Annotated in this window: 113 protein-coding genes and 1 tRNA gene; 60 read left to right on the forward strand and 54 right to left on the reverse strand. The window is 71.5% G+C overall.

From position 1 onward, the window contains the following. Positions 1-184: 184 nt before the first annotated feature. Positions 185-916 (forward strand): phosphodiester glycosidase family protein, encoded by a 732-nt coding sequence (locus HNQ07_RS18810; protein ID WP_229832250.1) that lies wholly within the window; start codon positions 185-187, stop codon positions 914-916. A 104-nt stretch (positions 917-1,020) separates the two neighbouring features. Here HNQ07_RS18810 and HNQ07_RS18815 read toward each other — a convergent pair whose 3' ends face one another. The 10 genes from HNQ07_RS18815 to paaA all read right to left on the reverse strand — a co-directional run bounded on the left by HNQ07_RS18815 (position 1,021) and on the right by paaA (position 10,518). Continuing rightward, positions 1,021-3,078, reverse strand: coding sequence for a DUF937 domain-containing protein (locus HNQ07_RS18815; protein WP_184114702.1), 2,058 nt, complete (start codon positions 3,076-3,078; stop codon positions 1,021-1,023). Positions 3,079-3,229: 151 nt separating this feature from the next. Next, a complete protein-coding gene (locus HNQ07_RS18820) occupies positions 3,230-3,685 on the reverse strand; it encodes a VOC family protein (protein ID WP_229832248.1) in 456 nt (151 codons plus the stop codon). A 63-nt stretch (positions 3,686-3,748) separates the two neighbouring features. After that, positions 3,749-4,762, reverse strand: a complete 1,014-nt coding sequence (locus HNQ07_RS24460) for a GGDEF domain-containing protein (RefSeq protein ID WP_184114704.1) — start codon at positions 4,760-4,762, stop codon at positions 3,749-3,751. A gap of 88 nt (positions 4,763-4,850) precedes the next feature. Then, a complete protein-coding gene (locus HNQ07_RS18830) occupies positions 4,851-5,087 on the reverse strand; it encodes a hypothetical protein (protein WP_184114706.1) in 237 nt (78 codons plus the stop codon). Between the two features lie 3 nt (positions 5,088-5,090). Beyond that, on the reverse strand, positions 5,091-7,184 hold the full coding sequence (gene paaZ / locus HNQ07_RS18835) for a phenylacetic acid degradation bifunctional protein PaaZ (RefSeq protein ID WP_184114708.1): 2,094 nt from the start codon (positions 7,182-7,184) through the stop codon (positions 5,091-5,093). A gap of 42 nt (positions 7,185-7,226) precedes the next feature. Next, positions 7,227-7,580: an Imm8 family immunity protein gene (locus tag HNQ07_RS18840; RefSeq protein WP_184114710.1), complete on the reverse strand. Its 354-nt coding sequence runs from the start codon at positions 7,578-7,580 to the stop codon at positions 7,227-7,229. A gap of 19 nt (positions 7,581-7,599) precedes the next feature. Beyond that, positions 7,600-8,097, reverse strand: a complete 498-nt coding sequence (gene paaD / locus HNQ07_RS18845; protein ID WP_184114712.1) for a 1,2-phenylacetyl-CoA epoxidase subunit PaaD — start codon at positions 8,095-8,097, stop codon at positions 7,600-7,602. Beyond that, positions 8,097-8,876 carry a 1,2-phenylacetyl-CoA epoxidase subunit PaaC gene (gene paaC / locus HNQ07_RS18850; RefSeq protein ID WP_184114715.1) on the reverse strand — a complete coding sequence of 260 codons (780 nt, stop codon included), beginning with the start codon at positions 8,874-8,876 and terminating at the stop codon, positions 8,097-8,099. The genes paaD and paaC overlap by 1 nt, the downstream gene beginning before the upstream one ends. Next, on the reverse strand, positions 8,873-9,511 hold the full coding sequence (locus HNQ07_RS18855; protein ID WP_184114717.1) for a 1,2-phenylacetyl-CoA epoxidase subunit PaaB: 639 nt from the start codon (positions 9,509-9,511) through the stop codon (positions 8,873-8,875). Before HNQ07_RS18855 ends, paaC begins: the two co-directional genes overlap by 4 nt. 44 nt (positions 9,512-9,555) lie before the next feature. Next, positions 9,556-10,518 carry a 1,2-phenylacetyl-CoA epoxidase subunit PaaA gene (paaA, locus tag HNQ07_RS18860; RefSeq protein WP_184114718.1) on the reverse strand — a complete coding sequence of 321 codons (963 nt, stop codon included), beginning with the start codon at positions 10,516-10,518 and terminating at the stop codon, positions 9,556-9,558. A 149-nt stretch (positions 10,519-10,667) separates the two neighbouring features. On the opposite strand from paaA, the gene HNQ07_RS18865 reads away from it, so the two are divergent. Together HNQ07_RS18865 and HNQ07_RS18870 are read left to right on the forward strand one after the other, a co-directional pair. Then, complete coding sequence (locus tag HNQ07_RS18865) at positions 10,668-12,236, forward strand: hypothetical protein (protein ID WP_184114719.1); 1,569 nt, start codon at positions 10,668-10,670, stop codon at positions 12,234-12,236. 23 nt (positions 12,237-12,259) lie between these two features. Then, positions 12,260-12,643 carry a RidA family protein gene (locus HNQ07_RS18870; RefSeq protein ID WP_184114720.1) on the forward strand — a complete coding sequence of 128 codons (384 nt, stop codon included), beginning with the start codon at positions 12,260-12,262 and terminating at the stop codon, positions 12,641-12,643. A gap of 135 nt (positions 12,644-12,778) precedes the next feature. On the opposite strand, the gene HNQ07_RS24200 is transcribed toward HNQ07_RS18870, so the two are convergent. Then, positions 12,779-13,762, reverse strand: a complete 984-nt coding sequence (locus tag HNQ07_RS24200; protein ID WP_229832246.1) for a BON domain-containing protein — start codon at positions 13,760-13,762, stop codon at positions 12,779-12,781. A 208-nt stretch (positions 13,763-13,970) separates the two neighbouring features. Between HNQ07_RS24200 and HNQ07_RS18880 the strand changes: the two genes are divergently transcribed. The 6 genes from HNQ07_RS18880 (at position 13,971) to cax (ending at position 21,501) form a co-directional block, all read left to right on the forward strand. Next, positions 13,971-14,927, forward strand: coding sequence for an aldo/keto reductase (locus HNQ07_RS18880; RefSeq protein WP_184114721.1), 957 nt, complete (start codon positions 13,971-13,973; stop codon positions 14,925-14,927). A gap of 84 nt (positions 14,928-15,011) precedes the next feature. After that, a complete protein-coding gene (locus HNQ07_RS18885) occupies positions 15,012-15,698 on the forward strand; it encodes a LexA family protein (protein WP_184114722.1) in 687 nt (228 codons plus the stop codon). Between the two features lie 10 nt (positions 15,699-15,708). Beyond that, complete coding sequence (locus HNQ07_RS18890; RefSeq protein ID WP_184114723.1) at positions 15,709-16,914, forward strand: Y-family DNA polymerase; 1,206 nt, start codon at positions 15,709-15,711, stop codon at positions 16,912-16,914. An 8-nt stretch (positions 16,915-16,922) separates the two neighbouring features. Beyond that, complete coding sequence (locus tag HNQ07_RS18895; RefSeq protein WP_184114724.1) at positions 16,923-17,168, forward strand: DUF6504 family protein; 246 nt, start codon at positions 16,923-16,925, stop codon at positions 17,166-17,168. A 20-nt stretch (positions 17,169-17,188) separates the two neighbouring features. Then, positions 17,189-20,314 (forward strand): DNA polymerase III subunit alpha, encoded by a 3,126-nt coding sequence (gene dnaE / locus HNQ07_RS18900; protein WP_184114726.1) that lies wholly within the window; start codon positions 17,189-17,191, stop codon positions 20,312-20,314. Positions 20,315-20,355: 41 nt separating this feature from the next. Next, positions 20,356-21,501 (forward strand): calcium/proton exchanger, encoded by a 1,146-nt coding sequence (gene cax / locus HNQ07_RS18905; protein WP_184114728.1) that lies wholly within the window; start codon positions 20,356-20,358, stop codon positions 21,499-21,501. Here cax and HNQ07_RS18910 read toward each other — a convergent pair. Then, a complete protein-coding gene (locus tag HNQ07_RS18910; RefSeq protein ID WP_221275239.1) occupies positions 21,491-22,207 on the reverse strand; it encodes a HepT-like ribonuclease domain-containing protein in 717 nt (238 codons plus the stop codon). The two genes, cax and HNQ07_RS18910, sit on opposite strands and share 11 nt — an antisense overlap. Before the next feature lie 42 nt (positions 22,208-22,249). Here HNQ07_RS18910 and HNQ07_RS18915 point away from each other — a divergent pair, with 42 nt between their 5' ends. The 3 genes from HNQ07_RS18915 to HNQ07_RS18925 all read left to right on the forward strand — a co-directional run bounded on the left by HNQ07_RS18915 (position 22,250) and on the right by HNQ07_RS18925 (position 24,388). After that, positions 22,250-22,633, forward strand: coding sequence for a 4'-phosphopantetheinyl transferase superfamily protein (locus HNQ07_RS18915; RefSeq protein WP_184114733.1), 384 nt, complete (start codon positions 22,250-22,252; stop codon positions 22,631-22,633). A gap of 384 nt (positions 22,634-23,017) precedes the next feature. Beyond that, positions 23,018-23,827: an HAD family hydrolase gene (locus tag HNQ07_RS18920; protein WP_184114735.1), complete on the forward strand. Its 810-nt coding sequence runs from the start codon at positions 23,018-23,020 to the stop codon at positions 23,825-23,827. Positions 23,828-23,902: 75 nt separating this feature from the next. After that, positions 23,903-24,388, forward strand: coding sequence for a hypothetical protein (locus HNQ07_RS18925; RefSeq protein ID WP_184114737.1), 486 nt, complete (start codon positions 23,903-23,905; stop codon positions 24,386-24,388). Positions 24,389-24,391: 3 nt separating this feature from the next. Here HNQ07_RS18925 and HNQ07_RS18930 read toward each other — a convergent pair whose 3' ends face one another. Next, positions 24,392-24,787, reverse strand: a complete 396-nt coding sequence (locus tag HNQ07_RS18930; RefSeq protein WP_229832245.1) for a hypothetical protein — start codon at positions 24,785-24,787, stop codon at positions 24,392-24,394. A 77-nt stretch (positions 24,788-24,864) separates the two neighbouring features. Beyond that, positions 24,865-26,097 carry a class I SAM-dependent RNA methyltransferase gene (locus tag HNQ07_RS18935; RefSeq protein WP_184114739.1) on the reverse strand — a complete coding sequence of 411 codons (1,233 nt, stop codon included), beginning with the start codon at positions 26,095-26,097 and terminating at the stop codon, positions 24,865-24,867. Positions 26,098-26,194: 97 nt separating this feature from the next. Here HNQ07_RS18935 and HNQ07_RS18940 point away from each other — a divergent pair, with 97 nt between their 5' ends. From HNQ07_RS18940 to HNQ07_RS18950, 3 genes are all read left to right on the forward strand, one after another. Beyond that, positions 26,195-26,890 (forward strand): response regulator transcription factor, encoded by a 696-nt coding sequence (locus tag HNQ07_RS18940; protein WP_184114741.1) that lies wholly within the window; start codon positions 26,195-26,197, stop codon positions 26,888-26,890. Continuing rightward, the gene (locus tag HNQ07_RS18945; protein ID WP_184114743.1) at positions 26,887-28,329 is read left to right on the forward strand and encodes a sensor histidine kinase; all 1,443 of its coding nucleotides are present in this window, start codon (positions 26,887-26,889) and stop codon (positions 28,327-28,329) included. The genes HNQ07_RS18940 and HNQ07_RS18945 overlap by 4 nt, the downstream gene beginning before the upstream one ends. A 255-nt stretch (positions 28,330-28,584) precedes the next feature. After that, positions 28,585-29,319 (forward strand): hypothetical protein, encoded by a 735-nt coding sequence (locus tag HNQ07_RS18950; protein WP_184114745.1) that lies wholly within the window; start codon positions 28,585-28,587, stop codon positions 29,317-29,319. Positions 29,320-29,388: 69 nt separating this feature from the next. On the opposite strand, the gene HNQ07_RS18955 is transcribed toward HNQ07_RS18950, so the two are convergent. The 10 genes from HNQ07_RS18955 to HNQ07_RS19000 form a co-directional block, all read right to left on the reverse strand. Further along, positions 29,389-29,919: an N-acetyltransferase gene (locus HNQ07_RS18955; RefSeq protein ID WP_184114747.1), complete on the reverse strand. Its 531-nt coding sequence runs from the start codon at positions 29,917-29,919 to the stop codon at positions 29,389-29,391. 25 nt (positions 29,920-29,944) lie between these two features. Continuing rightward, complete coding sequence (locus tag HNQ07_RS18960) at positions 29,945-30,403, reverse strand: GNAT family N-acetyltransferase (protein WP_184114749.1); 459 nt, start codon at positions 30,401-30,403, stop codon at positions 29,945-29,947. Positions 30,404-30,517: 114 nt separating this feature from the next. After that, complete coding sequence (locus tag HNQ07_RS18965) at positions 30,518-31,009, reverse strand: GNAT family N-acetyltransferase (protein WP_184114751.1); 492 nt, start codon at positions 31,007-31,009, stop codon at positions 30,518-30,520. Between the two features lie 47 nt (positions 31,010-31,056). Then, entirely contained in the window at positions 31,057-32,457 is a 1,401-nt protein-coding gene (argH, locus tag HNQ07_RS18970) for an argininosuccinate lyase (protein WP_184114754.1), read from the reverse strand. Next, positions 32,454-32,957 carry a GNAT family N-acetyltransferase gene (locus tag HNQ07_RS18975; protein ID WP_229832243.1) on the reverse strand — a complete coding sequence of 168 codons (504 nt, stop codon included), beginning with the start codon at positions 32,955-32,957 and terminating at the stop codon, positions 32,454-32,456. The genes argH and HNQ07_RS18975 overlap by 4 nt, the downstream gene beginning before the upstream one ends. Beyond that, positions 32,954-33,436: a GNAT family N-acetyltransferase gene (locus HNQ07_RS24465; RefSeq protein ID WP_268245907.1), complete on the reverse strand. Its 483-nt coding sequence runs from the start codon at positions 33,434-33,436 to the stop codon at positions 32,954-32,956. The genes HNQ07_RS18975 and HNQ07_RS24465 overlap by 4 nt, the downstream gene beginning before the upstream one ends. Continuing rightward, entirely contained in the window at positions 33,433-33,873 is a 441-nt protein-coding gene (locus HNQ07_RS18985) for a DinB family protein (protein WP_184114758.1), read from the reverse strand. Before HNQ07_RS18985 ends, HNQ07_RS24465 begins: the two co-directional genes overlap by 4 nt. Before the next feature lies 1 nt (position 33,874). Then, positions 33,875-35,143: an argininosuccinate synthase gene (locus HNQ07_RS18990; protein ID WP_184114760.1), complete on the reverse strand. Its 1,269-nt coding sequence runs from the start codon at positions 35,141-35,143 to the stop codon at positions 33,875-33,877. A gap of 284 nt (positions 35,144-35,427) precedes the next feature. Beyond that, positions 35,428-35,901, reverse strand: a complete 474-nt coding sequence (locus tag HNQ07_RS18995; protein WP_184114762.1) for a hypothetical protein — start codon at positions 35,899-35,901, stop codon at positions 35,428-35,430. Between the two features lie 69 nt (positions 35,902-35,970). Beyond that, complete coding sequence (locus HNQ07_RS19000; protein ID WP_184114764.1) at positions 35,971-37,107, reverse strand: pyridoxal phosphate-dependent aminotransferase; 1,137 nt, start codon at positions 37,105-37,107, stop codon at positions 35,971-35,973. Positions 37,108-37,252: 145 nt separating this feature from the next. On the opposite strand from HNQ07_RS19000, the gene HNQ07_RS19005 reads away from it, so the two are divergent. Further along, positions 37,253-37,561 carry an EthD family reductase gene (locus HNQ07_RS19005; protein WP_184114766.1) on the forward strand — a complete coding sequence of 103 codons (309 nt, stop codon included), beginning with the start codon at positions 37,253-37,255 and terminating at the stop codon, positions 37,559-37,561. Between the two features lie 26 nt (positions 37,562-37,587). Here the strand turns inward: HNQ07_RS19005 and HNQ07_RS24470 are convergent, their stop codons facing one another. Both HNQ07_RS24470 and HNQ07_RS19015 read right to left on the reverse strand, forming a co-directional pair. Continuing rightward, positions 37,588-38,646 (reverse strand): FUSC family protein, encoded by a 1,059-nt coding sequence (locus HNQ07_RS24470; RefSeq protein WP_184114768.1) that lies wholly within the window; start codon positions 38,644-38,646, stop codon positions 37,588-37,590. A gap of 11 nt (positions 38,647-38,657) precedes the next feature. Further along, a complete protein-coding gene (locus HNQ07_RS19015; protein ID WP_184114769.1) occupies positions 38,658-39,899 on the reverse strand; it encodes an MFS transporter in 1,242 nt (413 codons plus the stop codon). A 324-nt stretch (positions 39,900-40,223) separates the two neighbouring features. Here HNQ07_RS19015 and carB point away from each other — a divergent pair, with 324 nt between their 5' ends. Continuing rightward, positions 40,224-43,295, forward strand: a complete 3,072-nt coding sequence (gene carB, locus HNQ07_RS19020) for a carbamoyl-phosphate synthase large subunit (RefSeq protein WP_184114773.1) — start codon at positions 40,224-40,226, stop codon at positions 43,293-43,295. 10 nt (positions 43,296-43,305) lie between these two features. Here the strand turns inward: carB and HNQ07_RS19025 are convergent, their stop codons facing one another. Next, complete coding sequence (locus tag HNQ07_RS19025) at positions 43,306-43,872, reverse strand: SLATT domain-containing protein (protein ID WP_184114775.1); 567 nt, start codon at positions 43,870-43,872, stop codon at positions 43,306-43,308. Beyond that, entirely contained in the window at positions 43,850-44,725 is an 876-nt protein-coding gene (locus HNQ07_RS19030; RefSeq protein ID WP_184114777.1) for an SMODS domain-containing nucleotidyltransferase, read from the reverse strand. Before HNQ07_RS19030 ends, HNQ07_RS19025 begins: the two co-directional genes overlap by 23 nt. Before the next feature lie 205 nt (positions 44,726-44,930). On the opposite strand from HNQ07_RS19030, the gene HNQ07_RS19035 reads away from it, so the two are divergent. The 3 genes from HNQ07_RS19035 (at position 44,931) to HNQ07_RS19045 (ending at position 46,739) form a co-directional block, all read left to right on the forward strand. Continuing rightward, positions 44,931-45,143, forward strand: coding sequence for a hypothetical protein (locus HNQ07_RS19035; RefSeq protein WP_184114779.1), 213 nt, complete (start codon positions 44,931-44,933; stop codon positions 45,141-45,143). 108 nt (positions 45,144-45,251) lie between these two features. After that, complete coding sequence (locus HNQ07_RS19040; protein WP_184114781.1) at positions 45,252-46,115, forward strand: SDR family NAD(P)-dependent oxidoreductase; 864 nt, start codon at positions 45,252-45,254, stop codon at positions 46,113-46,115. A gap of 93 nt (positions 46,116-46,208) precedes the next feature. Continuing rightward, positions 46,209-46,739: a hypothetical protein gene (locus HNQ07_RS19045; protein WP_184114783.1), complete on the forward strand. Its 531-nt coding sequence runs from the start codon at positions 46,209-46,211 to the stop codon at positions 46,737-46,739. A gap of 21 nt (positions 46,740-46,760) precedes the next feature. Here HNQ07_RS19045 and HNQ07_RS19050 read toward each other — a convergent pair whose 3' ends face one another. Beyond that, on the reverse strand, positions 46,761-47,987 hold the full coding sequence (locus HNQ07_RS19050; RefSeq protein WP_184114784.1) for an AAA family ATPase: 1,227 nt from the start codon (positions 47,985-47,987) through the stop codon (positions 46,761-46,763). A gap of 83 nt (positions 47,988-48,070) precedes the next feature. On the opposite strand from HNQ07_RS19050, the gene HNQ07_RS19055 reads away from it, so the two are divergent. Beyond that, positions 48,071-49,645 (forward strand): hypothetical protein, encoded by a 1,575-nt coding sequence (locus HNQ07_RS19055; protein WP_184114785.1) that lies wholly within the window; start codon positions 48,071-48,073, stop codon positions 49,643-49,645. A gap of 3 nt (positions 49,646-49,648) precedes the next feature. On the opposite strand, the gene HNQ07_RS19060 is transcribed toward HNQ07_RS19055, so the two are convergent. Both HNQ07_RS19060 and HNQ07_RS19065 read right to left on the reverse strand, forming a co-directional pair. Further along, positions 49,649-50,419: a nucleotidyltransferase domain-containing protein gene (locus HNQ07_RS19060; protein WP_184114786.1), complete on the reverse strand. Its 771-nt coding sequence runs from the start codon at positions 50,417-50,419 to the stop codon at positions 49,649-49,651. A 52-nt stretch (positions 50,420-50,471) separates the two neighbouring features. Then, entirely contained in the window at positions 50,472-51,353 is an 882-nt protein-coding gene (locus HNQ07_RS19065; protein ID WP_184114787.1) for a nucleotidyltransferase domain-containing protein, read from the reverse strand. A 163-nt stretch (positions 51,354-51,516) separates the two neighbouring features. On the opposite strand from HNQ07_RS19065, the gene HNQ07_RS19070 reads away from it, so the two are divergent. From HNQ07_RS19070 to nikC, 3 genes are all read left to right on the forward strand, one after another. Next, positions 51,517-53,097, forward strand: a complete 1,581-nt coding sequence (locus HNQ07_RS19070) for an ABC transporter substrate-binding protein (protein ID WP_184114788.1) — start codon at positions 51,517-51,519, stop codon at positions 53,095-53,097. Between the two features lie 93 nt (positions 53,098-53,190). Next, a complete protein-coding gene (locus tag HNQ07_RS19075; protein WP_184114790.1) occupies positions 53,191-54,198 on the forward strand; it encodes an ABC transporter permease in 1,008 nt (335 codons plus the stop codon). Then, on the forward strand, positions 54,195-55,061 hold the full coding sequence (gene nikC / locus HNQ07_RS19080; RefSeq protein ID WP_184114792.1) for a nickel transporter permease: 867 nt from the start codon (positions 54,195-54,197) through the stop codon (positions 55,059-55,061). The genes HNQ07_RS19075 and nikC overlap by 4 nt, the downstream gene beginning before the upstream one ends. A 116-nt stretch (positions 55,062-55,177) precedes the next feature. On the opposite strand, the gene HNQ07_RS19085 is transcribed toward nikC, so the two are convergent. Further along, positions 55,178-55,861 (reverse strand): hypothetical protein, encoded by a 684-nt coding sequence (locus HNQ07_RS19085; protein ID WP_184114794.1) that lies wholly within the window; start codon positions 55,859-55,861, stop codon positions 55,178-55,180. Positions 55,862-55,927: 66 nt separating this feature from the next. Here HNQ07_RS19085 and HNQ07_RS19090 point away from each other — a divergent pair, with 66 nt between their 5' ends. Together HNQ07_RS19090 and HNQ07_RS19095 are read left to right on the forward strand one after the other, a co-directional pair. Continuing rightward, positions 55,928-56,848, forward strand: a complete 921-nt coding sequence (locus tag HNQ07_RS19090; RefSeq protein ID WP_184114796.1) for a helix-turn-helix transcriptional regulator — start codon at positions 55,928-55,930, stop codon at positions 56,846-56,848. Between the two features lie 61 nt (positions 56,849-56,909). Continuing rightward, positions 56,910-57,269: a VOC family protein gene (locus HNQ07_RS19095; RefSeq protein WP_184114798.1), complete on the forward strand. Its 360-nt coding sequence runs from the start codon at positions 56,910-56,912 to the stop codon at positions 57,267-57,269. A gap of 33 nt (positions 57,270-57,302) precedes the next feature. On the opposite strand, the gene HNQ07_RS19100 is transcribed toward HNQ07_RS19095, so the two are convergent. After that, positions 57,303-59,231, reverse strand: a complete 1,929-nt coding sequence (locus HNQ07_RS19100; RefSeq protein ID WP_184114799.1) for a DUF4132 domain-containing protein — start codon at positions 59,229-59,231, stop codon at positions 57,303-57,305. Positions 59,232-60,162: 931 nt separating this feature from the next. Further along, positions 60,163-60,567, reverse strand: a complete 405-nt coding sequence (locus tag HNQ07_RS19105) for a hypothetical protein (RefSeq protein ID WP_221275217.1) — start codon at positions 60,565-60,567, stop codon at positions 60,163-60,165. A 115-nt stretch (positions 60,568-60,682) separates the two neighbouring features. Between HNQ07_RS19105 and HNQ07_RS19110 the strand changes: the two genes are divergently transcribed. The 4 genes from HNQ07_RS19110 (at position 60,683) to HNQ07_RS19125 (ending at position 63,486) form a co-directional block, all read left to right on the forward strand. After that, a complete protein-coding gene (locus HNQ07_RS19110; RefSeq protein WP_184114800.1) occupies positions 60,683-61,036 on the forward strand; it encodes a VOC family protein in 354 nt (117 codons plus the stop codon). Further along, positions 61,033-61,938, forward strand: a complete 906-nt coding sequence (locus HNQ07_RS19115) for a DNA-3-methyladenine glycosylase family protein (protein ID WP_184114801.1) — start codon at positions 61,033-61,035, stop codon at positions 61,936-61,938. Before HNQ07_RS19110 ends, HNQ07_RS19115 begins: the two co-directional genes overlap by 4 nt. Continuing rightward, complete coding sequence (locus HNQ07_RS19120; RefSeq protein ID WP_184114802.1) at positions 61,935-62,330, forward strand: VOC family protein; 396 nt, start codon at positions 61,935-61,937, stop codon at positions 62,328-62,330. Before HNQ07_RS19115 ends, HNQ07_RS19120 begins: the two co-directional genes overlap by 4 nt. 283 nt (positions 62,331-62,613) lie before the next feature. Continuing rightward, positions 62,614-63,486 carry a metalloenzyme domain protein gene (locus HNQ07_RS19125; RefSeq protein WP_184114803.1) on the forward strand — a complete coding sequence of 291 codons (873 nt, stop codon included), beginning with the start codon at positions 62,614-62,616 and terminating at the stop codon, positions 63,484-63,486. 181 nt (positions 63,487-63,667) lie between these two features. Here HNQ07_RS19125 and HNQ07_RS19130 read toward each other — a convergent pair whose 3' ends face one another. The 3 genes from HNQ07_RS19130 to HNQ07_RS19140 all read right to left on the reverse strand — a co-directional run bounded on the left by HNQ07_RS19130 (position 63,668) and on the right by HNQ07_RS19140 (position 65,004). Then, a complete protein-coding gene (locus HNQ07_RS19130) occupies positions 63,668-64,294 on the reverse strand; it encodes a phosphoribosylanthranilate isomerase (protein WP_184114804.1) in 627 nt (208 codons plus the stop codon). Beyond that, a complete protein-coding gene (locus tag HNQ07_RS19135; protein WP_184114805.1) occupies positions 64,291-64,530 on the reverse strand; it encodes a hypothetical protein in 240 nt (79 codons plus the stop codon). The genes HNQ07_RS19130 and HNQ07_RS19135 overlap by 4 nt, the downstream gene beginning before the upstream one ends. A gap of 69 nt (positions 64,531-64,599) precedes the next feature. After that, a complete protein-coding gene (locus tag HNQ07_RS19140; protein WP_184114807.1) occupies positions 64,600-65,004 on the reverse strand; it encodes a winged helix-turn-helix transcriptional regulator in 405 nt (134 codons plus the stop codon). A 104-nt stretch (positions 65,005-65,108) separates the two neighbouring features. Between HNQ07_RS19140 and HNQ07_RS19145 the strand changes: the two genes are divergently transcribed. After that, complete coding sequence (locus tag HNQ07_RS19145) at positions 65,109-66,383, forward strand: aminoglycoside phosphotransferase family protein (RefSeq protein ID WP_184114809.1); 1,275 nt, start codon at positions 65,109-65,111, stop codon at positions 66,381-66,383. A gap of 10 nt (positions 66,384-66,393) precedes the next feature. Here HNQ07_RS19145 and HNQ07_RS24210 read toward each other — a convergent pair whose 3' ends face one another. Further along, positions 66,394-67,128: a thermonuclease family protein gene (locus HNQ07_RS24210; protein WP_229832241.1), complete on the reverse strand. Its 735-nt coding sequence runs from the start codon at positions 67,126-67,128 to the stop codon at positions 66,394-66,396. Further along, positions 67,125-67,802, reverse strand: a complete 678-nt coding sequence (locus HNQ07_RS19155) for a metal-dependent transcriptional regulator (protein WP_184114810.1) — start codon at positions 67,800-67,802, stop codon at positions 67,125-67,127. Before HNQ07_RS19155 ends, HNQ07_RS24210 begins: the two co-directional genes overlap by 4 nt. Positions 67,803-67,837: 35 nt before the next feature. On the opposite strand from HNQ07_RS19155, the gene HNQ07_RS19160 reads away from it, so the two are divergent. The 7 genes from HNQ07_RS19160 (at position 67,838) to HNQ07_RS19190 (ending at position 73,576) form a co-directional block, all read left to right on the forward strand. Then, positions 67,838-68,917, forward strand: a complete 1,080-nt coding sequence (locus tag HNQ07_RS19160) for a hypothetical protein (protein WP_184114811.1) — start codon at positions 67,838-67,840, stop codon at positions 68,915-68,917. A gap of 46 nt (positions 68,918-68,963) precedes the next feature. Beyond that, positions 68,964-69,518 carry an RNA polymerase sigma factor gene (locus HNQ07_RS19165; protein ID WP_373298129.1) on the forward strand — a complete coding sequence of 185 codons (555 nt, stop codon included), beginning with the start codon at positions 68,964-68,966 and terminating at the stop codon, positions 69,516-69,518. 11 nt (positions 69,519-69,529) lie between these two features. After that, a complete protein-coding gene (locus tag HNQ07_RS19170; protein WP_184114813.1) occupies positions 69,530-69,784 on the forward strand; it encodes a hypothetical protein in 255 nt (84 codons plus the stop codon). Further along, positions 69,781-70,560, forward strand: coding sequence for a transcriptional regulator (locus tag HNQ07_RS19175; RefSeq protein ID WP_229832237.1), 780 nt, complete (start codon positions 69,781-69,783; stop codon positions 70,558-70,560). The genes HNQ07_RS19170 and HNQ07_RS19175 overlap by 4 nt, the downstream gene beginning before the upstream one ends. After that, the gene (locus tag HNQ07_RS19180) at positions 70,557-71,822 is read left to right on the forward strand and encodes a DUF1800 domain-containing protein (RefSeq protein WP_184114814.1); all 1,266 of its coding nucleotides are present in this window, start codon (positions 70,557-70,559) and stop codon (positions 71,820-71,822) included. The genes HNQ07_RS19175 and HNQ07_RS19180 overlap by 4 nt, the downstream gene beginning before the upstream one ends. Positions 71,823-71,936: 114 nt before the next feature. Next, positions 71,937-73,109: a DUF1501 domain-containing protein gene (locus tag HNQ07_RS19185; RefSeq protein WP_184114815.1), complete on the forward strand. Its 1,173-nt coding sequence runs from the start codon at positions 71,937-71,939 to the stop codon at positions 73,107-73,109. Then, positions 73,106-73,576: a hypothetical protein gene (locus HNQ07_RS19190; protein ID WP_229832235.1), complete on the forward strand. Its 471-nt coding sequence runs from the start codon at positions 73,106-73,108 to the stop codon at positions 73,574-73,576. The genes HNQ07_RS19185 and HNQ07_RS19190 overlap by 4 nt, the downstream gene beginning before the upstream one ends. A gap of 27 nt (positions 73,577-73,603) precedes the next feature. Here HNQ07_RS19190 and HNQ07_RS19195 read toward each other — a convergent pair whose 3' ends face one another. Both HNQ07_RS19195 and HNQ07_RS19200 read right to left on the reverse strand, forming a co-directional pair. After that, positions 73,604-74,647, reverse strand: a complete 1,044-nt coding sequence (locus tag HNQ07_RS19195) for a GGDEF domain-containing protein (RefSeq protein ID WP_184114823.1) — start codon at positions 74,645-74,647, stop codon at positions 73,604-73,606. 51 nt (positions 74,648-74,698) lie between these two features. Beyond that, the gene (locus tag HNQ07_RS19200) at positions 74,699-75,637 is read right to left on the reverse strand and encodes a GNAT family N-acetyltransferase (protein ID WP_184114825.1); all 939 of its coding nucleotides are present in this window, start codon (positions 75,635-75,637) and stop codon (positions 74,699-74,701) included. Positions 75,638-75,973: 336 nt separating this feature from the next. Between HNQ07_RS19200 and HNQ07_RS19205 the strand changes: the two genes are divergently transcribed. Together HNQ07_RS19205 and tkt are read left to right on the forward strand one after the other, a co-directional pair. After that, complete coding sequence (locus tag HNQ07_RS19205; protein WP_184114826.1) at positions 75,974-76,414, forward strand: GntR family transcriptional regulator; 441 nt, start codon at positions 75,974-75,976, stop codon at positions 76,412-76,414. Between the two features lie 42 nt (positions 76,415-76,456). Then, positions 76,457-78,430, forward strand: coding sequence for a transketolase (gene tkt, locus HNQ07_RS19210; protein ID WP_184114827.1), 1,974 nt, complete (start codon positions 76,457-76,459; stop codon positions 78,428-78,430). Between the two features lie 53 nt (positions 78,431-78,483). On the opposite strand, the gene HNQ07_RS19215 is transcribed toward tkt, so the two are convergent. Further along, positions 78,484-78,560 (reverse strand) — tRNA-Arg (locus HNQ07_RS19215). A 158-nt stretch (positions 78,561-78,718) separates the two neighbouring features. On the opposite strand from HNQ07_RS19215, the gene HNQ07_RS19220 reads away from it, so the two are divergent. The 6 genes from HNQ07_RS19220 to pta are packed head-to-tail and all read left to right on the forward strand — an operon-like array spanning position 78,719 to position 86,876. Then, positions 78,719-79,444 (forward strand): roadblock/LC7 domain-containing protein, encoded by a 726-nt coding sequence (locus tag HNQ07_RS19220; protein ID WP_184114828.1) that lies wholly within the window; start codon positions 78,719-78,721, stop codon positions 79,442-79,444. Further along, on the forward strand, positions 79,441-81,036 hold the full coding sequence (locus HNQ07_RS19225) for a hypothetical protein (RefSeq protein ID WP_184114829.1): 1,596 nt from the start codon (positions 79,441-79,443) through the stop codon (positions 81,034-81,036). The genes HNQ07_RS19220 and HNQ07_RS19225 overlap by 4 nt, the downstream gene beginning before the upstream one ends. After that, positions 81,033-83,006 (forward strand): coiled-coil domain-containing protein, encoded by a 1,974-nt coding sequence (locus HNQ07_RS19230; protein ID WP_308430887.1) that lies wholly within the window; start codon positions 81,033-81,035, stop codon positions 83,004-83,006. Before HNQ07_RS19225 ends, HNQ07_RS19230 begins: the two co-directional genes overlap by 4 nt. A gap of 56 nt (positions 83,007-83,062) precedes the next feature. Further along, positions 83,063-83,506 (forward strand): tRNA (adenosine(37)-N6)-threonylcarbamoyltransferase complex ATPase subunit type 1 TsaE, encoded by a 444-nt coding sequence (tsaE, locus tag HNQ07_RS19235; protein WP_184114836.1) that lies wholly within the window; start codon positions 83,063-83,065, stop codon positions 83,504-83,506. Between the two features lie 27 nt (positions 83,507-83,533). Next, positions 83,534-84,715 (forward strand): acetate kinase, encoded by a 1,182-nt coding sequence (locus HNQ07_RS19240; protein WP_184114838.1) that lies wholly within the window; start codon positions 83,534-83,536, stop codon positions 84,713-84,715. Positions 84,716-84,737: 22 nt separating this feature from the next. Next, complete coding sequence (pta, locus tag HNQ07_RS19245) at positions 84,738-86,876, forward strand: phosphate acetyltransferase (protein ID WP_184114840.1); 2,139 nt, start codon at positions 84,738-84,740, stop codon at positions 86,874-86,876. Here pta and HNQ07_RS19250 read toward each other — a convergent pair. The 4 genes from HNQ07_RS19250 to ddrC form a co-directional block, all read right to left on the reverse strand. Further along, on the reverse strand, positions 86,851-88,257 hold the full coding sequence (locus HNQ07_RS19250; protein ID WP_184114842.1) for a class I SAM-dependent methyltransferase: 1,407 nt from the start codon (positions 88,255-88,257) through the stop codon (positions 86,851-86,853). The two genes, pta and HNQ07_RS19250, sit on opposite strands and share 26 nt — an antisense overlap. A gap of 108 nt (positions 88,258-88,365) precedes the next feature. Beyond that, on the reverse strand, positions 88,366-89,478 hold the full coding sequence (locus tag HNQ07_RS19255) for an LptF/LptG family permease (protein ID WP_184114844.1): 1,113 nt from the start codon (positions 89,476-89,478) through the stop codon (positions 88,366-88,368). Positions 89,479-89,488: 10 nt separating this feature from the next. Next, positions 89,489-90,538, reverse strand: a complete 1,050-nt coding sequence (locus HNQ07_RS19260) for an LptF/LptG family permease (RefSeq protein ID WP_184114846.1) — start codon at positions 90,536-90,538, stop codon at positions 89,489-89,491. A 76-nt stretch (positions 90,539-90,614) separates the two neighbouring features. Continuing rightward, positions 90,615-91,310 (reverse strand): DNA damage response protein DdrC, encoded by a 696-nt coding sequence (gene ddrC, locus HNQ07_RS19265; RefSeq protein ID WP_184114848.1) that lies wholly within the window; start codon positions 91,308-91,310, stop codon positions 90,615-90,617. Positions 91,311-91,662: 352 nt separating this feature from the next. Between ddrC and HNQ07_RS19270 the strand changes: the two genes are divergently transcribed. Both HNQ07_RS19270 and HNQ07_RS19275 read left to right on the forward strand, forming a co-directional pair. Next, positions 91,663-91,971, forward strand: a complete 309-nt coding sequence (locus HNQ07_RS19270) for an IS1/IS1595 family N-terminal zinc-binding domain-containing protein (protein WP_184114850.1) — start codon at positions 91,663-91,665, stop codon at positions 91,969-91,971. Then, entirely contained in the window at positions 91,968-92,384 is a 417-nt protein-coding gene (locus HNQ07_RS19275; protein ID WP_184114852.1) for an IS1 family transposase, read from the forward strand. The genes HNQ07_RS19270 and HNQ07_RS19275 overlap by 4 nt, the downstream gene beginning before the upstream one ends. Here the strand turns inward: HNQ07_RS19275 and HNQ07_RS19280 are convergent. Then, a complete protein-coding gene (locus HNQ07_RS19280) occupies positions 92,376-92,843 on the reverse strand; it encodes an SRPBCC family protein (protein ID WP_184114854.1) in 468 nt (155 codons plus the stop codon). The genes HNQ07_RS19275 and HNQ07_RS19280 overlap by 9 nt on opposite strands. After that, a complete protein-coding gene (locus tag HNQ07_RS19285) occupies positions 92,840-93,184 on the reverse strand; it encodes a hypothetical protein (RefSeq protein ID WP_184114856.1) in 345 nt (114 codons plus the stop codon). Before HNQ07_RS19285 ends, HNQ07_RS19280 begins: the two co-directional genes overlap by 4 nt. A gap of 98 nt (positions 93,185-93,282) precedes the next feature. Between HNQ07_RS19285 and HNQ07_RS19290 the strand changes: the two genes are divergently transcribed. Continuing rightward, positions 93,283-93,981: a hypothetical protein gene (locus tag HNQ07_RS19290; RefSeq protein WP_184114858.1), complete on the forward strand. Its 699-nt coding sequence runs from the start codon at positions 93,283-93,285 to the stop codon at positions 93,979-93,981. A 56-nt stretch (positions 93,982-94,037) separates the two neighbouring features. Here HNQ07_RS19290 and fumC read toward each other — a convergent pair whose 3' ends face one another. Next, on the reverse strand, positions 94,038-95,432 hold the full coding sequence (gene fumC, locus HNQ07_RS19295; protein WP_184114860.1) for a class II fumarate hydratase: 1,395 nt from the start codon (positions 95,430-95,432) through the stop codon (positions 94,038-94,040). A gap of 140 nt (positions 95,433-95,572) precedes the next feature. Between fumC and HNQ07_RS24475 the strand changes: the two genes are divergently transcribed. The 5 genes from HNQ07_RS24475 to HNQ07_RS19320 all read left to right on the forward strand — a co-directional run bounded on the left by HNQ07_RS24475 (position 95,573) and on the right by HNQ07_RS19320 (position 101,223). Continuing rightward, on the forward strand, positions 95,573-96,424 hold the full coding sequence (locus tag HNQ07_RS24475) for an AraC family transcriptional regulator (RefSeq protein ID WP_268245906.1): 852 nt from the start codon (positions 95,573-95,575) through the stop codon (positions 96,422-96,424). 61 nt (positions 96,425-96,485) lie between these two features. Next, a complete protein-coding gene (locus tag HNQ07_RS19305) occupies positions 96,486-97,721 on the forward strand; it encodes an MFS transporter (protein WP_184114864.1) in 1,236 nt (411 codons plus the stop codon). A 106-nt stretch (positions 97,722-97,827) separates the two neighbouring features. Continuing rightward, positions 97,828-98,712 (forward strand): AraC family transcriptional regulator, encoded by an 885-nt coding sequence (locus HNQ07_RS19310; protein WP_184114866.1) that lies wholly within the window; start codon positions 97,828-97,830, stop codon positions 98,710-98,712. 63 nt (positions 98,713-98,775) lie between these two features. Then, a complete protein-coding gene (locus tag HNQ07_RS19315) occupies positions 98,776-99,774 on the forward strand; it encodes a YpdA family putative bacillithiol disulfide reductase (RefSeq protein WP_184114868.1) in 999 nt (332 codons plus the stop codon). A 51-nt stretch (positions 99,775-99,825) separates the two neighbouring features. Next, positions 99,826-101,223 (forward strand): VanW family protein, encoded by a 1,398-nt coding sequence (locus HNQ07_RS19320; RefSeq protein WP_184114870.1) that lies wholly within the window; start codon positions 99,826-99,828, stop codon positions 101,221-101,223. A gap of 66 nt (positions 101,224-101,289) precedes the next feature. On the opposite strand, the gene parB is transcribed toward HNQ07_RS19320, so the two are convergent. The 5 genes from parB to mnmG all read right to left on the reverse strand — a co-directional run bounded on the left by parB (position 101,290) and on the right by mnmG (position 105,803). Next, positions 101,290-102,126, reverse strand: coding sequence for a ParB/RepB/Spo0J family partition protein ParB (gene parB / locus HNQ07_RS19325; protein WP_184114872.1), 837 nt, complete (start codon positions 102,124-102,126; stop codon positions 101,290-101,292). Next, entirely contained in the window at positions 102,110-102,859 is a 750-nt protein-coding gene (locus HNQ07_RS19330; protein WP_184114874.1) for a ParA family protein, read from the reverse strand. Before HNQ07_RS19330 ends, parB begins: the two co-directional genes overlap by 17 nt. A gap of 10 nt (positions 102,860-102,869) precedes the next feature. Beyond that, positions 102,870-103,607: a 16S rRNA (guanine(527)-N(7))-methyltransferase RsmG gene (gene rsmG / locus HNQ07_RS19335; RefSeq protein ID WP_184114876.1), complete on the reverse strand. Its 738-nt coding sequence runs from the start codon at positions 103,605-103,607 to the stop codon at positions 102,870-102,872. Further along, positions 103,604-103,924, reverse strand: a complete 321-nt coding sequence (locus HNQ07_RS19340; protein ID WP_184114878.1) for a hypothetical protein — start codon at positions 103,922-103,924, stop codon at positions 103,604-103,606. Before HNQ07_RS19340 ends, rsmG begins: the two co-directional genes overlap by 4 nt. A gap of 73 nt (positions 103,925-103,997) precedes the next feature. Beyond that, positions 103,998-105,803 carry a tRNA uridine-5-carboxymethylaminomethyl(34) synthesis enzyme MnmG gene (gene mnmG, locus HNQ07_RS19345; RefSeq protein ID WP_184114880.1) on the reverse strand — a complete coding sequence of 602 codons (1,806 nt, stop codon included), beginning with the start codon at positions 105,801-105,803 and terminating at the stop codon, positions 103,998-104,000. 224 nt (positions 105,804-106,027) lie between these two features. Here mnmG and HNQ07_RS19350 point away from each other — a divergent pair, with 224 nt between their 5' ends. The 6 genes from HNQ07_RS19350 (at position 106,028) to HNQ07_RS19375 (ending at position 111,329) form a co-directional block, all read left to right on the forward strand. Then, positions 106,028-107,137, forward strand: coding sequence for a thiamine pyrophosphate-dependent dehydrogenase E1 component subunit alpha (locus HNQ07_RS19350; protein WP_184114882.1), 1,110 nt, complete (start codon positions 106,028-106,030; stop codon positions 107,135-107,137). Further along, the gene (locus tag HNQ07_RS19355) at positions 107,134-108,153 is read left to right on the forward strand and encodes an alpha-ketoacid dehydrogenase subunit beta (protein ID WP_184114883.1); all 1,020 of its coding nucleotides are present in this window, start codon (positions 107,134-107,136) and stop codon (positions 108,151-108,153) included. Before HNQ07_RS19350 ends, HNQ07_RS19355 begins: the two co-directional genes overlap by 4 nt. A 47-nt stretch (positions 108,154-108,200) precedes the next feature. Beyond that, entirely contained in the window at positions 108,201-108,434 is a 234-nt protein-coding gene (locus HNQ07_RS19360) for a hypothetical protein (RefSeq protein ID WP_184114885.1), read from the forward strand. A 26-nt stretch (positions 108,435-108,460) separates the two neighbouring features. After that, entirely contained in the window at positions 108,461-110,014 is a 1,554-nt protein-coding gene (locus HNQ07_RS19365) for a dihydrolipoamide acetyltransferase family protein (RefSeq protein ID WP_184114887.1), read from the forward strand. A gap of 168 nt (positions 110,015-110,182) precedes the next feature. Further along, positions 110,183-110,629 carry a hypothetical protein gene (locus HNQ07_RS19370; RefSeq protein WP_184114889.1) on the forward strand — a complete coding sequence of 149 codons (447 nt, stop codon included), beginning with the start codon at positions 110,183-110,185 and terminating at the stop codon, positions 110,627-110,629. 40 nt (positions 110,630-110,669) lie between these two features. Further along, on the forward strand, positions 110,670-111,329 hold the full coding sequence (locus HNQ07_RS19375; RefSeq protein ID WP_184114891.1) for a response regulator transcription factor: 660 nt from the start codon (positions 110,670-110,672) through the stop codon (positions 111,327-111,329). The last annotated feature ends 18 nt before the right edge of the window (positions 111,330-111,347 follow it).

Below are 111,347 nucleotides of genomic sequence, written 5' to 3' on the forward strand. Positions count from 1 at the left end.
TCTCGTGAAGCGCGCGTACACTTCGCAGTTCTCGCTCTTCTCGTCCGGGTTGTCATGCGCCTCGCCTCCGAAGAGGCTCAGAAACAATACAGGCCACACCCACATCTGTCAACTCCCCTCGCCTTGCGGATCTGGAGATGTCCGGAGCACGAACCTCACCGTGCCCCCGGACATGATGGGGAACATGTCCTGGCGCGCCTTCAGCCCTATTTGCCTGCTGCTCCTGACCGCCTGCGGACGGGCGAACGCCTTGGACATCGGGTCGGTGTCGGCCGGCGGGATGACCTACACCGTGGCGACCGTGGACCTCGGCCGGGACCGGCTGGCCCTGCACTGGCTCAATCCGACGACCAGGCAGCCATACCGCACCTTCGGGCAGCTGCGGGACCGGCTGCGCAAGGAAGGCCGCACGCTGCTGTTCGCCACGAACAGTGGGATCTACGCTCCTGGCCCGAAACCGCTGGGGCTGCATGTCGAGCAGGGGCGTACGCTCGTTCCCCTGAACAATGCGCGTTCCGGCGGAAATTTCGCACTGCTGCCCAATGGCGTGTTCTGGATCGCGGGTGGACGGGCGGGCGTGACGGAAACGCAGGCGTACCGCCGCTCGAACGTGAGCCCCACCTTCGCGACGCAGTCCGGCCCGCTGCTCGTGCAGGGCGGCACGTTGCATCCCGAGTTCCGCAAGACCGGCACGTCCTTCAAGGTCCGCAGCGGGGTGGGCGTGTGCCGGGACGGGCGGGTGCGCTTTGCGATCAGCCGGGGACCGGTGAACTTCTACTCGTTCGCCGTGTTCTTCCGCGACACCCTGCGCTGCCCGGACGCGCTGTACCTCGACGGCAGCATCAGCGCGTACGCCACGGCCGATACCGACACGCAGCTTGCCCCGTTCGCGGGCATATGGAGCGTGAGCCGGTAAGGGAGGGAACGGACTCTCAGAACCCGCAGCCCCCACACGCTGAAGCACCCCTGCCGGGAACCTGACGGCAGGGGAGCTCCGAGTAGGGCAGTGAACGGTCGAGATTACTGGTTGACGGTCAGGCCGACGGCACTCAGCGGCGCGGCGTCCGGCTCGCCCAGTGGCCGCACCTCGTAACGGATGGCGCCCGCACCGGGACGGCTCTGGTAACTCCAGCCGCAGGTGCTGTCCAGCGGGATGTCCTTCACGCCGATGGTGCGCTCGCCGCGCTTGACGGTCACGCGGTAGCCCTGGCCCTGGCCCTGACCGCCGAAGCGGAAGGGTTCGCTGACCGCCTGCCCGTCGGTGATGCTTAGGCTGTACTCGTCGGTGCAGGCCGCGGCGCTGGCGTTCGCGTCGGCCGCGCCGATGGTCACGGCGACCGAGCCGAGGCTGGCGCCGCCCGGACCCCGGACGCTGTACGTGTGCTTGCCGGCGGCCGGGCTGGGCACGTCGAAGCTCCAGTTGCCGTCCTGGCCGATGCTCAGCTTGCCCAGGCTGGTGTCGTCCTCGAAGAGTTCGACCTCGTCGCCGGCCTTGCCCATGCCGCGCAGCGTGAATCCGCCGGCGGGCAGGGTCGCGTCCGCGGCGGGCTCACTGATCATGAAGCTGCCGTCCATGGCCCCGCCCGAGCCAGCCGTTCCCGCGCTGTCCGTTCCCGGGCTGTCCGTGGCCGCGCTTCCGGTGGTTGCCGGGTCGGTCGCGGTGGACGTGGTGCCCGTCGTGTCTGACGTGGCCGTATCTGCCGTGGCGGTGCCGGCCGAGTCCGTCCCAGCGGCCGTGCTGGACGTATCCGTTCCCGTCCCGGTGGCTGTACCGGTCGCGGCGGTGCCAGTTCCGGTGCTGGCGTCCACGGTGGCCGGGCGGCGGTTCAGCAGCCAGCAGCCGCCCAGCAGCAGCACGACCAGCAGCGGAATCAGCCACCACGGGAATCCGCCGCGGCGCCGGGCAGCCGGAGGAGTGGAGGCTGGCGGCACCGGGGCCGGCGCGGCTGGCGCTGGAGTGGCGGTGGTCGTCGTGGCTGCCGGGCGGGCCGCCGCCGGGCGAGGCGCGGGAGCAGGAGCCGCCGATGCGCCCGGGGCGAGCATGGTGGTCAGGCCGTCCGCTCCGAGAAGGGCGCCCAGGCTGCCCAGCCCGGCCGGCAGCAGCCCGGCGAGGCGACCGCCCAGGCCGCCCAGCAGCGTGCCAAAGCCTGCCGCGTCCAGGTTCCCGGCCCGCGCGCGCCCACCCAGCACGGCCAGCACCAGCGGAGTCAGCAGGGCCAGCAGCCGGCCGGCGCTGCTGCCACTGCCGCCCAGCGCCGTACCCAGGCGGCCGGTGAGGGCGTCCGCATTCCCGAACAGCGTGCCCAGCAGGCGGCGCCCCTGGCCCTCAATCCGGGCCAGGTCGGCCGGGGTGTCCAGCACCTGCGGGTTCACGTGCCCATGGTCGTCACTGAGGCCGGCGAAGGGCCGTGCCAGGGCCAGCACGTCCCCGCCCGCCCTGGCCCGGCTGACCAGGGCGGCCAGCACGAGCGGCAGCGCGGCCAGCGTGGCGCGGCCGGCAGCGTTGGGAGCGAACCCGGCCGCCGCCCCGATCTTCTCGGCAGCGGGGCTGCTGAACTGCCCGCGCACGAACTCCAGCACGTCGCCGGACGGCTCGGCGGCGGGCGAGGCGGCCGCCAGCCCACCGGCTCCGGCCAGCAGGGCGGCTGCGTTCCCGGCAGTCAGGCCGCCACGGTGCCCCAGCACGCTCAGCAGGAGCGGCAATGCCATGTGCAGCAGGCGGGTCACGCCAGCCGGCGCGCCGCCCGTCTGGGCAGCCACAGCGGCCGCCATCGCGTCGGCGCGGCCGCCCAGCAGCGCCGGGGCCAGCAGCTCGCCGGCCCGCTCCAGCGTCTCGGCGCCGGCCGGGTCGTCCAGGGCGGCCGCCACGCTGCCGAAGTCCGGGAGGTTCTCCACGGCCTCTGCGATCTGGGCCTGTCCCTCGGGGCGGCCAGCGTACTCCGCCAGGGCGTCCAGTTGCAGCGGCAGGCCGACCTCCAGCGCCCGCTGCGCGGCTGGGGCGTCCAGCCCGGCCGACTGCCCGAGCCGGGCCGACGCCTCGGGGCTGAAGAAGGTCTGGATCGTGTCCATCACGTTCATGCGCAACCTCCTGTGTCTCGGTGGGCTCCGTGGGGGTGTGGCGACGAAAGCCCCTGCAGTTCAGATGAACAGCGCCCCGGACGGTCCACCGCCGCCGGCGCCGGTCACGCTCCGGGTCCCGCTGGAACGCGCGTCCAGCCTACCCCACGCTCTACCGTGCGGTTTTCTCCCCTTTCCATAGGGAGTCATCACAAACGGTCGCGTCGCGGTGCGGTCCGCCCGGCGGCGGCGCCTCCTGCACGATCTCCAGACGGTGGCCGAAGGGATCACTCAGGAATACGCGGGGCGCGCCGGTGTCGTGGTCGGCCTCGCAGGGCACGCCGCACGCCTCCAGGTGGGCGCGCACGGCCGCCAGATCGGCGCAGCGCAGGGCCGCGTGCCCCTTGACGCGGGGCCCGAAGTCCGGCGCGACGCTCACGTGCACCTGCCGTCCGTCCAGCAGCGCCAACCACACTCCGCCCCGGCCGCGCAGGGCGAGCGGCTTGGCGACTTCGGGCAGGCCCAGCAGGCCGCCGAACAACGCGCGAGCAGCGGCTTCACACCCGGCCGGCGCCTCGATCTGCACGTGGTCCAGTCCGGTGACGAGGGCCGGCGGGGTGAGCGGCATGCCCTGATGGTCCTCACGCCGGGCGCGGCACAGTCGTGGCAACGTTCCGGCGCGGCGACCGCGCTACGCGGCGTCCACGCGCGTGCGGTTGCGGCCCTCCTCCTTCGCGCGGTACAGGGCGGCGTCGGCCGCGCCGAGCAGCGCCGAGAGCTGGGCCGCCGTGACGTCCGCGGCGCAGTGCACCACACCGGCGCTGACCGTCACGGCGCGCGATTCCGGCCGGGCCGCGTATGCCGCGCGCAGCGCCTCGACCCGCCGCACCACGGCGTCCGTGTCCGGCTCGGCCATCACCCACACAAACTCCTCGCCGCCCATGCGCACGAGCAGGTCGCCGCCCTGCGCGTGGGTCTGGAGGGTCTGCGCGAAGCAGCGCAGCACCTCGTCGCCGGTCTGGTGGCCGTAGCGGTCGTTCACCTGCTTGAAGTGGTCGAGGTCGAGCATCACCAGCGCCACGCGCTGCCCGGGCAGCGTCGCCGCCACGACGCCGGCGAACTCGTCGAACAGCACGCGGCGGTTCGAGAGGCCCGTCAGGGGATCAGTGCGCCCCAGCCGCGCGAGTTCCTGCGCCTCCTGCACCGCCGCCGAGCGGAAGAACGCCACCGCCAGCCCGGTGAAGGCGACCGGAATGGCCGTGAGCAGCGCCTCCAGCGGCCACACTTCGCCACGCATGAGCACGCGGTCGTTGGTAAAGGCCAGCACGGCCACCGCCACGCTGCTGAATGCCACCTGCCACCCCAGCAGGCGCCGGCGCAGGAACCCGGCCGTGAGCACCATCGGCCACAGCAGCACCATCACGGAGTACTGCGTGCCGAACAGCAATGTCTCGCCCAGGGTGGACGTGAGCGAGCACGCGTTGCCCAGCACCATCAGCAGTTCGTCGAAGCGCTTGCCGAGCAGCACCTGTGGCCGAGCCCATGCCAGCAATGACAGGCCCAGGCCCACCGACGCCGTGACGCCGAACAGCAGGCGGCCGCCCACCGGGTCCGGCGCGCCGTGCGTGGGCAGCGCGAGGGCCAGCAGGGACATCAGCCCGCCGCCGAAGAAGAACAGCGCCAGTGCCCAGCCCTTCACCCGCACCAGCCGAGCCACCAGATGAGGCGCAGCTGAGGGCGACGTGAACATACCCACGTTTACCATGTGAATGTCAACGTGTGGAGCCGCGCAGTTACGTTCTGCCCCGCCGCCCCTCGTTGCCGCGCCGGAAGTTGCCGGTGACGCGTGCCATCACGAGCTGCGCCGCGTGGTCATCCAGGCCCTCGACGCGCGCCAGGAAGCGCTCGGCGTCACGGCCGGCCAGGGTGGTCACGGGCCGGCCGTACCACGACACGACCACCCGGCCGTCCTTCAGGGCGTGGTACCCGAAGCGGCCGTCCAGCAGTTCGCCGCGCGCGTCCTCGGGCACGGCTCAGGCTGGCGCGGCGTCCAGCGGCGGGTCGAAGGCGTCACGCGCCCGCTCGACCAGCGTGAGGATGTCGTAGGTGGCGACCAGCGCGCCGTCCTGGTTGGTGATCTCGCTGCGCCACTCGACCACGCCGGTCGGGCGCGTCTCGCCGGGCCGCAGGTCCTTGCGAATTTTGCGCTTGCACGTCAGGCGAGTGCGGATGGTGTCGCCGATGCCAACGGGCAGGGTGAAGCGCAGGTTCTCCAGCCCGTAGTTCGCCAGCACCGGGCCGGGCGCGGCCGACACGAACTGCCCCGCCGCCGCCGAGATCAGGAAGTAGCCGTGCGCCACGCGCCGCCCGAAGATGCCCTCCTTCGCGCCGATCTCGTCTACATGCGCGTAGAAGTGGTCGCCGGTGAGGCCCGCGAAGTTCACGATGTCCGCCTCCGTGACGGTGCGGCGGTGCGTGAGCAGGCTGTCTCCCACCTCGATCTCGTCGAAGGACTTGCGGAAGGGGTGGACGGCGTCCTCGGTCACGGCCGCGCCGGGCACGAACTCGCGGGTGATCGCGGTCAGGGTGGTCGGATCGGCCTGCACCGCCACGCGGTTCATGTGATGGCGCACCGCCGAGAGGCCGCCCAGTTCCGATCCCCCGCCGGCCCGGCCCGGTCCGCCGTGGTTCAGCTGTGGCAGGGGCGAGCCATGCCCGGTGTTCTCCTTCGCGTTGTCGCGGTTCAGGACCAGCAGGCGGCCGTGCGAACTCGCCATGCCCAGCACCAGCTCCGTCGCCTCGGCGCGGTCGTGCGTGACGATGCTCCCGGCCAGCGACCCCCGGCCCAGCTTCGTGAGGATCACGGCGTCTTCCAGCGAATCGTAGGGCAGGAGTGTCGCCACCGGCCCGAAGGCCTCCAGTTCGTGTGGCCCGGTCGCCGTCAGGGGCGACTCGCACAGCAGCACCGTCGGGTCGAGGAACGCGCCCTGTTCGCGGTCGCCGCCGCGCAGTTCGGCCTCACCGGAGATCACCACGCGGGCCTCGGCCTGGAGCCGGCGCAGCGTGTCGCGCACCCGCTCGCGCTGTTCGACGCTCACCAGCGCGCCCATCCGCACGTCGTCACGCGCCGGATCGCCCAGCGTCACCTTCGCCAGTTCGCGTCGCAGGCCGTCCGTCACGGCCTCCACGAGGTGCGAGGGCACCAGCGCGCGGCGGATCGCGGTGCACTTCTGGCCCGCCTTGCCCGTCATCTCGCGCGCCACCTCGCGCACGAACAGCGCGAACTCCGGGGCGTCCGGCGTCACGGTCAGGCCCAGCACCGACGCGTTCAGGCTGTCCGCCTCGGCGTTGAAGGGCACGCTGCGGGCCACCACGTTCGGATGCACGCGCAGCTTCGCCGCCGTGGCCGCCGAGCCCGTGAACGCCACCATGTCCTGCTCCAGCAGGTGGTCGAGCAGGTCACCCGGCTCGCCCGTCACGAGCTGGAGCGCGCCCTCCGGCAGCAGACCGGACGCGATGATGTCGCGCACCACGCGCTCGGTGACGTACGCCGTCTGCGGCGCGGGCTTGACCAGGCTGGGCATCCCGCCGACAAAGGCCGGGGCCAGCTTCTCCAGCATCCCCCACACCGGGAAGTTGAAGGCGTTGATCTGCACGGCCACGCCCTCACGCGGGACGAGCAGGTGCCGGCCCACGAAGGTGCCCTCGCGGCCCAGGCGCTCCACGCGGCCATCCGGCCAGAAGCGCTCGTCCGGGAGGTCGCGCCGAGCCATGCTCGCGTAGCTGAACAGCGTGCCGATGCCGCCCTCGATGTCCACCCACGAATCCCGGCGGGTCGCGCCGGTCAGCATGCTCAGCTCGTAATACGCCTCCTTGCGCTCCATCAGGTACGCGCCCAGCGCCTTCAGGGCCCGCGCCCGTTCGTGGAACGTCAGCCGGCGGATCGCCGCGCCCGCCCGGCGCCCGTACGCCAGCGCCTCCGCGAAGTCCACTCCCGTAGAGGAGATGACCGCCACCGGCCGGCCATACACGGCGTCGAGCAGCGTCTGACCGTCAGGATTGGCATGCCAGCGGCCGGAGATGTAGGAGGCGGGGCGCAGAAGGTCAGGGATGGTGGATAGGGTCATGGCAAGTCAACCTCATGGACGTCGAAGCTTTGTAGATCGCGTTCAGGTGTAAGTGTCGAACTCCCAGTTCGATCTGCGGGACATCTGTTCCGCAATCTGGAGCCACGTTGGCGCGGCACTGCGAGAGACGACCCTCTCGATGATTTTGCCTATTTCTACACGGCTGTACTCATTAACTATTAAGATATCCCAGCGCCACACAAAGCCATCGACAGCACATTCTCTTGCATGCCAAGCTGGCGAGCACACGGTAAATCTCAAGGAATCGGCCGCATCTTGATACTGAGGGCCAATCATCACACGCAGGGCCACGCCAAAATCAGAGGGGTCGTCGGGAACAAAACACTCAGAACTGCTGAAATCAATTAAAAATATCCCTTTTACTTCAGGAATCACGATGAGCTATGCCTCCTCATCACACGCTCTTGAAGCCCTCAAACGGTTCCCGGCAGCTCTCGCAGACATACATGCGCTTGCATAGCGTCGGGCCGAAGCTCGCTGTCATCCTCACGTTCAGGGAGCCGCAGCGGGGGCAGCGGGTGGGTTCGGCGTCCAGTTGGATCAGGCCGTGCTCGGCGGGCGCGGGGGGCGCGATGCCGTACTCGCGCAGACGCTCGCGGGCATCGTCGCCTATCCAGTCGGTCGTCCACGGGGGCGTCAGGGTGCTCCGCACCTCCACGTCCGCCACGCCCAGATCGCGCACGGCCTGCTCGATGCTGTCCCGGATCACGTGCAACGCCGGGCAGCCGCTGAAGGTCGGCGTGAACGTCACCGTCACCCGCCCGCCGTCCACGCTGACGTCCCGTACCATGCCCATGTCCGTGATGCTCACGACCGGAATCTCCGGATCGGGAACGTGAGACAGAGCGGCCCAGATCGCCGCCGGCGTGGCGTGTGTCACCGTCGGCGTCATCACCACACCTCCGCGTCCGGGTGTGCGCGCGCCACGGCCTGCATCTCGGCCAGCAACGGGGCCAGGTGCTCGGTATGCGTGTCGCGGCCGGCACCCGCGTCGGCGGTGGCGGGAAGGGGCAGGCCGCAGCGGCCCTGCAGGTGCCGCGTCACGAGGTCGTGCCAGCGGGCGTGAACGGCGGGCAGGTCGGGGAGGAGGCCCGCCGCAGTCAATTCGTCCTCGCCCTCGACGGGCTGGAAGAGCTGCGCAGTGTGGGGCCACAGTTCGGCCAGGGCCACATGGATACGGCGGGCGCTCTCCTCGGTGCCCAGAGCCAGGCGCTCGACCCACAGGGCCGTGTGCTGCACGTGGAATTTCTCCTCACGCACGGCCTTGGCGGCCACGGCGGCCAGCGGCGCATAGGTGCTGCGGGTCGCGGCGTCCAGCCACAGGGCCTCGAAGGTGTCGTACAGGAACTGGCGGAGCATGGTCACGGCCCAGTCGCCCTTCGGGAGTTCCACCAGCCGCGTGCAGGTGTACGCGCCGGCGTCCCGGAAAAATGCGAGGCGGTCGGGGTCGCTGCCGTCCAGGTCGGCGCGCAGGCCCAGGTACAGGCCCGCGTGCCCGAGTTCGTCCTGCGCGATGTTCGCCAGGGCGATGTCCTCTTCCAGGATCGGGGCGTGGCCGGTCCACTCGCCGCCCCGGTGGGCCAGCACGATCTCGTCGTCCGCGAGGGCCGTGAGACGGCGGATCAGGCCCTGCGTCTGTGCAGGGGTCAGGGTTCCTGCCGTGGCCGTCATGACTCCTCCTTGTACTTGCCGGCGGCGTGCGGGTGGTCGTAGACCTTGTGGTCGCCCACGTGGGGTTCTTCGTTCACCTGCCGCGGCATCAGGCCGGAGCGTTTGAGTTCGCCCACGTGGCGGCCGATCACGCCGTAGTGCTGCTGCTGCTTGTAGGTCTTGTCCTTCGCGGGCGCGAACCAGCTTTCTACCGTGCCAGCGTCCTCGGCGGTGCGGACGACCGCAGACTCCGGGAAGACCATCCACGCCAGGACGTCCGGGTGCAGTACCCGCGCCTGCCGCAGCGCGTCGCCGCTTCCCGTCGCCTGCACGGTGCCGCTGAGGTCCACGAAGGTCATGCTGCGCTTGTTCGTGCGCTTGACCCCCACGTGGTACGTGCCCGCGTCGCCTGGGGTGTCCAGCACGGCCGGATTCCGGGTCACCTCCTCGGGCGTGGCGGTCAGAAGGTCGGTCTCGCGCACGCACCACAGGCTCACGGCGGCCGGCCGGCGCACGAACACGTTCCGCGCGGTCAGCAGCGCGTGCTCGCCGTCGCCGGCATGGACGCTGCCCACCGCCTGATGCGGGCGGCCCGGCGCGTCCTGCTTGAACACCTCCCAGCGCGGCCACTGGGTATCGGGGTGGGGTTGGGTCATGGAACGTCCTTGGGATGGGCGGTGAGCAGACCGGGCTTCCGCCCTCAGTCTGCCGCCACCGCGCGCTGGCGATCCGTGTACGCCTGCAACGCCTCGCGCACCCACGCGCCGTCGTCGTGGGCGGCCTGGCGGGTGCCGAGGCGTTCGCGGTGCAGGCCCTGCTCGCCGCGGATGACGGCCCAGAACTCGTCCCAGTTGACGGGGCCGTGGATCCAGTTGCCGCGTTCGTCGCGGTGCAGGTCCGGGTCGGGGATGGTCAGGCCCGCTTCCAGCAGTTCCGGGACGTGCTCGTTGATGAACTCCTGGCGCACCTCATCGTTGCTCTTGAGCTTGATGCCCCACCTGGACAGCGCGCCGGTGTTGGGGCTGTCGGCGTCGTGCGGGCCGAGCATCATCACGGCGGGCCACCACCAGCGGTTCAGGGCGTCCTGGGCCATGGCGCGCTGCTCCGGGGTGCCCTGGGCGTACGCGACGATCATCTCCTTGCCCTGCTTGTGATGGAAGGTCTCCTCCGAGCAGATACGGACCATGGCGCGGCTGTACGGGCCGTAGCTGCACCCGGCGAGCATGGTCTGGTTCTTGATGGCCGCGCCGTCCACCAGCCAGCCGATCATGCCGACGTCCGCCCACGTGCGGGTGGGGTAGTTGAAGATGCTGGAGTACTTGGCCTTGCCGGCCAGCAGCGCCGCGAGCATGTCCTCGCGGGTGGCGCCCAGCGTCTCGGCGGCGTGGTAGAGGTACTGGCCGTGCCCGGCCTCGTCCTGCACCTTGGCCATCAGGATGGTCTTGCGCTTCAGGGTGGGCGCGCGGGCGATCCACTCGCCCTCGGGCAGCATCCCGACGACCTCGCTGTGGGCGTGCTGGGAGATCATGCGGATGAGCTGGCGGCGGTACTCGGCGGGCATCCAGTCGCCGGGCTCGATCTTCTCGCCGCGCGCGATGCGGGCCTCGAAGTGCGCGTGCTGCTCGGGGGTCTCGCCGGGATGGATCGGAGTGGGCTGGGTCATCGGGGCACCTCCAGGGTAAGTGATCCCAGTATACCTAACGCTCGTTAGGTTGGCATGGGAGTGGTCCCAGAGTGCTTCACGCGCGGCCGTCGCGCAGCGCATGCTGGGAGCGTCGCCGCCGCCCCCATTCCGTTCCCGCCGGAGGTTTCATGCCCACTGTCCGCACCGCCCTGAGCGTCCTGACCCTGCTGCTCCTGCCCGTGCCGGCCGGCGCCCAGGACGACACGCCCATGCCCGTCAAGACCACCACGCAGACCTGTGGGGCCTACACCCTGAAGCTCGAGGAGAACGGCTTCGGCGATCCCGACGACCGCGTGAGCATCGTGCGCGGCGGCGCCACCCTCGCCACGGTGCAGGACACCATGGTGCACGTGGACTTCTGCCGCGACGTGACCGGCGACGGCGTGCCCGAGGTGCTGCTCGCGGGCTTCTCGGGCGGCGCGCACTGCTGCTTCACGCACACGCTGTACTCGCTGACCACGCCGCCCCGCAAGCTGCTCACGGCCTTCAGCGCGCACACCGACACCCTGGACGTGCGGCAGCTCGACGGCAAGGGCCCTATGGAACTCGTCGGCGCCGACTGGCGCTTCGCGTACGCCTACGGCCTGAGCTTCGCGGAGAGCGCTCCGCTGCCGGTGGTGTACTCGTACCTGCCAGTCACGGGCGGCGCGCCCCGCTACGTGGAGAATACCCGCGCGTTTCCCGGCCTGGTGCGCTCGTACGTGCAGAGCATGACCAGCGGGGAAGCCTTCGGCGGCGGGTACCTCGCCGAGTACGCCGCGCGGGTGATCACGGCGCCCACGACGGCCGAGCCCTACCTGCGCTCGCTGCCCGACAGGGTGCGCGCGTGGCTCACGAACTACGGCCCGGACATCCGGCACTCGCTGGGCGACTTCGGCCTGTGGGACTGGCCGACCCGCGCCGGCGTGAACCCGGACGCGCCGCGCACCGGACTGGGCGGGGCCTTCAGCGCGCCCGGCACCCGCGAGTTCCTCGCGCTGGTGGGCGGCACCGACGCCAGACCGGCCGCAGACACGCCCCTGGAGGGCGGGCAGGCGAGCACCGGCACCCTGAAGCTGTACCGCGCGCAGGGCGCGGCCATCGTGGCCGGCCCGCCCCTCCAGACCGTGCCCATGCGCTCGGACGCGGGCGGGTACGTGGACGCCGCGTGGTGGCCCGCATTCGCGGTGCGCCGCGCGTCCGGGCGGGACGACGTGATCGTGCGGGACGCGCGCAGTGGCAGCGTGCGCTACACCACGCACCGCGTGGGCACAGCGGCCCTCACGGCCCTGACGGACGATCCCCTGGCGGTGGCGGCCACGCTGCTGGGCGACCTGAGCAACGTGGCGCGTCAGGTGGCGAGCAGCTACGCCCGCCCCACGCCGCCCCGCACGGCCGCCCAGCGCGCCGAGGTGCAGCGCCGTATCGACGCCGCGCTGATCCGCGCCCGCCCGTGGGCAGCCCTGACGGACGCCAGGCTCGACCTGCCGCGTCTGGGGGGCTTCAGCGTGGGCGCGGTGGACATGACCGCGGACACCGCCGACCGCGCCCAGGTCACCGCGACCGCCGAGGTCGGGTACGCCGACGCGAAGACCGACAGCGAGTACATCTTCGGGCCGCGCTACACGGTCACCATCGACCTCGCGCGCGGCAGCGGCGGCTGGGCCGTCACGACGTGGACGCTCACACCGCTGACGGGCGAGCTGGACCCCAGCTGAAGCCGGGCCGCTACGCTGGGCACATGCGGCAGACGATCAGCAGCGGTGGACTGTGGGAGGCGGCGGTCGGGTACTCGCGCGCCGTGCGCGTCGGGAACGTGGTGCACGTGAGCGGCACGACCGCCACCGTGGACGGCGAGGTGGTCGGCGTGGACGACCCGGCCGAGCAGACCCGCGTGGCGCTGGGGATCATCTGCCGCGCGCTGGAGGCCGCCGGCGCCCGGCTGGAGGACGTGGTGCGCACCCGGATCTACGTGACGGACATCGCCCGCTGGCCGGAGGTCGGCCGCGTACACGGCGAGGTCTTTGGCGCGATCCGCCCGGCGGCGACCATGGTGCAGGTGGCCGCCCTGATCGACCCGCAGCACCTCGTGGAGATCGAGGCCGAGGCGATCATCACGGAGTGACGGCGTTATCGATGGCGCCCGGGGCAGGACCGCTCCCTCGGGCGCCTCTCCCCCGCTGTGGCGAGCGTGTCCGCGATCAGGCGTGCCGGCCCCCGCATCGGTGGGGCCGGCACGGCCTTCAGTCCTTACTGCAGCTCAGCTCTTCGCGGTGCCGCTGACGGTGGGCGTGGTGTCGCTGCGGGTGGTAGACGCCGCGCTACTGCCGGTCATGCCGCCGGTGGACGCGCCGCCCATGTCCTGCTGGTTCTGCTGCACGCGCAGCTGGTTGTGGACATCCTTCACGCCGCGCAGGGTGTCCACGCAGTCCTCGGCGCGGCGTTTCTGGGCGCGGTCGTTCACGGTGCCGGTCAGGGTGACCTCGCCGGACTGGACCTGCACCTCGATGTTGCTGGCGTCCAGGTAGTCGTCGTCCTCCAGGGCGTCGCTGACCATTTCCTTGATCCGGTCGTCGCTGCGCTGGTAGCCCTTGGGGCCACGGCCGCGGTAGCTCTCGCCACGGGCGCCGCCCCACGCGGACTGGCCGCCCTGCCCCTGCCAGCCGCTGTCACCGCGGGCACTGTAGCCACCGTCCTGGCCCGGACGGCCCCAGCTGCCGCCCATGCCCTGGCCGCCCCGGCCGTCCTGACGGCCGAAGTCGTCCTGGCCGCGCCACGTCTGCTGGTCGGCGTCCCAGCGCAGGTTGCGCCAGCGCATGTCACCGCCGCGGTCGTCCATGCGGCCGCCGGAGCGGTCGCCTGCCGCGCCGGAGCTGAAGCCGTACCCGGAGCCCGGGCCGGTGTCCGGACGGATGACCCACATTCGGTCGTCGTCGCGGGAGCCGGAGCTGCGGCCCATGCCCTCACGGCCGTACTCGCGGCCACGGTCCTCCCAGCGGTCCTGGCCGCCCATGCCCGTGGACATCCGGCTGGTGTCCCAGCTCAGGTCGCGGGCGCGGTCGTCGCTGTAGCGGTCCTGCATAGACCGGTCCTGGGCATAGCGGTCCGGCATGGAACGGTCCTGAGACCGGTCATCCTGGCGGTTCCAGTCGCGCTGGCCCCACTCGCGGTCCTGCGTCATGGAGCGGCTGCGGTCCTGGGCATACGGGTCCATCTGGGAACGGTCGTCACGATAACGCGTCATACGTGTTCCTCCGGGCAGCCCGGCGCGTGGCACGTCCACGCGGGCCTGGAGCTGCGATGACTTGTGGTTATTCCAGCGTAGGCGGGCACCTGGACCGTGAGATGGCAGGAGGATGAACGCCCTGGCCGTGAATTCGGACGCTGGGATGATAAGGGCGTCACCGTTCGCCCATCGGGAGTTCATGGGGCAGGCGCGCCACAATGCGGGCATGCCGCACCCTGCTTCCCACCTGCTCATGCCCGGGGCACCCCGGCTGGGGCTGGGCCTCGCCGCGCTGGGCCGCCCCGGCTACCTGAACGTGGGCCACGCCGCCGACCTGCCGGACACCTCCCTGGAGGCGATGAACGCCCACGCGTGGACCATGCTCGACGACGCGTGGGCAGCCGGCCTGCGGTACTTCGACGCCGCGCGCAGCTACGGCCTGGCCGAGGAGTTCCTGGGCAGCTGGCTGCGCGAGCGGGGGCACGTGGCCCGCGTGGGCAGCAAGTGGGGCTACACCTACGTGGCCGGCTGGCGCACCGACGCGGACGTGCACGAGGTCAAGTCCCACGACCGGGCCACGCTGGACCGCCAGTGGCCGCAGACGCTGGCCGCCCTGGGCCGCGCCCCGGACGCGTACCTGATCCACTCCGCGACGCTGGAGACAGGCGTGCTGGAGGACGCCTCCGTGCTGTCCCGTCTCGCGGAGCTGGCGGCGTCGGGCGTGCGGGTGGGCCTGTCGACCAGCGGACCCCGGCAGGCGGACACAGTCCGGCGGGCGCTGGACGTGCGGGTGGACGGCGCCGCGCCCTTCAGCGTGGTGCAGGCCACGTGGAACGTGCTGGAGCCCTCGGCCGGAGCGGCGCTCGCCGAGGCGCACGCGGCCGGATGGACCGTGGTGGTCAAGGAGGGCGTGGCGAACGGCCGCCTGACCGGGCGGGGGCACGTGCCACCCGCGCTGGCCGCGGCTGCGTACGAGCGGGACGTGACGCCGGACGCCGTGGCGCTCGCCGCCGTGCTGGCGCAGCCGTGGGCAGACGTGGTGCTCAGTGGGGCGACCACGCCGGATCAGCTCGCGCAGAACCTCGCGGCGCTGCGGCTGACCGTCGACCCGGCCGAGTTCGCTGCCCTGGCCCGTACGCCGGATGGGTACTGGCAGGAGCGGGCCGCCCTGCCGTGGACGTGAGCGCAGGGTGCGGACGCCCAACCTGAATGTTCGGTGCAGTGGGCAGGGCTTGCCACGCCATTGGAAGTGGACTTACAGTGGAGCATGTCACGTGACATGCTTCCCTCCCGGCCGCCGCCCGGCCTGACACCCCGGCAGTGGGACGTGCTGCGCACCGCGCTGGACTGCCGCACCGACGAGGTCCTCAGCGCGTCGGCGCTGGCCGAGACCCTGGGGCTGGCGCGGCAGAACCTGCGCGAGCACCTGCTGGCGCTGGCCGCCGCCGGCTGGCTGGAGTACCACGCCCGGCCCCGCCAGCCGGCCCTGCTGATCCTGACCCCGCGCGCCCGCGCGCTGCGTGCCCGGCAGGGTGCCCACAGCGTCCCGCTGCCGGGCTTCCCCGTGCTGGGCGAGGTCGCCGCCGGCCCGCCGGGCGTGGCCGAGCAGCACGTTGAGGGGATGGTCACGCGCCTGGACGAGGTGCTCACGCTGCACGAGGGCGATTTTCTGCTGCGGGTGCGCGGCCAGAGCATGACCGGCCTGGGCATCTTCCCCGGCGACCTGGTGGTGATCCGGCCCGCCGAGGTCGCGCACAACGGCGATCTGGCCCTGGTGCTGGTGCCCGGCGAGGACACCGCCACCCTGAAGCGCTGGCAGCGCCGGGGCCGCACGGTGACATTGCTCAGCGAGAATCCGGCCTTCGAGCCCATGCGCTACGCCGCGGACGACGTGCAGGTGCAGGGCCTGCTGATCGGCCACGTGGGCAGCGTGGACGCCCGGCGGCGGCCATGAGGGCACGGCGATGAAGGCCACGCTCGCCGCACTGGTGCTGGACCCCTTCGCGCTGTGGGTCGCCGCGCGGCACGCGCCGCCGGGCGCACCCGTGGTGGTCACGGACGGCGGGCGCGTGCTGGACGCCGACGCCGCCGCGCGGGCCGCCGGGGTACAGCCGGGCATGCGCGTGTCCGGCGCCCTGTCACGGCTGCCGACGCTGCACGCCGTGCCCCGCAGCGGTCCGGCCGGCGCGGCGGCGTGGAGCGAGGTGCTGCGGGTGCTGCCCGCCTTCAGTCCGCACCTGGAGGTGCTCGCGCCGGGCCGCGCGCTGCTCACCCTGACGCCGGCCGCCGCCACTCAGCTCGCCGCGGCCCTGGGCGGCCAGGTAGGGCTGGCTGGCACGCGTGAGCTGGCGCTGCTGGCGGCGCTGTCGGCGGCGCCGGGGCAGACCGTGACGGTCCACGCCGGCGAGGAAGCCGACTTCCGCGCCGCACTGCCGCTGCGTGTGCTGGGCGGCGTGGGCCTGAGCGCTGCGCACGTGGAGCGCCTGGGCTGGCTGGGCCTGCGCGCCGTGGGCGAGCTGCTGCGCTGGAGCCGCGCGCAGCAGGCCGCGTTCCTGGGCGCGGACTACCCGGCGCTGCGCCCGTACCTGCACGGCGCGGCGTCCGGCGGGGTGGGCGCGGTCCGCCCGGAGGCCACCGTGAGCGCCGCCCTGGCCTTCGACGATCCGCTGTTCGAACCGCACGACCTAGAGGCCGCCCTGGACGCGCTGGCCGCCACGCTGCTGGACGCGCTGGGAACGCGCCGCCCCGGCCGGGTCACGCTGGACGCGCGGGTGGCCGGCCTGACCATGAGCGCCACGCGCGAGCCCAAGGACGACCTGCGCGTGCCCGCGACCCTGCGCCGCGCCCTGCGCGCCACCCTGCACGACGCCGACGCCGCGCGCTACGGCATCGAGGGCCTGGAGGTCACGCTGGGCGGCCTGGAGCGGCCGGCCGTGCAGGGCGACCTGTGGGGCCGCGCCCAGGCCCAGGACGCGGCCGGGCGGGCCGAGGGGCGCTTTCCCGGCAGCATGCGCCGCGTGCGCTGGCTTGACGTCTTCAGCCTCGCGCCGGGCCACCACTACGAGTGGGTGCGCGTCGCCGACGGACAGCCGGGAGCGCCGGCGCCGGTCCGGGCGACGCCCACCCCCGCTGCCGCCCCGTTCCCACGCCGGCCGGACGTGCGGGCGTAGGGGGCGGCGTGCGGGCCGTGGAGGAGGAGGTGCACGTGCAGCTGAGCGGCGGGACGCCGCAGGTGCTGCTGTGGCGGGCCCGGCGTTACCGGGTGAGCGGCGTGCTGGACGAGTGGCGCGCGGCGGGCCGCTGGTGGCGGCGTGATCCCCCGCGCGACTACTGGCTGCTGCGCGCCGGCCCACTCACGGCCGAGGTCTACCACGTCCGCAGCGCGGCGGGCGACGCGTGGGTGCTGTCACGGCTGGCCGACTGACCCTGGCCCCGACCGTGCCCATGACGGCCTCCCCGGACCTGCGGCTCGACGCGCTGCTCGACGTGCGCTCGTACTTCACGCCGGGCGGCGGGGTGTGCAGCCCCACCACGCTGCTGCAGGGCGCGGCCCGGCGCGGCTTCCGGGGCCTGGGCCTGACGGATCACGCCAGCACGGCGGGCGCGGTGGAGCTGTGCCGCGCCGCGCAGGAGACCGGCGTGCAGGGCGTGGTGGGCGCCACGCTGGACGTGCGGCTGCCCGAGGGCACCTTTCCGCTGCGGCTGCTGGCCGCCACCCGCGCCGGGTACGGGCACCTGAACGCCCTGCTGACCGTGGCGCTCGCCCGCCCCGAGCAGCACGTCACGGCGGCCGAACTGTGCGCGCACGCCGAGGACATCGTGCTGTTGACCGGCGGGCGCGACTCGTTCCCGGCGGCGCTCCTCGCGCAGCGACGCACGGGCGACGTCCTGGCACGGCTGCACGCGCTGCGGGACGTCTTTCACGGACGGCTGTTCGTGCAGCTCTTCCACGGCGCGTATCCCGGCGATGGCCGGCGCGCCCGGCTGCTGTGGCTGCTGGCCCGCGAGGCGCGGCTGCCGTCGGTGGCGGCCCCGCTGGTGCAGCTCGAGCGCCCCGCGCAGTTTCCGCTGCTGGACGCGCTGTGCTGCGCCCGCCTGGGCATCGACCTGGACACCCCGCACGCCGCGCGGCCCCGCAACGACCGCAGAGCGCTGCGCACGCCGCGCGCGTGGGGCCGGGCGCTGCCCTTCCCGGACGCCCTGGCGAACGCCGCGCAGCTCGCCGCCGAGTGCCGCGTGGAGTTACTGGACGGCGGTTTCAGCGTGCCGCCGCCCCACCTGCCGCCGGGCGCGGACGCCCACACCCACCTGCGTGAGCGCTGCGTGCGCGCCCTGACGCCGCGCTACCCGCGGCCGGACCAGCGCGCCGCGGCCGCCCAGCGCCTGGAGCGCGAGCTGGACGTGGTGGCGCAGCACGGCCTGGCCGGCTTTTTCCTGGTGGCGGCCGAGGTCACGGACTACTGCCGGGGGCAGGGCATCCTGGCGGCCGGGCGGGGCAGCGCGGCCGCCAGCGTGCTGTGCTACCTGCTGGGCATCACGACCAGCGATCCGCTGGCGCACGACCTGCTGTTCGAGCGCTTCCTGCACACCGGACAGACCATGATGCCCGACGTAGACATCGACATCGCGTCGCACCGGCGCCGCGAGGTCCTGAGCTGGGTCGAGGAGCGCTTCGGTGTGGATGGCGTGGGCGAGGCGATGGTCGCCAACCGCATCACGTACCGCCTGCCGGGCGCGGTGCAGGACCTGGGCCGCGCACTGGGCCTGCCGCCCGAGTGGCGCGACCGCCTGACCCGCGCGCTGGGCCGCGACTTCCGGCATCTGCCGCCGCACCAGGCGCGCAAGGCCGCGCCCGCCTTCGACGAGGTGCTGGGCACTGCCCCGGTGCGCGGCACGCTGCTGGACCTGCTGGCGCTGATGGAACCGGGCTTCGTGCGGCACCTCGCGCCGCATTCGGGCGGGGTGGTGCTGAGCGCCCGGCCGCTGACGCACACCTCGCCGCTGGTGACCAGTTCGGGCGGCATCCGCATGCTGACCCTCGACAAGGACGACGCCGAGGCCGCCGGCCTGATCAAGCTCGACCTGCTGGGGTTGCGGATGCTCTCGGCGCTGGAGCGCGCGCGCGAGGAGATCGTGCGGCTGGGCGGCCCCTACGTGGACTTCGGCGCGCTGCCGGACGATCCGCGCGTGTGGGCGCGCATCGCGCGGGGCGACACGCTGGGCCTGTTCCAGATCGAGAGCCCCGGGCAGACGCGCCTGAGCACGCAGCTGCGCGCCCGCACGCGGCTGGAACTCGCGCACCAGATCGCGCTGTTCCGCCCCGGCCCGATCCAGTCGGCCACCGTGCACCCGTACCTGCGCCGGGCGCGCGGGCAGGAACCCGTGCCGGCCCTGATGGAACCGCTGGCGTCCATCCTGCGCCACACGCACGGCGTGATCCTGTTCCAGGAGCAGATCCTGCGGATCGCGCACCGCTTCGCCGGGTACCCGTGGCTGGACGCCGAGCGCCTGCGCCGCACCCTGGGCAAGGCGCCGCCCGGCGAGGCGCGTGACGCCCTGCGCCGCGAGTTCGTGCTGGGCGCCGCCCGCACCGTGGGCGCGTTTCCCTTCGAGTCCGAGGAGGTCTTCGAGTGGTGCGCGGCCTTCCAGGGCTTCGGCTTCGCGGAGAGCCACGCCCACGCCTTCGCGTTCCACACCTACGCCAGCGCGTGGGTACGCGAACACTGGCCCGCCCCGTACCTGGCCGGCGTGCTGGGCGAGGCCCCGGGCATGTGGCCCGCCGCGACCCTGGCGCAGGAAGCGCGGCGCTGGGGCGTGACGCTGCGGCCCGCGTGCGTGAACGCCTCGGCCGTGCGCCCGCGCGCCGAGGACACCCGGCACGTGCGCGTGGGCCTGGGCGGCGTGGTCGGCGTGTCCGACGGGGACGCGCAGCGGATCGTGCTGGAACGCCACCTGGGCGGCCCCTACCGTGACCTTGCCGACCTGCACGCCCGCGTGGAGCTGGAACGCGGCACGCTGGACGCGCTGGCGCAGGCCGGGTGTGTGGACGCCCTACACGCGCGCCGCGAGGCGCTGTACCGCGCGGGCGTGCTGGCCGCCCACCCCCGCGCCGGGCAGCCGCCCCTGCTGCTGCCCGTCAGCGACCCGCCGCCCCTGCCCGAGCTGACCGACGCCGAACGCCTCGACTGGAACCTGCGCCGCAAGGGGCTCTCGGAGGACGGCCTGCACCCCATGACGCTGCTGCGTGCCGCACTCATCGACGCGGGCGCCGAGCCGCTCGGGCGCGTGCGCTCGGGCGCGGCCACGGTCACGGCCGGCGTGATCGTGTCTCGGCAGAAACCCCCCACCGCGCGCGGCTACGCCTTCTTCGTGATCGAGGACGGCCCGCACCGCGCGCAGGTGGTGATCTCGCCCGAGCTGTGGAGCGCGCACCGGCAGTTGCTGCGCGACGCCCGCGCCCTGATCGTCCGCGCGGACGCGGTACGCGAGGGCCTGCACCTGACGCTGCGCGCCCACACCCTGGCCGACCTGGAGATCCCGTGGCGCGCGGGCGGCTACGACTACGCGTGAGGACCGCGCCAGACGAGCGGACCACGGCTTAGACTGCCCTCATGTTCATGAACGCGCTGCTGGCCTTCATTCCGATCAGCCTGCTGCTGGAATACGTCTTCCACGCGCCGCCACTGTGGGTGTTCTTCACGGCGGTGCTGGCGATCGTGCCGCTCGCGGACTGGCTGCGCAAGGCGACCGAACACGTGGCCGTGCACGCCGGGCCGACCATCGGCGGGCTGCTGAACGTGACCTTCGGGAACATGGCCGAGCTGATCATCGCGATCTTCATCCTGATCAGCGGGAACACGCAGGTCGTCAAGGCGCAGATCACCGGCAGCATCATCGGGAACGCGCTGCTGGGCCTGGGGCTGGCGATCGTGGTGGCGGGATTCGCCAACCGCGGCGAGCGCCAGAAGTTCAATGCCGCGAACGCCGGGCAGCTCTCCGCGATGCTGTTCCTGACAGTGATCACCCTGACGCTGCCGGCCATCTTCGACTACACCGAGCAGCTCCCGGCCTTCGCCGCCGACGCCGGCACCCGCACGAACCTCGACGAGAACCTCAGCCTGGGTGTGGCCGTGATCCTGATCGTGGTGTACCTGCTGAACCTCGTGTATACCCTCGTCACGCACAAGGACGTGTTCGCCGTGGCTGAGGGCGGACACGGCCACGGCCCGGACAAGCCGTGGTCGCTGCCCGTCGCGCTGGGCGTGCTGCTGGGCGGCACCGCCCTGATCGCCCTGGAATCCGAGATGCTCTCCGGCGCGCTGGAGGCCACCGCGAGCACCCTGGGCCTCAGCGAGTTCTTCCTGGGGATCATCGTGCTGGCGGTCGTGGGGAACTTCGCGGAGTACATCGCCGCCACGTACTTCGCGCGGCGCGGCCAGATGGACCTCGCCGTGAACATCGGCATCGGCGCGACCGTGCAGGTGGCCCTGCTGACCGCCCCACTGCTGGTGATCATCGGGTATGTCCTGGGCCACCCCATGAACCTGGTGTTCAGCAGTCCGCTGGAACTCATCGCGATCATCGCCGTGGCCCTGATCGTCACCAGCGTGACCAAGGACGGCGAGACCACGTGGTTCGAGGGCGTGCTGCTGCTCGCGGTGTACCTCGCGCTGGCCCTGGCGTTCTACTTCGTCACGCCGCGTGGCGCGGAGGCCGCCGAGGGCGCGGCCCTGGCGCTGCGAAGCCTCATGGGCTGACGCGCTCGGGCGTGTCCGCCAGCGCCTGCACCGCCGGGCGCAGCGCGGGCAGCTCCACCGTGACCGTGTGCCACACCAGCGCCGGGTCCAGCCCGAAGTAGTTGTGTGCCACCACGTTCCGGATGTCGCGCAGCAGCGCCCACGGAACGGCCGGGTGCGTGTCCTGCACCGACTGCGGGATGTACTTGGTCCCCTCGCCCAGCCGCAGCAGCAGGAGCAGCGCCGCGTCCCGCGTGCGCTCGTCCCGCACGAACGTCGCGTAGGTCAGTCCCGAGACGTGCGCCGCGAGCCGGTCGAGGATCTCCAGCAGTTCCACCACCCGGAAACGCCAGCGCTTGGCGCGGTGTGCGGCCGGCAGCGGCGTGGGCACGGCCATCACGTCCACGGCGTCCGCCAGGATCTCGGCCCGGAGTGGCGGCGTCAGCGCGGCCTCCGTCACCACGTCCACCCGCCGCGCCAGCAGCCCCTCCAGCACCGCGCGCGCCCGCATCACATCGAGCAGGCCGCGCGCTGGCCCCGGCACGAAGTCCACCAGCAGGTCGATGTCCGACTCGGCCCGCGCCTCGCCGCGCGCGACCGACCCGAACACCCGCACGCGCGCCACGCCCACCGCCGCCCACGCCGGCTGCCCCGAGCGCAGCAGCGCCGCCACCGTGTTCAGGCGCAGGTCGGGAAACAGGGCGGCCAGCGGCTCGGAAGCACTCACCCGCCGAGCATAGTGCCGCGCGCCCGCGCTTATGCTGACTCCGTGATCGTCGCCGTCGGCCATGACCTGATCGAGATCGAACGCATCCGCGGCATGCTCGCCCGCGAGGGCCGGCGCGCCGAGAAGCTCTTCGCGCCCACCGAACTCGCGTACTGCGCCCGCCTGAGCGACCCCGCCCCCAGCCTCGCCGCGCGCTTCGCCGCCAAGGAGGCCTTCCAGAAGGTCTGGCCCCGCCCTCACGGCTGGCGCGACGTGTGGGTGCAGCGCGACCGCACCCCGGACGGCCCCTTCCCCTTCGCGCCTCCGGTCCTCGGCTACGCCCCCCACATCGCCGCCGAGATGCAGGAGCGCGGCTGGGTGGCCCACCTGACCCTCACCCACACCAAGGAACACGCCTCGGCCGTGGTGGTGCTGGAGGCGAGATAGGAAGCGAAAAGCTTAGTGCTACCCGGAAGCGCAACATACAGGGCGGATTCGGCAGCGGTGGTCGCACTCAACTCTATGTCAACCTCCCCACAAGGGGACGAGCTTCAAAACCGAGGCGTCCCACCCTGTGCCTGACCGAACGCCGTCGCGCGTGGTCCCATCCGCTCGGGGGCGGCCCCTTGATCCTCGTGCTCAGAGGACGTCGGCTCACTCACTCATGGGCGCGCAGCGCGCGGGCGGTGACGGCGACAACGCCCGAGGCAGGAACGCGCCCCCACGCTGACGAGACTCCAGTACCGGCCAGTTCAAACAACGTGGCGACCACCTGACCGGGGCAGGGGGCCGGGGGTGGGGTCACGCAGCCCACACGCTACCCTCCCCACCATGCCCATCCGCCTGATCGCCACGGACCTCGACGGCACCCTGCTCCGCAGCGACCTGAGCGTCAGTCCCCGCACCCGCACCACCCTGGACGCCGCCCGCCGCGCAGGTCTCCACGTCGTACCGGTCACGGCCAGGCAGCCGCGCGGGGTGCGCCGGATCGCGGAGGCGGCGGGATTTACCGGCTGGGCGCTGTGCGGGAACGGCGCGCACGGGGTGCATCTGGGCACGGGCGAGACACTGTTCGCGGCGCACGTGGAATCGGACGTGCAGCGGGCGCTGGCCGTGGCGCTGGCGGCGCGGGTGCCGGGGACGCTGTTCGTGTCAGTGCGGGAGGGCGGCGAGGTGTTCGTGGCGCAGGCGGGCTACGCGCAGCTCGCGCACTTCGAGGACCACAAGCGCGAGCCGGCGGACATGGGCGCGCACGACCTGGACGCCGTGCTGGCCGAACCGAGCCTGAAATTCATCGTGCGCCACCCGACGCTCACGCCACGCGACCTGCTGCCGGAGCTGCGCGCCCTGGGCCTGCCGGGCTTCGCGGTGACGCACAGCGGCGCGCCGTTCCTGGAGGTACTGGCCGAGGGCGTGAGCAAGGCGTGGGGGCTGACGCGGCTGTGCGCGCACCTGGGCGTGCAGCGGGAAGAGGTGCTGGCCTTCGGAGACGCGCCCAACGACGCGGAGATGCTGGCGTGGGCGGGCCGCGGCGTGGCGATGGCGAACGCGGACCCGGAGGCCCGGGACGCGGCGGGCGAGATGACCGCCAGCAACGACGACGACGGCGTGGCGCGGGTGATCGAGGCGCTGCTGGCGTGACGGGGCGCGCGGGAACGCGGCGGGAATCGTCAGCGGGGTGACAGGTGGGGCGAGAGCGCGGGCCTACGCTGGAGCATGAACTGTATCCGCTGGGTGGTGACGGCGGCCCTGCTGACGCTTGGGCCGGGAGCATTCGCGCAGGGCACGGCGGCCACGCCGCCATCCGGCAGCGCGGCGCGCACGCCGGCCGAGCAGTTCGCACTGACGCGGGGCCGGGCGCTGATGCTGGAGTTCTACGCGGTGAAGCTCGACGGGCTGTGGAACGCCTTCACGCCGGACGTGCAGCAGCAGTGGGGGGACCTCAGCGGCTTCCGCGCGTTCCGCCAGACGGGCGTGCAGCAGTACGGCCGGGAGACGCAGCTGGTGAACGAGCAGACCTTCACGCGCGCGGGCGAGTCGTTCTACGTGCGCAGCGCGGTGTTCGAGGGCGCGCCCCAGCAGGTGTGGGGACTGGTCATCGGCTTCACCGGACTGCGGGTCACGACCTTTGCGATCAACCTGCTCGAAGACCGCTCGTCGGATCAGACGGCGGTCGCGCCGGCGCTGCTGGCCGGACGCTGACGCTCACGGACCGCTCTGCCGGGCGAGTTCCCGGCCGCCGTCGCCGCTGATCGAGAAGGTGTACGCGTGCGCCGTCAGGGCCTGCCAGTTCACGCGCTGCCCGGTGCAGGTGTCCGGCAGGTCCAGTTCGGCGGGGGTGGGGTAGCGCCCGTCGATGGAATTCTCGCGGTAGGTCTCCAGCGCGCGGGTCAGGTCGTTGGCGCAGTTCTGGGCGCTGAGCTGCGCCTCCAGGCCGTCGGGCGTGCTGGCCCGCGCCTGGGCCGCCTTCAGGACCTGCACCTGCGCTTCCAGGGCGGCGACGCGGCGGGTCAGGGCCTCGTTCTGGACGCGCGCCTGGGTGTCCTGGCACGCGCCCAGGGCCGGCATCAGCAGGAGGGGCAGCAGGGCGCGGACGCTCACACGGCGCAGCGTAGCGTCCGGGCCGCTCCTGACCCCACCACCGTTCTCACATGTGGACTCATGCGGCACCGCGGCCCTCAGCGGTCGAGGACCGACACGATCTCCACGTGGCTCGTCTGCGGGTAGAAGTCGTGCGGCGTGACCGGACCCAGCGTCCACCCGCGCCGCACGAGGTCGCCCACGTCGCGCGCCCACGTCGCCGGGTCGCACGACACGTACACGATCCGGTCGGCGGTGCTGTCCTGGAGCTGGTCGCGGGCGGCGTCGTCCAGGCCGGCGCGCGGCGGATCGACCACCACGACGTCCGCGCCGATCTCGGTGAGCAGCGCGGCGTCGCCCTGGCGGAACTTCAGGTTCTTCAGGGGCGCGCCCGCCAGGTCCTTGCGGCCGCGTGCCAGCGCCTCCGGGTCGGTGTCGAGCACCGTCACGCGCCGGAAGTGCGGAGCGAGGTGCCGGCCGATCGCGCCGGTGCCGCCGTACAGGTCGACTGCGTGGTCACCCTGCCCCGCCAGCGCCGCCGCGCGCCGGTACGCCAGGGCGGCGGCGGGCGGGTTCACCTGCGCGAAGCCCGTGGCCGAGATGCTGAGCTGCACGTCCCCGAAGTCCTCCTGGATCTCGCTCTCGCCGGCGATCAGCTGCACGCCCGCGCTGAAGCGCCGCCCGGCGGGCACGGCCAGCGACACGCCCACCACGCCGGCGTCCATCAGATGATCGCTGGCGCGCAGGAACGTGCGCGGCTCGCCCGCCCCGATCAGTGCGGCGACCACCTCACCGGTCTTGTGGCTGGCCCGGAACGCGACCTCGCCGGCCGGGTCGAGGGCCGTGGGGTCGAGCTTGCGCACGATGGCGGTGATCTGGGCCATGACCAGCGGATCGTCCTCGAAGACCTGGGCGGCGCTGCCGCGGCGCTCGCGGTAGCCCAGGCCCTGCGGGGTGATCAGGTACTGCGCGGTGTTGCGGTAGTGCCACGCCTCGGGGCTGGGCACCGTGTCGGCCACGTCGTGGCGCAGCTTGCCGATGCGCGTCAGGGCCTCTTCCACGAAGGCGCGTTTGTACACGAGCTGCGCGTCGTAGCTGGCGTGCGCGAGGTCGGCGGTGGGCAGCTCCGGGCCGTCCACGCGGTCGGGGCTGCGGCGCAACACCTCGGCCACGCGACCCTGGCGCACGCCCTTGCCGCTGCGCAGGGTCACGGTCACGCGCTCGCCCGGCAGCGCGCCGCGCACCAGCACCACGCCGGAGTCGTCGCGCGCCAGGCCCAGCCCTCCCGCGACGAGTTTCTCGATTTCCAGCGTGGTCAGGGGCTCAGACATACCGCCCAGGGTAGCGTCCGGACGCAGGCGGCGGGCAGGGGCGCGCGTTAAGGAGCGCGTTAACGCCGGATGTCCGTGCCGGGGCTAGCCTGGGCCCATGACGCCTCCCGACGCCCGGCCCGCCGCGCCGTCGCTCCTGGTCGTGGAGGACGACCCGGGCATCCGCGAGTACCTGTCGCTGGGCTTTCACTACGAGGGCTTCCGGGTGCGCACGGCCGCCACGGGCTCCGAGGCGCTGGCGGAGGCGGCGCGCGAGGCGCCGGACGTGCTGCTGCTGGACGTGATGCTGCCGGGCCTGGACGGCTTCGCGGTGCTGCGCGCCCTGCGCGAGCGCAGCCAGGTGCCGGTGCTGATGCTCACCGCGCGCGACGGCGTGGACGACCGCATCGCGGGCCTCACGGGCGGCGCGGACGACTACCTCGTCAAGCCCTTCCACTTCGGGGAACTGGTCGCGCGGGTGCACGCGCTGCTGCGCCGCGCCCAGCCGGAGCGCAGCCGCGTGCTGAGCTACGCGGACGTGACCCTGGACACCGACCTGCGCGAGGCGGCCCGCGCGGGCCGGGCGCTCGACCTCAGTCCGCGGGCACTGGGACTGCTCGAGGCGCTGCTGCGCCACCCGGAGCGGGCGCTGTCCAAGTCGCTGCTGCTCGACACCGTGTGGGGGCCGGCCTTCCTGGGCGACGACAACATCGTGGAGGTGTACGTGCGCCAGCTGCGCCGCGCGCTGGGCGACCCGGACCTGATCCACACGGTGCGCGGGGTGGGCTACGCGCTGCGCCTGAAAAGCGCATGATCCACGTGGAGGAGGGGCCGGAGCGCGCGGCGGCCGGTGCCCGGCGGTGGGCGCGGCCCGACCGTCCAGCCGGCATGACGCTGCGCGCGCGGCTGCTGGCGCTGCTGGTGCTGGTGCTGCTCGCGGCCTTCGCGGTGGCGGGCACGGCGGTCACGCTGGGCGTGCGCGCGTCCGCGTGGGCGCAGACGGAACAGGCGGTCACGCGCTCGCTGGCGGGCGTGAACCTGTCCGGGGCCGGCGTGGACGGCCAGGACGCGCGGCTGGGCGTGTGGTACCGCCGCCTGTCGGAAGAAGCGCTGGGCCTGCACACACGCGGCGCGCTGATCCTGCCGGACGGCCGCACCTACGGCACGGACTCGGCGCCGACGGACGTGGACGCCGGCGCCCTGGCCCGCGCGCGGCAGGCCGGGCAGGCCGTCAGCGGCGACACGCGGCTCACGAGCACGCCGGGCGGCACGGTGCTGGCGCTGGACGTGCCGCGCGCAGAGGTGGACGCCCTGGCGCGGCACACCGCGCTGCTGTTCGCGGGGGTGGGGGCCGCGACGCTGCTGCTGGCGGGCGTGGGCGCGTGGTGGCTGCTGAGCCTGGGCCTGAGCCCGGTGCGCTCCATGGCCCGCCGCGCCGAGGGGCTGCACCCCGCCGGGCTGGCAGACGCCGACCTGAGCGCCCGGCTGCCGCTGCCAGGCCCGCGCGACGAGGTGCGCTCGCTGGCCGAGAGTGTCAACCGCCTGCTGGCGCGGCTGGAAGACAGCGTGTCGCGCCTGCGCGCCGAGGAAGCCCGCACGCGCGCCTTCGCCGCCGACGCCAGCCACGAGCTGCGCACGCCGCTGGCCGCGATCACCGGCAGCCTGGAGGTGCTGGAGCGCGCCGGTGACGACCCGGACGTGCGCGAGCGCCTGCACGTCACGCTGCGCCGGGAGACGCGCCGCGCCGCCCGGCTGGTCGAGGACCTGCTGACCCTGACGCGCCTGGACGCCGGAGGGGGCCTGCGCCTGGAGCCGCTGGAGCCGTGGCCGCTGCTGCTGGAGACGGCCGAGGCCGCCCGGCACCTCGCGCCGCACCTGACGCTGACGGTCACGGCCGACCCGGACGTGCGCCGCGCCCGCGTGAACGCGGACCGCACGCGGCTGGAGGGCGCGGTGTGGAACCTGCTGCGCAACGCCATGACCGCCACGCCGGCCGGCGGCACCGTGCACGTCGCGCTCAGGAGCGAGGGGCACGCCCTGCGCGTCTCGGTGCGCAACCCCGCCCGGCTGTCCGAGGCCCTGCTCGCCCGCATGTTCGACCGCTTCGCGCGCGGCCCGGACGCCCCGCCCGGCGGCGCGGGCCTGGGCCTGGCGATCGTGCAGGCCACCGCCCGCGCCCACGGCGGCGACGCCACGGCCACGCAGCACGAGCACGACCTGGACGTCAGCGTGACCCTGCCCCGGCTGGAGTGAGGGCCGTCAGCGGATGACCTGACGGGCACGGCTTCCGCTCGGGCGGGGCGGTGTGGCCCAGCGGCGGGACACCGGGGCGCACCCTGTCCCGCCTCCGCGTTCAGCGGGCGCTCAGCATTCGCACGGCGCGTGTTCAGGCCCGGCGCGCACACTTCAACCGTTCCAGCAGAGACAGCGGCCCGGCCATGACGCCCACGGCCTCCCTGCCTGCCGGACCGTCCACCCCACCCGCCACCCGACTCCAAGGAGATCCCCATGACCGTTCGTCCCCTGTTCCTGTCCGCCCTGCTGGCCCTGGGAGCCAGCTCCGCCCTCGCCGCCGGTGGCCCCGCCAGCAGCGGCGCCGCACCCGCGCAGCCCGCCGCACCTGCGGCCCAGCCGGCGGCACCCGCCCAGCCCGCCGCCCCGGCCGTGTGCGCGCCCACCGGCCCGGCCCGGATGGCTCCGGCAGGTCAGCGTCCGCCCACCCCGCCGGTCGGCGCCCCCGCCGCGCCCGCCACCCCGGGCACGGCAGGCCGCACGGCACCCGCCCAGCCGATGCCCCCGGTCGCTGACCCCGCCGGCGCTGCACCGGCCGCTGGAACGGCCAAGCCGACTCCGCCCGCTCCCGGCACGCAGACGCCCCCCGCCCCCGGCGCCGACCAGAAGGCCGCCCCGGCACCGACCGCGCCGGCCGCCGGCCATCCGCCCCGGCCGCCCAAGGGTGGGCCCGGAGCGGCACCGTGCGGCCCTGACGGCGCGCGCCCGGCTCCCCAGCACCGCGCCGGCACCGGCCAGGGCCCGGCCGGCGCCATGGCCCGCCCGGATCAGTCGCAGGCCCTCGCGGCCCGCATCGACGCGCTGCTGACCCGCACCACCAACGCGAAGGTGCGCGGCTACCTCACGGACGCCCGGACCCTGCTCAAGGCCGGGAACCTGCGCGCCGCCCACGCCCTGCTGGACGCCGCCGAGGCGCTCTCGGCTCGCACGGCCGCTCCGGCCACCAAGTAACGCCGATCACGCACAGCAGGGGGGCGCGGTGGAGATTCCACCGCGCCCCCCTGCTGTGCTGCCGCCGGCCTACCCCAGCTGCTTGTGCATGGCGATCTCGTTGCAGTTCTCGAAGAACGCGCAGCGCTGGCACTCGCTCCACACCTTCGGGTGCAGGTTCGTCTTGTCGATGCGCGTGAAGCCGCAGCGCTCGAAGAAGCCCTGCTGGTACGTCCACGCGAACAGCGCGGGCAGGTCAATGGCGCGCGCCTCGGCCTCGCACGCGGCCACGAGCTGCTTGCCCAGGCCGCGTCCCTGGAGGTTCGGGTGGATGGCAAGCCCGCGCACCTCCGCGAGGTCCGGCGCCAGCAGGTGCAGGCCGCACACGCCTGCCAGTCCACCGGGGCGGCTGGCATGCGGCTCGGCGAAGATCAGGTGGAAGTCGCGGATCGTCTCGGCCAGCAGCGAGCGCGAGCGCACCAGCATCTGGCCGCGCGCCGCCCAGTACCCGATCAGCTCGTGGATCGCCTCGATGTCCGAGAGTTTGGCCTTGCGGCCGACCAGCGGCGCGTCCGGGTGGACGTCCGGCACCGCGATGGAATCCAGTCCCAGGAGCGTCACGCCGCGCCCTCCGCCCGGCTGCGGATCAGCTGGCGCTGAGGTCGCGCATCCAGGTGGTGCCGCCGGGCCGCTCGCCCCTGGAGCGGTACGCCTGCACCTGCGGGGCGTCCGGCACCTCGCCCATCACGACGGCCAACGGCACCTGCTGGAAGCCGAAGGTGCCCCAGTCGCCACCCTTGGAGAACATGTAGATCGCGCGGTCGCCGCGCCCCTGCGCGTACTCGATGGCGCTCATGACCAGCCGCCGGCCCAGGCCGCCGCCACGCGCCGCCGGGATGATCGCCGCGCCGCGCAGTAGGCTCACGCCGTCGCCGTGCTCCAGCCCGATCGCGCCGACCGGCTGCCCACCGCGTTCCATCACCCAGTACGTCGTGCCCTCCGCGAGGGTCGCGTCGGTGTCCAGCCCCGCTTCGTGGAAGACGCGGGTGACGGTGTCGCGGTCGCCGCTTTGCGCCAGACGGATGTGTTCCTGTGCATTGGTCATGTGCCGTTCCTCCGGGATGAACGGAGCCGTGGGCGTCCCTGGGAACGCCGTGTGCCGCCGCCTTGAAAGTGCGCGCAGGATACACCGCGACACGCGCGCTGACGAGTGGGTCGTTCATGCCGGGCCGCCACCGCCCAGCGCGCACGTCCACGCCTGCTCGGCGTGAATCCAGCCCTTGGACAGGCCGCTGCGCACCTGCGGGGCGTCCGGCAGCGCCGCGATGATGTCGTCCGGCTGGGCGGGCACGAAGCCGAAGCGCCGCCAGTAATCCCCGGCTTCCTCGCTGAACAGGTACACGGCGCGGTGGCCCAGCAGCGACGCCTGCGTGAGCGCGGACGTGACCAGCGCGCGGCCCAGGCCTTGGTTGCGCGCCTCGGGCACCACCGCCGTCGAGCGGATCAGCGACACGCCGTCGCCGTGCTCCAGGCCGATGCAGCCGCCGGGCACGCCGTCCAGGTCGGCAATCCAGTACGTGCTGCCCTCCGGCGTCACGCTGCCGGTGGTCAGGCCGCAGCGGGTCAGCAGGTCGCGGATGATGTCGAAGTCCTCCGCGTGCGCCTCGCGGAGCTTCACGTGCATGTCGGACAGGGTCACGGCATCGGTCATGGGAACACCTCGGGGGTGGGGGCGGAAAACGGGCACGGCAGCGCGCGTCACGGCGTCAGCGCCTCCTTCGCGGCGCGCACGGCCTCGCGCACGCGGTCCGGGGCGGTGCCGCCGAAGCTGGCGCGGTTGCGGACGCTCTCGGTCACGGTCAGCGCCCGGGCGACCTCGGCGTTCAGCAGGGGGTGGGCAGCACGCAGCTCGTCGTCGGTCAGTTCCCACAGCTGGCGCCCGGAGCGGGACGCGGTGCCGACCAGTCCGCCCACAACCTCGTGCGCCTCGCGGAAGGGCACGCCCTGACGGGCCAGGAAGTCCGCCACGTCGGTCGCCGTGGAGTAGCCCCGGGCGGCGGCGGCGCGCGTGACCTCGGCGTGCCACACGGTCTTGGGAAGCATCTCGGCGTACAGGCGCAGCACGATGCTCAGGGTGTCGTAGGAATCGAACACGCCCTCCTTGTCCTCCTGCAGGTCCTTGTTGTACGCGAGCGGCGTGCCCTTCACGACGGTCAGCAGGCCCATCAGGTTGCCGAACACCCGGCCGGCCTTGCCGCGCGCGAGTTCCGAGACGTCCGGGTTCTTCTTCTGCGGCATGATGCTGGAGCCCGTGGTGTGCGAGTCCGGCAGGGTCAGGAAGCCGAACTCGAAGGTCGAGTACAGGATCAGTTCCTCCGACAGGCGCGACAGGTGCGCCGAGAGGATCGCGCACGCCGACAGGAACTCCAGCGCGAAGTCCCGGCTGCCCACGCCGTCCAGCGAGTTCGCGGTCGGGCGCGTGAAGCCCAGCGCGGCGGCGGTCGCGTGCCGGTCGATGGGCCACGGCGTGCCCGCCAGCGCCGACGACCCCAGCGGCGACTCGTCCATGCGCGCCGCGGCGTCCCGGAACCGGCCCTCGTCGCGCTCCAGCATCGCCACGTAGGCCATGAACCAGTGCGAGAGCAGGATGGGCTGCGCCACCTGGAGGTGCGTGTAACCGGGCAGGATCACCTCGTCCGCCAGGTGCCTGTCGGCCTCCGCGAGCATCACCGCGCGCAGGGCGCGGGTCTTGCCCGCCAGGTCGAGCGCGGCTTCCTTGGTGAACAGCCGGAAGTCCACCGCCACCTGGTCGTTGCGGCTGCGGGCGGTGTGCAGCTTGCCCGCCACCGGCCCGATGCGGTCGCGCAGCGCCGCCTCGACGTTCATGTGGACGTCCTCGCGGTCGAGGCGCCACTCGAAGGAGCCGGCACGGATGTCCGCGAGCACGCCGTGCAGGCCCTCGGTGATCTGCGCGACCTCGTCCGGCGCGAGGATGCCGACCTGTCCCAGCATCGCCACGTGCGCCAGCGAGCCGCGGATGTCCTGCTCGGCGAGGCGCTGGTCAAAGCCCACCGACGCGTTGAAGAGTTCCACCAGACCGTCGGTGGCCTCCGCGAAGCGGCCCCCCCAGAGTTTCCTGTCCTGCGTTGGATTCGTCATCGCTGCATGTCCTCGTACGGCGCGGTCGACACCGATTTGACCAGCACCACCGGCGGCGGGCTGGACGGATTCGCGTGGGCGTAGGTGTCGTCCGTCACCACATACCCGAGTTTTTCGTAGAAGGGCAGGACGTCCAGGTTGAACTGCGACACGGCCAGCAGCACGCGCCGGTACCCGCCCGCGCGGGCCACGTGCTCGACCTGCCACACCAGCGCGCGGCCCACGCCGCCGCCGCGCGCCCCGGGCCGCGTGGCGAGCTTGTTCAGCGTCAGGGTCGCCGCGCCGTCCGGGCGATACCCGACGCAGCCCAGCGCTCCCTCCCCGCTGCCGACCGCCAGGAAGCCGCCGGCGCCGGGGCTGAACAGCGAGCGTTCCAGGTCGAGGAGCGTGGTGCGCGCCCAGCTGGAGCGGGGGTCCATGCCGGCGGCCATCATCACGGCGTGGAAGGCGGGCACGTCGTCCGGGTTCACGGGGCGCAGCGCGGCGCGGGCGACCGTCACGACGCGCCCTCCGGGAGTACCAGTCTCAGTTCCGCCTGCGGCACGAAGCCCAGGCGTTCGTAGGTGGGCCGCCCGGCCTCCGACGCGGTGAGGGTCACGATACTCACGCCGCGGGCGCGGCACTCGGCCAGCACAGCCTCCACCAGCTGCCGGGCCAGCGCGTGTCCCCGGTGGTCCGGGTGGACGTACACGTTCAGCACGTACGCGCGCACGAGGGACGTCGTGTCGGCGTTCGGCGGGAAGTCGTTCCACAGGACGCCCGCCCCGGCCACCACGTCCCCCCCGGCCTCGACCAGCAGGCCGGTGTAGCGCCCGGACGCCAGCGCCCGGCGGTGCCACCCCACGCCCGCGTCGTGCGCGCGGGCCAGTCCGGCCGGGTCGCTGCCCATCTCGGTGAACATCGCCGTGCGCTGGGTCTGGATGAGGGCGGCGTCGTGCACGGTGGCCGGGCGCAGGGTGTAGCCGGGGGGCCAGCTCACGCGCCCACCCGCTCCGGAATCTGGTTCAGATGCCACTGCTGGTGGCGCACGTAGTCCTCCGCGACGAAGCGCAGCGTGACCGGCTCGCCGCCGCCGATGCTCAGGGTGTGGTCCAGGCTGGCGGCGGGCAGAGCGGCGATCACGTGCGCGAGCTGCGTCTGGTACACCGTCCACAGGCCCAGCACGTCCGCCCACGGGCGCTGCTGGTAGCCGCCCGCCGCGACCCACGCGGTCTGGTCGTAGCCGGACAGAGCCAGACCGTCCTGAACGCTGGCCCGCACGAAGCGTGCGTGGTTGTTCACGCCCGAATCGATCAGGTGCCCCACGATCTGCTTGGCGCTCCACACGTCCGGGGCCGGCTGGCTGGACGCCTGCGCCTCGGTCAGTCCCTGGAGGTACGGCAACTGGGCAGCGACGACCTCGCTCAGCGTCGGCATGTCAGACCTGCGCGGGTTCCTTGTCTGCCGGCGCGTCGGCCTTGGCCTTCACGCGGGCCTGGACGCGCATGCGCAGCGAGTTGAGCTTGATGAACGCGCCCGCGTCGTGCTGGTTGTAGTCGCCGCCGGCCTCGAAGGACACCAGATCCTTGTCGTACAGGCTCTGCGGGGCCTTGCGGCCGACCACGGTGCAGTTGCCCCGGTACAGCTTCAGGCGGGCGGTGCCGGTCACGCTGGACGCCACGTGGTCGAAGTACACCTGCAGCGCCTCGCGCTCGGGGGCGAACCAGAAGCCGTTGTACACGAGTTCCGCGTACTTCGGCCCCAGGGCGTCGCGCTGGTGCAGCACCTCGCGGTCCAGCGTCAGGCTCTCGACGGCGCGGCGGGCGTGGTACAGCAGCGTGCCGCCGGGCGTCTCGTACACGCCGCGCGACTTCATGCCCACGAAGCGGTTCTCCACGAGGTCGAGGCGGCCCACGCCGTGCTTCCCGCCGAGTTTGTTGGCCCGCTGGAGCAGGGCCGCCGGGCTGAGCATCTCGCCATTGATGGCGACCGGGTTGCCGGCCTCGAACTCGACCTCCACGTACTCAGGCTCGGCAGGCGCCTCGGTGGGATCGACCGTCAGCTTGAACATGTGCGCGGGCGGCTCGGCCCACGGGTCTTCCAGGATGCCGCCCTCGTAGGAGATGTGCAGCAGGTTCGCGTCGGTGCTCCACGGGTCTTTCTTGGTGGTGGGCACCGGGATGCCGTGCTCGCGGGCGAACTCTTCCAGATCGGCGCGGCCCTGGAAGGTCCAGTCGCGCCACGGAGCCACGGTCACGATGTCGGGCTTCAGGGCGTAGGCGGTCATCTCGAAGCGCACCTGGTCGTTGCCCTTGCCGGTCGCGCCGTGCGACACGGCGACCGCGCCCTCCTTCTCGGCGATCTCGACCATCTTGCGGGCGATCAGCGGCCGGGCGATGCTGGTGCCCAGCAGGTAGTAGCCCTCGTACAGCGCCGAGGCGCGGAACATGGGGAACACGTAGTCGCGCACGAATTCCTCGCGCAGATCCAGCGCGTACGCGGCCACGGCCCCGGTGTTCAGCGCCTTGACGCGCGCTTCCTCGACCTCGTCGCCCTGCCCGAGGTCGGCGGTGAAGGCGACCACGTCGTAGTTCCGCTCGGTCTGGAGCCACTTGAGGATGATGCTGGTGTCCAGGCCGCCCGAGTACGCGAGGACGATCTTCTCTTTGGGGGCGGTGGCCGTGGGGGCGGAATCGGTGTGCGTCATGGCGGTATTCTCCCAGGAGATGAATGAGGCGGCGTCATGGCCGCCCGGCAAAGCAGCGCAGCACCCGGCGCGACCGGGCCGGCTCCTTCATGGCGAAGGGCCGGGCGGATCAGCGTCGGGTGGCGGGGGTCGACATCTTCTGTGTATGGGTATACACGTCGCCGCATAGCTATGCAAGTAGGTGGAGGGACAGGCCTGCCCGGCCGGGGGTGGATCACCGCAGCGACCCATAGCGAGGCGCCCGCCCGGACGAACCAGGGCGGGCGCGGTCAGGCCGGTGGCGCTCAGGGCAGGCGGTAGTTCAGGCCGATGCGGGCGCCGGCGCCCACGCTGACGCTGGCGGCGGCCGCGCCGCCCACCGACACCACCGGGCCCACGTTGCCCTCCACGAACAGGCTCAGGGGATCGGTGATGTTGTAGCGCAGGCCCAGCGTGCCGTGCGGGTACACGCTGAAGCCGCCGCCGTTGCCCAGCACCACGCCGGCGCCCAGGCCCAGGCCGTAGTACGGCGTGAAGCCGCCCAGCGTGGTGTCGGTGCTGAAGTCACCCAGGTAGTCCACGCTGCCGCCGATCGACAGGTTCTTGAAGTTGAAGTTCGTCGCGTCGAGGTTCAGGCCGTAGCGCATCGCCGAGGACGCGGTCAGGTCGTTCTGGTAGTGCAGGGTCAGGCCGGAGCCCACCGAGCCGCCCACGTAGGACGCCGCAGAGGCGGTCGAGACGGCGGTCAGGGCGAGCAGGCCGAGCAGGGTCGTCTTCATGAGAATCAGCATAGGCACGGACCGCGCCATCTGCCAAGCCTCGCTCTTTACGAAACCGCTCAGGGACATTCAGGGGACGTTTACCTTCGGGGTGGCTGCGCGCGCCAGGCGGCCAAGCGCCCGGCCGATGTCGTCCCTGGACTTGCAGAAGGCCACGCGCAGCAGCCCCGCGGGCGCCGCGTGCTGGGCATAGAAGGCCTCGCCGGGGATCACGGCCACGCCCGCCTCGGCCACCAGCGTCTCGGCGCGCCACTGCGGGTGCAGGGCGGTCAGGAAGTACGTGCCGCGCGGCGTGTACACCGTGGCGCCCAGGTCGCGCAGGCCGCCCGCCAGCAGCTCCATGCGCGCGGCGTACTCGGTCCGCAGCCCTGCATAGAAGCCCTCCGCGCGCGCCACGGGCAGCGCGGCGGCAACCGCGGCCTGGAGCGGTGTGGGCGAGCAGAACGATCCCTGCTGCCGGATGCCCGCGACCATGCCGGACAGGCCCGGCGGGCACGCGATCCAGCCCACGCGCCAGCCGGTGGCCTCCAGCCGCTTGCCCGCGCTGCCGACCGTGAAGGTCCGTTCGGGGGCCAGCGTGCGCAGGGACGTGGGCGCGTCTCCGAAGTACAGCTCGTCGTACACCTCGTCGCTGATGATCCACAGGTCGTGCTCGCGGGCCAGCGCAACGATCTCCGTGAGTTCCGCCGCGCTGAACACCGTGCCGGTCGGGTTGTACGGGCTGTTCAGCAGCAGCGCCCGTGTGCGTGGGGTGACCGCCACGCGCAGCGCCCCCGGGTCGAGGAACCAGCCCCGCTCCGGATCGAGCGTCATGGGGACCGTGACCGCGTCCGCGCCGGCCAGCCGCGCCTGCGGCAGGTACACGTCGAAGACGGGTTCGAGCATCAGCACCTCGTCGCCGGGGCCGTACAGCGACAGGGCCAGCACGTTCAGCGCCTCGGTCGCGCCGCTGGTGATCACCACGTCGGCGCCGTCCACGCCCAGGTCCGCGCCCACGGCGTCCCGCAGCGCGGGCAGGCCGGCCGGCGGCGAGTACTGGTCCGCCGTGCCCACCGCGCGCCGGGCGGTGTCCAGCAAGAAGGCGGGCGGCGCGTCGGCGGGAAAGCCCTGGCCTAGGTTCACCGCGCCGTGCTGCGCGGCCAGGCGGCTCATGCGGGCGAACACACTTTCCTGCGAGGCGAGGGCACGCGGCAGCAGTTGTGGCATCCCCGCAGTGTGAACCCGAACGCGCCCGGACCGGTGGGAAAGGTCAGACGACCCGCACCGGGAACCGTCCTCCAACCGCCCGCGGGTACGCTGTGGGAACACGTCACGCCGACCTGAAGCCCTCTTTCCACGTGGAGGAACGCCCATGTTCAAGCTCACGGTGCTGTACGGCCCGCCCACCGACGCTGCCGCCTTCGAGACCTACTACCACGGCATGCACCTCCCGCTGGTGGACCGGATTCCCGGCCTGCGCCGCGCAGAGGTCGGGCGCGTGGTCGGCGCCCCGGACGGCAGCGCCAGCCCCTACCACCTCATCACGGAACTGTACTTCGACGACCTGGCCGCGTTGCAGGGCGGTATGGGCGGTCCCGAGGGGCAGGCCGCGGCCGGCGACATCCCGAACTTCGCCACCGGCGGCGTCACGCTGCTGGTCAGCGAGGTGCTGGACAGTTAGGTGATGGGGAGTCAGGTGCTGAGCGGTCAGGCGGCCGCGCGCTTCTCGGCGGCCGAGCGGACCAGCAGGACCACGCCCAGGCCGATCAAGGCGCCCAGCACGGTCTCGGCGGCGCGGGCCAGCAGCAGCGGCCCGGCCGGGGCGGGGTGCCCCAGCGTGGTCAGCAGCAGCGCCAGCGGCGTGACGAACAGCAGCGTCAGGCTGTAGTTGCGCGTGGCGTACAGCTCCGCCAGGAACTGCAGCAGCACGACCGCCGCCACCCGTACGCCGGCCGGCAGCTCCAGCGCGAGCAGCGGCGCGGCCACCACCACACCCAGCAGCGTGCCCACCATGCGCTCCAGCGCCCGCACGACCCGGCCCCGCTGGTCCTGCGCGGAGATCGGCGCGACGGCCGCCACCATCGCCCACGGGGTGTGCCCCAGGCCCAGCAGCGCGCCGGCCAAGCCGCCCAGCCCGGCCGCACTCAGGTGCCGCAGACCGTGCCACGCCAGATCCTCCTCGCTCAGGCGGTGGGCGGGTGGGTCACTCAGGTCGTCCGGACGCACCCGCTGCGAGTAGCGCGCGCCCAGCACACCCAGACCCACCGACAGCAGCGCACTCGCGGCCGCGACGCCCAGCGCCGGCGCGAACGGCGGGGGCGGCGCCGCGCCCGCCGCAGTGGTCACCGCGAACACGAAGAACAGCGATCCGGCCGGCCGCAGCCCCAGCGCCGCCGCCAGCACCGCGCCCACCCCGGCCACCAGCGCGCCCGCCAGGGCGATGCCCCACGGCCCGGTGCCCGCGTGCGCCAGCGCCCACCCGGCACTGAGGCACGCCAGCAGCAGCGCCGCGCTGACCAGCTGGTGGCGCAGCCGCGTGCCCAGCGGCTCGTGCCTGGCGTAGATACCGGTGAACGCCGCGAAGGCCGCGTACACGACCAGATCCAGGTGCCCCAGCGCCAGCAGCGTGCCCAGCGGCAGCCCCACCCCCAGCGCGATCCGGCCCGCCGGCAGGTGATCCCGCCGCGCCGGACCGAGCGTGACGAAGGGCCGCGCCCAGCGGCGCAGCGTTGCCAGCACGCTTCGGGGTGGGCGCGGCTCCTCCACTGGCGTGCAGTCTAGGCCGCGCGGCCAGGCCCGGCGGCCGGATCGTCGGCCTGCCCAGCCCGCGCGATCACGCCCAGGGTGGGCACCCGCACCAGCGCGGCCAGCACCAGCGCGGCGCGCACGCCCCACACGTTCCCGGCCAGCCCGAACAGCGGCCCGAAACTGACCTGTCCCAGCGCGTCGGCCTGCGCCGCGAAGGAGTTCACGGTGGCGCGCGACCCCGGCGCGAGGCCGTGGTTCAGCCACGCGCTGTAGAGCGGCGAGTACAGGCCGCGCAGCACGCCGTGTACCAGCAGCGCCCCGACCGCCCAGCCGAAGCCCGGCGCGAGCGCGAAGGCCAGCAGCGCCGCCACCGAGCCGGCCAGCACGGCCCGCAGGGTGCGCGCCACCTGCCGGGCGTCCGCGAGGTCCAGCCGCCGCCGCAGCGGCTCGATGAGCGCCCAGCCCAACAGCGCGCCCACCACGCCCAGGGCCACGAACCAGTCGGCGGCGCTCAGGCCGCCGGGCAGGCCGGTCTCGCGGATCAACAGGAACTCGTGCAGGCGGTCGATGGCCTCGGTGCTCGCGCCGTACAGCGCGGCCGCCACGATCAGCGCCGTCAGCAGGGCGCTGCCCCGCACGGCCTGGACCCCGGCCACCAGCGGCGCCCGCAGCGCCGCCCAGGTGTGGCGCTGTGCCCGCGGCGCGGGCCGGAAGCCGCGCTCGGGCATCCGCAGGGCCAGATATGCGCCCACCAGCAGCGCGGCCCCGCCCCCGGCCAGGATCGCGGCGGCAGGACCGCCCCAGCGCGCCAGCCCGGCGGCGCCCAGCACGCCGACCACGCCGGCCACGCGCCCGTACTGTCCGCCCAGCAGCAGCGCGCTCCCCAGGCGCTCCTCGCCCAGTTCATCGGCCAGCCACGCTTCCTGCGCGCCGCTCAGGCACGTGTAGCCGGCCGCGCTGACGACCTGCGCGGCCAGCAGCACGCCGAACACCGGGAACGAGCCCACCAGCAGCATGCCCACGCCCAGCAACGCGCAGCCCACCACCAGCGACAGCCGCCGCGAATAGGCGTCGGCCAGGACGCCCGTGGGCACCTCCAGCACGAACGCCGAACCCTCCAGCGCCGCGCCGATCAGCAGCAGGTCCAGCGGGCTCAGGCCCACGGTCTGCACGAAGTACACACCCTGGAGCGTGAACGCCAGGGCAAACGCGAAGGCCAGACCGGCCTCCATGATCAGATAGACCCGCAGGGGGTCATGGACACGCGTCATTCAGCACCTCGGGGTGGTGGGCGGCGGCGCCTGCCCACCTCCAGAACGGACCATCACCACACTGGACTCTCCCCCACCGGTGACCGGGGCACACCGCACCGCCGCGTCACGGGGGCGCGCTGGGCAGGGCCGGAGGGGAGTCAGTTCAGGATTGACATGGCAGATCACGTCCCGGGGTCGAGACAGTGTCAGCGTACGCTTCCGCGGGGCCTCCAGCATCGGCCACCTGGCGCAGCGGACCGCCGGCCGCGAAGCGGTGTTGCATAACCATGCATACACCCCTCACGCCCAGACCACACATCCGTGCCATACTCCCTTTCTGGAATGCCTAAGCGGACTGACCTGAACACGATCCTTATCCTCGGCAGCGGGCCCATCCAGATCGGGCAGGCGGCCGAGTTCGACTATTCGGGCACGCAGGCCCTGAAGGCCCTGAAGAAGGAGGGCTACCGCGTGGTGCTGGTGAACTCCAACCCCGCGACGATCATGACGGACCCCGACCTGGCCGACGCGACGTACCTGGAGCCGCTGACGCCGGCCTTCGTGCGACGGGTGATCGAGAAGGAGCGCCCGGACGCCCTGCTGCCCACCCTGGGCGGCCAGACGGCCCTGAACCTCGCCATGGACCTGAACGCCGACGGCACGCTGGAGGAATTCGGCGTGGAGCTGATCGGCGCGAACGCCGCCGCGATCCGCAAGGGTGAGGACCGCGAGGAATTCCAGGCGGCCATGAAGAAGATCGGCGTGGAGACCGCCAAGGGCCGCATGGTGCACTCGATGGACGAGGCCGTGGAGTACCAGAAGGAGATCGGCCTGCCCATCGTGATCCGGCCTTCGTTCACGCTGGGCGGCACCGGCGGCGGCATCGCGCACACCTACGAGGACTTCCTGGCGATCACCGAGGGCGGCCTGCGCGACAGCCCCGTGACCAGCGTGCTGCTGGAAGAGAGCATCCTGGGCTGGAAGGAGTACGAGCTGGAGGTGATGCGCGACACGGCCGACACGGTCGTGATCATCACGTCCATCGAGAACTTCGACCCGATGGGCGTGCACACCGGCGACTCGATCACGGTGGCCCCGGCGCAGACCCTGAGTGACGTGGAGTACCAGCGGCTGCGCGACCAGAGCCTCGCCATCATCCGCGAGATCGGGGTGGACACGGGCGGCAGCAACATCCAGTTCGCCGTGAACCCGAAAGACGGCCGCGTGATCGTGATCGAGATGAACCCGCGCGTGAGCCGCAGCAGCGCGCTGGCGAGCAAGGCCACGGGCTTCCCGATCGCCAAGATCGCGGCGCTGCTGGCGGTCGGCTACCACCTGGACGAACTGAAGAACGACATCACCCGGATCACCCCGGCGTCGTTCGAGCCCAGCATCGACTACGTGGTCACGAAGATCCCGCGCTTCGCCTTCGAGAAGTTCCCGGGCAGCAGTGACGCGCTGGGCACGCAGATGCGCAGCGTGGGCGAGGTCATGGCGATCGGCCGCACCTTCAAGGAGTCGCTCCAGAAGGCCATGCGCAGCATCGAGTCCGACGTGCGCGGCGCCTTCGCGGCCATGGGCGAGGAAGAACTGCGCGGCCTGCTGTACGGCAACCCCCGCCGCCTGGAGGCCGTGATCGAACTGCTGCGCCGGGGCGAGTCGGAGAAGGCGCTCTTCGACGCCACCAAGATCGATCCGTGGTTCCTGGGGCAGCTGAAGGAAATCGTGGACGCCGAGAAGGAACTCCTCGACCTCGGGCCGATTGGCGAGTGGAAGTACGAGATCTGGCGTGAGGTCAAGCGCCTGGGCTTCTCGGACGCGCGGATCGGGGAGATCGTGGGGCTGAGCGAGCTGGACGTGCGCGAGCTGCGCAAGGCCGCCAAGGCCGTGCCGGTGTACAAGACCGTGGACACCTGCGCCGCCGAGTTCGAGGCGCACACGCCGTACCACTACTCCACCTACGAGTGGGAGGACGAGGTGCGCGCCACCGACCGCCCCAAGGTCGTGATCCTGGGCAGCGGCCCCAACCGGATTGGGCAGGGCGTGGAGTTCGACTACGCGACCGTGCACGCCGTGTGGGCGCTTCAGGACGCCGGGTACGAGACCATCATGGTCAACTCCAACCCGGAGACGGTCAGCACCGACTACGACACCGCCGACCGCCTGTACTTCGAGCCTCTGACTTTCGAGGACGTCATGAACATCGTCGAGCACGAGCAGCCGGTGGGCGTGATCGTGCAGCTCGGCGGGCAGACGCCCCTGAAACTCGCCCGCCGCCTCGCGGACGCCGGCGCACCCATCATCGGCACGTCGCCGGAGACCATCCACGAGGCGGAAGACCGCGCGTCCTTCAACGCCCTGTGCGAACGCCTGGGCCTGCCGCAGCCCCGGGGCAAGGTCGCCGCCACGCCGGATCAGGCCGCCGCGCTGGCCGCCGAACTCGGCTTCCCGCTGATGGCCCGGCCCAGCTACGTCCTCGGCGGCCGCGCCATGCGCACGGTGCGCAGCATGGACGAACTCACCACCTACCTCGACGAGGTCTACGCCGCCGTCGAGGGCCAGCCCAGCATCCTGCTCGACCAGTTCCTCGAAGGTGCGCTGGAACTGGACGTGGATACCCTGTGCGACGGCCAGCAGGCGGTGGTCGCCGGCATCATGGAGCACATCGAGGCGGCCGGCGTCCACAGCGGCGACAGCGCGTGCATCCTGCCGCCGGTCACGCTCTCGCCTGAACTCCTCGCCCGCGTGAAGGCCGACACGGAACGCCTCGCGCTGGAACTGGGCGTAAAGGGCCTGATGAATGTCCAGTGGGCCGTCAAGGACGACGTCGCGTACATCCTCGAGGCGAACCCGCGCGCCAGCCGCACGGTGCCGTTCGTGTCCAAGGCCGTGAACCACCCGCTGGCCAAGAGCGCCGCCCGCATTGCCGTGGGGCACACGCTGGAACAGATCGGGCTGAGCGAGACGCCCACGCCCGACATGTACTCCGTGAAGGAAGTGCACCTGCCGTTCCTGAAGTTCGCCGGCGTGATCCCCACCCTGGGGCCGGAGATGAAGAGCACCGGCGAGAGCATGGGCATCGACCGCGATCCGTACCTGGCGTACTACCGCGCGCAGATCGGCGCGAAGAGCAACGTGCCCACCCAGGGCACCGCCCTGCTGCTCGGGGACGGCCTGGACGACGTGGCCGCCAGCCTGGAGCACAGTGGCCTGACCGTGATCCGCACGCAGGACGGCACCACGTTGCCTGACCTGCTGATCGACGTGACCGGCAGCCGCCTGCTGCGCACCGCGCTGGAACGTGGCGTGCCGATCGTCAGCACGAAGGAAGCCGCCGAGTGGACGGCCAAGGCCATCGCCGCCGCGAAGGGGCAGGAATTGGGTGTGACGAGCTTGCAGGAGTGGGTGGGCTGATCTATAGGCGTCAACCGATTATATGATCTAACTCGCTTTCAGAGAAAGAAAGATCCCCTGAAGTCTTCAAGGCTCTTTGCGCCATACTATATGCACGAGGAGTCGTCCTTAATGCGCTAGTGTACACTTTTTCAAGTGTTTCCATATACGAGGTTCTCAATTCAAGAACTTGTTCTGTTTCTATGCGCTTGTCTTGCATATCAGTAATAAGGGTCATCAGTTTTTCTCTAACTCTCCACAGCTCCTGGGCAGCACTTGAATGGCTTGCAGCCTTCTCCTGTAAATTTATTTCCTTTAGATATAAATTCAGCCCAAATTGAAGCGTAGCTAGCAAAGCCCCTACGATTGTACCAGTCTTCCCGTCTCCAAAAACGGCCAAAATCAGGCTACCGGTAGTTAGTGCAGACAGCCATATTTGAGAATTAGTTAGTCGATTATACAAAGATAGTTCTAAGTCGGCCTGTTTCTCATGGGTCTTATGCGAATAAGCGGTTCTGCCATAGAGCTGCCTTATTTGCTCAAATAAATTTCCATATTTTATCCTTGCATCCTCCTTAGCTTGGGAAGTAGGAGCCATATACCTCCCTAAACTTTTGTTTCGCACTCCATGGCTTATCGTCAGAATAATAAGAAATAGCCAGAAGAGAGTTATTATAAGCTGCCTCTGCCTTTGATTCAAATGGCCCCTTCCTATAAACACGCTGACCACTTCCCGGAGCTAACCAATAGTCTTGATTTCTATCAAAATTCTTTAAGTACCCGAAAAAGTCCCTCGAAATATAGTCATAATAGAGATAAGATTTATCTTTATGTGCCCAACCGATGATAAAATTGTATGCAAAGGTGTCTATTTGTAGACCACTGATAGCAACGCTATTAGCTCTTCTCCACGAGCGAATCATCCTACAGAGCCTTCTTAAGTTTCCATTTGTAGACAAGTTTCTAGCGTTCAGGGCACTCATTTCTGGCTCTGGATTAGTGATCTGCCAGCTACCTCCACCATTCGTATCAGGATAGATGTAGCCACCCTCGCGGGCAGCGAAAACAGGTACAACTTCAAACCTCATACCATCACTAAAATTAACCACTACAACTTGACCGTCGCCCCTTATAGAGGTATTCGGATACGTTATTTGCAAAGCGCTTCTTACTTCCTGCAAGAGCGCAGATTGCTTATTGCCAGCGTAGGTATTAAAACGATAATAGGCACTTTCAGGTAGAGTGAATATCATGTCCATATCGTGGGCATTGTGAATCGCAGTATCCCTTCCGTAGGAGCCTACATAAAGACTGTGGGCGGTTTCAGATTCTGAGCCATAATACTGCTTATTTAGGCGCCAAGTAATGGTTCTATAACGTTGCGAAATATCTGAGGTATTTGTAATGATGAGGTTGCCACAGAATGATTCGAAGTCGCCGCTGACACCCATAAGTCCTCCAATGACATATTTCCCTTATAAGATTTTGCTCGCAGCAGATTTTAGCATAACCGTTCACCCTACGCTCTCGTAAATGAGCGGAGCACCGCCAGCCCGATCATTCCTAGCGCCTCCGCTTCGGCTTTCGCCCGTGGCGGGCGGGGGTTGGGGGAGCTTTGGCGGTGACGCTTCCTCGCGCCCATGAGATACTGACCCCATGACGCTCCGGCGCACCATAACGCTCACCACGCACGCGGACGCCACACGCGCCGACCGGGAAGCGAACTGGGCCAAGACGCCTCAGCAGCGGCTGGCCGAAGTGGAATTCCTGCGTTTCCAGAGGTATCCCGGTGGAATTGCCCCCAGACTTCAGAGAGTTGTTGAGTTTGTTGAACTGAAGAATCACGGTGAGCGCAGTAAACCCGAGTAAACGAGTAGAAACTACACCTCCTTATTGTTCGACTATCCTCCGCCCTCTGGCCTATTGCCTCCCCTCCCCCATCGCGGCAGCATGGAGCCCATTCTCGAGGGGGGCAGCATGGACAGACCGCTGGCAGGCAGGGTGGCGCTGGTCACGGGCGGCAGCCGGGGCGTGGGCCGCGGCGTGGCGCTGGGACTAGGAGAAGCGGGGGCGACCGTGTACATCACGGGCCGCACGGTGCAGGGCCGGCACCCCGACCTGCCCCAGGTGTCCGGCTCGCTGGAGGAGACGGCAGCCGAGGTCACGGCCCTGGGCGGCATGGGCGTGCCGGTGCCGTGCGACCACCGCGACGACGCGCAAGTGCGGGCCGTGGTGGAGCGCATCGGGCAGGAGCACGGGCGGCTGGACGTGCTGGTGAACAACGTGTGGGGCGGGTACGAGGGCCTGCACCGCTGGGACGAGCGGGGGCAGCGCTGGCAGGCCCCGTTCTGGGAACAGCCGCTGGAGCTGTGGGACGACATGTTCGTGGCGGGCGTGCGGGCGCATTACGTGGCGTCGGCCCTGTGCGCGCCGCTGCTGATCGGCGCGGCGGGGCTGGTCGTGAACATCTCGTTCTTCGCGGGGCAGCGGCACCACGGTCAGGAGAACATCCCGTACTTCCTGGCGAAGAATGCCGACGACCAGATGGCGCGGGCCATGGCGAACCACCTGCGGCCTCACGGGGTCACGGCGGTGTCGCTGTACCCGGGGCTGGTGCGGACGGAGGGCGTGCTGCTGGCCCCGGAGGGCACCTTCGATTTCAGCAACTCGGAGTCGCCTCAGTTCCTGGGCCGGGCGGTGGCGGCGCTGGCGGGCGACCCGCAGCGGCTGGCGCGGTCGGGGCAGGTGCTGGTGGCGGCGGAACTGGGGGAACAGTACGGCTTCACGGACGTGGACGGCCGCCGTCCCCGCTCGATCCGTGCCGAGTACGCGGAGGAGTAGCCCCGCCCGCTGCTGGGCGTTCAGACCATCTCCCCTGCGGGTGTCCGACCTTCGCCCATGGCGGCGCGGGCACGCAGACGCTGCAATGGGGGCATGAAACGACTTCTATTGACGGTGGCCCTGAGCCTCGGCGTGTCCCTGGCGGCGACGGCGGCGGTGCGGGTGGTCGAGGTGCTGGACGCCTCCGGGCGCGTGGTGGCGAGTGGGGCGCTGAGCGGGCACCTGACCGTGAGTGGCAGCCTGGGCGCGGCGCGCTCCGTGCGCGTGAGCACGACCGTGAACGGTGTGACGACCGTACAGGTGTTCACCCTGGCCGGCCCGATCACCACGCAGGCCCCGGAGGCCGAGCGCCTGGGCGTGAGCGTGGACGGACGGGTGCTGTCCCTGGAGGCGGCGCTGGAGCGGGGCACGCAGGCCCGGGGCGGCGAGGACGACGGTGCGGCCCACGACGCCGGAGATGACCACGGTGGCGAAACCGGACGCCACGGAGCCGATGACGGCGCAGCGCACGACGCGGGCGACGACCACGGCGGGGGCGACGGGAGCGGCCACGATGCCAGGGATGACCACGGCGGCAGGGGTGGCAGCGGCGGTGGCGGGCACGACGGCGGCGGGCACCGCTGAGCGGCCGCGCCGTGCGTCCCGTTACTGGGGTAGGGGCTTGGCGGGCACCGCGTACTGCTCCCGTGCGGGCACGCTGAGCGTCTCCCGTTCCGGGTAGCGCAGGGCGGTCAGGTGCCCGCCGAAGGCGCAGCCGGTGTCGATGTTCACGGTGTTCCCCACCCAGCGGGGAGCCACGTGGGGCGTGTGGCCGTACACGACCAGCGCCGCGCCGTGGTACGCGGCGGCCCAGTCGCCGCGTACGGGCAGGCCGTACTCGTCGCGGGTGCCGTCCACGTCGCCGTACAGCGCGAAGCTGCGTACCCGGCCGGACGTGCGGCCGTGGAAGCGCTCGGGCAGGCCGGCGTGCGCCACGACCAGCCGCCCGCCGTCCAGCACGAGGTGGCTGGGCCGTGTGGCGATGAACTCGCGCACCTCGCGCCGGAAGGCGGCCCCGGCCGCGTCCAGTTGCGCCAGCGTGGCGTCCAGCCCGTGCACGAGTTTCACGGACTTGCCGTCCAGCGCGCGGGCGAGTTTCTCCTCGTGGTTGCCGGGCAGGCACAGGGCGCTGCCGGCGCGCACCATGCCCATGACCAGCCGCAACACCCCGGCGGAATCCGGCCCCCGGTCGATCAGGTCGCCCAGGAACACGGCCATCCGTCCGCCGGGCGGCGTGACGTCCGTGCCGTCCACGGCGTACCCCAGGGCGGAGAGCAGGTCGCGGAGTTCGGGGAGGCAGCCGTGCACGTCTCCGATCACGTCAAAGGGGCCGCCCAGGTCGCGGCGATCCACGCGCAGGGGCACGCGCGACACCGTCGCGGCGGTCGCAGCGGCCCCGGAGCGCAGCGTCCACACGCGGCGGAAGCCCTCGTGCGTCAGGCCGCCCTGGGTGCGCCGCAGTTCGCCCATCTGCCGCAGCAGCGCGTCCGTTCCCGCCCCTGCGCCCGCGTGGGCGGCGTGCCGGGCCTCCAGCTCCGGGCGCGGCACGTCGAGGACGATCGCCACGGCGGGCAGGTCGTGCGCGCGGGCCAACTCGACCAGGGCGCGGCGGTCGTGCGATTTCACGTTCGGCGCGTCCACGACGGTCAGCAGGCCGCGGGTCAGGCGCTCCGCGACCGCGCCGAAGGGGGCCGATCCATCGGGCCCCGGCCCCAGCACCTCGTCCGGCGCGAAGTGCCGGGCGGCGAAGGTGGACTTGCCCGCCATGGACGCGCCGATCAGCACCACCAGCGCGGGGCTGGGCACGTCGAGGTGAGGGGGCGGGGCGGCCATGTGCGCCGATGCTCGCACACCTGGCCGCGGCGGGTGGGGTTTTCCGTGGCACGCGCGGGAGCGGGCGGGTACCATCACCACTGATGAAGGCCGCCCTGCTTCTCGGCTCCGCGCTGCTGTGCCTGTCCGCCGCCGGGCTGGCCGCCGCGCCGCGCACGGCCGACCAGTGGTACGCCGCCGGGCAGGCGCAACTGCGGGCCGGGCAGCTCCGAGCCGCGGCGGACGCCTTCGCGCGCTCGGCCGCCCTGAACCCCAGCGCCGCGAACTGGCGCGCGCTGGCCGACACGCGCGTCCGGCTGGGCGACTACGAGGCCGCCACGCAGGCGTACGACCGCGCCATCGCGGGCTACCGGGGTCGCGGGGACAGCGTGACCGCCCGCGCGCTGGAGGCCCTGGCCGCGCCGTACCGGCAGGACGCCGCGCTGTTCGTGCTGAACGCCGCGTCCACGCCCGCGCCCGCGTGCCAGCGCGCCCTGGCGAAGTTCGAGCCGGCCACCGGCGTGTACCTGGGCGCGTACGTGGACGAGTGGGGCCTCGGCGCGGACGGCCGCCTGCGCCTGCCCGCGCCGCTGGACGCGGGGCTGGCGGTGTACTTCCGGTACTTCACGCTGCGCGCCCCCGGTCAGGGCGAGGTCTTCCCCACCCGCTTCGCGCAGGCGGTGAAGGCGGCCGGCGGCGCCATGCACGTCGCGCTGGAGCCGGGGCTGCCGCTGCGGCAGGTCACGGAGGCGACCGTGCTGCCCTTCGCGCAGGCCGCCGCCGCGTCCGGCGTGCCGATCTTCCTGCGCTTCGCCGGCGAGTTCAACGACCCCGCCAACGAGTGGAGCCGCGATCCGGCGCTGTACCGCGCCAAGTTCCGGCTGGTGCACGACGTGATGGCCCGCGTCGCCCCGAACGTGGCGATGGTATGGATGATGATGCCCTCGCGTCTGGAGACCGTGGACGCCTACTTTCCCGGCGACGACGCCGTGGACTGGGTGGGCCTGAGCCTGTACTCGGTGCCGTTCCAGAACGGCGACCGCGCCCAGCCGGGCCTGCGCGTGAACCCGCTGGACGTCCTCGACCCCATCTACCGCAAGTACGCGTGCGCGCACCCCATCCAGGTCAGCGAGTACGCCTCGGCGCACCGCAGCGGCGCGGCGCCCGGCGTGGACTACACGGACTTCGCGGTGCAGAAGCTGCGCGAGCTGTACTGGGGCGCGGTCCTGAAGTACCCCCGGCTGAAGAACGTCAACTGGCTGAACATCGACATGGGCTCCAGCGCCTTCGTGCAGCCCAAGGCCGTGGCACGCCGCAACGACTACACCCTGCCCGGCGTGGACGCCAAGGTCGCCGCGTTCCGCGAGCTGCTGGGCGTGGACACCTTCCGCACGGCCTTCGCCGCCATGACCACCGTGCACGTGCCGCAGCCCTTCCCGGCCCGCGTGCAGCTGCGCGAACCGCTCCAGGGCGCGCTGTGGCTCAAGACCTTCAGCGCGCCCGCCCGCGTGACCGTGCGCGTGGACGGCCAGCCGGTGCCGGTCGGCGCGGCGCTGCCCTACCGCTTCACGCTGCCCGCCACCCTGGCGCCCGGTGCGCACACCCTGACCGTCACCGCCACCGGCGAGGACGGCAAGACCCTGATCAGCCGCGTGCAGCGCTTCGACGTGCAGCCCTGAGGCTCAGCCCGGTTCCAGCCGCACCCGCACCACCCAGTCGCTGACCGCGCGCCGCACGTTCTCCGGTACGGCGTCCGGAAGGCGCGTCGTGTCCTCCGCTGCTTCCAGGGCGTGCACCAGCCGTTCATGCGCGGCGCGGTAGGTGTTCAGCGGTTCGGGCAGGAGTTCGTGCTCCTTTCCACCCCGCTTGAGCGCGATCAGGTCGGCCAGGAACGGCAACCGGGCGTCCGCGTTCAGCACCTCCAGGTTCGCCTCGACCACGCCCGAGCGCATCACGTGCAGGCCGGTCAGCACCGTGCGGAAGGCGTACAGCAGCGGCTTGACGCGCGGCGTGTCCTCGTTGTCCAGCAGCCGCCACTGGTTGGCCGTGAACCCCAGGTAGTGGTGCGCGTGCCAGCGCGTCAGCACGCCCGGTGCCAGGGCGACGAGTTCCGCGTGGGCCGCCGAGGTCTGCACCACCAGCGGCGAGAGCAGCTGTTCCAGCACGTACCCGTTGCGCGTCAGCAGCAGCCGGGCGAACTTGCGGGCATCGTGCGTGACCAGATCGAGGTCCACCACGCCGTCGTCCCGCTCTACGGCGTACGTCTCCGGCACATCGTCCAGGCCGAGCACGTCCCTCAGGGGCAGCACGTGCACGCCCCGCAGATCCCAGTCGCTGTCCGGACTCGGAAAGCCGTACAGATGCGCGCCGCTGACGGTGGCGAACACCAGCGGGAAGGGATGCTGGCGCGCGGCGGCAGGAAGCTGGAGCGGGAAGGTGGTGGCCGGATGCATACCTGTCCCAAACCCTAGCGGCCACGCCGCGGCGCGGCATCCGCCGGGTGGCTCACCACTCCAGCGCCGCGCGCCGCGCCCGGATCAACCAGTCCTGCACGGCGGCGTAGTCCGGGCGCTCGGGCAGGGTGGTGGCCGCGTACGCCGCCTCGAACTCGCGGTGCAGCGCGGCGCGCCACGCCTCCACCTCCGGCCACGGCACCTCGCCGCGCTTGATGGCCAGCAGCGCTTCACGCTCAGCGCCGACATCCAGCAGCACCACGCCCGTCTGCAACAGGTGCGTGCCGCCCATCAGCAGCCTCAGGAGATGCATGGCGTGTTTCCAGCGCACCTGCCCGTGCTGGCGCAGATCGGCCTCGATCCTCCTGAACTGCCCGGCCACGTAGCCGGCGTACGTCTGGTATACCAGCCGGCTCAGGAAGGCGCCGCGCAGGTCGAGCAGGTCCCGCGCGATGGGAGTGGCCGTGAGCACGTGGGGGCTGTACAGCACCTCCAGCACGTTCGGGTTGGCCTTCAGGGCCAGCAGCACGAACTTCCGCGCCTCCCAGTACACCTCCTCGCCGTGCTCGAGCTGCTCGGGTACGCCCTCCAGGCTCCAGTCGTCGCGGGCCGGAGGCAGAAAGAAGCCGCGCAGGTCGGTATCGCTGCCGGCCGTGTCCAGACCGAAGGCGCGGCTGCCGACCACGCAGCGGTACTGCACGAACGGCGCGAGGTCCCGTTCCGCGGACGGCAGCCAGTTCTTGTCGTGGCGGCGCACGCCGAACGTCCGCCGGGGCAGCGCGACCTCCGCACCATCGGAGAAGCGGATGCGGTAGGCGTGCTGGAGGTCGCCGGGCGCCTGCACGACCGTGCCCACACTGCCCACGGGCCGCCCGTCCAGCGCGACCTTCGTGGTGACGCTGGTGCCCACGGGCAGGATCGGCGGCAGACTCATACCGGCACCGCAGGACGCGCTTGCATGGACAGCAGCGTAGCGGGTGGCCGGCCACCGCCGCGCTTGGCCTGGACACGGCCGCAGAAGATGGCAGAATGCCGGTGTCCGTGAGACGTATCTGAAGACCATGAAGCCGAGCCGTCCTGATCACCGGGGGTACCGTATGCGCCATTCGATCAAAGCTGCCCTGACCGCCGCCCTCTCGCTGAGCCTGCTGTCCACCGCCGGCGCGCAGTCCTCGCGCCAGAGCACGCTGGTCATCGGCGGGGATTTCAGCGACCTGATCACGCTCGATCCCGGCGTGTCCTACGAGTTCTCGGGCTCGCTGGTCACGGGGAACCTGTACGACACGCTGGTGGCGTACGAGGGCAACAACCTCTCGACCCTGCGGCCCCGCCTCGCGTCGAGCTGGACCGTCACGCCGACCTCGACCGGCTCGCGCATCACCTTCAAGCTGCGCGACGCGAAGTTCAGCACCGGGCGGCCGGTCACGGCGGCGGACGTGGTGTACTCGGTGAACCGCGCGATCAACCTCAAGACCCCGTCGAGCTTCCTGTACACCGACGTGGCGAACCTGAAGGTCGGCTCGGTCACGGCGACCGACGCCAAGACCGTGGTGTTCGACATTCCCAAGACCGCGAACCCGAACATCGTGCTGGCGCTGCTGACCTTCAACATCGGCGGCGTGATCGACTCCGCCGAGGCCAAGGCGCACGAGACGAACGGCGACTACGGCAGCGCGTGGCTCAAGGACCACTCGGCGGGCAGCGGACCCTTCGTGCTCAACCGCTGGGACAAGAGCGCGCAGGTGGCGCTGGACGTCAACCCGCAGGCCTTCCGCCGCTCGCCGAACATCAAGCGCGTGATCCTGCGCTACATGCTGGAGTCCAGCGCCCAGCAGTCGGCCGTCAACTCCGGCGAGATCGACGTGGCCATGAACTACACGCCGGACGCCTTCAAGGACGTCGCGGCCGCCAAGAAACTCAAGACGCAGAAGGCCGACAGCTTCCTGCTGGCGTACCTGGGCATGAACTCCGCCAAGGGCATGCCCTTCGAGGACGCCCGCGTGCGCGAGGCCGTGCGCTACGCCATCGACCAGGACGGCATCATCTCGGGGCTGCTGCAGGGCCTGGGCCGCAAGACGCAGACCATCATCCCCATCGGCCTGGCAGGCTCCGATGCCAAGATCTACTACCCCTACAACCCCGACAAGGCCAAGGAACTCCTCAAGGCCGCCGGCAAGGGTGACGGTTTCAGCGTGGACTTCTTCGTGAGCACCGGCTCGTGCGCGGGCGGCGTGCCCTGCGCGGACCTCGCCGCGAAGATCCAGGCGGACCTCGCCAAGGTGGGCATCAAGGCGAACATCAAGCAGATGGTGAACAGTGAGCTGCTCACCGCGTACCGCGCCCAGAAGGCCCCGCTGGTGCAGGTGTCGTGGAGCCCGGACTACCCGGACGCCGACGGCAACGGCACGCCTCTCTCGGACTACAACGCCAAGTCGCTGGCGTGGCGCAACGGCTGGCAGAACGCGGACGCCAGCAAGCTCGCGCAGTCGGCCGCCATCGAGACCGACGCCGCCAAGCGCCTGAACCTGTACAAGCAGCTCACGGCGCTGATGGCCAAGGACGGACCCTTCGCGATCCTGTACCAGCCCAGCCGGCCCATCGTGATCCAGCCGAATGTCAGCGGCTTCAACCAGAACGCCAACGGCGACGTGCAGTTCGAGAAGATCAGCAAGAAGTAACCGTCACCGGGAATCCCGCCGTCCTCCTGCCCCGGCGCCACTGCGGGCAGGACGGAGGGAGTCCCCGGCCCTTCATTGCGACAAGGAGTCCGTTTGCTCGTCTACATCATCCGGCGCGTGGCGCTGATGGTCTTCGTGCTGTGGGGGGTGTCGCTCGCGGCGTTCCTGATCTCGCACGCGCTGCCGGCGGACCCGGCGGCGGCCGCGCTGGGCAACAACGCCCGCGAGGAGCAGCTCACGGCCTTCCGGGAACGCAACGGCCTGGACCGGCCGCTGGCGGTGCAGTACGGGCTGTACATGACCGAACTCGTGCGCGGTGACCTGGGCTCGTCGCTGCGGACCCAGAACCCGATCACGGCGGACCTGCGGCAGTTCTTCCCGGCGACGCTGGAACTGACGCTGGGCGCGGTGGTGTTCGCGGTGCTGATCGGCGTGCCGCTGGGCATCGTGGCGGCGCTGACGCAGGGCCGGGCGCCGGACCTGCTGGCGCGCACCTTCGCGCTGCTGGGCGGCGCGACCCCGGTGTACTGGCTGGCGATCCTGGCGCTGAACGTGTTCCACGAGAAGCTGGGCTGGCTGCCGGGGCCAGGCCGGCTGGACGCGTACTCGCTGCCGCCGCCCGTGAAGACTGGTCTGGTGACCATCGACGCGCTGCTGGTGAACGACCGCGAGGTCTTCGTGGACGCGCTGCGGCACCTGATCCTGCCGGGGCTGGTGCTGGGCATGTTCTCGGCGGCGCTGCTGACCCGCATGACCCGTTCGGCGCTGCTGGAGGTGCTGTCGCAGGACTACATCCGCACGGCGCGGGCCAAGGGCCTGACGCGGGCGCGGGTGGTCGCGCGGCACGCCATGCGCAACGCGTCGCTGCCGATCCTGACGGTGCTGGGCACGCTGTTCGGGTCGCTGCTGACCGGCGCGGTGCTGACCGAGACGATCTTCTCGTGGCCGGGCATCGGCGGCTACGCGACCACGTCCGCGATCAGCCTGGACTTCCCGGCGGTGATGGGCGTGACGCTGGTGGCGGGGCTGGCGTACTCGGTCGTGAACCTGCTCGTGGACCTGCTGTACGCCGTCTTCGACCCGAGGATCAGCTACTCATGACGGCCACCGTGACCACGCCGGCCGCCACGGCCACAGGCAACGCGAACTGGCGGCGCTTCCGGCGCAACCCCGGCGGGATGGTCGGGCTGGTGCTGCTGACCGCGCTGGTCGTGCTGGCCCTGATCGGCCCGGTGCTGACCGGCGACCCGACCGCGCAGAACCTCGGCATCCGGCTCCAGGCACCGTCGGGCGCGCATCCGCTGGGCACGGACCAGCTCGGGCGGGACGTGCTGGCACGCGTGCTCAGCGGCGCGCGCATCTCGCTGGGCCTGGGCGTGAGCGTCATGCTCGCGTCGCTGATCGTGGGCTCGGCGGTGGGCCTGCTGGCCGGCCTGCGCGGCGGGTGGTGGGACGAGGTGATCATGCGGATCACCGACATCTTCCTGGCGTTCCCCAGCCTGATCCTCGCCATGGCGATCTCGGCGGCGCTGGGGCCCAGCCTGACGAACGTGATGATCGCCGTGGCGCTGGTGTCGTGGCCCACCTATGCCCGGCTCATCCGCGCGCAGGTGCTGGCGCTGCGCGAGCGCGAGTTCGTGGAGGCCGCCCGCGCGCTCGGCGCGGACCAGGGCCGCATCGCGGGGCGGCACCTGCTGCCCAACGCCGTCGCGCCGCTGCTGGTGCAGGGCAGTTTCGACGTGGGCAGCGCCATTCTGACCGCCGCTGGCCTGGGCTTCATCGGCTTCGGGGCGCAGCCGCCCACGCCCGAGTGGGGCGCGATGGTCAGCGAGACCCGCAACTACATCGGGCCGGCCCCGTGGGCGTCCAGCACGCCCGCCGTGGCGATCCTGCTGACGGTGCTGGCCTTCAACCTGCTCGGCGACGGTCTGCGCGACGTGTTCGACCCGCGCGCCGCGAGGTAGACCGCAGCACCGCAGCCGCAGCGCCCGAGAGTCCAACCGAACAGCCGACGAATCCGAAGGTCCAAGTGGGCGCGCTGAGCCGCCGTTCTTGGGCCTTCGTGTTGGCCGTCGACGGCTCACGACAGGATGTTCACCGCGCGGCTCGCCACGAGCGCCAGGGTCAACAGCGAGATGCCGGCCTGGAGCATCATCAGGACCTTCGCGGCCGGGGTGAGCGGCAGCGTGTCGGTCGGGGAGAACGCGGTGGCGTTGGTGAACGACAGGAACAGGTAGTCCACGAAGGTCGGGTGCCAGCTCTGGCCGCCGTCCGGCAGGGTCATCGGCGTGAACAGCCAGTCGCGCCGCGCCGCGGCCCCGGACTGCCGCTGCAGCGGACCGCCCCGGTCGAGTTCCCAGTACCACAGCGCGTACACGATGATGTTCGTGACCCAGATGTCCAGCGCGTCCACCAGCAGCAGCCGGCCGGTGGCCTTGCTGCCGTGCAGCAGCGACTCGACCAGCAGCAGCAGGGACAGCAGGTTCGCCACGTTCAGCAGCGCGATCAGGCCGAACGCGAAGGTGCGGGCGGTCGCGTGCGACACCACGACATTTCCGGCGGTGCCCAGGTGCAGCCGCCGGGCGTGCAGGCCACGCACCACCGACAGCGGAATCAGCAGCAGCACCTCCAGGCCGGGCAGCAGCCAGTTCGGGCCGACGGTCACGCGTTCGTTGAGGGTCACCTGCAGGGCCACCACGGCCAGGATGGCGACGCGGGCGGGCCAGAACGATTCGCGGCGGATCGCGGACGGCGCGGACAGCATGGCAACCAGTGCAGCACACCCGGGCGGGCGGGAGCGTGAAATCCCGCGCCCGCCATACTGACCGGTATGAACCGCACGGATCGTCTGCTGGCCGTGGTGCTGGAACTCCAGGGACAGTCGTGGACGACCGCCGCAGCCCTGGCCCGGCAGTTCGGGATCAGCGAGCGCACCGTGTACCGCGACGTCGTGGCGCTGACAGAGGCGGGCGTGCCGGTCGTGAGCGTGCCGGGGCGCGGGTACACGCTGATGCCCGGATACTTCCTGCCGCCGCTGCACCTGAGCGTGTCCGAGGCCGTGATGCTGTCGCTGGGCGCGGACGCGGTGCGCGCCGCCTTCGACCCCGAGTACGCGGCCGCGGCCGAGTCCGCCCTGAAGAAACTCACGGCCGCCCTGCCGCACGAGCGCCGGGCCGAGGTCACGGGCCTGCGCGAGCGCCTGCGCGTGGTGCCGCCGGACGAGGGTACGGACGTGGCGGCCGTGCGCGTGCTGCGCGGCGCGGTGCTGGCCGAGCGGAGCGTGACCTTCACGTACCACAAGCCCGGCGGCGATCCGGACGTCCGGCGCGTCTTCCCGCTGTCGCTGGTGTACCTGCACGGCGCGTGGCTGCTGGGCGCCTTCGATCCTGCGCGCGGGGACCGGCGCACCTTCCGCCTGAGCCGGATCGAGCGCCTGATCGTGGAGGCCACGACCTTCGAGCGCGACCCCGCGTGGCGCACTGGCCCGGAACCTGCTGGACAGGGGCGGACCGTGACCGTGCACCTGCGCTTTCCCCCCGGTTCGGAGCGGGCCCTGCGCGAGCGGCCGAGTTTCTTTCAGCAGGACATGAAGACCACACCCGACGGCGTGTCGGTCACCCTGCGCGTCCGGGACGGGCGGGACGTGCTGGCGTGGGTGCTGTCCTGGGGCGGGGCCGTGCGCGTGCTGGAGCCGGAGGGGCTGCGCGAGGCGGTGCGGACCGAGGCGCGGGCCATGCTCGCGGGCTCCTGACCCCGCTCCTGACACAGGGCTGTCACCCGACCCCGGCAGCATGACGTCAGGAGGCACCACCATGCACACCACCCTCGATTTCATCGCCCTGCACACCACCGACCTCGACGCTGCCCGCCGCTACTACACAGGGGTTCTGGGCTTCGAGACCACGCCTGGCCCACCCAACGCAGCGGTGTTCATCCAGGCCGGTGGAGCGGCGCTGGCGATCCGCGAGCCCCTGCCGCACGAACGCACCAAGCACTTCGGCGCTGGGGTCAGCGTGTGGTTCGGGGTGCCGGACGCCGATGCGTATCACGCCCGGATCGCGGCGGCGGGCGCGCAGGTCATCCAGCCGCCTCAGGACGGTCCCTTTGGACGGATGTTCAGTGTCCGGACGCCGGACGGTCACGCCCTGACCTTCCACCAGACGCCGGCATGACGGCACCGCCGCGGCCGGTCACCCGGGGCATGCTCAGCGCCCGAGTTGCTGGAGGATCACCGGATCGGTGATCGCCGTGTCGTCAGCCAGCAGGAAGGCCTTGCTCAGCACCAGCGACAGCACCCGGTCACCGTCGAAGTTCACGTCCGGGCCGCTGCCCTTCCCACCGGGAATGATGCACAGGTACTGGTCGTTCGGTTCCATCAGGATGTTGGCCGAGCCCAGGTGGATGCGGTACGCGCGGCGGTCGCCCTGCACGCGCAGGAAACGGCCGTCGAGCGAGAGGCGGGCGGCGATCTTCAGTCTCGGGATCAGGCGTTTCAGGTACGCGGCGCGGGTCTTGGCGGTCTCGGTCAGGTCACCGAAGCTGTAGCTGTGCCAGTACTCGCGGAACCGTCCGCCGGGGCCGCCGTCCTGCCACGTTGGATCGTTGCCCACCGAGGCCACCCCCACGAACAGGTCGACGTCGCGCAGCACCTCCGAGAGCGCCAGCGGCGGGATCTGCTCCAGCGGCAGCGGATTCACGGGTTGCTGGGTCTGGTTCACCCACATCTCGTAGCTGCCACCGCCCGCGTGGGCGTGGTTCTCGGGGGCGTCCAGCGGGTAGAACCGCACCTGATCGGTGTTGAGGCGCAGGTAGCTGCCGGACTCGGTGCTGTCGGTGCCGTAGTCCTGGCCGATTCCCTGGATCCAGTATTCGGCGCGCAGGCCGTACGCCGGCAGGTCGCGCATGGCAGGCGGGTACGAATCGTCCACCATCAGCCGCAGCCGGTTGCGCCACCCGCGCAGCGCCGCCAGCGCGTGGAACTGGTGCTGCCGCAGGATGTGCCCCGCGAAGCGGTTCGAGTACGTGCCAGTGCGCCGCTCGGCGTCGGTCAGCACGTAGACCTCGCGCCACGCCTGCTTGAAGGGCTGCGTGATTCCCAGGACGTCCAGCCGGTCGCGCCACGCCAGCACCTCGGGCACGCCGCGCCCGATGGGATGCCACAGCTGGATTTCGGCTGCCGGCGCCACGGCAACGGGCGCGCCCTGCACGTCGCGCAGGTCGCCGTCGGCCCACAGCGCCGCAACACCGTCCACCAGCCAGATGAGTCGCCGCGCCACGGTGCCGGCCAGCGGGTGGTGCAGATACCGCTCCGTCCACGCCTCGCCGGGCCACACGCGCGGCTGCACCATCAGGCCGTCGAGCCGCTGCGCCAGCGCCGCCACCGATTTCTCGGCCTCCTTCTGCGCGGCCTTCAGGTCGGCCAGTTCCTCGGCATGATCCGTCTTCACGCTGGCCGGCACACTTTTCAGCGCCTTGCCGCCCCGGGTAAAGCCCAGATGCGTGCCGTCCGCGCCCACGCTCAGGCGCGCCTCCACGTCGCCCAGCACGTCCACGCGCTCGCCCACGGCCGTCAGGCCCAGGGTGGGCACGCCCAGTTCCAGCAGCTCGTCCGGCGTCACGGCCAGCCGAGCGGCCACGACCTCCAGGCCCTTGTGTACCTCCTTCAGCGTTCCCTTGAAGGTCACGGTCGTCGCCAGCCGCGCCAGCGCCGACAGCGCCGCTCCGGACTCGGTACGCGACAGCGCGTATACGGCCGCGTTGGCAATTTTCGGTGCGCGGGGGCCGACACCCGGCACCTTCTTCAGCGCCGACTCGACCACGCCCGCCACCGCCCGCGTCAGGGCGTCGTCTGACGCCAGCGGCACCATCCACAGCAGGCCCTTCAGGGACAGCGCGTTGAACTCGTCCAGCAGCAGGTTCGGGTCGCCGCCGTACTGCATGGGATTCAGGCGGAACGTGCGGGGTCTGGGCAGCAGTGGCAGCGCGGCCGTCAGCACCTCGCGGAACGGGGCCGCGCCGACGGCGCTCAGGTGCTTCTCGGCGTCCTTCAACCACTTCGCGCTGGGTTTCCCTGCCGACGCGGTGCGCGCGAACGCCACCAGCGCGGGCCAGGGCTGCCGCTGCTCCGGGGGCAAGGTGTCCAGGAGGGCGAGGAAGGCGTCCGACCACGCCTCGCCGGGGTTGAGTTCGGGGATGAGGATGAGGTCTGCAAAGCTGGCTAAGCCGTTAGATGCAGCATATCTGCGTAAAGCAGCACGTGAATGGTCAGAAATCTGACCAGCCACATGTAGTCGTCTCAACGTTTCTACATGGGCCGGTATCGCGTAGAAAGAAGGGAACTCCCCCATGCGAGTTAGATGCTCGATGACCTGAAGATGAGTTGCGTCCGACAGACCAGATTCGGCCAGCTTCTCTAGTGCCTTCGTCCTGAAGGAAGAGATGTAGACCTGTGGATACTCGGAGTAATCCTTGGAGATGACCTTCTCGGCCAGTTCATCCGCTTCTGCCGGTCGAAATGGCGGGGTGTAGCTGTAGACTCCGCGCCCCCAGGTCTCCAGATAAAGTGACACCCAATTTCCTGCACGTGGCTCAACTTTCCAGCCTTCCAGTCGCCCGGCCACGCTCCTCAAGGTCGCTCTATACTCTGCCTGCTGATCAGGATAGATCTGATCCACGCACGATTGTGCCAGTTCAAGGGCCTCATTTTGACGATCTGTGGGAAGTCTCACCAGATCGGAAAACGCGACACTTTCCAATCGCTTCAAGTGTGAACTGTGTCCCAACCAATGCGAGACCAGAATTTTGATCTGAATGTCTTGAGGCAGATCAATTCCAGGGCTGTCTTTCCGCAAACTCCACCACCGGTTGAGTCGGGCCTGGAGAGCTAGCTTACGATTGGCGGCAACGCCACGCTTCCATGCGAGGAGGGAGTTTAAAACCGTTTCAATGACCGGATACTGCTCTTTCTCGGGAAACACAACAAGACGTTGAAAAAGATCTGCGAACGTGGACTCATCCAGAGAATCCACGTTCCTGGCTAACTCCTGAAGATCACCTGCCATCCGCCTACCCGCCCACCAGCGGCACCAGTTTGATGAAGGTCACGTCCAGCGGGTGGCCCAGCCGCAGCGTCACGGGCTCGTCCGGCGTTTCAGCCTGCCGGTCGCCCACCAGAACGATGACGGTGCCGCGCGCAAATGCCTCGAGGGCGCGGGCGGACTGCTGTTCCCAGTCGATGCGGTGCGGGCGCGGCACCGTGGGACTGTTCAGGGCACGTTCCATGCCCTCGGGCACGACCAGCCCCCGGAAGCGTTCCCTGGCTCCGGCGTTGTACTCGGTCACCTCGTCGTACACGCGGCGGCGGATCAGGTCGCGCACCGTGACCGTCTCGACCTCGAAGTCCAGCGTCAGGGCGGGTTCGGGGCGGGGGCGGGCGGTCGTTTCGTCGAGGACGTTGACGGTGTACATCATGATTCGCACCTCCAGATTCTGTTCACAGCGTAACACATCGGCAGCCTCATCGTGCCCTATGTCACCATGCCGCTCCTGACACAGGGCTGTCACCCACCCCCGCCATGCTGGAGGCATGAAGACCACCCTCTCCTTCGTGACGCTGCACACCACCGACTACCCCGCCGCCCTGGCGTTCTTCACAGACATCCTGGGCTTCGAGCAGACCGAGACGCGGCCCGGCGCGACCGCCTTCGTGGCGGCGGGCGGCGCGGGCCTGGCCCTGCGGGCGCATGGCGGCCTGACCCCGCCGCTGGGCGTGGGCGTGACCGTGTACTTCACGGTGCCGGACGTGCAGGCCTTCCACGACGAGGTGGTGGCGCGCGGCGCGGTGATCAGCGAGCCGCTGCACGACATGCCCTTCGGGCGGACGTTCACGGTGCAGGCGCCGGACGGGCAGGGGCTCGGTTTCTGGCAGGAACCCGCGTGAGCGCCGCCGCGACCCTGCCGGTCACGCCGCCCTTCAACTTCGGCCTGACGCTGGCGTTCCTGAACGGCTTTCCGCCCATGCAGGGCGAGCAGGGCACCGGGGGCGAGCTGCGCAAGGCCACGCGGCTGGCCGGGCAGACGGTGGGCTTCGTGGTGCGCGCGGCGGACGGTGAACTGGACGTGACCCTCCACCCGGAGCGGACGCTGGATGCCGGGCAGGTGCAGGCTCTGCACGAGCGGATCGCCTTCTTCCTGGGGACGGACGTGGAGCTGGACGCGTTCTACGCGCTGGCCGAGAAGGATACGGCCCTGCGGCCGGTGCTGCGCGACATCTACGGCTTCCACCAGCCGCGCTTCCTGACCCCCTTCGAGGCGGCGTGCTGGGCGATCCTGACGCAGAGGCAACCGCTGGCGCAGGCACGGCACATGAAGCTCGCCCTGGCTGACGCGCACGGCGGCGCGTGGGACGGCCTGCCCGCCTTCCCGGAGCCTGCGGATCTGGCTGAACTGAACGCAGCAGCGTTCCAGGCGCTGGTGCCGAACGAACGCAAGGCCCGCGCGCTGCACGCGGTCACGCGGGCCTTCCAGGGGGTGAGCACCGCCGATCTGGCCGCCGCGCCGTACGGAGAGGTGCGCGAGTGGCTGCTCGGCATCCACGGCATCGGAGAGTGGAGCGCGCTGTTCGTCCTGCTGCGCGGGCTGGGACGCACCGAGCGCAAGGACCTCTCGCCGGACAGTCCGCTGATGAAGGAACTCCTGCGCGCCGCCCGGCCGGTGTACGGCGAGCTGACACCGCAGGACCTGCTGACCATCGCGGACGGGTACGGCGAGCAGCGGGGCCAGTGGGCCATCTCGCTGCGGAGCCGCGCGGCCCTGGTGCCGCACGAGGAGCGTGTGGCATGACCGTGAAACTGAACTACGTGAGCATCCTGGTGTCGGACATGGCCCGCGCGCTGGCCTTCTACCGCATTCTTGGCCTGCCCATCCCGGGCGACGCCGAGGACGGGCACGTCGAGATCGAGGTGGACGGCCTGCGGATCGCGTGGGAGTCCGAGGCGCTGATGCGCGAGTTGAACCCACACTGGACACGCCCGCACGGAGCGGGCCGGATCGGAGTGGCCGTGCAGGCCGACTCGCCTGCCGGGGTGGACGCGGCCGTGGACCGCCTGCGCGCCGCCGGTCACGACGTTCCGGACGCCTTCGACGCTCCGTGGGGCCAGCGCTACGCCACCGTGACGGACCCGGACGGCACGGCCGTGGACGTGTTCGCGTGGCAGCCCGCTCCGGAGGGCTGATCCGGATTCACGCTTCCGACGTTTCCGGACGCCAGTCGACCACACGCCAAAGGCCCTGCGGCCGTCGAGTCCTGCGCTCGGGCTGATCGGCGGGTTCGGCCACGACCCGTGCGGGCACTGTGGACGTCCATGTCGGGCACCCGCGGCATGCCCTGGTCGGCGGCGGCCACGTCCGCGAGCACCGAGACCACGGTCTGCTCGGGCACCGAGGTCGTCGGGGGCATGGACGCATCCCAGAGGCCCTGCGGCGGCGTCGGGACTATGCTGCCCGCATGGAGCGCGCGTGAGCGGGATCGTGTGGCTGGCGCTGGACGGCGTCGGGCATCCGGCGGACGCCCCGCCCGGCAGCGTGTGGGAGCAGGCGCTGCCCACTCTGCGGCCCGTGGTGGACGCGGGCGCGGCGCTGGACGCGACGCTGGGCGTGCCGGGCCTGCCGCAGTCCGGCACCGGGCAGGCGTGCTGGCTGACCGGCACGGACGCCGTGGCCCTGATGGGCGAGCACTATGGGCCGCACCCCGGGCCGACTCTGCAGCGCCTGCTGCGGGAACGCTCGCTGCCGGTGCGGCTGGCGCGGACGGGCGCGCGGATCGCGCTGGCGAACCACTACGTGCCTGCATACTTCGAGGCGCAGGCGGTGGGGCCGCGCCGCAACCGCATGGGCTGCTTTCCGTACGCGTTCCGGGCAGCGGGCGCCGACCTGAACCCGCCGGGCGTGCCGGGCGTGGGGGCCACGCTGGGCCTGGACTACCGCGCGCCGTGGCGGCCGGTGGGCACGCTGGACGACGTGGCCCGGCTGGGCGCGGCGCTAGCGGCCTCGGCGCGCACGCATGACCTGATCGCCGTCGACCTGTGGTTCAGCGACGCGCTGGGGCACGAGGGCATGGTCCCGCTGCCGGCGGACGCCCTGGCGGCCGGGCGGACGTATCTAACACGGGTGGACGCGCTGCTGGCCGGGCTGCTGGACGCGGGGGCGCGCGTGGCCCTCAGCAGCGACCACGGCAACCTGGAAGATCTGCGCGTGAAGGGGCATACCGTGGCGCGCGTGCCGTTCGCCGCCGTGGGCGTGGAACCGGGCCGCCCGTCGAACGTCGTGCAGGGGGGACAGGCCGTCGCCGGGTGGTTCGGGGTGGACGGCGTGGAGATCACCGAATTTTAATGCCAGGCCCCACCGACGGCAGAAGTTATCCACAGGCTTATCCACAGTGGCTGTGGATAAGCTGTGGATAACCCCGCCCCGGCCCGGTGGGCAGATGGGCAAAAAGCGTGTATGGCACGGTGCGAAGCGGCTCTACTGAACGCGGGTTCGCGGGGAGCGGAGTTATCCACAGGGTGCCGTTTCACTGTGGATAACTTCCGCAATCGGCGCCGCGCACGGCCTGCACGAAGGCGCGGACGGCGGCCGCGTCCTTGACGCCCGGGGCCGACTCCAGCCGGCTCACCGCGTCCACGGCCCCCGGGCGCAGCGCCCGGATGGCCTCCGCGACGTTCGCGGGCCCCAAGCCCCCGGCGAGCCACGCGCCGGGTGGGAAGTGGGGGCGCAGCGCCGCCCAGTCCAGCGGCACGCCGCCGCCGGGTTCGGGCGCGTCCAGCATCGGCGTGACGCCGGAACCGCCCGTCCACACGCCGCTGTGCCCTGCCAGATCGGCGGGGCGCACGACGCGCAGAACGGGATAATACGCGGCGACCTCCTCCACGTACAGTCTTGACAGCGGGCCGTGGAGCTGCACGGCGCTCACGCGCGCCGCCTCGGCCGTGCGCAGCACCTCGTCCAGGCCCTGGTTCAAGAACACGCCCACCCGCGCGACCGCCGGGCCGACGCCCAGGCCGGCGTCGCGCGCCACCCGGGCACTCACGAGGCGCTTGCTGACCGGCGCGAAGATGAAGCCCAGCGCGTCCGCGCCCGCCTCGGCGCTCAGCACGGCGTCATGGACGCTGGTGGTGCCGCAGACCTTCACGCGGATCATGACCGGCCCTCCTCCAGCGCGGCCACGCGGCTCTCCAGGGCGCGCACCCGCCGCGTCAGGGCGAGCAGCAGCAGGGCGTAGTGGTCATAGAGCTTGGGGCGTTCCATGCGCGTCTCGCCGGCCATCCAGCCGTTCAGGAGCCGCTCGGCCACCGCGAGCACCTCGTCGTCGGGTACGTCGCGCCACGACCGGCCCCCCAGGATCTCCTGCGCGAAGTTCAGTTCACGGTCGCTCATACACACTCCGATTGAATCCCGCTGAAAGCGGGTGAAATCCGACCAAAGGGAGAAGGAGAATCCACAGCTTCATTGTGGCGCCGCACGCGCGGCGAAGATCTCGCGGGCCGCCCTCACCTCGGCGTGGTGCTGCTCAGCCCACACCCACACGGCGCAGAAGGCCTCGCTCAGGCTGCGGCCCAGCGGCGTCAGGGCGTACTCGACGCGCGGCGGGATCACGGGATACACGGTGCGGGTCAGCAGGCCGTCGGATTCCATCTGGCGCAGGGTCTTGGTGAGCATCTTCTGGCTGATGCCGCCCACGTGCTCGCCCACCTGCGTGAAGCGCAGCGTGCCGTGTTCCTCCAGCACCTCCAGGATCAGCAGCGTCCACTTGTCCGCCACCCGGCCGATCATCTCGCGCACCAGCGCCTCGACCTCCGGCGCGGCCTTCGGCCAGGGCTCGCCGCCGGGAATGGCCGTCATGGATTCCATGGCCGCACCATAGCGCGCCCGGCATGTGACTCTCCGCAGGAGAGTGCCGCGGGTGGGCCATGCGGCCGATGCGCGCCCACGGGCCGCTCTGGCACGCTGGAGCCATGACGCCGCGCCGCGAGACCGCCCTGCACGTGCTGTACACCCGCCCGGGGGAGTCGGCGTGGTACACGCTGGACACGGATCACATGACGTTCTTCGGCGCGAACGTGCTGGAGGTCGTGCGCGCGGCGGGCCTGCCCGGCACATTGCTGCGGCGCCTGCACTTCCGCACCGTGGGCGAGGAAGGCGGCGTGCGCCGCACCGAGAGCGTGTGGCACCTGCACGCCGGCGAGGCCGCCGGACTGGACTGGCGGGCCGAGGGCGCGTGGGACGAGCGCCGGCGCGCGTGGCGCGAGGTCGCCCGCACGCCGCCCACGAACGTGCCGTGGATGCACCCCGGCTGGCACGCCGACACGCTGGCGTGGCTGGACGAGGAACTGACCGCGCAGGGCCGGACGCGGACCGGGGAGCCGGCCGTCCTGAAGCACTGGCAGATCAGCGTCCTGTGGCGCGTGCCCACGGGTGCCGGGCCGGTGTACCTCAAGGCGGTGCCGGCGTTCTTCGCGCGCGAGGTCGCGGTCACGCCCGTGCTGGCCCGCGAGCTGGAGGGCGCCGCGCCCCCCGTCCTGGCCGCCGATACGGGCCGCGGCCTGCTACTGCTCGAGAGCGCCGGCAGCGAGGTCAGCGAGGCCCCGGATCTGGACGCCGTGATGGCACACGTCGCGCGGCTCCAGCAGGCGTCGCGGCCGTTGCTGCCGGCGCTGGAGCTGCGCGACCGGGGGCCGGAGTACGTGCTGGACTGGCTGGACGCCCTGCTGTCGGACGCGACCCTGTTGACCGGGGAGGACGGGGGCTTCACGGCACAGGACGCCGGGGCGCTGCGGGCCCTGCGCCCGCTGCTGACGGCGGCGCTGGAGCGCCTGGCGGCCAGTCCGCTGCCGCGCACGCTGGGGCACGGCGACCTGCACGGCGGGAACATGGTCGCCCGGGACGGCGCGTTCACGCTGCTCGACTGGTCGGACGTGTGCGTCACCCACCCGTTCCTGGACGTGAATCCGGCGTACTTCTCCCCGTGGCAGGTCGATCCGCCGCCGGGCGCCGTGGACGCCGCACGGGACGTCTACCTGCGTGCGTGGACCGAGTTCGCGCCGGAGGACGACCTGAAAGCGCTGTTCCGCGACGCCGTGATCTGCGGCGAGCTGTACCGCGCGCTCGGGTACGTGGACGGCCTGCAGGGCGCGGTGGAGGACAAGACCGAGTGGCGCACCGCCCACCTGGGGCACCTGCGACAGGTGCTGCGGCTGCACCGTGCCCAGGACTGGTCGTGGGCACCGTGACCCGCCCGGATCACTCGCACATCCTGCCGTCGCCGTCCCCGTCGAGTTTGGCGTTGTAGCCGCCCTCGCCGCGCAGCACCGGGGTGCGGCCGGCGGCGCGCGCCTGCGCGCAGTTCGCGTACGGCGTGGTGCGCCGGGACGCCGTGGGCGCCGGAGCCGCGGCCGCGCCCTCGTGGCGGAAGTCGGCGGGATTGACGTAGGTGCCGGCGTGCACACCGCGTTTCGCCGCGCGGGCGGCGTTCTCCTGCGGCACGTAGTCGGTGGCGTACTCGCGGTAGGCCAGCGCGTGGCCCTGGGCGACCATCCAGCCGTTCACGTCCGTGCCGTTCACGCGGCACACGCCGACCGTACGGCCGTAGCGGTCGGTGTCGCGGCGCTGGCACGTCACGGAGCGGGTGCCCAGGAACGCGCGCAGCGAGGCCGCCGCCTCCTGCCCGCAGGCATAGGTCTTCCCGGCCCGGCGGCACGTCTGGTCGTGTTCGGGCGCGTCGATGCCGTACAGGCGCACGCGCGTGCCGGCAACGTCGAGCGTGTCGCCGTCCAGCACGCGGGCCACGCCACTCACGGTGCCTCCCGGAGTGCCAGGAGCACGCCCAGAGGGAGCACGTCCGGAGGGAGGCGACGCCGTCCGGGCCAGCAGCGCGAGGGCGAGTACCACGCCCACGACCAGCAGGATCAGGCCCACGCGCAGGCGGCGGGTGCGGGCCTGGGCGCGGCGCCGGGCCTCCAGGGGCGCGCGGCTCACCGCGCCGCGCGCGTCGGCGCGTGGACGTGCACCTGGGCGGCCACCCCCAGCGACAGCGTCAGGGCCTGCCCGTCCAGGCGGGCAGTCAGGGTGCCCAGCGCGCCGTCCACGCGCTGCACCTGCACCGCCGCCCCCGGCGTGAGTCCCGCGCCGACCAGGGTGCGCAGTTGCCCGGCGTCACCGTCCGGCACACGCGACACCACGCCGTGGTCACCGGGCGCGAGCTGCGACAGCCGCCGCTCGGCCCGCTCGGGCACCTCGCCCTCCAGTGTGGGAATCGGGTCGCCATGCGGATCGTGCGTCGGGTCGCCCAGCCACGCGGCGATGCGCGCCTCGAGCTTCTCGCTCAGGGCGTGCTCCAGTTTCTCGGCCTCCTCGTGCACCTCGTCGAGCGGCACGCCCAGCGCGCGGTGCAAGAACAGCTCCAGCAGGCGGTGGTGGCGGAGCACCTCCAGCGCCACGCGCTCGCCCTCGGCGGTCAGGCGGGCGCCCTGGTACGGCGCGTGCGACACCAGGCCCTGCTCGGCCAGCTTGCGCAGCATGCCGGTCACGCTGGCCGGCGCGACCTCCAGCGCGGTCGCCAGCGCCTGGGTGCTCACCTTCCCGGCCTGCCCCAGCACGTACAAGTGCTTGAGGTAGTCCTCCGCCGAGCGGGACAGGGCGCGGGCCGTCATGCCCGCAGTGTACCGGGCGCCGCTACTGTGGAGTCATGCCGGTGCTGTTTATTCACGGAGTCGCGGTGCGCGCGGAACACGACCCGGAATGGGCGACGGTGCGGCGCGTCACACAGGGCCTGCGGTGGCCCGCCATGCTGTCCACCCTGCGCGCCACCGTCGCGCCGGTGCTGCGCCCGGACGACCCGGACGGCGTGGACATCCAGCCGGTGTACTGGGGCGACCTGGGCGCCCATCACGCGCCGCCCCGGCCGCCCGCGCCGGACCCGGCGGACGGCGGGCTGCCGTCTAGGGACGCGCTGGGCGAGGCGCTCGAGGCGCGGCTGCGGGCCCGCACCCCGGCGGGCCTGTGGCCGGACGTGATCCGCGCGGCGTGGCACGTGGCGCGCGATGTGGACCTCACCGAGACCGCGCGCGGCCTGGCGCCGGCGCAGGCATGGCCGTTCCTGGAGGCCGCCGCGCTCGCCCAGCCGACCGGCGTGGCCAGCGGGCCGCGGCGGCTGCACCTGCCCGCGCCGCTGGTGGTGCAGCGCCAGCGCAACCTGTCGCGGGCACTGCTGACGGTGCGCCGACCGATCACGTCGTTCGTGCCGATCTTCCTGGGCGACCTGCTGGTGTACCTCGACCGGCGCGGCACGCCGCAGGCGCCGGGACCGATTCCGCGGCGCCTGCTGGATGCGCTCGCAAGCGCGCACGCGGCCCGGCAAGGCAGCGGCGAGCCGCTGGTGGTGCTCACGCACAGCCTGGGCGGCGTGCTGCTGTACGACGTGCTGAGCGTGTTCCTGCCCGCCGCGCCGGAGCTGCGGGACGTGTGGGTGGACTTCTGGTGCGCGGCGGGCAGTCAGGTGGGGCCCTTCGTGGAACTGGGCCTGACCGCCGGCGGCGCGCCGGACGGTGCGGACGCCCCGACCGCCGGGCCGCATCTGGGGTACTTCTGGAACGTGTGGAGCGAGAGCGACCTGCTGAGTTTCCCGGCGGGGGGCGTGGTGCCGGGCGCGCACGACACGGCCTTCCCGCTGGGCGGCAACGTGCAGGCCGGGCACCTGGCGTACCTGCAACGCCCGGAGTTCTACCGCGCCCTGGCCGCCAAAGTAGACGTCCACACCCGGCGCTGACCGGCCCATGGAACTTTCCGGCGGGCGGCAGTCTCTAAGGACTGAGGTGACCTTGGATGACCCCCACACCACCCTGCCCGACCACCAGCTCCTGCGGCTGGCCCCGCGAGACGAGCGGGCCTTCGAGGCGCTCGTGACGCGCCACGCGCCCGCGGTCCACCGCCTGGCAGCCGTCACGGTCGGCCCCGGCGCGGCAGACGACGTGGTGCAGGAGGTGTTCGTGGCGCTGCACCGCAGCGTGAAGACCTTCCGCGGCGACGCGCAGCTCTCGACGTGGCTGCACCGCGTGACCCTGAACGCCTGCTACAGGGCGCTGAAAACCCGCAAGACCGTGCCGCTGGAGGACGCACCGGAGCCCGCCGCACCCCACGATCCCGTGCAGGCGGGCGAGCAGTCGGACCTGCGCGAACGGCTGCGGCGGGCGCTGGACACCCTGCCGCCCGAGCAGCGCGAGGCCGTGACGCTGCGCGAGATCGCCGGGCTGGAGTACGCCCAGATCGCCGAGTTGACCGGCGTGGAGCTGGGCACCGTGAAGAGCCGTATCAACCGGGGCCGCGCGGCGCTGCGCGAGTGGCTCACCCGCGCGGGCGTGCGCCCGTGACGGGGGACGACATGACGGACCACGATCTCGACACGCTGTTCGCGCAGGCCCGCGCCCTGACCCCCGCCGACGAGGGCGCCGCCGGCCGCTTCCTGGCCGGGCACCGCCAGCGGCGGAGCCGGCAGCGCACGCTGTGGGCGGGCGGCGCGTCGGCGCTGCTGGCGGCGGCGGTCGTGACGGGCGTGCTGGTGGGCCACCCGGACACCCTGTTGCCCGCGAGCGCCGCCTACGACGCGTACCAGTCCGCCGCCGGAGACGGGTGGTGAGGGGCCTGAGGGCGCCGGCCCTGCTGCTGGCCGCGCTGCTGGGCGCCCACGCGGGCGCGGCCCCGGCCGACGACCTGCTGGCTGCGCTGCGCCGGGCGCAGACGCTGGAGGCGAGGGGTGAGGTGACCATCACCGTGCTGTTCCCGCCGCGCGCGGTGCCGACCCGCACGGCCAGGCGGCTGCCGCGGGTGGCCTTCGTACCTGCGCTGCTGCGGCGCAACTTCACGGTGACGGCCGCGGACGGCGGCACGGTCGCGGGCCGGGCCACCACGCGCTTTGACCTCACGCCCAACCGCCCCGGCGCGGCCCGCTGGTCGCTGTGGGTGGACCGGGCGTGGACCCTCCCGCTGGCGTACGAGGAACGCACCGCGGCCGGCGACCTTGCCCGGCGCGCCGAGATCGTGAAGGTGAACGCCAAGCCCGTCGCGGTCACGCCGCCGGAGCCTGCCCTGCCGGCGGGGCTGCGCGCCGCGGTCGTGCGGGCGCTGCCCGGCGTGGGCTTCCCGCCGGGCTTCGAACCCTCGGGCGTGACGGCCCGCTCGGGCGGCGTGAGCGTCGCGCTGACGGACGGCGTGAACGTGCTGGCGCTGGTCGTGGCGCCCCGGAACGTCAAGGCCGCGCCGGGCATCGCGTCGCGGCGGGTGGGCGGGAGCTTCGTGTGGCTGGTCGGAAACCTGCCGCAGGACCTGCTGACGGCCGCCCTCGCCGGCATCCACGACATCGACCCGGCGGGCCTGGACCCGTTCGTGACCCCAGCCCAGGAGGCAACCCCGTGACCCTGACCCCCCACACCCGCCCGCTGTCGGCCGAGGACGCCGCGCATTTTCTGCGCCGCACGGCCTTCGGCGGCACCGACTCGCAGATCCGCGCGCTGACCGGCCGCGCCGCCGCCGACGCGACGCGCGAGGCGCTGGCCTTTACAGCCGCGCTCGCGCCGGCCAATCCCTTCGATCCGGCGACCGGGGCGACGACGGGCGCGATGCTCCAGCTCACCCGCGCCCGGTGGCTGTACGAACTCGTCTACGGCCCGCACCCGCTGCGCGAGAAGCTGGTCCTGACGTGGAGCAACCACTTCGTGATCGGCACCGACAAGGTGCGCAACCACCCGGCGCTCGCGGGCTACCTGGCCACCCTGCGTCAGCACGCGGCCACGCCGGACTTCACGCGCCTGGCACTGGCGGTGGCCCAGACGCCGGCCATGCTGCGCTACCTCGACAACGACCAGAACAAGAAGGGCAAGCCCAACGAGAACTTCAGCCGTGAACTGCTGGAGCTGTTCACCGTGGGTCTCGGGCCCTACAGCGAGGCGGACGTGCGCGAGGGCGCCCGCGCGCTGAGCGGCTGGACCTTCACCGGCGGGCGCGGGAACAAGAACTTCCTGGAGCCGCAGGCATTCGTGTTCAACGCCCGCCAGCACGACACCGGCCAGAAGACGTACCTGGGACAGCGCGGCAACCTCTCGCCGGAGGACGTGGTGCGCGCCGCCGCCACGCATCCGCAGACGGCGCTGAGCGTGTCCCGCAAGCTGCACCGCGCGTTCATGGCCGACACCCCTGACGAGCGGGCCGTGCAGGGCAGCGCCGAGACGTGGCGGCGCACCAACGGCAACGTGGGCGCGGTGCTGACCGAACTGCTGTCCAGCGCCGAGTTCTACGCCAGCCGGGCGCGGATCGTCCGCTCGCCGGTGGAGTACGTGGTGGGCGCCCTGCGCACCATGGGGCAGCCGGCGCTGGAGCCCAAGGCCGTGCTGAACCTCATGCAGACGGCCGGACGCATGGGGCAGGTGCTCCTGCAGCCCGACACCGTGAAGGGCTGGGACGGCGGGCGCGAGTGGATCAACGACTCGGCCCTGCTGCTGCGCCTGCAGGCCGCGGCGGCCCTGACGCTCGGCCAGAGCGCGCCCACGCTGGACCGCGCGCCGTCCGACCTGGCCCTGTTCGGCAGCGAGCGCTCGGCGGCGGCGGCCGCCCTGACGTCCCTGAACGCCCGGCAGCGCACGTACCTCGCGCTGGTCAGCCCGGAATTCCAGCTGGCGTGAGGACGCTGGGATGAGCCCTGGGCGGTGACCAGAGCCGCTTGTCTTCTGGTGTCCGCTCCCCACCGATGGCCCCGTGTTCCTGCCATCCGCGTTCTGCACCCCGAAGGAGTCCCCATGACGAACCGACGTGATTTCCTGAAACTCTCCGCGCTGGCCGTGGCCGCGACGACGGGCATGCCGGGCTTCCTGGCGCGCGCGGCGGCGCAGGCGGGCGGCACCAAGACGCTGGTCGTGATCCAGCTCACCGGCGGCAACGACGGCCTCAATACCCTGGTGCCGTACTCGAACGGCGCGTACTACGCCGCGCGGCCGACCATCGCCGTGGCGAAAAAGGACGTGCTGACCCTCACGCCGGACCTGGGCATGCACCCCGCGCTGCGGCCGCTGATGCCGCTGTGGGACGCGGGTAAGTTCGCGTGGATCGAGAACGTGGGATACCCGAACCCGAACCGCAGCCACTTCGCCAGCATGGCGATCTGGCACACCGCCGATCCTACCCAGGCGCAGGCCGAGGGGTGGATCGGGCGCATCGCGGAGCGGATCGGCGATCCCTTCTGCGCCAGCAACATCGGCGCGACCACGCCGCAGGCGCTGCGGGCCGCGGACTTCAGCCTGCCCAGCATCGACGGCGTCGACCGCTTCCAGCTGAAACTCCCGCAGGGCCTGAACGCACCCTTCACGGCGCTGCTGGACGCCCCACGCAGCGGCGAGGCCGAGTACCTCGTGCGCGCCACCCGGCAGATGATGACAAACACCGCGCGCGTGCAGGCCAGCGTGAAGAAGTACCGGCCGGGCGCGACGTACCCGGAGTCGGCCTTCGCGGCGCAGCTGCGCGACACGGCCCGCCTGATCGCGGCGGGGGTGGGCCAGCGGGTGCTGTACGTGTCGCTGGGCGGCTTCGACACGCACGCCGGCCAGCGCGCCGAGCAGGACGAACTGCTCGCCACCCTGGCGGAGGGACTCGCGGCCTTCCACGCCGACCTGCAGACGCAGGGCCTCGCCGACGACGTGATCGTGATGGGCTTTTCCGAGTTCGGGCGCCGCGTCGCGGAGAACGACTCGGCCGGCACGGACCACGGCAAGGGCAGCGTGATGTTCGCGCTGGGCCAGGGCGTCAAGGGCGGCGTGCACGGCAGCAGTCCGGACCTGGAGGACCTCTCGGAGGGCGACGTCAAGTACAAGCAGGACTTCCGCGGCGTGTATGCCGGCGCCCTGACGCGGTGGCTGCAGCTGGACGCCCGCGCCATCCTGAACGGGGACTTCGCGGGACCGGCGTGGGTCGCGTGACCCGGCCCGCGTGGGTGCTGCCGGGCACGCTGGCGGCGCTGGTGGTGCTGTCGGTGCCGGTGGCCTCCGCGATGCCGCGCTACCGGCTCCAGGCGATCCCGCAGCTGCACTACGACCGCGGCAACGCGCTGTGGGAACTCGACCGGCGGGTCATGGCCTGCACCTTCTGCCACGTGAACGACTCCGGCGGCGCGCCGTGGAACCCCTTCGGGCAGGCCCTGCAGGCGGCCTTCCGGCAGGACGCGGCGGCGGGCGGGAAGGCGCGGTTCCCGGACGTGCTGTACGCGGTGCTGCGCAGCGGCGACGACGCGGACGGCGACGGCTACCCGGACGCGCTGGAGGTCTACGCGCGCACCCTGCCGGGCGATCCGCACAGCGTGCCGGACCGCCCGCTGCCGGAGCTGCGCGCCGCCTTCGACGCGGCGGGCGGCGCGGCGCAGTACGCTCCGCCCACGCCGAAGCGCTGAGCGGCGGGCCGCCCCGGCACCTGGCGCTCAGTCACCCTGGTCCGGCAGGTGGATCAGGGTGTCCTTGTTCAACCGGTCGCGGCCGCCGCGTTTGGCGCGGTACAGCCGGCGGTCCGCGATCCGCAGCAGGCTGTCCACGTCCGGCGCCTCGCTGCCATGCGCGATACCGATGCTGACAGTCACGGGCGGCAGGCCGCTGTGGATGGCGCGCAGCGTGGCGATGACGCGCGTGGCGCGCCGCTCGAGGTCGTCGCGTTCGGCGGTGCGGACCAGCATCAGGAATTCCTCGCCGCCCCAGCGGGCCACCTGGTCGTCCGGGTCGGCGCACGCGCGCAGCACGCCCGCGACGTGCTGGAGCACGCTGTCACCGATGTCGTGGCCGTAGTTGTCGTTGATGCTCTTGAAGTGGTCGAGGTCGAGCAGCAGGATGCCCAGGCCGTCCGGCCGGGCGTGGCCGCGGCGCGTGCCGGCCGCGTAGGCGGCGTTCATGGCGGCGTGCAGCGCCCGGCGGTTCAGCAGCCCGGTGAGCATGTCGGTCATGGCCAGGGTCGCGTAGTGCGTCTTCTCGCTGACTTCCCGGCGGATCACTCGGCCGCTGGACGTCATCTGACCGATCAGCAGCGCCAGGAACGCGAAGCCCACCACCGGCACCGGTTCGGGCGGGGTGCGCAGCGCGCCCACCACGGCGACCGCGCCGACCAGCAGCGCCGCGCGGAGGGTGGCGGCCCGCAGGGACAGCACTCCGAACCACAGCACCAGAAACACGCTCAGGATCAGCACGGTCTGGGCACTGAAGGGCCCGGCGTTGCGGCTCACGACCCCGATGGAGAGCAGCGCGCCCAGGTCGGCGCCCCAGCCGAGCAGCGTGTCCATACGCTGGGCGCTCAGGCGCAGCGAGCACACGCCCAGCAGCGCCGAGAGCAGCGCCCCGGCCACGTAGGGCCCGCTGGCGCCGCCCTGCTGAATGGCCGCCAGGGTGGCGAAGGTGACCGCGCCGCCCACACAGATCAGGAGGGAGCCCCTGCGCCTCGCCTGGCCGAGGGGCGGCCCGCCTGGCTCCTCCACCGGCATGGCACTCATGATATGGCCTGCACCGCAGGGCGATGGAACGGGCGGGTGCGGTCACAGTTGGCGTTCCCACGTGACCCACATGGGCTCCACGCGATAGCCCAGCCGGGCGTTCACGCGCAGCATCGGCACGTTCAGCACGGCGCCGCCGGTCCCGGCGCGGCTCCGGCCCTCCGCCCGGGCCCAGCCCAGGGCATGCGCCTTCACGGTGGTGGCGACGCCGCGGCCCCGGTGCGCCGGGTGCGTGACGGTGTCCTCACTCTCGACGGCGTGCTCACGGACGCTCAGCCGGGTGCTGGCCACGATCCGGCCGCGCCAGCGGGTCACGAACACGGCCTCCCCGCGCAGGACCGTGGCGCGCAGTTCGTCCCGCGTCAGGGCATCCGGCGTGGTTGCGGGCGTGCGCGGCACGTCGTCCCGCCCAATGACGTGGAGGACATGCAGGTCGTCCCAATCAGCCTCAGGAGCGTCGGGGCGCAGGCGTTCCACTTCGTAACCGTTCAGGAACAGGCGCTTCTCCAGCGGCTGAAACGCGGCCGCGTCGAAGGCGCGCAGGTCGAGATGCGCTCCCCACGATTGCCACGCGTTGCGGAACCCGGCCGCGTGGAAGAAGTGCATGGTCTCGGGGAAGTCCTCGCGCGTCACACCCAGGAGCCGCGTGTACTCGCCCGCCCGGACCGCGGCGGGCAGGTCGCCCAGCAACGCGAGATACAGCGGCGTGAAGGCGGCGCCGTCGCCGGCGAGGTCGAGGCGCAGGGCGTCCGGAGTACTGGGGCCGAAGGGAAGCAGGTGGGCGGTGGCGACCACCGCGTTCCCCAGCACGGCGACCAGTCGACGCCGCGGCTCGGCACTCTGGCGGAAGTCGTCTGAACGGTAAGTCCACAGGCCGCGCACGCTGGCCGTGACCACCCTGGCCACAGCATCCGCGTCGGCATTCTGGAAGGGGCGTAGCGTGAATGCCGTGTTCGCCGGCAGCGGTTCGGTCGCGTCCATACCAGCATGGTGCCGGGCGCACCCCCGGGAACGCGAATCCGACAGCTAAGCTGGATGGCCGAGGCTGTGCATATACGCTGCCCAGGCCCAGGGAGGCTCCGACAGCCGCGCTGAATACTGCCGGCGCCCACCATCCGTACTCACCACGCATTCACAGACGAGCTTGACATGATTACGTATCCGGCGTATTCTGTTGTCACCGGAACGGGAACGCCGTGGTGTGTTCGCAGGCCAGACCGGAGGGACTGAGAAGCCCCCAGCCCCAACCCACCCCGCGCCCCCGTTCCGTTGTGACGGGGGCGCGCCTTTATGGCGCCCGGCAGGTATGGTCGGCACATGAGCCGCGACGCCGCCCTGACCGACGCCCTGAGGTCCGCCCTCGATCCGGCCGGACCGCTACCGCCCTACGCGCAGCTGCGCGCGGCGCTGGCGCAGGCCATCGAGCGCGGCGTACTGCGGCCCGGCGACCCCCTGCCGACCGTGCGCGCCCTGGCGGCCGACCTGGGTCTGGCCGTGAACACCGTGGCGAAGACCTACGCCGCGCTGAAACACGACGGCCTGACCGAGAACCGCGCGGGGGCCGGTACGACGGTGGCCCGCACCGCGTGGACCGGCGGCCTGCACGAGCGCGAGGCCGTGGAACGCTGGCGCCAGCACACCCGTGACCTGCTGGCGGCCGGCGTGCAGCCCGCCGCCCTGCGCGGCGCGCTCGACGACGTGCTGGCCCTGGACAGCGGCGCCCGGCCGGACCGCGACGGTCAAGAAGAACGCCTATAAGTGTACCCGGTACACCAAAGCGAATCGGGGTAGGATGGCGGCATGTCAACCGACGTGCCCACGCTGAGTGTGAACACCATCCGCACGCTGTCCATCGACGGGGTTCAGGCCGCCAACAGCGGACACCCCGGCGCGCCCCTGGGGGCGGCCCCGATGGCCTACGTGGTGTGGCAGGACTTCCTGCGCTTCAACCCGAAGCACCCCGAGTGGGCCGGGCGCGACCGCTTCGTACTGTCGGCCGGGCACGCCAGCATGCTGATCTACTCGCTGCTGCACCTCACCGGCTACGACATGCCCCTGGACGAACTCAAGCACTTCCGCCAGTGGGGCAGCAAGACCCCGGGCCACCCCGAGTTCTTCCACACCCCTGGCCTGGACGCCACCACCGGTCCGCTGGGCCAGGGCGCGGCGATGTCGGTCGGCATGGCCATGGCCGAGGCGCATCTGGCCGCGCGCTACAACCGCGAGGGCTTCAAGGTGTTCGACAACCACACCTACTCCATCCTGGGTGACGGCGACCTGCAGGAGGGCGTGAACCACGAGTCGGCCGCGCTGGCCGGCCACCTCAAGCTCGGCAAGCTGATCTGGCTGCACGACGACAACCACGTGCAGCTCGATACCGCCACCGACAAGGCCGAGTCCGAGGACACCGCCGAGCGCTACCGCGCCTACGGCTGGGAAGTCCTGAAGGTCGAGGACGGCAACGACCTGGACGCGATCCGCCAGGCGCTGACGGTCGCGCGCAACAACGCCTCGCAGCCGACCCTGATCCAGGTGCGCACCATCATCGGCTACGGCAGTCCCAAGGCCGGCACCAGCAAGGCCCACGGCGAGGCGCTGGGCGAGGCGGCGGTGGCCGAGACGAAGCAGGCCCTGGGCTGGGACTACCCGCCCTTCACGGTGCCGGACGAGGTGCGCGCCCACATGGACGCCACCGAGCGCGGCGCGGCGCTGGAGGCCGAGTGGACCGCCCTGCTGGACGGCTACCGCGCCGCGCACCCGGATCTCGGCAGGGAAGTGGACGCGCTCCTCGCCCGCGAGTTGCCCGCGAACCTCTCGGAAGCGCTGCCCAGCTACGAGGTGGGCGGCAAGGCTGTCGCCACCCGCAACGCCAGCGGTGAGGTCATCAACGCCCTGGCGAAGGTCGTGCCGGGCGTGATGGGCGGCAGCGCCGACCTCTCGGGCAGCACCAAGACCACCATCGCGGACGGCGGCGTCCTCGACCACGACCACTACGCCGGCCGCAACGTGTACTTCGGCGTGCGCGAGTTCGGCATGGCCGCTGCCGGCAACGGCCTGAGCCTGTACGGCGGCCTGCGGCCGCTGGTCGGCACCTTCCTGGTGTTCGCGGACTACCTCAAGCCCGCGTTCCGCCTGTCGGCCATCCAGATGCAGCCCGTGACCTACGTCCTCACGCACGACTCGATCGGCCTGGGCGAGGACGGCCCCACCCACCAGCCCATCGACCAGCTCGCCATGCTGCGTGCCGTGCCCGGCGCCCACGTGATCCGCCCCGCCGACGCGAACGAGACGGCGGCCGCGTGGGCCATGGCCCTGGAGTACGACAAGGGCCCCACGGCGCTCGCCCTGTCCCGCCAGGACCTGCCGATCCTGCCGCGCAACCACGCCGGCGTGAAGCGCGGCGCCTACGTCGTGCACGACCCTGAGGGCGGCCAGGCGCAGGCGATCCTGATCGCGTCTGGCTCGGAGGTCAGCCTGGCGATCGACGCGGCGAAGGCCCTGCAGGGTGAGGGCGTCGGTGTGCGCGTGGTGTCCATGCCGTGCATGGAAGTCTTCCGCGCACAGGACCAGGCGTACCGCGACTCGATCCTCACGCCGGGCGTGGCGCGGGTCGCGGTCGAGGCCGCCAGCAAGCAGCCGTGGTACGAGTGGACGCTGGGCGGCCCCGTGATCGGCATGGAGACCTTCGGCGCGTCGGCGCCCGCCAAGGTGCTGTTCGAGAAGTTCGGCTTCAGCGTCGAGAACGTCACGAAGGTCGTCCGGAGCGTCCTGTAACGCTGGCCCTGGCGTAGCCAAGCGAAAGCCCCGCCACATGGCGGGGTTTTTCGTGGTGCACCCGTCGCGATTCGAACGCGAGACCTGCCCCTTAGGAGGGGGCCGCTCTATCCAGCTGAGCTACGGGTGCGGTCATGGCGCCGCCGCGGCCGCGTGCGGGCAGCCGGGAGTATACCAGGGCGCGGAGTGGGCGCGCGGCCCACCCGGGGCGGGCGCGCCGCCTACACTGACGTTCACGGTGAGAGGAAAGTGTAAGCGGCGACTTCCTATACTTGGCTGAGGTAGTCCATGACGAACGCCGTTTACACCATGATCGCGCGCGCCCTCGGGAAGCTGGTCTCGGACCGGGCGGCCGAGAGCATGCTGCGCACCGCGCTGCGTGACCTGCGGCTCTCGCAAGACACCGTGACGGGCACGGACATGCAGCGGGTGCTGTCGGGGCCGCTGCTCGCACGCCTGTCCCCGGTACTCACGCCGGAGCGGGCGCGGCGGGAACTGGTGGCGCTGTCGCGGCAGCTCGAGGCGGCGGACGTGAAGGCGCCCACCCTCTTCACGTTGCCGGGCCCGTCCGCGTCGTGGGAGGAACACTCGGACGCCACGGCGACGCACTGGGACCAGCTCGACCTGGACGTGAACGACTTCGAATTCGACGACCCGGACGCGGCGCTGGTCACGGCGGGGCAGACGTACGACCTGGACTCGCCACTGGGGCAGGAGGAACTGCTGCAGAACCTGGGGCGCCTCAGCGGCGTGCAGGGCGTGATGGTGTGCCGCGCGAACGGCGAGGTGCTGCGGGTCCGGGCGATCCGGGACGCGGCCGGACTGGGCGCGGTCGTGGCGGCGAGCGCGCTGCTCTTCCAGCAGCGGGGGCTGCGGCTGATGTCGGCGGAACTGGGCGGCCGGACGGTGTGCATGCGCCCGCTGGGCGCGCACTGCGTGGCGGTCATCGTGAACTCTCAATCCAATGTGGGGCGGTTACTTGTGGAACTCCAGCACTTAAGGGCGGCGGCATGAACCGGACTCCTCACGGGTGGGCGCGGGTGCCGGTGCTGGCCGCGGCGCTGCTGGGCACCGCCGGCGCACAGGATCTGGGCGCGTACCGGCAGCTGGCCGGCAACTTGGACGGCGCGGTGCGGGCGCGCGCCGAGTCGGCCCAGGCGGCCCTCGCGCGGCTGGACGCAGCCACGCAGGCCCTGACGCTGCTCAAACCCACGCTGCGTAACCGGCAGCTCGCGGCCGGACTGGACGACGCGATGTCCAGCGCGCGGGCGGCCCTGGCCAGGACGCCGGCCGAGCTGGAAGCGCAGGTGATGCTGGCGCGCGGCCTGATGCGCAAGGCGCTGTACGACCAGACGCTCGCGCAGCTGGTGGCCGGTCCCGCGAACGGCACGGCGCAGTTGCAGCTGCTCACACGGGAATTCGGCCTCAGTCCCGAGGGCACGAAGGCCGTGATGACGGAGAACAAGACCGGGCACGCGGAGCGGGTCGCGTGGCGGCTCCAGCGCGCGGCGGCCTCGCGCGTGCTGTCGTCCCTGAAGGCCACGCGCCCCGAGCGCACCACGGCGTCGTACGTCAGCCTGGCGCGGGCCACGAGCTGGTTTACCGTGCTGCAGGACACCGCGGGCAGCAGCGGCCTGAAGGTCTCGCAGTTCGGGGACGCGCTGCGGCAGCTGACGTCCGGGCAGACCACGGAACTCGCGGCCTCGCTGGGGGTGCTGCGTCAGGGCGCGTCGGCGCTGGTGGCCAGCCTGGTGCCGGAACCGCGCGCGATCACGCGCCGCCCGCAGGCGTCGGGCGGCGACGCCACGCCGGCCGTGGTGGTGCGCGCCCCCGTGGCGGTGGACAGCGCGCGCAGCAGCGTGGCGGGCACCCCCGTGACGGCCGGAATCACGCAGTCGGCGGACGCCTCGCCGCTGTACGCGGCGCTGGGCCGCGCCCTCGCGGCGGCCGGGCACGGCGACAACGCGGCGGCCCGCACGGAACTGGCGCGCGCGACCGTGGCGCTGGCCGACGTGCCGGCGTCGCTGCGCACCGCGCGCGGGTACACGGACCTGGTGTTCAACATCACGGCCGCGCAGTCCCGCACGGCGCTGCGCGTGTCGGACGTGCAGGCGCTGATCGGGCAGGCCGCGAACCTGGAAGCGGCCGCGGCAGGTCGGGCACCAAGCACGCTGGACGCCGTGTCGGGCAGCGTGGCGCGGTCGTTCAGCGGCTGGCTGCGCGTGCTGGTGTTCCTGCTGCTGGCCGCGCTGGCGGCCGTGCCGCTGTACCTGCTGAACCTCGCCTTCGGCGCGCGCAACACCTACTGGCGGGCCGTGATGGTCGGGACCGGGCTCCTGCTGCTGCCGGTGTTCCTGGAGGGCGTGTTCGGCCTGCTGGGCGCGCTGGGCGACGTGTCGGGCGCGGGCGCGCTGCGGGGAGCGGCGAACGTCACGCTGTCGCAGGGCGCGTACGGCCTGCCCGTGTGGGCGCTGCTGTGCGCCGTGGCGATCGCCCTGATGTCGTACGGCTTCCGGGGTCTGTGCCAGCAGTTCGGGCTGATGGGCAGCGTCGGCGCGGCGCGCCACCCCACGCAGAGCGGCCTGGAATGGGATGAGGACCTGTGACAGGCGGCGCGCCGTCCGGCCTGAACCGCATTCCCCTGCAGATGCTGGGAGACCTGGTCTCCCCGCGCGCCCTGGAACGCATCCTGCAGGACGCGTCCGAGGCGCGCGGCCTGAGCTGGGCGGACCTTGACGCGCCCACCCTGGAGGACATCCTCAAGAAGGAGGTCTTCAAGCGCCTGCAGCTGACCATTCCCGCCCCGCTGGCAAAAAAGCGCGTGTCGGACGTCCTGAACGAGCTGATGAAGACCACGCAGGAGCGCGGCGCGGCGGCGCCCGCCGTGAGTTCCCTGCAGGGCGTGGAGGAGGGCGCGCGCAAGTTCGCGCTGTACTTCGACTGGCCGGAAACGCAGCGTCTGCGCAGCCTGCTGGTCGTGGCCCGCCAGGAGGAACACCAGGGCCGGGACGTGACGGCGCTGGTGCAAGAAGGGCAGGACCTCGTCGCGCAGCTCGAGCGCCGCTTGCAGGAGAGCCTGGTGGCGCAGGCGCAGGACCTCGCGGAGATGCGCGCGGCCTTCGCGCGGGTGCAGGGCATGGGCAGCCGCGAGGTGCGGCGCCTGGAGACCCTGATCGGCCAGATCGACGAGGCGCAGTCGCAGGGCACGCTGCTGCCCGCCGAGGTGGAGCGCGCGCGCAACCTGACATTCTCGCTGCGCAAGCTGCTGGAGTCGTCGGTGGTGCAGACGGTCGGCAGCGGCGCGCCCCCGCCGGAACTCGACCCGGACGCGCAGGCACGCGTGCTGGCGCTGGAGCAGGAGCACGCCGCGCAGCAGCTCGCGGCGTTGCAGCGGGATTTCGCGCCGCTGCTGGACGCCCGCCCGGACCTGCAGGCCCGGCAGTCGCAGCTGGTGGACGGGCAGCGAGGGGGCCACGTCACCACGGCCGAGGTGGGCGAGTGGCGCGGGCAACTGCTGCTGGCCCGCGACGAGGTGCTGACCGAGCAGCGCGCGGCCTTCGCGAACCTCGAGGCGCAGCTCCAGCCGCACACCGAGTCCGGCGACCTCGCCATGGGCGTGCGGGTGCTGCTCGACACCGCCCGCCAGACGCTGGCGCTGGGCAATCTGGCGACCGACGCGCTGCGGGAACTGCACGACATGAGCGAGACGCTGGGCGACGGCCACGTGGACGGCAGCCGGCTTGCCACGCAGCAGGAGCTGCTGGACCTGGAGCGTTCGGTGCGGGCGCTGCCGGCCGCAATGGCGGAACTCGAGCCACTGCTCGCGCAGGCGCGCGCGCGCTTCGCGCAGGGTGACGATCCGGAACTGGCGCCGCTGTGGACCCTGCTGGAACGGCACATGGGCGCCGCCGCCCAGGAACGCGACGCCTTCGATGCCCGCGCCGACGTGGTGATCGACGAATACGCGCCCCTGCGGCACCTGGCGGGCGAGACCACCCAGAAGCTGGGCCGGCTGGCCGACAGCCTGCGCGCGCAGCGCAGACTCGGCAGCATGAGCGCGCCCGCGCTGGCGCGCTACGGGCAGTCGCTGCTGGAGGCCGAGGCGCTGCTGGCCGAGGCGAAGGCGGAATTCCGCGCCGCCCAGGAGGTCACGTCCACCTTCGGGGAGGACGCCCTGAGCGGCCTGCTGGACGTGTTCGACCTGGGCGGGGACGCAAGTGCCGACCCCGCTCCGCCCGCCACACCCCCGGCGCCACCGGCCCCTCCAGCCCCCGCGTCGGTCCACGACCTGCTCGCGGGCCTGGGGACGTTCGGAGCGCCGGCCCCTGCCGCCCTCCCGGCGGATGCGTGGACCGTGCGGGACGGCCGCGTGACGGGCGGAGCGACCGATCCGGCCGCGACTGGCGTGGCGGCGCTGCTGACGCAGGCGGACGCGCTGGGACTGAACCGGCTGGACATGGCCGACGCCCTGAGCGTGTGGTCGGCCCGGCGCTCCGGCAGCGGCTGGCGGGTGGGCCGCGCCGAGAGCTGGGACGCGCTGGACCAGCGCACGGGCGCGTGGCTGGACGGCGCGTGATCCCCGGCGCCCGGATACCCTGAGCGGCACGCTGACGGGGGCGGCATACTGACGGCGTGAACGCTTTTCCCCTCGCACCGGGTGAGGTGCGGACGCTGGTGGGTGACGGCGCGCAGCGCGACCTCGGGGCGGCGCTGGCCGCGGCCCTGCCGGCCGGCGGCGTCCTCTTTCTAGAGGGCGAACTCGGCGCCGGCAAGACCACGCTGACGCAGGGCCTGGTCGCGGCGCTGGGCTTCACGGACACCGTGACCAGCCCGACCTACGCGCTGATGCACGTCTACCCCACGCCCGGCGGCGGCGTGCTGCACGTGGACGCCTACCGCGTGCGGGACGTGGCAGAACTGTTCGAGATGGACTTAGAGGCCCTGGTGGAGGGCAGCCGCGTGAGCGTCATCGAGTGGGGCGAGGGCCTGTATGCCGAGTGGCCGGACGCGCCCGTCCTGCGCCTGGAGCACGTGGACACCTCGGGGGACGAGCGGCGGATCACGCGCCTGCGGTAGGGGCGACGAACCTGAAACAATGGCGGCATGTGGACGCTGATTCTGAACTGCGGGAGCAGCAGCGTGAAGGTGGCGCTGCTGAGTCCCGGCGACGGCCGGGTGGCCCTGAGCGGGCTGGCCGAACGGCTCGGCTCGGAGGGCGCGGCGCTCCGGCTGGACGTGCAGGGAGAACGGCGCGTCCTGGCGCTGGGCACCGGCAGCTATGCGGAGGCCTTCGCCGCCCTGCTCGGTGAACTGGACGCCCTGGGCCTGCGCGCCGACGTGCGGGCGGTCGGGCACCGCGTCGTGCACGGCGGGGAGGCCTTCAGCGCCCCGGCGCTGATCACGCCCGAGGTGCTGGACGCCATCCGGGCGTGCTCGGCGCTGGCGCCGCTGCACAATCCGGCGAACGTCGCGGGCATCGAGGCGGCGCGCGCGGCGTTTCCGGGCCTGCCGCAGGTGGCGGTGTTCGACACCGCGTTCCACCAGACCATGCCAGAAGTCGCGTACCGCTACGCGGTGCCGGACGCATGGTACCGGCAGCACGCCGTGCGGCGCTACGGCTTCCACGGCACGTCGCACGCCTACGTGGCGCAGGAGGCCGCGGCGATGCTGGAGCGCCCGCTGGCCGAGCTGAACGTGGTCACCGCGCACCTGGGCAACGGCTGCTCGGTGTGCGCGGTGCAGGGCGGCCGCTCGGTGGACACCAGCATGGGCCTCACGCCACTGGAGGGCCTGGTGATGGGCACCCGCAGCGGCGACGTCGACCCGGGCCTGCACGACTTCATCGCCCGGCAGGCGGGCCTCAGCCTGGACCAGGTGACGGCCGCCCTGAACCGCGAGAGCGGCCTGGCGGGCCTCAGCGGGGTCAGCAACGACCTGCGCGAACTGGAGGCCGCCGCCGGGCGCGGGCACGCGGGCGCGCGGCTGGCGCTGGACGTGTTCGTGTACCGGCTGGCCAAGGGCGTGGCCAGCATGGCCGCCGCGCTGGGGCGCGTGGACGCGCTGGTCTTCACCGGCGGCATCGGCGAGAATTCCGTGCCGGTGCGGGCCGCCACCCTGGCCCGCCTGGGCGTGCTGAACGCGGGCGTGGACGACGCCGCCAACGCCCGCGCGGTGCGCGGCACGCCGGGCGTGATCAGCGCGCCGGGCCGCCTGCTCGCGCTGGTCGTGAACACCAACGAGGAACTCATGATCGCCCGCGAAACTGCCCGCACGCTGGGCGCATGACCGCGTTCCCCGAGGAGACCGCATGCAGACCCTCCTGATCGCCCCGACCCGCAACGGCGTGGGCCTGAGCAGCACCGCGCTGGGCCTCGCCCGCGCCCTGGAACGCCAGGGCCTGCGCGCCGCCTTCCTCAAACCCATCGCGCAGACCTACGAGACGACCCAGGACGATTCCGTGCACTTCGCGCGCACGGTCGCTCACCTGACCCCGCCCGAACCGATCCCGCTGGCCCGCGCCGAGGACCTCCTGAGCCACGGCGGGCAGGAAGACCTGATGGAGGAGGTCATCGCCCTGGCGCAGCACGCGGCGGGGCCCGGCGTGGACGTGCTGGTCGTCGAGGGCCTCGCGCTGAACGAGCGCAACGCCTACGCGGGCGCGCTGAACGCCGCGCTGGCCCGCAACCTGGGCGCGGACTCGGTGCTGGTGTCCTCTCTGTCGGGCGTGGGCGCGGCGGAACTGGTGGACGAACTGGAGATCGCCGCGGGCCAGCACCGCCGCAGCGACGGCAGCGGCCTGGCCGGGTATGTCCTGAACTTCGCTCCGGCAGGCCTGGATTACGGCGCGCTGCTGTCGGAACTTCGGTCGCGCAGTCCGCTGATCGCGCGGGGCGAGTTGCCGCTGCTGGGCGTGGTGGCGCTGTCGCCGGACCTGCAGTCCCCGCGCACGCTGGACGTCGCCCGCGCGCTGGGCGCAGCGTGGCTCAACGAGGGCGAGGCCCGGGTGCGCCGCGTGACGAGCACCGTCGTCACGGCGCGCAGCGTGCCGAAGATGGCGCACCTGCTGGGGCCCGGCGCGCTGGTCGTCACGCCCGGCGACCGCGAGGACGTCGTGATGGCCGCCGCGCTGTCGCACCTCAGCGGGGTTCCGCTGGCCGGCCTGATGCTCACGTCGGACAGCGTGCCGGAGGACAGCATCACCCAGCTGTGCGCCGCCGCACTGGGCCGGCCCGGCGTGCCCAGCGACCTGCCGGTCATGCGCGTGGGCACCAACTCCTTCCACACGGCGTCCGCCCTGTCGCGCCTGAGCCCGCGCGTGCCGCACGACGACCCGGAGCGCATGGAGCGCATGCTGGACTTCATCGCGGACCGGCTGGACACGCTGCCGCTCACGTCGCGGCTGCGCGCCCGCCCGGACGCCGAGCGCCGCCTGCCGCCCAGCGCGTTCCGCCACGAACTGATCCTGCGCGCCCGCGCCGCCGCCAAACGCATCGTGCTGCCCGAGGGCGACGAGCCGCGCACCGTGCAGGCCGCGATCCGCTGCACCGAAAAGGGCATCGCGCGCTGCGTGCTGCTCGCCCGCCCCGAGCGCGTGGCCCAGGTCGCGCAGGGCCAGGGCCTGAGCGTGCCGGACGGCCTGGAGATCATCGACCCGGACACCGTGCGCGAGCGCTACGTGGCCCCCATGGTGGAGCTGCGAAAGGCCAAGGGCCTGACCGCTCCGCAGGCCCTGGCGCAGCTCGAGGACAGCGTGGTGCTGGGCACCATGATGCTCGCGCTGGGCGAGGTGGACGGCCTGGTATCGGGCGCGGTGCACACCACCGCGAACACCGTGCGGCCGGCCCTGCAGCTCATCAAGACCGCGCCGGGCGCGTCGCTGGTGAGCAGCGTGTTCTTCATGCTGATGCCCGAACAGGTGCTGGTGTACGGCGACGCCGCCATCAACCCCAACCCGAACGCCGAGGAACTCGCGGACATCGCCATCCAGTCGGCCGACAGCGCCCGCGCCTTCGGGATCACGCCCCGGGTCGCCATGCTCAGCTACTCCACCGGCGAGTCCGGCAGCGGCGAGGACGTCGAGAAGGTGAAGGCCGCGACCGCGCTCGTGCGGCAGCAGCGCCCCGACATCAGCGTGGACGGGCCGCTCCAGTACGACGCCGCCGCCGTGCTCTCGGTGGGGCTCTCCAAGGCGCCGGACAGCCCGGTGGCCGGGCGCGCGACCGTGTTCATCTTCCCCGACCTGAACACCGGCAACACCACCTACAAGGCCGTGCAGCGCGCCGCCGGGGTGGTCGCGGTGGGACCGATGCTCCAGGGCCTGCGCAAGCCCGTGAACGACCTGTCGCGCGGCGCGCTGGTGGACGACATCGTGTACACCATCGCCCTGACCGCGATCCAGGCGACGCAGACCCAGGCGGCCGTCAGCGGTACAGATCAGCCCGGCTGAGGGGCACGTGGGCGCGCTGCTGCGCGTCGGGTTTGGCCAGCAGGCTCTGGTACAGGTGCAGGTTGCCGCGCTGGAAGGCGGGCACACAGGCGTTCAGGTACAGCCGCCACAGCCGGAAGCGCTGCTCACCCAGCACGGCGCGGGCGTCCTCGGCGTGGGCGTCCAGGTTGTCGGCCCAGCAGCGCAGCGTCCGGGCGTAGTGCTCGCGCAGGTTCTCGACGTCCCGGGCCTCGAAGCCGGCCTCGGTGGCGACCTTCAGGGTCTGCCAGATGGGCTGGAGTTCCCCGTCCGGGAAGACGTACTTGCCGGCGAAGTTGCCGCCCTCCACCCACTGCGGCAGGGTCCGCTGGTGGGGCGGCGCGCCGATGGCGTGGTTCATCATCAGGCCGCCGGGTTTCAGGGCGGCGTACGCGGTGCGGAAGTAGGTGGGCAGGTTCTTCGTGCCGACGTGTTCGGCCATGCCGACGCTGGAGATCTTGTCGAATGTGCCCTCGCTGCCGCCCAGCACGTCGCGGTAGTCGCGCAGGTCCAGCGTGACGAGGTCCTCCACGCCAGCGGCCTTCACGCGCGCCCGGCCCTCGTGCAGCTGTGCCCCGGACAGCGTGACGCCCAGCACCCGCACGCCGAAGTGCTGCGCGGCGTATATAGCCAGGCCGCCCCACCCGCAGCCGATGTCCAGCAGACGCTCGCCGGGCGTCAGGCGCAGCTTGCGGCAGAGGTACTCGAGTTTCGCCGTCTGGGCCTCGTCCAGCGTCTCGGTGCCGGTCGGGAAGTACGCGCAGGAGTACACCATGCGCGCGTCCAGCCACAGCCTGTAGAAGTCGTTCGAGACGTCATAGTGGTACTGGACCGCCTGCTGGTCGCGTTCGCGCGAGTGCGTGGGACCATCCAGCTTCGCAGTGATGCCGACCGGTTCGGGCGCGCCGGCCCCGGCACGGCGCAGGGCGGGCAGCAGCGGCAGCAGCCGCAACAGCGTGGTGGGCGTGAGTTCGAGGTCGTCGCCCAGCGCGGCCACGCTGCCCAGATCGCCCTCGACGTCGAAGTCGCCGCGCAGGTACGCCTCGCCGACCGAGACGTCGAGCGGGAAGCGCAGCATGCGGCCCAGCGAGTACTCGTGGTTCAGCACCAGGGTGGCGCGGGCGGGCTGCTGCGCGGCGGGCAGCACCGTGCCGTCCCAGAACCGCACGTCGAAGGTGCGCCGCGTGGGCAGCAGCACGTTCAGGATGTCCAGCGTCACGGCCTTCCGGTCGGCCTCACCGGGAGGTGGCCGCAGCGCCCGGCGGGCGGCGACTCCGGCGGCCACCCCGGCCACCACGAGCAGGGTACGCGGCGCGCCGCGGTGCGCCCGGGCCCGGGCGGCGGGAGCGGGTTCACTCGTCATACGCCACGGTAGGACGGTGCGGGCCGTGAATCGGGACGCAGCAGACGTTTTGCGTTAAGGCCGAGTTGAGCGTTGCGTGAAGCCCGGTCAGCTGCTGTGGGCCTGGAGTCAGCGGCGCCGGGCGAGCCACAGCAGGCTGATGCCCGCCACCACCGCGATCACGTCGGCGGCGTAGGCGGCGGGCACAGCCGCCAGTGCGCCCTTCTCGCCCATCACGCGGAACACGCTGCCGGTCGCGTAGTACGCGAAGCTCAGCAGCAGCGCCCACACCAGACCCAGGTTGCGGCCGGTGCGGAAACTGAACACCGCCAGCGCCGCCGCGAAGAACGCCAGGGCCAGCGCCGCGAGCGGCTGCGCGAACTTCAGGTGCAGCGCCGTGAAGTCGGCGGGGGCCTGCACGCCCTGCTGCCGGTACGCCCGGGTGCGCGCCAGCAGCTCCGGCAGCGGCGTGTCGATGGCCCTCTGCGCGCCGCCGCTGGTGTCCAGGTCGGCCTGCACGTCCTGCACCGGCAGCGTGCCGGTCTGGAAGCTGAGGACCGTCAGGGGCCGGCCGTCCTGGTACGTGATGCGCTGCCCGCCCTGGAGTTCCAGCACATTGCTGCCGGGCCGCAGGCGCCCGCTGCGCGCGGTGATGACCTCGCGGGGCGGCAGGCCCGGCTGCATCGCCACGATCCGCAGGTCGCGCAGTTCGCCGCCCGGCAGGATCTGGCCGACCGAGATCGCGCGGTCCAGCGCGTCCCGCAGCACCACGGTCTGTCTGCCCGGACCCTGGCCGTCCAGCCCGATCACACGCGGGTTGTCGAACACGATGCGCTGCTTGACCTTGCGGTCCTCGACCTTGGCGCGCGGCACGACGCCCTCGCCCAGTGCGAAGGCAAGGACCGTCACAGCCAGGCCGAGACCCAGCACCGGGCGGAACAGGCGGGTGGCGGGAATGCCGCTGGCCAGCGCGCCCTTGATCTCCGAATCCGCCGACAGGCGCGACAGGCCCAGCAGCGTGGCGAACATCAGCGCGATGGGGAGCGCGGTCGCGGTCGCCTCAGGGATGTTCAGGGCGACCGCGCGGGCGACCAGCAGCGGGTCGGCGCCCTTGGCGAGCAGAGGCGCGATCACGTCCGACAGCAGCGCGAGGACCAGCAGCAGGATCACCACCGCCAGCGCCCCGAAGAGCAGCGGCAGGATCTCGTTCAGTACGTACGCTTCGAAGCGTTTGACCCTCACGCCGGCGTCCTCACCGCAGCCGCCACGCGAGCGCGCCGGCCAGCAGCAGGAACACCGCGTTCGGCAGCCACGCCGCCAGCGTGGGATCCATGGCCCCGGCGCGCGCCAGGCTGGGCACGGTCGTCCACAGCACGTAGAACGCCGCGATGAACACGACCACGCTGGCAAAGGCAGCGGCGCGGTTGCGGATCAGCAGGCCCAGCACGCCGGCCGCGGCGGCGAACACCAGCGCGGTCAGCGGATCGGCGTAGCGCGTGGCGAGCTGGAAGGTGTAGTCGCGGCGCTGGGTGTCATCCAGCGTGCCGCTCGCCAGGACGCGGCGCAGGTCGGACGTCACCAGCTGCCGCGAGTCCTGTACGGGCGGTTCCAGCGTGTCGCCCTGCGGCAGCACCAACGGCGTGGACCGGTGCACGGGGTCCTGGCCGGGCCGCACGATCCACGCGTCCTGAAGCGTCCACGTGCGCCCGGCAGTGTCCCACGTGCCGCTGCTGGCCGTGATGGTCTCGTCGCCGCGCTGCACCATCACGCCCTGGAGCTGCGCGACGCTGGCGCTGCCGCTGTCCGTGGTCACGCGGCCGGCGTAGTACAGCGCGCCGGGCGGGGCGTAGGTGTACTTGTCCTGCTGCGGCGCGGGCGGCGGGCTGTCGTAGATGTCGTACCACGCCTTGTTGAACCACACGTCCAGCCCGGCCGGCACCAGCCGGTCCGCGTTGAAGAAGGCCAGCGCGCCCACCACCGCGAAGGGCAGCGCGAGCGGCCACACCAGATTCAACGGCCGGATGCCGCCTGCGCTGATCGCCTTGAGTTCGCTGTCCTGCTGCATGCGCGAGAACGCCAGCAAGATGGCGAACGCCACGGCCATCACCAGCGCCTTGTTCAGGAAGCTGGGCAGGATACTCAGAAACGCGAAGGCCGCCTTGCCGAAAGGCGCGTGGTAGGAGATCAGATTCGAGACGGTGCTGCTCAGCGCGTCGGTCATCTGCAGGATCATGAACAGCGCGATGCCGGCTCCATACCAGCGGAGAACCTCCTTCAGGACGGAGCGGGTGAGCAGCGGCACGCGCCGGATTCTAGCGGCCCGGCATGAGGACGGGGCCGGGGAGTGTCTCCCGGCCCCTGGAACGTGAGCGTGAGTGTCAGCCTGCCTGGGTCGGCAGCGGCGTTTCCCAGCCCAGCCGCTCGCGCCGCGCGACGAACTGGTGGAGTTTCAGGATGGCGTCGTTGCCCTGTGCGCCCTTCTCCTGGATGGCGCGGGCGGTGGCGGTGTCCAGGTAGGCCAGGCGCAGCAGTTCGGTGCTGCTCAGGCCGTCGCGGGTCTGTTTCACGCCGCGCTCGCGGCGGATGGTCGCGGAGTCCGTGCCGAGCACGCTGCGGTTGCTGATCGAACCGAGTTGGCCGTACACGTTGCCCTCGCCGCCGTGCCGGGCGACGGTGCTCATCAGTTCGCGGCGGGCGTGGGTGCTCTCCAGGCGGGCGGTCAGCCAGCGCCTCGCCTCGGGATCGGGGTTGCGTTCGGCGACCTGGGCGGCCAGCCGGACGTCGCCCTGCATGGCGCGCACCAGCAGGTCCTGGGCGCGTTTGCGCCAGCGCCTGGCCTGAGGCGTGTCCAGCGTGAAGGCCAGCCGCGCGAAGTCCGGCACGCTCAGGGTGGGTTCCGGCCCGACGCCGAAGTCGCGCGGCTCGGCGCCGAGGTCGTGTTCCTGGGCCAGGGCATTCCACTCGCGGTCGGCCACGCCGAGCTGGCTCAGGGCGGTGGGAGCATGGAGGAGTCCGTCGGCGCTGATGGGCAGCCGGACGGTGCCGAATTCAAGGGTCAACGGAGCGTTCTTCATGCGAATATCTTAGCATGAATTATGCCAATAGCATAATCGGAAGCTGACTCTGTCTTCACACTCAAAAGGCAATAATCGACGTCTCAGACAGGGTTTCGAGAAGGCGTCGCAAGCCCACTCATCGCCGGATCATCCGTGGATTGAACCGACTCGCCGGCGCTGTCCGCAGCGGCGTTCTGTCCACGCCCGGCGGGGGGTCACCGGACCCGACAGGACGCTCTGGGTCAGCGGGCAATAAAAAAGCCGCCCAGCGGGCGGTGATGTCCGAAACTATAGCGCGGTATTCACGATCCGTCAAATCTATCCAGTGCTTGGTCGTGGATTCAAAGGCATGACAGGAGTTCAATGGAGTATGAATGCTCCACCCTGCACCGCGTGCGGTGGCGTCTACACCGTCAAGAATGGTCATGCTCACACCGGGAGACAACGCTACTTGTGCCGGGTCTGCGGGCATCAATTCACCATCCATCCTCCGCACCATCGCATTTCGGCCGAAACAGAGGAACTGGTGGATCGTTTGCTGAGCGAACGCATCTCGCATCGAGGCATCTGCCGCGTGACTGGGGTGAGTCGTTCTTGGTTCCGTCGCCATTTGATGAAGCTGCACGGCATCGTGCAGCACGGCTTTGAGCTCGTTGACGACTCCGCAAAAAAACAATGAGCACTCCAGCACCAGCGACGCTGGTGCTGGAGTGCGATGAGTTATGCACCTTTGTCGGTCGCCATGACCGCCCACGCTGGATTTGGTTGGCGATGGATCGGGCCACCCGACGTATCGTCGGCTGCTTCATTGGCCAACGAGACGCGCCTGGCGCATTCGGATTGTGGCAGAGCATCCCAGCGCCCTACCTTGACGCGGTGTGTCACACCGATGGTTTGCGCTTCTATCGCGGCGTAGTCTTCGGTGCGTTGCACCGGATCGGCGGTACCCAGCACATCGAACGCGATGGCGCCACATTACGCCTGAGATTGGCCCATCTGGTGCGTCAATCCCTGTCCTTTAGCCGTCAGCAGACCACCCTCGAAACCCTCGTCTGGCTCTTTCTTCACCGCTACAACACGTCATTATCTTGAATGCCACGACCCAGTGCTTCCAAGCAGGACGTCGCCCAGTTTCAGCAGCGCGGCGTTCCAGTAGAACGGCAGGTGCTGGCGCTCGGGCCCGGCCGGGACGTTGCCATGGGAGACCTCCAGCCGCGTGCCGTCTCCCTCGGGCGTGAGGGTAAACTGCACCACGGGGAGGTCCGCCCCGGTGTAGGGGCGGCCGGACAGGGACGTCCAATACGTGAAGCGCACAAGGCGCACCGGCACCACCTCCAGCACCGTGCCGCGGTTCTCGAAGGGCACGCCATGCAGGTCGCCGGTCATGTGCAGGGACGCGCCGACCGTCCAGGTCACGGCGATGTGCAGCGGGAAGTCGGCCATCCAGCCGGCCATGCGCTGCGGGGTGACGATCGCCGGCCACACCAGGGCCGGTGCGACGGGCAGGAGGATCTCCCGCCGCACGGCTTCGCGGGGCGTTCCAGCCGTCATGCCAGCGGGGTCCTCGCACGGGTCTCGCGCCGGATGACCTCCAGCCAGTTCACGGCGACGTACAGCGGCACGAACGCCAGTGCGGTGGTGCCAATGCCCAGCAGCGCGGCGATCACCGCCGTGGGCGCCCTGCCTGGCACGGCTCCGAGGAAGACGCCCAGCGCCGTGATCGGCACCACGTACGGCACCATGGTCGTGGCCGCCACCGTCAGCAGCACGCCCCACATGGCGCGCACGCCCAGATCGCGCCGACCGACCCACACGCCGTACGCCAGGATCGTGGCGGCGGCCAGCACGCCGGCACTGGTGCCGCCACCGCCCAGGGTGATGGTCTGGTTCATTCCCACACGGTAGACCTGCCGGCCGCCGCGCGGTGCGTCAGGTCGCGTGGCGGATGCACGCAACGCCCGCGCAACGCCGCCCGGCGCACCCTGCGGTCATGAACCGACACCTGCGGTCCGCTGCGCTGCTCGTCCTCGTGTGTGCCCTGCTGAGCGCGTGCGGGAGCAGTGGTGCGGGCACACCGACCCCGGCGGCCATTCCCGGCACCACGCTGAGTTTCGCGCTGGAGGAAGGGGCGCTGGGGAACTCCGCGTGGACCTACGGGGCCGGCACACTGACGCTGCGGGGCCTGGACACCACGAACACCAGCGTGCCCGGCCCGGTGATCGCCACGGCCAGCGTCAACGCCCTGGGGATGGGCAGCGTGAGCCTGCCGGGCAGTGCCGGCGGCATCGTTGCCAAGACGAACCTGTCCCCGAAGGCCGCGCCGCAGGTGATCGGCGACCTGTCCTCGTCGTGTCTGTCCACCGTGACCGAATCCGCGCCGGGCACGCAGGCGCTGCTCGTGACCGGCGCGGACTTCGCCTCGAACCAGGGCGGGGTGGCGCTGAACGAGGTGACCATCACCCCGAAAGGCTCGGAATTCGTCAGCACCCGCCACGTCCCGGTCTTCGTCACGCAGGACGACACGGTCAGCGGCTCGCTGAAGTGCAGCTCCAAGATCACGATCTCGCTCGACCTGCCGTTCAAGAAGGGCTGGAACATGCTGCTGGTCACGGTCGACTTCGCGGCCGGGACCTTCGCCTTCAGTCTGGATAGCGGCACCTCGCTGCACTACATCCCTGAAACGAACTGACCCCGAAGCGGAGGGGCGGCCCAGACCCGGCGCCGCCCCTCTCCCCTCCCCCGCGTTCAGTTGTGCGTCATGTCGAGCGGGACGACCCACTGCGCGAACTCGTCCTCGGTGACGTAGCCCAGGGCAAGGGCGGCGTCCCGGAGACTGCTGCCCTCCTTGTGGGCCTTCTTGGCGATGGCGGCGGCCTTGTCGTAGCCGATGTGCTTGTTCAGGGCGGTGACCTGCATCAGGTTGACCGAGAGGTTGTGCTCGATCCGCTCGACGTTCGGTTCGATGCCTACCGCGCAGTTGTCGTTGAAGGCGAGGCACGCGTCGCTGATCAGGCGGACGCTCTCCAGCACGGCGTGCACCATCACCGGCTTGAACACGTTCAGCTGGAAGTTGCCCTGGCTGCCGGCGAAGGCGACGGTGGCGTCGTTCCCGAACACGCGGGTGGCGACCATGGTCATGGCCTCGCTCTGGGTGGGGTTCACCTTGCCGGGCATGATGGAGCTGCCGGGCTCGTTCTCGGGAATGGTGATCTCGCCGATGCCGTTGCGGGGGCCGCTCGCCAGCCAGCGGACGTCGTTTGCCATCTTCATCAGCGCGCCGGCCAGGGTGCGCAGCGCGGCCGAGGTCTGCACCAGGGCGTCGTGGGCGCTGAGGGCCGCAAATTTGTTCTCGGCCGAGCGGAACGCGAAGCCGGTCTCCTCGCTGTACTTCTGCGCGGCCAGATCGCCGAACTGCGGGTGGGCGTTCAGGCCGGTGCCGACCGCCGTGCCGCCGATGGCGAGGTCGAGCAGGCCCTCACCCGCGTGCCGCACCTGCTCAAGCGCGTAGTCGAGCTGCGCGACCCAGCCGCCGATCTCCTGCCCCAGCGTGATGGGCGTGGCGTCCTGGAGGTGCGTGCGGCCCACCTTGACCAGCCCGGCGTAGGCCTTCGCCTTGGCGTCCAGCGTGTTCCGCAGGGTGCCCACCGCGCCGTACAACCGCTCGTTCAGCTCCAGCACCACCGCGATGTGCATGGCGGTCGGGAAGGTGTCGTTGCTGCTCTGGCCGCGGTTGACGTGGTCGTTGGGGTGCACGGGCTTCTTCGAGCCCAGCTCGCCGCCCGCGATCTCGATGGCGCGGTTGGAGATCACCTCGTTGGCGTTCATGTTGCTCTGGGTGCCCGAGCCGGTCTGGAAGACCACCAGCGGGAAGTGGTCGTCGAGCGTCCCGGCGATCACCTCGTCGGCCGCCTGCACGATCAGGTCGGCGATGTCGCGCGGCAGTTCGCCCAGATCCGCGTTCGCCTGCGCCGCTCCCTTTTTCAGGATGCCCAGCGCGCGGATGACCGGGCGGCCCCACACGAAGGTGTCGCGGCCGATCGGGAAGTTGTGGATGCTCCGCTCCGTCTGGGCGCCCCAGTAGCGGCTGGCGTCCACGTCCAGCGTGCCCATCGTGTCGGACTCTTTACGGGTGTTCGTCATGACGCTCCAGTGTATAGGCGCGGGCGAGACCCCCGGCGCGGCGGCGGGTCCTGTCTTGAAGAAAAGCGACGTCCGCCCCCGACCGTTCGGTGGAGGCGGCCGCAGACGCCGTCTGCCACAGTGGAGCCGTGGCCCGCCGCGTGCTTCCGCCCTCCCCGGCCCTGACGGGGCTGGTGCAGGTGTACTGGCTGCTGGTCGAGGACCATCCGCGCGCCGAGCAGCACGTGTTCCTGCCCGAGCACACCGCGCACCTGACCTTCCACGCGGGGCGCTCGTGGGCGCTCGGCCCCGGAGGGGTGCGGACGCCCCTGCCGCGGGCGACGCTGGACGGCCTGGTCGTCACGCCCGCGCACGTGCTCTCGGAGGGGCCGGTGCGGGCGCTGCGGGCGGAACTGTACCCGTGGGCGGCGCGGCAGCTGTTCGGCTGGAGCTACCCGGACGGGTCGCTGGACCTGCTCTCGGGCGCGGCGGGGCCGGACGCCGTGCCGGCGGCGCGCGGCATCATGGCGGCCCTGACCGCACATGACGACGACACGGCAGTGGGTCTGCTGGACAGCTGGCTGCGGCGCCGGCTGACCGCGCAGGGCCGCCCGCCCGGCGCCGGCGTGCAGGCGGCCGTGCAGCTCTACCACAGCGGCGGACAGCGCCGGGTGGGTGACCTGGCCGATGACCTGGGCCTGAGCGCCCGCACGCTGGAGCGGCAGTTCGCCCAAGAGGTCGGGATCGGCGCGAAGACCCTGGCGCGCCTGATCCGCTTCGAGTCGGCGCACAACGCCCTGTCGCACGACCCGCAGACCCCGCTGGCCGCCCTGGCCTACGACCTGGGCTTCGCCGACCAGGCCCACCTGACCCGCGAGTTCCGCGCCCTGGCGGGCCTGACCCCCGGCACCTACGCCACCCTGAGCGCCCGGCGGCCGCGCGACCCGGACCCGTCCTCCCAGGCCGACCCGCGCGTGGTGCTGCCCGCGTTGCCCGGCGAGGGCCGCCTGTAACGGCCCCGCGCTGTCGGTTTTCTTCAAGCTGGCCGGCCCACGTCACGCCTAGCCTCTCAGCATGACCGAGCCTGCCCCCCGGACCGCCCCGCCGCTCCTCTTCCTGCTGACCACCGCGTTCCTGTTCTCCATCGGGATGACGCTGGTGTTTCCCGTGCTGCCCTTCATCGTGATGCAGTACGTGCCGGACGTGCCCCGTCAGGCGGGCGTGATCGGCGCACTCACCGCCGTGTTCGCGCTGCTGTCGTTCTTCTCCGCACCCGTCATGGGCGCGCTCAGCGACGCCTACGGGCGCCGGCCAGTGCTGCTCGTCAGCCTGCTCGGCTCGGCGGTGGGCTACGTGCTGTTCGGCATCGGTGGCAGCCTGTGGATCCTGTTCCTGGGCCGCGCCATTGACGGCCTGACCGCGGGCGGCATGAGCGCCCTGTTCGGGTACATCGCCGACCACACCAGCCGGGAGGAACGCGGGAAGGTCTTCGGCCAGATCGGCGCGACCGTCGGCGCGGGCTTCATCATCGGCCCGGCCATCGGCGGCCTGCTGTCGCACCTCAGCCTGAGCGCCCCCATGTACGCCGCCGCCGCGGTGTGCGTGCTGAACACCGTGTGGGGCGCGCTCGCCATGCGCGAGACCCGCCCGGCCCGCAGTGAGCGCACGCCCTTTACCGCCGCGCACCTGAACCCGCTGCTACAGCTCCGCGGCGTCCTGGCATACCCCGTGATCCGCCGCCTCGTGACCGTCAGCGTGCTGTTCATCGTGCCCTTCTCCATCATGGGTGTCAGTAACGCGCTGCTCGCCCGCGACGTGCTCGGCTGGGGTCCGGGGCAGGTCAGCACGCTGTTCATCGTGGTGGGCGTGGCGGACATCATCGCGCAGGGCTTCTTGCTGCCGCACCTGATCCGGTGGCTGGGCGAACGCGGCGTCGCGCAGCTGGGCCTGGGCCTGGGCGCCACGGGGCTGGTGTGCCTCGCGCTGCTGCCCGTGCTGGCCGCCGCGCCGCTGGCGTACGTCGGCGTGCTGCTGTTCGCCACGGGCGAGGGCATCTTCAACGCCGCGCTGGGCACGCTGCTCTCCATCTCCGCGCCGGACGACGCGCAGGGCCGCGTGCAGGGCGGCTCGCAGGCGTTCGGGTCGCTGTCGCAGATCGCCGGGCCGCTGGCGGGCGGCGCGCTGTACTCCCGCTTGGGCCCCGGCGCCACGTACGCCGCCGGCGCCGCGATGGTGCTGGTCGCCCTGGCCGTACTGACGGGCAGCCGCACGCCCGCCACGCCGCACCACGAGGTCGAGGCCGCGGGCTGACCGGACGACGAAGCGGGCCGGACCTCACCGTCCGGCGCGTCGCCGCGCTCCCCTCCCCGGCCGGATGGCGGATGTGCGGCGGGTCACCCGGATGCCACAGTGACGCATGGCGTACCGCGAATTCCCCCCGGATGCCCGGCTGCGCGGGCTGGTGCGCACGTACTGGCAGGTCGAGGACTACCACGACGTGGACCAGCAGGAACACCTGTTCATGCCGGAACGCACGGTGCGGGTCACGTTCTACGCCGGAGCGTCCTTCCAGACCTTCGAGCGCGGCGCCACGCCGCAGCGTATGCCGGACGCCACGCTGTACGGCCTGAGCCTCGCGCCGCAGCGGGTGGTGTCGGTGGGGCTCACGCGGGCGCTGGGCGCGGAACTGTACCCGTGGGGCGCGCGGCAGCTGCTGGACTGGGACGCCGGCGAGCGCGAGATCGACCTCAGCGTCCGTTTCCCGCAGGTCAGTGCAGAGATCTGCGCGCTGCTCGCCCTGAACGACTGGACCGGAGCGCGCGAGCGGCTGGACGCGTGGCTGCTGTCGCGGTGGACGTTGGGCGCCCGGGAGCCGGGCAAGGCCGTGCACGCGGCGGCGCAGCTGTACCTCAGCCTGGGCACCGCCAGGATCGGTACGCTGGCCGACGAGCTGAACGTCAGCCCCCGGCAGCTCGAGCGGCAGTTCGTGCAGCAGGTGGGCGTGAACGCCAAGACGCTGGCCCGCCTGATCCGCTTCGAGGAAGTCCACAACCGCCTGTGGGGCCACCCGGATCAGCTCCTCACGGACCTCGCCTACGACCTGGGCTTCGCCGACCAGGCCCACCTGACGCGGGAATTTCGCGCGCTGAGCAGCATGACGCCGGGCGCCTTCGCCCGCATGACGGCCCGGCGCCGCGGCGAACGTGGCCCCGAGGCCGAGTGGACCATTCCCGACCCGACCGGCACGTTCTCGGACCTCATGGACCTGGGCGGCCCCGCCTCGACCCGTCTCACCGGGTGACGGCGCGGCCTCACCGTGCCGCCCACGCAGTCGGCCGCCCCGGGCTTTGACACAATGCCGGTCATGACCCTGGTGGATGTCGCCATCGTCGGTGCCGGCCCGGTGGGGCTGGCCGCCGCCATCGCCTGCAAACGCGCGGGCCTGACCTACGTGGTGCTGGAGAAGGGCTGCGTCGTCAACGCGATCTTCGAGTACCCGACGTACATGACATTCTTCACGACCGCGCCGGAACTCGAGATCGGCAACCACCCGATGGTGACCGGGCACGACAAGCCGGACCGCCGCGACGCCCTGATGTACTACCGGCTGGTCACGCAGCGCGAGGCGCTGAACGTCGAGCAGTACACCGAAGTCACGCACGTACACGCGGCGCCGGCGGGCTTCACGGTGGCCGTCGAGAAACGCGACGGCACGCCGGGCGTGGTGGAGGCGCGGCGCGTGATCGTGGCCACCGGCTACTACGACAACCCCCTCGCCCTCGGCATTCCCGGCGAGGACGGCGAGAACGTCAGCCACTACTACACCGAGGCGCACCCCTTCCTGGGCCTGGACGTGACCGTGATCGGCGCCGGCAACTCCGCCGCCGACGCGGCCCTGGACCTGTGGCGCGGCGGCGCGCGGGTCACCATGGTCGTGCGTGCCCCGGAACTCAAGAGCACCATCAAGTACTGGGTGCGTCCGGACCTGGAAAACCGTATCAAGGAAGGCAGCATCGCCGCGCACTTCAATTCGCGGGTCGTGGAGATCGGCCAGGACGCCGTGCTGGTGCAGCGCAAGGACGGCACCACTTTCGAATTGCCCACGCACTTCACCTTCGCCCTGACCGGGTACCGCCCGGACCTGTCGTTCGTGTCGGACCTGGGGCTCGCCACGCAGCCGGACGGGTGCCTGGTGCTCAGCGCGGACTACGAGAGCAGCGTGCCGGGCGTGTACGTGGTGGGCAGCGCGGGCTTTGCCGGCAGGACGAACCAGGTGTTCATCGAGAACGGCCGTTTCCACGCGGACCACGCGGTCGCGGCGATCGCCCGTGACCTCGTGCCGGCCGCCGAAGCGGCGCGCTGAAGCGGCCCGGCGCTCACCGCGCCGTCAGTGGGGCATGAAATACTCCGCCGTATGACGTTTCGCCCGCTGCTGGCCCTGAGCCTCGGCCTGATCCTGCACGCCGGACTGGCGCAGGCGCAGGCTCCCGTCATCCCGGCGCTGCCCCCGGAAACGGCGCCGGAGCCGGCACCCGGCGCTCCGCCCCAGGACGCTCCGGTCGAGACCCCCCCGCCCCCCGAGACGCCGGTGGTCACGCCGCCCACCGAGCTGCCGCCGGCCGGAGGAACGCCAGTGCCGACTCCGCCGCCGCTGGTGCCCACGCCGGCGCCGCAGCCGACCCCGCCTGCCCCCACCCCGCAGGTGGAGGCGACACCGCCCATCAGCACGGCGCCGCTGCTGATCACCGTGGACAGCACATGGCCCGCGCTGGTGGACGGCAAGGTCACGACCGTGCCGTACTCGCGCACGCTGACCATTCCCGGCGCGCGGGCCGCGCAGCTGCGGCAACGCGGCGTGATCACGGCCAGCCTGGACGCTGACCTGACCGCCTTCGTGGCCTCGCTGCCGCTCAAGCCGCAGGACGCGCGGTTCGAGGAACAGTGGGACGGCTGGGCCGTCGTGCAGCGCAACGGCCTGACCATCGACCTGGCGGCCACGCGCCGGAACGTGCTGGCTGCCCTGACGGCCCCGCAGGGCGTGAAGGCGGCGGTGGTCGTCACCGGCCAGACCGCGCCCGCGCGCACGCTGGAATACTTCCGCAGCCGCGGCATCACCACGCTGCTGAACACCGGCGAGACCAACTACTACGGCAGCAGTCCAGCCCGCGTGACGAACATCCACGTCGGGGCGGGGCATTTCAAGGACCGGCTAGTGGATGCCTCCACCGTGTCGTTCAACGAACTGGTCGGCCCGGTGACGACGCAGACCGGCTTCGTGACGGGGCTGGTGATCGCCGGTGAGCGCACCGCGAACGGCGTGGGCGGCGGCATCTGCCAGGTGAGCAGCACCGTCTTCCGCGCGCTGTACGGCGCGGGACTGCCGGTGCTGCAACGCCAGAATCACTCGTACCAGGTGCACTACTACGATCCGCAGGGCCTGGACGCCACCATCTACCAGCCGTCCCTGGACCTGAAGTTCCGCAACGACACCGGCGGCGCCCTATGGTTCCAGACCGAGTGGGACGATGCGCAGTCCCGCCTGAGCGTCAGCGTGTTCGGTAAGGCGCGCGATTTCACTGTGGAACTCGGCACGCCGCGCACGCTGAAGACCACGCCCTCGCCCGCCGACCGCCTGCTTCCGGACCCGACGCTGGCGAGCGGGCAGCGTCGGCAGGTGGACTGGGCCGCGCCGGGCGCGGTGATCGAGGTCACGCGGTCGTTCGTGAAGAATGGCAAGGCCTTCAAGCAGGACGTGCTGCGCTCGTCGTACCGCCCGTGGCCGAACATCTACCTGGTGGGCACGCGCCGCTAACCGGGCCAGCACACAGCAGTGAGGGGAGAGGCCGTGACGCCTCTCCCCTGCCCTATGGGGACGGCGCTACTCCGCGCTGTAACCGAGCAGTTCGAGAATCCGGTCGAGTTCCTCACGGCTGGCATAATTCAGCTCCACGCGCCCCTTATCGGCCCCGATGATTTTCACGCGGGTGCCGGTGCGGCGGCTGAGGTCAAGCTCCACCTGCCGGTAGGCGCGGGGCGGGTTGACCTTCACGGGCTGGGGCGTCCGCGCCTCGCGCTTCAGGCCCTCGGACTCGCGGACGTTCAGGCTCCGGGCACGGATCTGCTCCAGGGCCCACAGCCGGTCTCCCTCCGGCTGCGCCAGGATCGCGCGCGCGTGGCCGGCGCTGATCTCCCCGGCTTCGAGCGCACCGAGGGCCGGGGCCGGCAGGCTGAGCAGGCGTAGCGCGTTGGCGACGGTGCTGCGGCCCTTGCCGACCGCCTGCGCCACGCCCTCCTGGTTCAGGCCGTGGTCCAGCAGCGCCTGGTACGCGCGCGCTTCTTCCAGCGGCCCCAGGTCCTCACGCTGGAGGTTCTCAACGATTGCAATTTCCAGCGCGTCCCGATCTGCCAGGTCGCGGATGATGACCGGCAGCTCGGTGAGTCCAGCGAGCTGGCTGGCGCGCCAGCGGCGCTCGCCGGCCACGATCTCGAAGGCGTCGCCGCGCGGCCGCACGAGCAGCGGTTGCAGCACCCCCTTCTCGCGGATGCTCTGGGCGAGTTCGGCGAGCGCGCCGGACTCGAACACCTGACGGGGCTGGTACGCCGCCTGCACGATCCGGTCGATCTTCAGAGTCTGCACCTGGGGACCGGTCGCCTCGGCCGCCGGGCGCGCCAGCAGCGCGTCCAGGCCGCGCCCGAGACTAGATTTTTTCGACACGTTGCAGCACCTCCTCGGCCAAGCGCTTGTACGACGCCGCGCCACTCGATAGCGGCGCGAAGGCGTTGATGGGCTTGGCGTAACTGGGGGCTTCCGAGAGGCGGACGTTGCGCGGCACCACGGACCAGAACACGAGTTCCCCGAAGTGCTGGCGCACCATCGTCTCGACTTCCTGCGACAGGTTGGTGCGGCCGTCGAACATCGTCAGTACCACACCCAGCACCTTCAGGCGCGGGTTCAGCCCCCCCTGCACCCGCTCCACCGTCTCCATCAGGCCGGCCAGCCCCTCCAGCGCGTAGTACTCGGCCTGGAGCGGGATCAGCAGGGCGTCCACGGCGGCCAGCACGTTCACCGTCAGCGGCCCCAGGCTGGGCGGGGCGTCCACGATCACGAGGTCATAGTCGCGGACGCTCGCCAGCAGGCGGCCCAGGGCGTCCGGGTCGTCGGCCAGTTCGACGCCCGCCCCAGCCAGATCCGGCGTCGACGGCAGGACGTCCAGCCCCGGCTGGGCAGTCGTGCGGCTGTACTCGGCTGTCCGGGACGGATCGCCCAGCGCCTCGTACAGGCCGTGCTCAGCGCCGCGCAGGCCCAGACCGCTGGTGGCGTTGCCCTGCGGATCCATGTCCAGCAGCAGCACGCGCCGCCCACCCGCCGCCAGGTAGGCGGCGAGGTTGACGGCCGTCGTGGTCTTGCCGACGCCACCTTTCTGGTTCACGATTCCGAGGGCTTTCAAGGAGTCACCGTCACTTCGCCCTCCAGAATAGCGGCTGCTGGGTCGGCACACCCTCGCGTCTGGGGTAGCGCGCCGGGGTGGCTCGCACCTTGCGCACCACCACCAGCGTCCGGGCGTCGCCCAGCACCGGCAGCAGGAACGGCGTCGCCTCCTCCACCTCGCCCCCGACCTCGGCCGCCGCGTTCGCCCCCGCGTCGAGTTCCTCCTCGGTAATGGCGCCCTTCTGCGCGACGAGCAGCCCGCCCTCGGCCAGCAGCGGCAACGCGAGTTCCATCAGGATCGGGAGGGCGGCCACCGCACGCACCACCACCCGGTCGTAGCGCTGCCGGTGCTCAGGACTGCGGCCCAGCGTCTCCGCGCGGCCCACCATCGGGTGGACGGTGTCGAGGCCCAGCGCCTGCGCCGTTGCGCGCACGAAGTCCACCTTCTTGCGGATCGAGTCGAGCGGCGTGATCCGCAGCTCCGGCCGCAGGATCGCCAGCGGCAACGACGGAAAGCCCGCACCGGTGCCGATGTCAACCACCCGCAGGTCACCATCCAGATGACCGCCGTTCAAGCACGACGCCGAGTCCACGAAGTGCTTCAGGACGATGTCCTCCTCCGTTTTCAGCGCCGTGAGGTTCACGCGCTCGTTGCCTTCCTGCAACAGATCAAGAAGCCGAGCAAACAGCGCCATCTGATCGTCTGTGGCACCGAGTCGCAGCGCGTTCAGGCCGCGGCGCAGCAGGGCGCTTCCTTCCGGCGTCACAGGTGGTACCGCGCCTTCATGTCGCTATAGCGCTCGTAGGCGTGGGTGTCAATCTCGGCCAGCGGCAGGGCGTCCAGCAGTGGCACCACCGTGTCGCGCAGCAGCGGGCCGCGCACCATCCACTGGTAGTACGACCGGCCACCGTGCTGATACGGCCCGTACAGTTTCGAGCCCGGCACCAGATCGACGAGTCGGTGGAACAGCGCTTCATGCCGCGTGTGCATCCGCACCGTGATCTGCGGCTGCTTGCCGTCGCCGCCGAAATGGCCCTCACCGATCAGGATGCCCACCAGCAGGCCCGTCTCGAATGCCTCCATACTCCCTCCTGTTTCACCGTCAAGTTTCCCGTGAAACATGCGGAGCGTCAAGACGCGAGCTGTTGTTTCACCGTCACGTTTCCCGTGAAACACCGTGACGCTTCAGGTGCACCAGCAGCGCACTGATGTCGGCGTGACGCACGCCGGACAGCCGCGACGCCTGCGCCAGCGTGGCAGGGGCATGACGAGTCAGCTTCTCGCGCCCCTCGTTGGACAACCCCTCGACGGCGGCGTAGGCCACGTCCGCGAGCGACAGCTGCTGTGCGCGCTGTTCCGCCGCGACCTGCCCCTCGGCACGCTGGATGTAGCCCTCGTACTTGACGCGGATCTGCACGGCATCGCGCTCGGTTCCGCTGAGGGATGGCAGGGTGGCGCCCATCGCCTCAACATCATCCAGGCCGAACTCGGGACGGCGCAGCCATGCGTCGGCGGTTTGCCCGTTCAGACGCTGCGACCTGAGGGCACTGATCGCGGCCCCGACGCGCCCGTACTTCTCCTCGACGCGGCTGAGTTCGTGCCGGTCGATCAGCCCCAGGGCGTGGCCTGCCGCCGCCAGCCGCTCGTCCGCGTTATCCTGGCGGCACAGCAGGCGGTGTTCCACACGGCTCGTCATCATGCGGTAAGGCTCGTCGCTGCCCTTGAACACCAGATCGTCCAGCATCACGCCCAGGTAGCCGCTCTCACGCTCAAAGGCGTGCGGTGCCAGACCGAGCGCGCGGCGAGCCGCAGACAGCCCGGCCACCAGGCCCTGGGCCGCCGCCTCCTCGTAGCCGCTGGTGCCGTTGAGCTGGCCGGCCGTGAACACGCCGGGCAGGAAGCGGGACTCGAGCTGGAGCGTCAACTCGGTCGAGTCCACCACGTCGTATTCCACGGCATATGCGTAGCGCTGGATCACGGCCGACTCGAAGCCCGGCAGCGTCCGGACGAGCACGTCCTGCAGGTTCGGGGGCAGTGAAGAGCTGAATCCCTGGAGGTAGACCTCGCTGGTCTGCACTCCATCGGGTTCCACGAACAGCAAGTGCCGATCGTGATGGGCGAAGCGCACGACCTTGTCCTCGATGCTCGGGCAGTAGCGCGGGCCACGGCCATCGATGTCACCGGCGTACATGGGCGACTCGTGCAGGTTCTCCTGGATCAGCGCATGCGTCCGAGCGGTCGTATGTGTCTGCCATGTGGGGGACTCGGTCGCACGTGGCGACGGAGATCCGGTAAATCCGCTGGGCCGCGGGTCGGCCGGGATTTCCAGCAGGGACGCGAAGTCGACCGAATCGGCGCGCACCCGGGGCGGCGTGCCAGTCTTGTACCGCTTCAGGATATGGCCGCCGGCCGCCAGGGGCGACGAGAGGAACCGCGACGGCGGCTCGCCCTGCCGCCCCTCGGGCCGGGAGTGGCGGCCATACCACGTCACGCCGCGCATGAATGTCCCGGCGGCGACCACCACGCTGCGCGCGTGGAAGCGCCGGCCGTCGGACGTCACGACGAACCACCCGCCGCGGTCGTCCGGTTCCAGATCGGCCGCCTCGCCGCGCAGCACGTCCAGCGCCGGGTGCCCCAGGATCACGTCCTGCGCGTGTTCCGCGTAGGCGTCGCGCTCGTTCTGCACGCGCAGTGACTGCACCGCCGGACCCTTACTGGCGTTCAGCATTCGGGTGTGGATGGCCGTGGCGTCCGCCAATCGGCCCATCAGGCCGCCCAGGGCCTGGATCTCGAAGACGAGCTGACTCTTGCCCGGCCCGCCGACCGCCGGGTTACACGGCATGCGGCCGATGGTGGCCGGATTGCCGATCAGCAGGGCCGTGCGGCACAGCTTGGCGGCCGTCCATGCCGCCTCCAGGCCCGCGTGCCCGCCACCAATTACCAGGACGTCCCAGTCGCTCATCTCAACCGGGCAGTGTAGGGCCTCTGGACATCGGAAAGGGTGACCTGCGCCGCTGCTGAACGGAGTGCAGCGCCAGGCTAGGCTGCCCACGCCCATGTCCACAGATGGCGGACGGCCACCGTACCCATGCGCTCATGCCCCTGCGGCTAGAATGCCAAACAAGTGTTTTCTAGACAGATTGGTTCCGGCGGCCGCGCCGCCGTGCCTGGAGGAGGCTCCTGCCCGTGATCGATCCCCATACCCCTGATCCCATCCAGTACGTCGGTGAGGACGGGACGCCCGTTTTGGCCCTACCAGAGCGGTTTACACCCGCGCTGCTGCGGGAACTGCACCGCGACATGCTGCGCGCCCGCGAGTTCGACCGCAAACTCATCACGCTGCTGCGCCAGGGCCGCACCACCTTCTATGCCCAGTCGAGCGGCATGGAGGCCACGCAGGTGGGGCTGGCGCGCTCGCTGCGGGCCGGGCACGACTGGGTGTGGCCGTACTACCGCGACCACACCCTCGCGCTGTCGATGGGCGTGCCGATGTACGAACTCATCAGCCAGTGCCTGGGCACGAACTCCGATCCCTGCCGCGGCCGCCAGATGCCGCACCACTTCGCGTCGGCGGCACTGAAATTCGTGTCGATCAGTTCCAGCATCGCGTCGCAGGTGCCGCCTGCGGCCGGGAGCGCCATGGCGCAGAAGTACCTCGGCACCGACGAGATCACGGTGTGCACCTTCGGGGACGGCGCCACCAGCGAGGGCGACTGGCACGCCGGCATGAACATGGCGGGCGCGAACCAGGCCCCGTGCCTGTTCGTGTGCGAGAACAACCAGTGGGCGATCAGCACCGGCGTGCGCCAGCAGACGGCCAGCGCCACCATCCACATCAAGGCGCAGGCCTACGGCATGCCCGGGTACTACGTGGACGGCAACGACATCGTGGCCGTGATGGAGGTCTGCGCGCACGCCGCCGAGCGCGTGCGCCGGGGAGACGGGCCGGCGCTGGTCGAGTGCCTCACGTACCGCGTGGGCTCGCACAGCAACGCGGACGCCGACGCGGAAAAGCAGTACCGCACCCGCGAAGAGGTGGGCGTGTGGCTGGCACGCGATCCGATCCTGCGGCTCGAGAAGCTGCTGGAGCACCTGGGCGAGCCCGTGAGCCCCGAGGAGCGCGCCGCCCTGATCGCACAGACGCACCGGGAGGTCGATCAGGACGTGCTGCGCGCCGAGGCGACCGGCCAGCCAGACTGGCGGATCATCTTCGAGGACGTGTATGCGGACCTGCCGTCGCACCTGCGCGACCAGGCGGCGGCGCTGCGGGCCGAGCAGGAGGGAGCGCGCGCATGACGGCCACCCAGGAGAAGGCGACCCCGACCCCGGTGGGTGAGACGCGCACCATCAACCTCATCCAGGCGATCACCGAGGCGCTCGCCGAGGAGCTGGACCGCGACCACCGGGTGGTGCTGTTCGGCGAGGACGTCGGGGCGCGCGGCGGCGTGTTCATGGCGACGGCGGGCCTGCAGGCGCGCTTCGGCCGGGAGCGCGTGTTCGACACCCCGCTCTCCGAGGCGAGCATTGTCGGGGCGGCGGTGGGCATGGCCGCGCGGGGCCTGCGGCCGGTCGCGGAGATCCAGTTCGCGGACTACATGGGGCCGGGCTTCGACCAGATCATCAGCCAGGCGGCCAAGCTGCGCTACCGCAGCGGCGGGCAGTTCACGTGCCCGCTGGTGATCCGCACGCCGTCGGGCGGCGGCGTCAAGGGCGGGCACCACCACAGCCAGAGCCCCGAGGCGTACTACACGCACACGCCCGGCCTGAAGGTCGTGATGCCCAGCACGCCCTACGACGCCAAGGGGCTGCTGAAGGCGGCGATCCGCGGCGAGGACCCCGTCATCTACTTCGAGCCCAAGCGCCTGTACCGCGCGTCCAAGGGCGAGGTGCCCACGCACGACTACACGGTGCGGATCGGTGAGGCCGCCGTACGCCGCGAGGGCACCGACCTGAGCCTGATCGGCTACGGGGGCGTGATGCCGGACGTGGAACGCGCCGCCGAGGCCCTGGGCGCCGAGGGCGTGAGCGCCGAGGTGATCGACCTGCGCTCGCTGGTGCCGTGGGATCAGGACGCTGTGGTGCGCTCGGTACAGAAGACCGGCCGGGCGGTGCTCGTGAGCGAGGCGCCGCGCATCGGCAACTTCATGGGCGAGGTCGCCTACGTGATCCAGGAGCGGGCCTTCGACTCGCTGCTGGCGCCGGTGGGACAGGTGGCGGGCTTCGACACGCCGTATCCGTATGTGCAGGACCGCGTGTACCTGCCCGGCCCGAACCGCATCCTGGCCGCGTGCGTGCGGGCGCTGAACCACTGATGCGCCCGCCGGCCAAGCGCGGGAGCAGGGGAGGGGAGAGGCCGCCCGTGAAACTCGACGTCTCCCGCGCCGTGCTGGGCCCGGTGGGGCTGGCCATCGGCTTCGCGCTGTACGCGGGGGCGGGGCGGGTGGACGAACCGTGGCGGAGCGTGCTGGTCGGCGCCATGTTCGCCCTGCTGGGCGGCGCGGCGTTCGCGTACGCGCGCGGGGAACGCTGGATCCAGGGCCTGGGGATCGTGCTGATCGCCTACGGCCTGCTGCGCGCCACCGTGCTGCGCTGAAACGACTTACCTTGGGGGTCACCGACGTGAAAGAAGTGCTGTTGCCGGAACTGGCAGAGAGTGTGGTGGAGGGCGAGATCCTCAAGTGGCTGGTCGCGGAGGGCGACGTGATCGCGCTGGAGCAGCCCCTGTGTGAGGTCATGACCGACAAGGTGACGGTGGAACTACCCAGCCCCGTGGCGGGCGTCCTGAGCCGGCGCCTCGCGCAGGAGGGCGACGTGGTGCCGGTCCACGCGGCCATCGCGCTGATCGACGAGGGCGGCACTGGGGCCGCCGGGAGCGCCGCCCCGGCCGCCACGCAGGCGATTCAGGACAGTGCCGGGAACGCCGTGCCCGCCGCTCTGCCCGTGCAGGCCCAGGAGGAGCGCGACGCGGTGGCCGAGCCCGGCGGCAGCATCGTGGAGGCCGGCCACCTGGCGGGCAAGGCGGACGACGACTCAGGTAGCCTGTTCCGCGCCTTCGCGTCCGACGAGACCGTGAAGGTGCAGGGCCTGGGCGAGCGCAGCGGCAGCGGCGCGCCGGGCAGCGTGACCGCCGGGACCGGAGTGCTGAACCGCGAGCCTGTGGCCACCCGCGCCGACGGCCGCGTGCTGGCCGTGCCCGCCGCGCGCCAGCTCGCCCGCGAGCGGGGCATCGATCTGGGGCAGGTGCGCGGCAGTGGCCCGAACGGCCGCATCCGCGTGCAGGACGTCGAGGCGCACAGCAGCCCAGCGCCCGTCCCAGCGGCGGCTCAGGCCGTTCCGGCCGGGATGCCCACCCCCACGGCGCAGCCCGTCCCGGCCCCCGCGCCCGCCAGCCCAGCTCCCACCGCGCCCAGGGTCGGCGGCCTGCCCGTACCGCCCGTGCCGTACCGCACTCCGAAGGGCTACGAGCACCTGGAAGACCGCGTGCCGCTGCGGGGCATGCGCCGGGCGATCAGCACGCAGATGCAGGCCAGCCACCTGTACACCGTGCGGACCCTGACGGTGGACGAGGTGAACCTCTCGAAGCTGGTGGCCTTCCGCGCGCGCGTGAAGGATGAGGCGGCGGCGGCCGGCGTGAAGCTGTCGTACCTGCCGTTCATCTTCCGGGCGGTGACCGCCGCGCTGCGCAAGTACCCCAGCCTGAACTCGTCGTTCGACGAGGCCACCGGCGAGATCGTGATGAAGCGCTACTTCAACATCGGCATGGCTGTTGCCACCGACGCGGGGCTGACCGTGCCGGTGCTGCGCGATGTGAACCACAAGAGCATCTTCGAGCTGGCGCGCGAGGTCGGCGATCTGGCCGCCCGCGCGCAGGCTGGGAAGCTCCAGGCAGACGAGCTGGCCGGCAGCACCTTCTCGGTCACGAACATCGGCTCGATCGGGGCGCTGTTCTCCTTCCCGATCATCAACGTGCCAGACGCCGCGATCCTGGGTGTCCACTCCATCCAGAAGCGGCCCATCGTGAACGCGGCGGGCGACATCGTCGCGGCGGACATGATGTACCTGTCGCTGTCCTTTGACCACCGCCTGGTGGACGGCGCCGAGGCCGCGCGCTTCTGCAAGGAGGTCATCCGTCTGCTGGAGGAGCCGGACCGCCTGATGCTCGAGGCGCTGTAGCGGGGGAGGGGAGAGGTAAAGGGAATCTCAGGGACCGGCCGGCCCCGGTCAAGGGCGCGTCAGCTTGAAGCGCTAGCGTGACCGGTGCGTGGACGGCCCAGGTTGCCCACGCGTGCCAGCCACTGTCTCGCTTCGCCCGTCGTCCACCGAAATGAGTACACTGCCATGATGATCCGCCCTGCCCTGCTGCTGCTCACCCTCGGTACCCTGGCCGCCCCGGCCGGGGCGCTGAAGATGAGCGTGTGGGACCGGGAACTTCAGACCAAGCTGGGCGACGGCGAGAGCGTGGGCAGCGTGTTCACAGCGCAGCTGGTCGGGGACTACCAGGGCCCGGTGGTCATCCTCTTCGCGCTGAGTGACGACGAGAAGGCCAAGGGCACCTACGGCGCCCTCAAGACCCGCTACGACGGCGTGCTGGAGGGCCGGCAGCTGAGCATCCAGGCCACGTCAGGCGCGGCCAATACCACGCAGACACTCGCCAAGTTTCTGGCGTCGTACAAGCTCAAGCTGAACCTGCAGCCCGCCGCCGATACCCTGAGCCTGCCCGGCCTGAAGACCACCACCTCGCCCGCCCTCCCCGCCCCCGTGCAGGCGCCCGCCCGGCAGTCCAAGTAGGCTGCCGGGCCACGCCCTCGTCCGCCGAAAGGAGACGTCCATGCTGGCCCAGATCCTGGTTGTAGAAGACGATCCCCACCTCGGACCGCTCCTGAAGGAGTACCTGTCTGCCGACTACTTGGTACAGCACGCCGCCACCCTCAAGGACGCGCAGGCGTGGCTGGGCACGCATACCGCGCAGCTGATCCTGCTCGACCTGAACCTTCCGGACGGCGACGGCCTGGACCTCGTGCAGGCGCTGCGGCAGTACTCCTCTACACCGGTGCTGGTGCTGTCGGCGCGCAGCGGCGTGCAGGAGCGCGTGCAGGGCCTGAACGCCGGCGCGGACGACTACCTGACCAAACCCTTCGCGATGCCGGAACTCGACGCGCGCATCACCGCCCTGCTGCGGCGCACGGCGGCCGGCACCGGCGTGAATCTGGGCAACACCAGCCTGTCCACCAGCAGCCTGCTGCTCACGGTGGACGACAAGACCGTGAACCTCACCGAGCACGAGGCCCGCATCCTGGAGCTGATGATGCGTACCCCCGAGCGGGTGTTCTCCCGCGCGGACATCGAGTCGCACCTGTACGGCTGGGAGACCCCGAACAGCAACTCGGTCGAGGTGCGGATCTCGCAGCTGCGCAAGAAGCTGGAGAGCGCGAACAGCGACCTGCGCATCCGCACCATCCGCAACGTCGGCTACGTGCTCCAGGCCTGACGTGACCACTCCCTCCGG

It is taken from the genome of Deinococcus metalli (assembly GCF_014201805.1).
GTDB classification, from domain to species: domain Bacteria; phylum Deinococcota; class Deinococci; order Deinococcales; family Deinococcaceae; genus Deinococcus; species Deinococcus metalli.

Coding starts and splice junctions, on each gene's coding strand:
- HNQ07_RS18810 (WP_229832250.1), top strand. CDS start 185: ATGTCCTGGCGCGCCTTCAGCCCTATTTGCCTGCTGCTCCTGACCGCC.
- HNQ07_RS18815 (WP_184114702.1), bottom strand. CDS start 3,078: ATGAACGTGATGGACACGATCCAGACCTTCTTCAGCCCCGAGGCGTCG.
- HNQ07_RS18820 (WP_229832248.1), bottom strand. CDS start 3,685: ATGCCGCTCACCCCGCCGGCCCTCGTCACCGGACTGGACCACGTGCAG.
- paaZ (WP_184114708.1), bottom strand. CDS start 7,184: ATGACCCTATCCACCATCCCTGACCTTCTGCGCCCCGCCTCCTACATC.
- paaD (WP_184114712.1), bottom strand. CDS start 8,097: ATGACGCCGACGGTGACACACGCCACGCCGGCGGCGATCTGGGCCGCT.
- paaC (WP_184114715.1), bottom strand. CDS start 8,876: ATGACGGCCACGGCAGGAACCCTGACCCCTGCACAGACGCAGGGCCTG.
- HNQ07_RS18855 (WP_184114717.1), bottom strand. CDS start 9,511: ATGACCCAACCCCACCCCGATACCCAGTGGCCGCGCTGGGAGGTGTTC.
- paaA (WP_184114718.1), bottom strand. CDS start 10,518: ATGACCCAGCCCACTCCGATCCATCCCGGCGAGACCCCCGAGCAGCAC.
- HNQ07_RS18865 (WP_184114719.1), top strand. CDS start 10,668: ATGCCCACTGTCCGCACCGCCCTGAGCGTCCTGACCCTGCTGCTCCTG.
- HNQ07_RS18870 (WP_184114720.1), top strand. CDS start 12,260: ATGCGGCAGACGATCAGCAGCGGTGGACTGTGGGAGGCGGCGGTCGGG.
- HNQ07_RS24200 (WP_229832246.1), bottom strand. CDS start 13,762: ATGACGCGTTATCGTGACGACCGTTCCCAGATGGACCCGTATGCCCAG.
- HNQ07_RS18880 (WP_184114721.1), top strand. CDS start 13,971: ATGCCGCACCCTGCTTCCCACCTGCTCATGCCCGGGGCACCCCGGCTG.
- HNQ07_RS18885 (WP_184114722.1), top strand. CDS start 15,012: ATGTCACGTGACATGCTTCCCTCCCGGCCGCCGCCCGGCCTGACACCC.
- HNQ07_RS18890 (WP_184114723.1), top strand. CDS start 15,709: ATGAAGGCCACGCTCGCCGCACTGGTGCTGGACCCCTTCGCGCTGTGG.
- dnaE (WP_184114726.1), top strand. CDS start 17,189: ATGACGGCCTCCCCGGACCTGCGGCTCGACGCGCTGCTCGACGTGCGC.
- cax (WP_184114728.1), top strand. CDS start 20,356: ATGTTCATGAACGCGCTGCTGGCCTTCATTCCGATCAGCCTGCTGCTG.
- HNQ07_RS18920 (WP_184114735.1), top strand. CDS start 23,018: ATGCCCATCCGCCTGATCGCCACGGACCTCGACGGCACCCTGCTCCGC.
- HNQ07_RS18925 (WP_184114737.1), top strand. CDS start 23,903: ATGAACTGTATCCGCTGGGTGGTGACGGCGGCCCTGCTGACGCTTGGG.
- HNQ07_RS18935 (WP_184114739.1), bottom strand. CDS start 26,097: ATGTCTGAGCCCCTGACCACGCTGGAAATCGAGAAACTCGTCGCGGGA.
- HNQ07_RS18940 (WP_184114741.1), top strand. CDS start 26,195: ATGACGCCTCCCGACGCCCGGCCCGCCGCGCCGTCGCTCCTGGTCGTG.
- HNQ07_RS18945 (WP_184114743.1), top strand. CDS start 26,887: ATGATCCACGTGGAGGAGGGGCCGGAGCGCGCGGCGGCCGGTGCCCGG.
- HNQ07_RS18950 (WP_184114745.1), top strand. CDS start 28,585: ATGACCGTTCGTCCCCTGTTCCTGTCCGCCCTGCTGGCCCTGGGAGCC.
- HNQ07_RS18960 (WP_184114749.1), bottom strand. CDS start 30,403: ATGACCAATGCACAGGAACACATCCGTCTGGCGCAAAGCGGCGACCGC.
- HNQ07_RS18965 (WP_184114751.1), bottom strand. CDS start 31,009: ATGACCGATGCCGTGACCCTGTCCGACATGCACGTGAAGCTCCGCGAG.
- argH (WP_184114754.1), bottom strand. CDS start 32,457: ATGACGAATCCAACGCAGGACAGGAAACTCTGGGGGGGCCGCTTCGCG.
- HNQ07_RS18985 (WP_184114758.1), bottom strand. CDS start 33,873: ATGCCGACGCTGAGCGAGGTCGTCGCTGCCCAGTTGCCGTACCTCCAG.
- HNQ07_RS18990 (WP_184114760.1), bottom strand. CDS start 35,143: ATGACGCACACCGATTCCGCCCCCACGGCCACCGCCCCCAAAGAGAAG.
- HNQ07_RS18995 (WP_184114762.1), bottom strand. CDS start 35,901: ATGAAGACGACCCTGCTCGGCCTGCTCGCCCTGACCGCCGTCTCGACC.
- HNQ07_RS19000 (WP_184114764.1), bottom strand. CDS start 37,107: ATGCCACAACTGCTGCCGCGTGCCCTCGCCTCGCAGGAAAGTGTGTTC.
- HNQ07_RS19005 (WP_184114766.1), top strand. CDS start 37,253: ATGTTCAAGCTCACGGTGCTGTACGGCCCGCCCACCGACGCTGCCGCC.
- HNQ07_RS19015 (WP_184114769.1), bottom strand. CDS start 39,899: ATGACGCGTGTCCATGACCCCCTGCGGGTCTATCTGATCATGGAGGCC.
- carB (WP_184114773.1), top strand. CDS start 40,224: ATGCCTAAGCGGACTGACCTGAACACGATCCTTATCCTCGGCAGCGGG.
- HNQ07_RS19025 (WP_184114775.1), bottom strand. CDS start 43,872: ATGGCTCCTACTTCCCAAGCTAAGGAGGATGCAAGGATAAAATATGGA.
- HNQ07_RS19030 (WP_184114777.1), bottom strand. CDS start 44,725: ATGGGTGTCAGCGGCGACTTCGAATCATTCTGTGGCAACCTCATCATT.
- HNQ07_RS19035 (WP_184114779.1), top strand. CDS start 44,931: ATGACGCTCCGGCGCACCATAACGCTCACCACGCACGCGGACGCCACA.
- HNQ07_RS19040 (WP_184114781.1), top strand. CDS start 45,252: ATGGACAGACCGCTGGCAGGCAGGGTGGCGCTGGTCACGGGCGGCAGC.
- HNQ07_RS19045 (WP_184114783.1), top strand. CDS start 46,209: ATGAAACGACTTCTATTGACGGTGGCCCTGAGCCTCGGCGTGTCCCTG.
- HNQ07_RS19050 (WP_184114784.1), bottom strand. CDS start 47,987: ATGGCCGCCCCGCCCCCTCACCTCGACGTGCCCAGCCCCGCGCTGGTG.
- HNQ07_RS19055 (WP_184114785.1), top strand. CDS start 48,071: ATGAAGGCCGCCCTGCTTCTCGGCTCCGCGCTGCTGTGCCTGTCCGCC.
- HNQ07_RS19060 (WP_184114786.1), bottom strand. CDS start 50,419: ATGCATCCGGCCACCACCTTCCCGCTCCAGCTTCCTGCCGCCGCGCGC.
- HNQ07_RS19065 (WP_184114787.1), bottom strand. CDS start 51,353: ATGAGTCTGCCGCCGATCCTGCCCGTGGGCACCAGCGTCACCACGAAG.
- HNQ07_RS19070 (WP_184114788.1), top strand. CDS start 51,517: ATGCGCCATTCGATCAAAGCTGCCCTGACCGCCGCCCTCTCGCTGAGC.
- nikC (WP_184114792.1), top strand. CDS start 54,195: ATGACGGCCACCGTGACCACGCCGGCCGCCACGGCCACAGGCAACGCG.
- HNQ07_RS19085 (WP_184114794.1), bottom strand. CDS start 55,861: ATGCTGTCCGCGCCGTCCGCGATCCGCCGCGAATCGTTCTGGCCCGCC.
- HNQ07_RS19090 (WP_184114796.1), top strand. CDS start 55,928: ATGAACCGCACGGATCGTCTGCTGGCCGTGGTGCTGGAACTCCAGGGA.
- HNQ07_RS19095 (WP_184114798.1), top strand. CDS start 56,910: ATGCACACCACCCTCGATTTCATCGCCCTGCACACCACCGACCTCGAC.
- HNQ07_RS19105 (WP_221275217.1), bottom strand. CDS start 60,567: ATGATGTACACCGTCAACGTCCTCGACGAAACGACCGCCCGCCCCCGC.
- HNQ07_RS19110 (WP_184114800.1), top strand. CDS start 60,683: ATGAAGACCACCCTCTCCTTCGTGACGCTGCACACCACCGACTACCCC.
- HNQ07_RS19120 (WP_184114802.1), top strand. CDS start 61,935: ATGACCGTGAAACTGAACTACGTGAGCATCCTGGTGTCGGACATGGCC.
- HNQ07_RS19130 (WP_184114804.1), bottom strand. CDS start 64,294: ATGATCCGCGTGAAGGTCTGCGGCACCACCAGCGTCCATGACGCCGTG.
- HNQ07_RS19135 (WP_184114805.1), bottom strand. CDS start 64,530: ATGAGCGACCGTGAACTGAACTTCGCGCAGGAGATCCTGGGGGGCCGG.
- HNQ07_RS19140 (WP_184114807.1), bottom strand. CDS start 65,004: ATGGAATCCATGACGGCCATTCCCGGCGGCGAGCCCTGGCCGAAGGCC.
- HNQ07_RS19145 (WP_184114809.1), top strand. CDS start 65,109: ATGACGCCGCGCCGCGAGACCGCCCTGCACGTGCTGTACACCCGCCCG.
- HNQ07_RS19155 (WP_184114810.1), bottom strand. CDS start 67,802: ATGACGGCCCGCGCCCTGTCCCGCTCGGCGGAGGACTACCTCAAGCAC.
- HNQ07_RS19160 (WP_184114811.1), top strand. CDS start 67,838: ATGCCGGTGCTGTTTATTCACGGAGTCGCGGTGCGCGCGGAACACGAC.
- HNQ07_RS19170 (WP_184114813.1), top strand. CDS start 69,530: ATGACGGACCACGATCTCGACACGCTGTTCGCGCAGGCCCGCGCCCTG.
- HNQ07_RS19185 (WP_184114815.1), top strand. CDS start 71,937: ATGACGAACCGACGTGATTTCCTGAAACTCTCCGCGCTGGCCGTGGCC.
- HNQ07_RS19195 (WP_184114823.1), bottom strand. CDS start 74,647: ATGCCGGTGGAGGAGCCAGGCGGGCCGCCCCTCGGCCAGGCGAGGCGC.
- HNQ07_RS19200 (WP_184114825.1), bottom strand. CDS start 75,637: ATGGACGCGACCGAACCGCTGCCGGCGAACACGGCATTCACGCTACGC.
- HNQ07_RS19205 (WP_184114826.1), top strand. CDS start 75,974: ATGAGCCGCGACGCCGCCCTGACCGACGCCCTGAGGTCCGCCCTCGAT.
- tkt (WP_184114827.1), top strand. CDS start 76,457: ATGTCAACCGACGTGCCCACGCTGAGTGTGAACACCATCCGCACGCTG.
- HNQ07_RS19220 (WP_184114828.1), top strand. CDS start 78,719: ATGACGAACGCCGTTTACACCATGATCGCGCGCGCCCTCGGGAAGCTG.
- HNQ07_RS19225 (WP_184114829.1), top strand. CDS start 79,441: ATGAACCGGACTCCTCACGGGTGGGCGCGGGTGCCGGTGCTGGCCGCG.
- HNQ07_RS19240 (WP_184114838.1), top strand. CDS start 83,534: ATGTGGACGCTGATTCTGAACTGCGGGAGCAGCAGCGTGAAGGTGGCG.
- pta (WP_184114840.1), top strand. CDS start 84,738: ATGCAGACCCTCCTGATCGCCCCGACCCGCAACGGCGTGGGCCTGAGC.
- HNQ07_RS19250 (WP_184114842.1), bottom strand. CDS start 88,257: ATGACGAGTGAACCCGCTCCCGCCGCCCGGGCCCGGGCGCACCGCGGC.
- ddrC (WP_184114848.1), bottom strand. CDS start 91,310: ATGAAGAACGCTCCGTTGACCCTTGAATTCGGCACCGTCCGGCTGCCC.
- HNQ07_RS19270 (WP_184114850.1), top strand. CDS start 91,663: ATGAATGCTCCACCCTGCACCGCGTGCGGTGGCGTCTACACCGTCAAG.
- HNQ07_RS19275 (WP_184114852.1), top strand. CDS start 91,968: ATGAGCACTCCAGCACCAGCGACGCTGGTGCTGGAGTGCGATGAGTTA.
- HNQ07_RS19280 (WP_184114854.1), bottom strand. CDS start 92,843: ATGACGGCTGGAACGCCCCGCGAAGCCGTGCGGCGGGAGATCCTCCTG.
- HNQ07_RS19285 (WP_184114856.1), bottom strand. CDS start 93,184: ATGAACCAGACCATCACCCTGGGCGGTGGCGGCACCAGTGCCGGCGTG.
- HNQ07_RS19290 (WP_184114858.1), top strand. CDS start 93,283: ATGAACCGACACCTGCGGTCCGCTGCGCTGCTCGTCCTCGTGTGTGCC.
- fumC (WP_184114860.1), bottom strand. CDS start 95,432: ATGACGAACACCCGTAAAGAGTCCGACACGATGGGCACGCTGGACGTG.
- HNQ07_RS19305 (WP_184114864.1), top strand. CDS start 96,486: ATGACCGAGCCTGCCCCCCGGACCGCCCCGCCGCTCCTCTTCCTGCTG.
- HNQ07_RS19310 (WP_184114866.1), top strand. CDS start 97,828: ATGGCGTACCGCGAATTCCCCCCGGATGCCCGGCTGCGCGGGCTGGTG.
- HNQ07_RS19315 (WP_184114868.1), top strand. CDS start 98,776: ATGACCCTGGTGGATGTCGCCATCGTCGGTGCCGGCCCGGTGGGGCTG.
- HNQ07_RS19320 (WP_184114870.1), top strand. CDS start 99,826: ATGACGTTTCGCCCGCTGCTGGCCCTGAGCCTCGGCCTGATCCTGCAC.
- HNQ07_RS19340 (WP_184114878.1), bottom strand. CDS start 103,924: ATGGAGGCATTCGAGACGGGCCTGCTGGTGGGCATCCTGATCGGTGAG.
- mnmG (WP_184114880.1), bottom strand. CDS start 105,803: ATGAGCGACTGGGACGTCCTGGTAATTGGTGGCGGGCACGCGGGCCTG.
- HNQ07_RS19355 (WP_184114883.1), top strand. CDS start 107,134: ATGACGGCCACCCAGGAGAAGGCGACCCCGACCCCGGTGGGTGAGACG.
- HNQ07_RS19370 (WP_184114889.1), top strand. CDS start 110,183: ATGATCCGCCCTGCCCTGCTGCTGCTCACCCTCGGTACCCTGGCCGCC.
- HNQ07_RS19375 (WP_184114891.1), top strand. CDS start 110,670: ATGCTGGCCCAGATCCTGGTTGTAGAAGACGATCCCCACCTCGGACCG.